The organism is Massilia sp. CFBP9012 (genome assembly GCF_034045115.1).
GTDB lineage: Bacteria > Pseudomonadota > Gammaproteobacteria > Burkholderiales > Burkholderiaceae_D > Telluria.
Genome location: NZ_JAXCWM010000001.1, coordinates 159018 through 274360, shown reverse-complemented (window position 1 = coordinate 274360; position 115343 = coordinate 159018). Strand labels below are relative to the sequence as shown.

Genomic DNA, 115343 nt, shown 5'->3' with positions numbered 1-115343 from the left:
ACAGATTGCGATTATGGGCGATGTGTTCCGGGGCAGACCGCCCCGGAAAGGATTGCTCAGCATGTTGATCGGATGGGCGTCGTCGCGGGCGGCAGAGCACTCTTATACTGCCGGGCGGGACGCGACGTTCCCGCATGCCCGACGCGTCGGGCGTCATACTGGAGAATCGATGATCGAGCATTTCTTCCACAGCGGCCGGTTCGCCTGCCTGGCGCTGGCCCTGGCCCTTGCTGGCTTGACGCAGGGGGCAACTGCCGCCGACACCACCATCCGCAACGGCATCTTCTGGAAGGACACCGCCGGCACGCCGATCTACTCGCAGGGCGGCGGCATGCTCAAGGTCGGCGCGAAGTACTACTGGTATGGCGTCAAGTATGCCGAGGCGGTGAGCTATGCCAAAGCGCCGGGGAAGCCACTCGACCAGCCGCACTTCAGCGCGGTCACCGCCTACTCGTCGACCGACCTGGTGAACTGGACCTTCGAGGGCGACGTCCTTACGCCTCAAGGCCTGGGCAAGCAGTACGATCCCAAGGCATGGCTGGGACGCATGGGCGTGGTCTATCACAAGGCAACCCGCAAGTACGTGCTGCTCACCCAGTACAGCAGCAAGGGCACGGGTGGCGGCGTGCTGTTCGCCACCAGCGCCAGTCCCAACGGCCCCTTCGTGTTCGAGCGGCTGCAGGCGAAGATCGACAACGTCGCCACGCCCACCTCGGGCGACCAGACCGTGTTCACCGATGACGACGGCCAGCCCTACCTGATCTTCAGCAGCAACGGCGACCGGCGCCAGTTGTACGTGGCGCCGCTGCGGCCGTCCGACTTCCTCCAGGTCGAAGCGGCCACGAACATCCACAGTACGCCGGCCGGCGGGCGCGAAGGCAATGCGATGTTCAAGCACAAGGGCCTGTACTATTTCTGCTCGTCCGACCTGCACGGCTGGAACGCCTCGCGCAGCTTCTACATGACGTCGCCGAACATTACCGGCCCGTACACGCCGGAGCGGATCATCGAGGGCACCGAGGCGGACTTTTCGCACGTGTCGCAGAACGGCTTCTTCATTCCGCTCCAGGGCAGCGCCGGCACCACGGTGCTGTATGCGGGCGACCGCTGGAGTAATTTTGCCGGCAACGGGCATGGCTACCACGTCTGGACGCCGCTGTCGTTCGAGGGCACCGCGCCACGCTTCAATTCGCTCAGCGAATTCACGCTGGACGCCGCGCGCGGCACCTGGGCCGTCGGCAAAGGCAATAACTACCTGCTCAACCCCGGCTTCGAGGCGGACCGGGTACGCCAGACGAGCGTTGCCGGATGGGTGAGCAGCTGGACCAGCATCAAGGGCGATGCGCCGTTCATGAACGTGCTGGAGGGACGCACCGGACGCTGGGCATTGAGCCTGCGTCATGCGGGGCAGACGATGGGCAGTGCGATCCAGAATGTCACGCTGCCGAACGGCCGATATACGCTCAAGGCATGGGTGAAGAGCAGCGGCGGCCAGCGCGTGGCGCGGCTGTACGCTTCCGGGCACGGCGGCGCCGAAATCGCCCGCTCACTGCCGGATCCGCTGGCCGGGTGGAGCGAGGTGACGCTGCCCGGCATCCAGGTTGTCACCGGCAGCGTGCAGATCGGCGTCTACTCGGAAGGGAAGGACGGCGATTGGCTCACCCTTGACGACTTCAGCCTGGTGCGCGAATGATGAACATCGTCTTGATCCCGATCCGTGCGGTCCTCCTGGCGCTGGCACTGGCCGCGCCTGTACAGGCGGCGGACCTCAATCTGAACGCATCATGGCTATTCTACCGCGACGAGGCCGGCCAACTTGCCAGCGCGGACCAGGTGCCGGATGGCGCCTGGACCGAGGTGAACCTCCCGTACGCGGCGCGCATCGAGCCGCGCGTGCCCACGGCGCCCTGGCAGGGCACAGCGTTCTACAAGAAGCGCCTGGACGTCACGCTGCGGCCGGGCGAGCGCGCGATCCTGCGTTTCGAGGGCGTGATGAACGTGGCCGACGTCTGGCTCAACGGCCGCCACCTGGGACAGCACCTGGGCGGCTACCTGCCGTTCGCGTTCGACGTCACCGATACCTTGCGGCCCGTGGGCGCGAACGAACTCGTGGTGCGCGCCAATAACGAGGACAACCCGATCACCGGCCCCAAGCCGCTCAAGCAGCTCGACTACATCCAGCATGGCGGCATCTACCGCGACGTGCGGCTTGTGATCAAGCCGCCGGTGCACGTCACGGACGAGATGCTCTCGGCCACGCCGGGCGGCGGCGGGGTATTCGTGACCTATCCGCGCGCCGACAAGGGCGAGGCGCAGGTAAAGGTCAAGGCGGAGGTCAGCAACACGTCGAAGAGCACGCAGACGGTCACCGTGCGCCACACGCTGGCGTGGGAGGGCAGGCAAGTGGCCCAGGCCGAGCAGCAGCTGCGCCTGAAGGCGGGCGAACGCCGCCACGTCACCATGCCGCTCACGGTGCGCGCGCCCAGGTTATGGTCGCCGCAAACGCCGAACCTGTACCGGCTGGAGACGAGGATCTCCGCCGCCGGCCGCGAGGATCTGGTCGCGACCCGCATCGGCGTGCGCCGCCTGGCCTTCGAGGGCGGCCGCTTGCTCCTCAATGGCGAGCCCCTGCGCCTGCGCGGCGTCAACCGTCACCAGGAATACCCATATGTCGGCTATGCGCTGTCGCCGCAGGCCGACGCGCGCGATGCGCTGCTGATCAAGCGCTACGGCTTCGACTTCGTGCGCCTTTCGCATTATCCACAGTCGCCGGCCTTCATGGCGGCGGCCGATGAACTGGGCCTGATGGTCTTGCCGGCCATCCCCGGCTGGCAGTTCCACAATCCCGACCCGGCCTTCGCGCGCCAGGCGCTGCGCACCTGCGCCGACATGATCCGGCGCGACCGCAATCACGCCAGCGTCGTGGCCTGGGAGTGCTCGCTCAACGAGACCGACATGCCGGACCCGCTGGTGCAGGCGCTGCACGCCACCGTGCACCAGGAATACCCGGGCGACCAGGCCTGGTCCGCCGGCTGGGTGCCGCATACCTATGACCTTTATCTGCAGGCGCGCCAGCACCGGATAGGGAGTAAGCATGCCTTGCCGGCCAAGCCGCTGATCGTGTCCGAGTATGGCGACTGGGAATACTATGCGATGAACGCGGGCCTGAACCAGGACGCCTGGGCCGACCTCAAGCCGGTCCACCGCTCGAGCCGCCAGGCGCTGGGCAGCGGCGAAACGAGGCTGCTGCAGCAGGCCCGCAATGTGGCCGAGGCCCATGACGACAATGCCGCCACGCCGGCCTTCGCCGACGGCTACTGGGTGATGTTCGACTATGCGCGCGGCTATGCGCCGGATCTCGAGGAATCGGGATTGCTCAGCATCGAGCGCCTGCCCAAGTTCGCGGCCGAGTTCTTCCGCTCACAACGCAGCGCCACGGAGCGTTCACCCCGCTGGGGTGGCGGCCCGATGGTCTTCATCGCCAGCTACTGGCAGGCCAACTCGAATCCGCGCGTGCGCGTGTTCAGCAATGCCCAGGAAGTCGAGCTGCGCCTGAACGGCAAGCCGGTAGGCCGCCAGAAGAGCACACCTTCCGGCACCCACCCGCGCCTGGCGCATCCGCCGCTCGAATTCGACACCGGCGGCTTCGCGCCCGGGGAACTCGTGGCGTTGGCCTATGCCGGCGGGCGGGTCGTGGCCGAGCACCGCGTGCGCACGCCGCAGCAGCCGACGACGCTGGCCCTGGAGCTCGACGACGTCAACGTGCCCGTGGTCGAGGGCGACCTGGTTTTCCTGCGCGCCCGCCTGCGCGACGCCAATGGCACCACGGTGCCTGCGACTGGCACAGAAGTCGCGTTCTCCGGCATCGAAGGCGCGCAGATCGTCGGGAGCCACGTGGTGGCAACCGAGGCGGGGATCGCGAGCGTGCTGGTGCGCGTGACCGGGCCGCGCGCCGCCGTCAAGGCGCGGGCCCAGGCGGGCGCCCTTGGCGCCTCAGAACTTGTACGCCATCCCTAGGGCGAAGGTCCGCCCCGAGTGCGCATACAGCAGCGTGTCGTTGCGCTGCGAGTCGCGCCCGTAGCGCAGCGGTTCGTCGGTCAGGTTGGAACCCTCGAGCGTGACGCGTAGTTGCGGCGTCAGGTTATACGACATCGAAAAATCGAGGTTGGTGGCGGCGTCGACGAAGGTGAAGTCGTGGCCGTTGACGTCGCCCAGCACGTTGAACAGATATTCGGAGCGGTGCGCCGCCGAGATCCGTGCGCTGAACTTCGGATCCTCGTAGTACAGGGTCAGGTTGCCCGCCTTGGGCGACATGCCGACCAGGTTCGCATCCATCGACAGTTGCGGCAAGGTGGCGGTGGCGGTGCGCGTAATGTAGGTGATGGTCGATTTCACGCGCGTGTAGTTGGCCAGCAGGCCGAAGTTGCGCCATACGCCAGGCAGGAAGTTGAACGGCGCCTGCAGGTTGAACTCGAAGCCGTTGAGCGGCCCGCCCGGCGTGTTCACCGCGCGCCGTACCGTCACCAGTGAATCCGGCAGGGTCGGACAGGCCGGCGTGCCACCCGTGAGCGAACACCCGGCCCCGGCCAGGAGGGCATCCGGCAGACCCAGCGAATTATAGGGAACCCGCTCGCCGACACTCTGGATATAAGTGTCGATCTCCTTGCGGAAGAAGCCCAACGACACCATGGCGCCCTTGTCGTAGTACCACTCGGCCTGCAGGTCGTAGGTCTTGGCGCGGATCGGGTCGAGTTCTGGATTGCCGATGCCAACCGTCTGCGCCTGCACATTGACGGCCGCCGACGGCGCCAGGTCGATGTATTCCGGCCGCGACAAGGTCTTGCCCGCCGAGAAGCGCAGGAACACGTCGCGCGGCAGCTGCGCGGTCAGGTTCAGCGCCGGCAGGTAATCGTGGTAGGTCTTGTCGAAGCTGATTTCTTCCAGGTGCCCGCCGGCATTGACCAGCGCCGCCGCCGTGGCCTTCGTTTCGGCGGCGCGCACCCCCGCGTTGCCGCGCAAGGTGACGGGGCCGACGTCGTAGTGGAAGTCCGCCGACAGGTACAGGGCATCGATCTTCTCGCGCACCCGGCGGTTCGACTGGTTCAGCAGATTGTACTCGGAGCCCGGGACCGCGGCGCAGTGGCATTCGATGTCCCACACCTTGCGGAACTTGTCGAGGTCGATGGCCACCCACTGGCTGGGATAGCCGCTGCCTTCCAGGCCGCGGCCGAAGTTGCTGATCATGCGCGTCACGCTGTCCATCCGGAAGCCGGCCGGATTGGGCAGGCCGTTCGGCGCACCCGAGCCGACCTCGAAATTGGTCCAGCTGTTCTCGCGCTTGGACCAGCCGGTACGCAAGGTGAGGTTGTCGTTGACGTCCCAGCTGGCGCCCACGGCATGGGTCTTGAGCTTGTTGCCGGTTTCGAGCTTGCGGCCGACGAACTGGCCGTGCACGGTGCCGTCCGGATCCACCGGGCCCCAGCTGAAGTTGTCCGGATTGGCGACGTCGATGCCGAAATCGATGGTCGGGACGTTGCGGTTGCCGCGGAAATCATAGGAAAAGCCGTTGACGTTGGGCGCGTCGATCTGCACCGTGGCGCGCATCGGCGAATCGAGCGTCGAGCGCGACATGCCGCTCATGAAGTCGAGCTCGATGGTGTCGGTCAGCTTGTGCGTTCCCGAGAAGACGTGCTGTCGAAATTCGGTATTGTTCACGTCGAGCAGGCCCTCCGAGCGCACGTCGACGCCGTTGAAGCGGCCGTATTCCCAGCTGCCGTTGCCGTTGAACGAGGTCTCGACGATCGAGGTCTGTGGCTTGCCGTTGGCGGCGGCGAGGCTGCGGCCGAACGAGATCGCCGAGATGTAGTTGTCGTAGCGGTCGTTCTTGAAGTCGCCACCCAGCAGGTCGAGATTGAGCTCGGTGCCTGCGGCGGGGCGCCACTGGAAGGCCGCGGTCAGGCCCGCGCGTTCGTATTCGGCCACCGAGCGGCGGTAGCGCGGGATGCGCGGATGGAAGGCGCCTGACCCCGGCGCCGGCGCGGCCACCGTGTTGCCATAGCTGTCGGTGCGGCCGAACACGTCGTTGTAAGCAGCGCCGGTGGAGGTGCGTGGCAGGTTGAAGCCGCAGTTGGCCGGTGTGATGCCCTTGACGCCCGAGTTGGCGGGGTTCTGCGGCGTGGCTCCCAGCGGCGAGCAGAAGCCGCCGTCCGAGTCGGCGGACAGCAGTTCGACCGCCTCATAGCCTTCTTCGGTCGCGTGGCGCTTGGAGTAGGCGGCCGAGACCAGGAAGCCCACCTTGCCGATGCCGGTATCCCAGCGGTTCGAGTACAGCGCCGTCGCGCGCGGAGCGGGGCGGTGGGCGAGCGTATTGTAGGCCTGCTGGCCGCCGATGCTGATGGTCTCGCCCTTGAAGTCGAACGGGCGCGCCGCGCGCAGATCGACCGTGGCGCCGAGCGAACCTTCTTCGATGTCGGCCTGCGAGGTCTTGCGTACCTCCAGGCTGTTGAACAGCTCCGAGGCGAACACCGAGAAGTCGAAGGCGCGCGAGCGGTTGGTGCTGCCGTTGATGTCCGAGGCCCCGGTCGCGGAGATCGCCTCGATGCCGTTGATGCGCACGCGGGTGAAGCCCGCGTTCAGCCCGCGCACGCTGATCTGCTTGCCCTCGCCGCCGTCGCCGCGCACCAGCGACACGCCCGGCACGCGCTGCAGCGATTCGGCCAGGTTCGCGTCCGGGAACTTGGCGACGTCTTCGGCCTTGATGACGTCGACGATGCCGTCCGCATTTTTCTTGGTGTTCAGCGCACTGTTCAAGCTGGCGCGAAAGCCGGTAACGACCACGGTTTCGAGAGGCGCAGCCTCCTGCGCTTGCGCACCGAGCGTGGCAAGCATGCCGAGCACGCCGAGGCTGGTCACGCTGCGGCGCAGTACTGCTGCGCCGGGGGAAAGCTGGTGTGTGGATCTGATGGTCCCTGTCTCCGATATCGATGTTATGTTTTGTGGGTAGGTGGCGATATGCCGTCTACCGCATCAATGACGAATTCGGACACGCTTCCCGCCGCCGCCGACCGTAAAGATCAAGTTGTTGATCGAATGGCGACAGAGAGCCCAACGGAACCAAAAGGTGTAAATACTGGGGGGGGTCTTCAAGCCATGTGAGGAACCGACGCACCATGTCGTTGAACAGCGGATGGGTCACCGCCAACGTTCTGCCGTTCGAGGCGGAACTGCGCGCCGGCATGCGGCGGCTGTGTGCGACGCCGGACGATGTCGACGACCTGGTCCAGGAGGTCTACTGCCGCCTGCTGCGCAGTGCGTCGGTCGAGCACATCGCGACTCCCAGGGCGTTCGCGCTGCAGGTCGCGAAGAACATCATGCTGGACCGCTTACGCCGCGACTGCGCGCTGCGGATCGACCTCCTGGCCAGCCTGGACGACCTCGATATGCCCGAGGCCAGGCCATCGACCGAGCGCGTCGCCATGGCGCGTTCCGAGCTGCGCTGGGTGCTGCGCCTGATCGACCGGCTGCCGCGGCGCTGCCGGCAGGTGTACCGGGCGCGCAGGATCCACGGGCTGTCCCAGCTCGAAACCGCGGCCTGCCTGGGCCTGTCGGAGAACGTGGTTGAGAAGGAGATGATGAAAGGATCGCGTTTGCTGGCGGAGATGATCTGCGAGCCGGCGGCTTGCGCGTGAATCGATCCATTGCTTGATTATTTCTGGTCGGGAAGCCTGATGCGCGGCGCACGGCCGCATAATCCATCGCACTGAAATATCAGATGGAGACGCCGCTTGCCACCATTCCTCCCATCCCGCAGACGCTTCGTGCAGATGGCGGCCGCGCTGGCCGCCGTTCCGGGCGCACCGGTCGCATCCCATGCAGCTACCGCCAACGTCGGCGGCAAAGGCAAGCCGGTCTCCGGCACCGCGTTGCGCTGGCTCGACGGCCAGGCGCCGGCGCGCTTCGAAGGCGCCACCCTGGGCGTGCCTTGGCCGCGCGGGACGCTGCGCCTGCCCGCCAACAAGAACCTGCGCTTCACGCTGGGCGCCGACGGTCCCGCGTTGCAATCGTGGCCGCTGGCCTACTGGCCGGATGGCTCGCTCAAGTGGACCGCGCATGCGGTGGCCGGCGGCGCGACTGCCTCCGGCTGGAATCTCGAGACGGGCGCCGGAACGGCGAAAGCGGGCGTATCGGTCAGGCAGTCCGGCGACGCGCTGACGGTCAGTGCCGGCGAACTGACGTGGACCGTGCCGACCAGCGGAGAATACCTGATCGAGCGCGCGACCCGCGCCGGCAGGGTGACGATGCAGCACCTGCGCCTGGTCGCGCTGCGCCAGGACGGGCCCGAGCTGGAAGACGCGGGCAGCGTGCGCCGAGAGCTGTTTACCAGCAAGGTCACGCGCGTCACGCTGGAGCAGGAGGGGCCGGTGCGGGCCGTCGTCAAGCTCGACGGCGTGCACGCCGCGCACGCGGGGGCCGGACGCGATTGGCTGCCATTCTCGGTGCGCCTATACTTCTACGCCGGTTCGGACAGCGTGCGCATCGTCCACTCATTCATCTATGACGGCGACCCGGCCCGTGATTTCATTGCGGGACTCGGCGTGACGGCGAGGGTAGCCATGCCTGACGCCACCCACGACCGCCATGTGCGCTTTGCCGGCGAAGGCGTCGGCGTGTGGGGCGAGGCGGTGCGGCCGGTGACCGGCCTGCGGCGCGATCCCGGCCAGGAGTACAAGGACGCACAGGTGGCCGGCCGGGCGCTGCCGCCGCTGGCCGGCATGGCCAAGCCGGTGCAGGATGGCCTGCGCTGGATTCCCGAGTGGGGCGACTTCACGCTTGCCCAGCCCACGCCGGACGGCTTCGCGCTGCGCAAGCGCACCCGCAGCGGCCACGCCTGGATCGATGCCAACGCCGGCACGCGGACCAAGGGCCTGGTGTATGCCGGTGGCGCGACGGGCGGCGTGGCGCTCGGCTTCAAGGACTTCTGGCAGCGCACACCGAGCCAGCTGGACGTGCGCAAGGCCGCGAGCGACATGGCCGACGTCACCGCCTGGATGTGGTCGCCGTCAAGCCCGGCGATGGACATGCGCTCCTACCGCTCGGCCGACGGCATGGACACCTTCGAAGAACAAATTGCGGGCCTGAACATCACCTACGAGGATTACGAGCCGGGTTGGGATGCCTCGCCCGGCGTGGCCCGCACCACCGAACTGCAACTGTGGGTGCTGGGCGCCACGCCTTCGCACCAGGACTTCTCGGACATGGCCGAGCAGGTGGCCAATCCGGCCCGGCTGGTGCTGGAGCCGGCCCGCATCCACGCCTGCGGCGTGTTCGGCGACTGGGACGTGAGCGACCGCGGCACGCCGGCGCGCAAGCTGATCGAGGATCATCTCGCCTTCAGGCTGGACCAGTACCTGCGCGAAGTCGAGCAGCATCGCTGGTATGGCTTCTGGTCTTACGGCGACGTGATGCATGCCTACGACAACGACCGCCACATGTGGCGCTACGATATCGGTGGCTATGCCTGGGACAATTCGGAGCTGTCGACCGACCTGTGGCTGTGGTACAGCTACCTGCGCACCGGTCGCGCCGACATCTTCAAGTTCGCCGAGGCGATGACGCGGCATACGGGCGAGGTGGACGTGTACCACGCCGGCCCGTTCAAGGGCTTCGGCACGCGCCATGGCGTGCAGCACTGGTCCGATTCGTCCAAGCAGCCGCGCGTATCGAACGCCGCCTATCGGCGCATCTACTACTTCCTCACCGCCGACGAACGCACGGGCGACCTGATGCGCGAGCTGCTCGATTCCGACGCTGACCTGCACAAGGTCGACATCGGCCGCAAGCTGCGTCCCGGCTCCACGCCTGGCGCGCTGCCGTCAGCAGGCAGGTCGGCCAATGCACCGGCGCTGGTCGACGCCTCGTTCGGCACCGTCTGGGGTTCGCTGGTCGCGGCCTGGCTGGCGGAGTGGGAGCGCACGGGCGAGCCCCGCTGGCGCGACAAGATCGTGAACGGCATGCGCACCATCGGCGCGCTGGAGCGCCGCTGGTTTGCCTCGGCGGCGCCCTACGATCCAAAGACCGGAAAATTCAGCGGGCCGGGCGACCAGGTGCGCATCTCGCAACTGAACGGCGTGTTCGGCGTCGTCGAGATGAGTTCCGAGCTCCTGACCCTGGTCGACGAGCCGGGCTACCGCAAGGCCTGGCTCGAGTACTGCCGCTACTACAACGCCCCGAAGGAAGAGCTGATCGCGCTGCTGGGCAGCGAGCCGCGCGGCCGGGCCCAGCCCGACTCGCACTCGCGCCTCTCCGCCTACGCCGCCTACCACGAGCGCGACCGGGCGCTGGCCCTGCGCGCCTGGCGCGAACTGTTCGCCTCGAACTTCATGAAATCGCACGCGGCCGCGAGAAAGGTCGGCGGCGTGGCGGTCTTGCGCGAGCTCCACGAGCTGCCGAACATCGGCACCAACGGCTCGGCACAGTGGAGCCTGGCCGCGATCCAGAATATGGCGCTGGTCGGCGATTCGCTGGACGAGGCGGCGCGTGCCGCCGGCCTGGTGGGACCATGACACGCAAGGAGACAAGACCATGACGCATCCCCACTCCCATCGCCGGCGCCTGACGCTCTCGCTCATGGCTGCGCCACTCTGCGCCGGCGCCGCGCCGGCTCTGGCGGCGGGCGCCAGGCGGGCCGACATCACTGCCCACGGCGCCGTGGCCGACGACAAGACCGTCAACACCGCCGCCATCCAGCAGACGATCGATGCGCTGGCCGCGGGCGGCGGCGGGACGGTGGTCGTGCCGCGCGGCGTTTTCGTCAGCGGGGCACTGTTCTTCAAGCCCGGCGTGCACCTGCACCTGGCCAAGGGCGCGGTGCTCAAGTGTTCGACGGACCTCAAGCATTTTCCGGTCCGGCGCACCCGGATCGAAGGCCACTTCGCCGAGAACTTCAACCCGGCGCTGGTCAATGCCGACGGCTGCGACGGTTTTCATCTCAGCGGCGAGGGCACGCTCGACGGCGCCGGACGCCCGATCTGGGACCGCTTCTGGAAGCTGCGCAATGCCTACAAGGACCCGGGCAACTTCCCGAACATCAGCGTCCCCCGCGCGCGACTGGCCCTGATCGAGCGCTCGCGCGGCGTGACGGTCGAGGGCGTGACCTTCAAGGATTCGCAGTTCTGGAACCTGCACCTGTACCGCTGCCAGGACGTGACGGTGAAAAACGCGCGCTTCGTGGTGCCGGACGATTACAAGCAGGCGCCCAGCACCGACGGCATCGACCTGGATAGCTGCCAGCGGGTGACGATCGAAGGTTGCTACTTCTCGGTAACCGACGACTGCATCGCCGCCAAGGGTTCCAAGGGGCCGTTCGCGCTGCAGGACAAGGACAGTCCGCCCGTCACCGACGTGAGGGTAAGCAACTGCGAATTCAGGCGCGGCCACAGCGTCATCACCCTGGGCAGCGAAGCGACCCTGGTGCGCGACATCCTGGTCGAGGATTGCCGGGTGACCGGACACGTGCTCAATATCGCAGTGCTCAAGCTGCGTCCTGATACGCCCCAGCATTACGAGAACGTCCACCTGCGCAACCTGGTCCTGCAATCTGAACGCGGCGCCATCGTGTCGGTGCAGCCGTGGACCCAGTACGTGGACCTCAAGGGCGCGCCGCCGCCGAAGTCGATCGTGCGCAATATCCGGCTGGAGGGCATCAAGGGCCGCTACGGCGGCTTCGGGCGCATCCGACCGAATCCCGGGCAGACCGAGATCAGCGACATCGTGTTCAAGGATATCGAGCTCGCGCTGCGCGACCCCAGGCTCGATATCGCCGGCGCCAGCGACGTACGGCTGGACAACGTGATCGTCAACGGCAAGAAAGCGTCGCTGTAGCCCTTACAGGCTGCCGGCGCCGGCCGCCGCGCGGCAGACGTGCACGGTCGCCTGCGCGCCGTTCGGCGCCCGATAGTCGCGGGCCAGCGCCTGGCGCGCTGGCTCCACCAGATCTTCCGGCACCAGCGCCACCACACAGCCGCCGAAGCCGCCGCCCGTCATGCGCACGCCGCCGGCCGCGCCGATCGCTCCCTTGACGATGTCGACCAGGCGGTCGATGGCGGGCACGGTGATCTCGAAGTCGTCGCGCATCGACGCGTGCGAGGCCGCCATCAGCTCTCCCATGCGTTCCAGGTCGCCGGCGGCCAGCGCCTCTGCCGCCGCGACGACGCGCTCGTTCTCGCTGACGACGTGGCGTGCGCGGCGCAGCACGACCGGATCGAGCCCGCCGCTTTTTTCGGCAAGCCTGGCCAGGTCGACGTCGCGCAGGGCCGGCACGCCGAAGTGGCGCGCCGCTTCCTCGCACTGGGCGCGGCGCGTGTTATAGGCGCTGTCGACCAGGCCGCGGGTGATGTGCGATTCTACGATCATGATCGCCGCGCCCGCCGGAATCGGTACAGGATTGACTTCCAGTGAACGGCAATCGATCAGCAGCGCATGGTCCTGGACGCCGCAGGCGGAGCTGATCTGGTCCATATTGCCGCATTTGCAGCCGACGAAGTCGTTTTCGGCGCGCTGGGCCACCAGGGCCGCCTCGATCGGTCCCAGGCCCGGGTAGTCGGGGAGGGCAGAGAACAGAGTGCACACCGCCACCGACAGCGAGGCCGACGACGACAGGCCGGCGCCCTGCGGCACGTCGCCGGCGATGACCATGTCCATGCCGTGCATGGCCTGGCCCCCTGGCTCGCGCTGCAGCAGCTCGTGCACCACGCCGCGTACGTAATTGGCCCACATCGGCGCGGCCAGGCGCGCGATCGGCACGTCGAGCGCATACTCGTCGATGGCGTCGTCGTAGTCGGCGGCCACCACCCGCATGCGGCGGTCGGTGCGCGGCCGCGCCACGATCACCGTGCGGTAGCCGATGGCGCAAGGCAGCACCAGGCCGCCGTTGTAGTCGGTATGTTCGCCGATCAGGTTGACCCGGCCCGGAGCCTGCACCCGGATCGTGGCCGGCTGGCCGAAGGCGGCCAGGAAGACGTCGGCCGCTCTGGCCGTCAAAGAATCGTTCATCGTACGCTCAAGGGTTGGAAGCAGGGGTGTCGGCGGCGTCGAGGTAGTGCACCTCGTCGGAGACGGCGCGCAGCATGGCCGCCGCCTGTTCCGGCGTCAGGTCGCGCTGTGCCTCGGCCAGCATCTCGAAGCCGACCATGAACTTGCGCACCGAGGCCGAACGCAGCAGAGGCGGATGGAAGTGGGCATGCAGCTGCCAGGCCTGGGTATTGTCACCCTCGCCATACGGCGCGCCGTGCCAGCCCATCGAATACGGGAACGAGGTCTGGAACAGGTTGTCGTAGCGGGTGGTCAGGCGCTTGAGGGCGAGCGCCAGGTCGGTGCGCTGCTCGTCGTTCAGGTCTTCCAGCCGCTGGACCGGGAACCGGGGCAGCAGCAGCGTCTCGAACGGCCAGGCGGCCCAGTACGGCACCACGGCCAGCCAGTGCGCGGTCTCGACTACTACCCGCTCGCGCGCCTCGGCCTCGCGCTCGGCGACGTCGAGCAGCAGCGGCCGGCCATGCTCGGCCTGATAGGCGCGCTGCAGGCGGTCTTCGCGTGCGGGCAGGTCGGGCAGGAAGCTGGTGGCCCAGATCTGGCCGTGCGGGTGCGGATTGGAGCAGCCCATCGCCGCCCCCTTGTTCTCGAACACCTGGACCCAGCGATAGCTTGCGCCCAGCTCGGCCGCTTGCTCGCACCAGGTGTCGACCACTCCGCGCAGCGCCGGCAAGGTCAGCTGCGGCAGCGATTTCGCATGGTCGGGCGAGAAGCAGATCACGCGGCTGGTGCCGCGCGCACTCATGCTCTGGAATAGCGGGTCGGCGCCCGGCGGCGCGTCCGGGGTGTCGGGTGTCAAGGCCGCGAAATCGTTCGCGAACACATACGTGCCCTGGTAGTCGGGATTGCGCTCGCCATTGACGCGCACGTTGCCGGCGCACAGGTAGCAGCCAGGGTCGTGGGCCGGCCTGGGCGCGCGGTCGGGGGCTTCCTGCTGCCCTTGCCAGGGGCGCTTGGCGCGGTGGGGAGAGACAAGTACCCAGTCGCCGCCGAGCGGATCGTAACGGCGGTGCGGGTGGTCGGTAGGGTTGAACATCGCGTTCCTCGTCATCGTCATGGTCGGATGGTTTCGAGCTTACCACCCGATGCCATAGATGGCGACCAGCAGCACGCAGATCACGGCCGAGCCCAGCGCGAAGCCGCCATCGACGCGGAACAGCGAACGGTCGATGTGCATGCGCTTGAGCGTGCCGTCCTGCGCGGCCATCTTGCTCATCACAACCATGCCGATGACGACCATGATGAACACGATCAGCATGCGGTCGAGGAAGGGGATTTCGTAGACGCCGGCGCCGTTGTCGACCGCAAAACCGATCGGGGCCAGGAACGACAGGTCCATCGCCAGCGGCAGGAACTTGAGGAACACCGAGAACACCAGGCCGCCAATGGTGGCGAACATCGCCGCCGCCGCCGTGGTCTTGCGCCAGTAGAAGCCGAGCAGGAACATCGCCAGGATGCCGGGCGAGACGAAGCCGGTGTATTCCTGGATGTACTGGAAGCCGCCTTTCTTGTCGATGCCCATCAGTGGCGCCAGCAGCACGGCGATGGCCATCGAGACCACCACCGACACCCGGCCGATCCACACCATCTTCTGTTCGCTCGCTTCGCGGTTGAAGTGCTTGTTGTAGATGTCGAGCGTGAAGATGGTGGCGATGCTGTTGGCCTTGCCGGCCAGCGAGGCCACCACCGCCGCCGTCAGCGCCGCGAAGGCCAGGCCCTTGATGCCGGCCGGGAGCAGGGCGAGCAGGGTCGGATAGGCGCGGTCCGGATTGAGCTCGCCGTTCGGACGCATGGCGTCGCCCAGGGTGCCCGAGCGGTCGAGCGCATAGGCGGCGATGCCCGGCAAGACGACGATGATCGGCATCAGCAGCTTCAGGAAAGCCGCGAACAGCAGGCCCTTGCGCGCGGTATGCAGGTCGGCGCCGAGCGCACGCTGGATGATGTACTGGTTGCAGCCCCAGTAGTTCAGGTTCACGATCAGCATGCCGCCGATGATGGTCGACATGCCGGGCAAGTCCATATAGGCCGGATTGTCGCGCGACAGCACCATGTCGAAGTGTTCGCCGGCGCGCAGATACAGTTCGCTCATGCCGCGCAGGGCGCCCTGGCCGCCGGCCAGCGCCGCCACCAGGTCGAGCGCGATCCAGGTGGTGACCAGGCCGCCGATCACGAGGCACAGCACCTGCACCACGTCGGTGTAGCCGATCACCTTCATGCCGCCCAGCGTGATCACGGTGGCGAACACCGCCAGGAACAGCATGCAGGCCATCACGTCCAGGCCGGCGATGCTGCTGATCGCCAGCGCGCCGAGGTAGAGGATGGCGGTGAGGTTCACCACCACGTAGAGGCCCAACCAGAACACCGCCATGGTGGTGGCCACCGCCTTGCCGTAGCGCTGCTCGAGGAATTGCGGCATCGTGTAGATGCGGTTCTTGAGGTAGACCGGCATGAAGAACACGGCCACGATCACCAGGGTCACGGCCGCCATCAGTTCATAGACGGCGATCGCCATGCCGATGCGGTAGCCGGAGCCGCTCATGCCGATGAACTGCTCGGCCGAGATGTTCGAGGCGATCAGCGAGGCGCCGATGGCCCACCATGTGAGGGACCCTTCGGCCAGGAAGAAGTCGTGGGTGGCTTTGCCGCTGGTGCGCTTCTTGCGCCAGTAGATCCAGATGCCGTAGGCCGAGATGGCCACGAAGTAAACCAGGAAGACGAAGGTGTCGAGCGTGGTGAATGGGGTCATGGGTCGATGTCTCTATGCCGCCGGGGTCTCATGTCCCGGTCGTGGTTGTCAGTCGGGCGGGGCCTCGTTTGCCAGGCCGTCGCCGTTGCTGTGTTGCGTCATTGCGCCAGCTCAGCGATAGTACCGCAGAACTTTCGTTTTCGGGTGACCGCTCTGCTCGAACTGATGATTAATACAATAAACGGCAATTTCGAAAGGTTTCGAAAGGCTTTATTGTCGATTTCTTTCGCTTCATGCATTGCGATTACCTTTGTAATGAGTCTGTTGTCCAACTCCCGCGCCACGTCAGTCGGCCGGCGGCAGGCCATAGTATTCCGGCGCCCCATCCATCACGACGTCGATGCGGTCCAGCACCACGCCCGGATCGAGCGCATGGATGCGCAAGGTGTGCACCCCCGGATCGAGCCGCGCCCGCGCACTGCTGCGCACCGCCATATTGCCCAGCACATTGCGCTTCCATTCGTCGCTGCGGCCGACTGTCGTGTAGTCGAAAGTCTCGAGCGGCCCATCGTCCAGTTGCACGGCGATGCGCAGGCGGTTTTCGGCCGTCAGTGCATGTACGGGCACGGCGACCATGCGCAGCATGGCGCCGCCCTCGCTGCGGGTCTGGAAGCGGTACTCGAGGGGCGCCACGCCTGCGAGCGCCTCCGGGCCGCGCGAAGGAAGGTCCAGGCGTGCGCGCATGGCCTTGCCGGACGTACCCAGGCCGGGCAGGGCTTCCCAGTCGGGCGATGCCGTGGCGCTGGCCGCCGGCAGCACGACGATGCGTTCGCGCTCGCCCGGCAGGGCAGCGTCGGCGGCTTGCGCCTGCAGGTTTACCTTCAGTGCCTGCGCGCCGCAACGCAGGGTAAGCGCGGGAGCCGCGCTCCCATCGACATGCAGGACCAGGCGCTGCTCGTGGCCATTGGACGCGTCGAGCCGGCCCGACGCAAGGTCCAGGCGCACACCGCGCGCCCCGGGAGCGACCGACCAGGCGGCGTCCTGGCCGCCATGGCTGACCAGGGTCAGCGTGCGGCTGACCTTGCGCCCGGCCGGCACCACCAGCTGGCTGGCCTCGACCGAGTGCGGCGCCGGGTAGACCAGGCCGCAGCCGCGCCGCGTGGACCTGTCATAGGCTGGATAGACCGGTTCGGCGAATACCGGCAGCCGGCGCGGCGCGACGTCCATGAAATGGGCCCATTTGCCGTTCGCCAGGGCGTTGTAGGCGGCGGCATCGGCCGCGATGGCGGCATGCGCCTGCCGCGCCTGGCGCACGTACAGGTTCGACGAGGGTCGCTGCTGGCGCGCGTATTCCGCCGCCAGGTCGAGCTTCAGGATGCGCTCATTGAGGCTGGCGCTGGAGCGCACCGGGTACAGCACCAGCTGGAAGTAAGCGTCGCGCAGCTGCGCCGGCAGCCGGGCTTGGAGCGCTTCGGCGCGCCGCACCAGTGCGTGGTAGGCCGCCAGGCGCCGCTCGGCCTCCTCGCCACCGGTGCGGATGTATTCGGTGGTGCGCACCGGGCGCGTGGGTTCGGTCTGGCTCCAGCCCATGAATTCCGGGCGCCGCTCCCATGCGAGGCGATAGTATTCGAGCTTGATCGCCGCGATCTCTTCGCCGTGGGCGGCGCCGAACTGTCGTCCAGCCCATGCGGCCAGGTGGCGCGCCGGATCCTGGCCCAGCACCCCGGCGTCAAAGGCGGCGTCGAGGAAGTACTCGGCCAGGTATTCGTTGGGCTTGATGTCGCCCACGTTCAGCATCCACAGGCGATGCGCGCCGGTGGCCCAGGCGCGCTGGAGCTGGTCGCGGATCAGCGCCGGGTGGGTGGTGCCGAGCCACAGGTAGTCGTGCGGGCGGCCCCAGTACGACACGTGGTAATAGATGCCGTTGCCGCCGCTGCGCTCGCGTTCGCGCGCCGTGCCGAGCTGGTTCAGGTAGCCGTAGTTATCCTCGGGCCAGACCAGGGTGATGTCGTCCGGCACCCGCAGGCCGCGGTTGTAGTAGTCCAGCACTTCCTTGTACATCGTGAAGGCTTGCGGGATGCGCTCGGGGCTCTGGCCGACGCTGCGCGCCAGTATCGCGCGCTGCGCCGTGATGACCTCTTCCACCGTGGCGCGGGCCTGATCCGGCCCGCTCGCGCCTTCCATGGCCGAGTCGTGCACACCGCGCAGGCCCAGGGTGTAGACGTTCTCGAAGCCCTTGACCTCGTCCACGCGCTGCTGCCAGTATCCCAGCAGCGCGTCGCGGTTGGTGAACCAGTTGAATTCACCGAAGGAGGTCTGCCATTCGCCGACGTTATTGCGCATCATCGGCTCGGCGTGCGAGGTACCGATCACGATCGCATGATCGTCGGCCGCCTGGGCGTTGCCCGGGATCGTGTAGAACGCCTTGGTGCTGTCATGCATCGCGGGCCACAGCAGGTTGGCCTTCAGGCGCCACATCAGCTCGAACACTCGGGCATAGGTGCGCGGGCCGATGTCCTTCACGGGATCGTGGGTCTTGGCGGCCCAGGGCTGCAAGCCCCAGTCTTCGTCGTTGATGAAGATCCCGCGCCAGGTCACCGAGGGCGCGGGGGACAGGCGCTGCGCACCGTCGAGCGTGAGCCCTGTCTTGCGCGCCGGCCTGACGTCGGCCCACCACTCCCAGGGCGAGATGCCCAGTTCGCGCGAGGCGTCGACCACGCCGTACACGGCGCCGCGCCGGTCGGCGCCGGCGATCAGCAGCACCTCGCGTCCGTCGGCGCGGCCCATGGAGCGGACGTAGCGCTCGCGCTGCCCGGCCAGCGGCGCCAGGTCGGCGCCGATGGCGCCGGCGACCTCGCGCACCAGCGCGGTGTCGGCGCTGCCGATCACGATGCAGCGCTGCGGGCAGTCGACAAGGCGTTCCACGCGCCGGCCGGCAATGCCGGTCAGCGCTTCCAGGTCGCGGCCCAGCAGGTCGGCGGCCAGGCGGGTGGTAGCACTTCCGTCGGTGACGAGCATGGGCAGGGCGCCGTCGCGGTCCAGCGCGAATGGACGGGCATGGGCGGCGCCGCTGGCCAGCAGTGCGCCGAGGGCGAGCAGGCCGAGAATCTTCATCGAGGCCTTATTGCGGGTACTTCGGGCCGGTGGTCACGAACGCGCCACCCTGCAGGAAGGTGCTCAGGTCGTCCTCTGGCGGATAGGCGAACGGCTGGCCGCCGTCCACTGTGAACCGCGCCGAGCTGTCCCTGGCCTGGAACGCCAGGTGGCGCGCCTCGCGGTCGTCCCACCAGCGCCCCGGGTTGTCGGACACGCCGAAGGCAATGGTATGGCCGACGCGCGGCGTCACCAGCGCGCGCCGCAGCAGTTCGACCAGGTCGTCCAGACCGAGCCAGGTGACCATCTGGCGGTGGGTGACCGGCTCGGGGAAGCAGTAGCCGATGCGGATGCAGACAGTCTCTACCCCGAAGCGGTCCCAGTAATAACGCGACAGGTTCTCGCCCCAGACTTTCGACAGGCCATAGTAGCCGTCGGCGCGCGGCAGCATGCCGGCGTCCACACGCTGGCTTGTTTCGTACATGCCCATCGTGTGGTTGCTGCTGGCGAACACCACGCGCCGGATGCCCAGCTTGTGTACCGCTTCATAGAGGTTGACCATGCCCAGGATATTGGCCTGCATGATGGGCGCGAACTCGACCTCGGTCGACACGCCGCCGAAGTGCAGCACCGCGTCGACGCCCTCGCACATGCGCATCACCTGCGCGCGGTCGGCCAGGTCGCACTGCACCACTTCCTCGTTCGGGCTGGCGGGGCCGATATCGGCCACGTCGGCCAGGCGCACGATGTCGGCGAAGTCGTGCAGGCGCTCACGCAGGCGGCGGCCCAGGTTGCCGCCTGCGCCGGTGAGGAGGATGCGTTTGAATGGTTTGCTCATGATGTCGATGCTGGTAAATGAAACACGTCAAGAGCGTCATTACCGGATGATTCGGCGCGCTCGTCAATCCAGATGATGCGATCGGTCACGATGTTGAGTGATTGGCGGCCAGGCGCCACACGAGGCGCCGGATGCTGAACAATACCGGCGCTGGCGCACTAATACATCAGCCGGATGGAGACATACATGGATCGCACCGCACTGGCCCTGGCTGCCCTGTTGGCCGCTGCATCGGCAGCCACGCCTGCCTGGGCCGCCCGGGCCCAATACGATTTCAACCCCGAATGGAAGTTGATGGTCGGCGACCCTGCCGGCGCCCACCGGCCGGGTTTCGACGACGCCGCCTGGAAGCCGGTGACCTTGCCGCGCGCGTGGAACGAAGACGAGGCCTATGCCAGGGACATCGTCGACCACTCGGCCGGGATCGCCTGGTACCGCAAGCGCTTCACCATCGAGGACCGCGCGCCCGGGCAGAAGGTATTCATCGAGTTCGAGGGCGCGCGCCAGGCGGCTGAGGTGTTCGTCAACGGCCGCCACATCGGCCTGCACGAGAATGGGGTGACGGCCTTCGGCTTCGACATCGGCGCCGCTCTGGTCGCGGGTGAGAACGTGGTGGCGGTGCGTACTGACAATCGCTGGGACTACCGCGAGCAGTCCACGGGCCAGCGCTATCAGTGGGCCGACCGCAACTTCAACGCCAACTATGGCGGCCTGCCCAAGAACGTGCGCCTGCACGTCACCGAATCGCTGTACCAGACGCTGCCCCTGTTCTCGAACCTGGGCACCACCGGCGTCTATGTTTATGCGCGCGACTTCGACATCCCGGGGCGCAGCGCGACGGTGACTGCCGAATCCGAGGTGCATAATGGGTCACACCAGGTGCGCAGCTTTACTTATGAAGTGGAAGTGCGCGACAAGGACGGCAAGGCGGTCGCCCGTTTCGCGGCCGCGCCGCAGACCGTCGCCGCCGGCGCCACCGTGACCGCGCGCGCCGGTGCGAAGGTCGATGGGCTGCATTTCTGGAGCTGGGGCTACGGCTACCTGTATGACGTGGTCACTACCCTCAAGGTCGACGGCAAGGCGCTCGACAGCGTCGTCACGCGCACCGGCTTTCGCAAGACCGGGTTCGGCGACGGCATGGTCAAGCTGAACGACCGCGTGTTACAGATGAAGGGCTATGCCCAGCGCACCTCGAACGAGTGGCCGGCGGTGGGCCTGTCGGTGCCGCCCTGGCTGAGCGACTACAGCAACGGCCTGGCGGTGGAGGGCAACGCCAACCTGATACGCTGGATGCACGTGGCGCCCTGGCGCCAGGACGTGGAATCCCTCGACCGCGTCGGCCTGATCCAGGCCATGCCGGCTGGCGACTCCGAGCGCGACGTCGACGACCGGCGCTGGGGCCAGCGCGTGGAGGCGATGCGCGATGCGATCGTCTATTTTCGCAACAACCCCAGCATCCTGTTCTACGAAGCCGGCAACAAGGGCGTGAGCGCGGCCCACATGGCCGAGATGCGGGCGCTGCGCGACCGCTACGATCCGCATGGCGGACGCGCCGCCGGCAGCCGCGAGATGCTGGGCGGCGCGCTGCAAGCGGTCGCCGAGTACGGCGGCGAGATGCTGTACATTAACAAGAGCGCGCGCAATCCGATGTGGGCCATGGAATACATGCGCGACGAGGGCGCGCGCAAGTTCTGGGACGATTTCTCGCCGCCGTTCCACAAGGACGGCGATTGCCCACTCCACAAGGGACAGAGCGCGGCCACCTACAACCGCAACGGCGACAGCTTCGCACTCGAGGCGGTGCGCCGCTGGCACGATTACTGGCGCGAGCGCCCCGGCACCGGCACGCGCGTCTCGAGCGGCGGCGTCAATATCATTTTCTCAGACAGTAATACCCACCACCGCGGCGCCGAGGACTACCGCCGCAGCGGCGAGGTGGACGCGATGCGTATCCCGAAGGACGCGTTCTTCGCGCACCAGGTGATGTGGGACGGCTGGGTCGACGTCGAGCGCCCGCGCGCCCATATCGTCGGGCACTGGAACTACGCGCCGGGGACGGTCAAGGCGGTGCACGTGATCTCCAGCGCCGAGCAGGTCAGGCTGACGGTCAATGGCCGCGATCTCGGCCCCGCGCGCCAGAGCGACCGCTTCACCTTTACCTTCGATGCGGTGGCATTCGAGGCGGGCGAACTGAAAGCGGTGGGTGTCGACGCGCACGGGCGCCAGTTATGCGAGGCGGTGCTCATGACCGCCGGGCCGGCGGTCGCCTTGCGCCTGTCGGCGATCCCGTCCCCGCACGGCTTGCGCGCCGACGGCGCCGACCTGGCCCTGGTGCAGGTGGAGGCGGTCGATGCCGCCGGACGGCGCAATCCGGTGGCGCTCGATACCGTGCACTTCGAGCTGGCAGGGCCGGCCGAGTGGCGCGGCGGGATTGCGCAGGGGCCTGGCAACCACGTGCTGGCGCGCACACTTCCGCTGGAAGGAGGCGTGAACCGCGCGCTTGTGCGCAGCACGACCCAGGCTGGCAAGATCATGCTGCGGGCCCGCGCCGATGGCCTGGCGCCGGCCGAACTCGCGCTGGCATCGACACCGGTCGCGGTCAATGGCGGGCTGGCGCCGCTGCCGCCACCGCCGCCGCTGCGTCTCGCCCGCGGCCCTACGCCGTCGACGCCATCGTTCGCACCATCGCGCATCGCGGTGCCGGTGGCAGGCAGCACGGCGGCCAGCAACGGCGAGCGCGCCGCACTGTCGGTCGACGATGACGAGACCACGAGCTGGGCCAACGAACCCGGTGCGCCGGCCGAGATCACGTATCGCCTGGCGCGGCCGGCGCTGCTGCGCGAACTGGTCCTGAAGCTGACCGGCTGGCGCGAGCGCAGCTATCCGCTGCGCGTGTTCGTCGACGGCGCCGAGGTGTACCGGGGCACGACACCGAAGAACCTCGGCTACGTCACCTTGCCGCTGGCCCCGCGCCACGGCAGCGAAGTGAGGATCGCGCTCGACGGGCAGGCCGATGACGCGGGTGCGATCCGCACGCTCGAAGTGGCCAACCAGGCCAATGCCGACACGGGCGCGCAGCAGGTCGCGCGCTCGCAGTTGTCGATCGTCGAGGCCGAGTTCTACGAGCTGCCTTGATGCGGGCAGTGCGGCTTGCGCACCACGAACATCCCCGGAATCGCTCAATCGCTTGAGCGATTCCCGCTTGGATGTGCCCCTTTCGATCAGGTGCATGATTCTTTCAATGCCATATGGAATCAGACAACTGTACGCACATAGAATGTTTTCAAGGCCAAGCAGTACATCTAAAACAGAGCCCTTGGAGACGACAACCGATGAACCATGCAACGACACGCACGCAAGTGCTTCACCCGACCCGCTGCGCGCACGCAGTAGCCGCAGCGATCGCCATCCTTGCCGCGCACGGCGCGCTGGCGCAGGAAGCCGCCCAGACCGCACCTGCCACCGCACCTTCGGCCAACGCAGCGCCGGCCACCATCAGCGATGCCGCGACCGCGCCCGCAATCGTCCACATCGCCGGCACGCGCCGCTCGGTGGCCTCGGCCATCGACCGCAAGCTGCGCGCCAGCACCGTATCCGATTCGATCGTGGCCGAGGACATCGGCCAGTTCCCCGACAAGAATGTGGGCGAAGCCTTGTCGCGCGTGACCGGCGTGCAGCTGTCGCGGGATTTCGGCGAAGGCTCGCAGATCTCGATCCGCGGCGTCGAGCCTGACCTGAACCGCATCGAGATCAACGGCATGTCGGTGCTGGGCACCGGCGGCGGCGCTGGTCGCGGCGCCGAGTTGCGCGAACTGGCGTCGGAGCTGATCGGATCGATCGACGTCTATAAAGGCATCACCGCCGACATGACCGAAGGCGGCGTCGGCGGCTCGGTGTCGATCAAGACCCGCAAGCCGCTCGACTTCCAGGAGCCGACCATCGGCACCAGCATCGCGGCCGAGCACTCGACCTCGCGCGGCGGCGTGCAACCGCGCGGCAACCTGTACATGGCCGACAAATACCTGAACGGCAAGCTGGGACTGATGGCCAACTTCGTCTACGACGAGGTACACACCCGCAACGACTACGCGCGCAACACGTCATGGCGCTTCATCCAGGACTGGGACAGGTCGCCCGAGAAGACCGTGGTCAGCACCGATCCGCGCCTGGCCGGGATCGGCGACGCTGCCAGTTGCGCGACTTCGGGCCTGACCACCGCCCAGGCGGATGCGTGCCGCCGCCAGTGGTTCGACTACTCGCCGGGCATTGCGCGCTACGGCATCTGGACCCGTGACCACAAGCGCTCGTCGGGCGAGGTCACCGCGCAGTACGAATTCAGCAAGAACTTCAACGCCTGGGTAAGCTACCAGGCCAATACCCAGCGCCAGCGCCTGAACGACCGCAACTTCGGCACCGACTTCCCGGATGCGAATCGCCTGGCGAACGCCGGCCAGGCGCCGGTCTACAACCCGGCCACCGGTGTGCCGACCACCGTCGGCACTTGCACCCCGGCGGCCACGACGCCGGACGATATGGTGATCACGAACCACCACGTGACGTCCTACACCGTCGGCAACTGCCTGTACGCGGCAGGCCGCGGCGGGCAGGGCGCCTTTGGTACCTCGGCGCGCGACTTCCAGCTCGACATCGATTCGCGCTACACCACCTCGGGCTTCCTGTACAAGCGCGACCGGCTCGAGATGGAAGGCCTGTTCGGCACCTCGCGCTCGATGTACGACAGCGACAGCAACAATATCGCGCTGACCCAGAATGCGCCGGGACTGAAGGTGACCCTGGACGACCAGGGCCTGCCGCGCTTTACCTTCCCGGCCGGCTACAGCCCGGACGACCCGAGTTCCTACGTCCAGGCCCAGCTCCAGTACCGCCCGAGCGAGACCAAGAACCAGGAAGACCAGGCCAAGATCGACCTGCGCTATCGCCTCACCACGCCGTTCTTCACCAGGGTGTCGTTTGGCGCCCAGGCCCGTAAGGCCGAATCGACGCAGTACAACGGTGGCGGCTACCTCGCCAGCAATGGCGCCAATCTGAGCTCGACGGCAGACGACATCAATGTACGCGGCGCCAACGTCAACCAGACCGCCATCTACGATCCGTTCTATACCGGCGGCGCGCAGCGTCCGAACGACGCCCAGTCCTTCATCAACTCGGGCTACTCGACCAGCTACATCAATGCGGCGCAGATGGCGGCGCTGATCAACGCCGTCAGTGGCCGCTCGCCCGGCACGTTCTTCGGCGGCCTCGGGGACGTCAAGGGGATGCCGTCGGGCTGGATGTCGCCGGTGTTTGCGAACGCGGCGCCGTACTTCGACACCTCGGCCTTCAACCACGACTACCTGTATAACTCGCCTGGCAGCGACGGCAACACCTATGCGCAGATTCCGGCGTTCGGCGTGGAAGAAAAGATCGCCGCCACCTATCTGCGCCTGGACTGGGCCACCCAGTTGTTCGGCTATGAGGTCGACGGCAATATCGGCATGCGCTACACCCGCACCGACAACAAGTCCTCGGGCCTGCAGCGCTACTCGGTGCGTACCGCAACCTCGCCCGGCTCCGCGACCTACACCGACGTCGTCATGAGCAATGGGGTCGTCACGGTCGACAACACCTACCACGACTGGCTGCCGAGCTTCAACGGCGCCTTCTGGTTCATCGACAACAAGTTCCTCGCCCGCGTCGGCTGGGCCAAGGCGATGGCGCGTCCGCGCATGGACCTGCTGGCGCCGAACGCCACCTGCGTCCTGGGCAGCGGCAATCCACAGTTCGGCGGCGAAGGCGTCGATACCTGCACCGCCGGCAATCCGGACCTGAAGCCCTACCGCTCGACCAACAGCGATTTCAGCCTCGAGTACTACCCGACCCCGGACAGCCAGCTGTCGCTGGCCGTGTTCGAGAAGGACATCTCGAGCTATGTGATCGAACGCGTGCTCACCCGCGACGTCGACATCTTCAAGAATGGCCAGCGCTTCAACGTCACCCAGGCCGTCAACGGCGAGGGCGCCACCACCAAGGGCATCGAGCTGGCCGGCCGTACCGCGCTGACCTTCCTGCCGGGCTGGCTGAGCGGCTTCGGCGTCGATGCCAACTACACCCGCATGGACTACAAGTACGCAGCGGGCAAGGAGCGCCTGAACCTGCTCGACGACACCGTGCTGCCGTATCCAGGCATGTCGAAGAGCGCCTACAACCTCTCGCTGTGGTATGACCAGGGGCCGGTCAACGCGCGCCTGGCCTATACCTACCGCGACCGCTTCTTCACCGGCGCCAACGACGTCTCCGGCAACCCGGTGTTCCAGGAAAAGACCGGCTTCCTGGACGCGAAGATCCAGTGGCGCTTCAACGACCGTGTGTCGCTCGCGCTGGAAGGCAAGAACCTGACCGACGAAGTGCAGCGCAGCGATGCGGGCGACCCGTTCCGGATCAACGAACTGGCCTGGTCGGGACGCCGCTACTTCCTGACTCTGGGCGTCAAGATCTGATTTCGCTCCCGATGTCTGCAGCCAGCCGCCTTTTATAGGGCGGCTGGCTTTTTCGCTTGAGAGGACTCCATGAAACCCATTGCACTGCCGGTACTGTGCATGCTGCTGGCGCTGGCGGGCTGCCAGGCGCCGCCCGCATTTGATGATGATGCTGTTTTCGCCAACCCGCTGGTGCGCGAGCGCGCCGATCCCCACGTCACCCTGCATCCTGACGGCTGGTACTATTTCACGGCCACTGTGCCCGAGTATGACCGTCTCGAACTGCGCCGCGCGCGCAGCCTGGACCAACTCGGCAAGGCCGAGGCCAAGGTGGTCTGGAAAAAGCACGCCAGCGGCGAGATGGGGGCCCATATCTGGGCGCCCGAGCTGCACCGCATCGACGGCAAGTGGTATCTATACTTCAGTGCCGGCCGCGCCGACAAGGTGTGGGAGATCCGGCTCTACGTGCTGGAGAACAGCGCGGAGAATCCGTTCGAGGGCGAGTGGATCGAGCGCGACCAGCTCAAGACTGGCTGGGAGAGCTTTGCCCTGGACGCCACCACCTTTGCGCACCGCGGCCAGCGCTACCTCTCATGGACGCAGGTCGCGCCCGATGGCAGCAAGGGCACCAATATCTACCTGGCGAAGATGGACGGTCCTCTGGCGATACGCCAGCCGGCCGTGCTGCTGACGCGCCCTGAACACGCCTGGGAAAAGATCGGACATTGGGTCAATGAAGCACCGGCGGTGCTTGTCAGGAACGGCCGCGTCCTGATGACGTATTCGGCCAGCGCCACCGACGCCAACTACGCGCTCGGCCTGCTGTGGGCGAAGGAGGACGCCGACCTGCTCGACCCGGCGTCGTGGACCAAGTCGCCGCAACCGGTGTTTCGCAGCAGCGAGAAGACTGGCCAGTATGGACCGGGCCACAACAGCTTTACCACCAGCCCGGACGGCAAGACCGATATTCTTGTCTACCATGCGCGCAACTACCGCGACATCGTGGGCGAGCCGCTGCGCGATCCGAACCGGCACACGCGTGCGCAGGCGATCAGCTGGCGCGCCGACGGCATGCCGGACTTCGGTGAACCGGTCGCCGATAGAGAGGTAGGGAATCAATGAAGAACGTTGATGTTCTGGACGACGATTTGCAGCAAAGGAGTGCGGTATGAAGTGGTATCAATCGATGGCGGCGGCCTGCGCCGTCCTGTGCACGGCTGGACTGGTATCGGCCCAGGAACTCGGCATTCCCCAGGGTTCGGGCATGCAGGCGGCGCGTGATGCCGCCCGGGCCGGCGCCAGTGCCGGCCAGGTCGTCCTGATGCCGGCGCTGACGGCCGGCGCGGCCAACGCCCTGAGCATCCTGGTCTCGAGCGACGGCGCCGATTTCACCTCACTGGCTTCCGAGACCTGGACGCCGCCATCCGGCGCCCTGCGCGATCCGGCGCTGGCGCAGCACGCCGATGGTCGCTATTACCTGGCGTACGCGAACGGTGCCGGCGGCATCGGCCTGGCCCGCTCGTCGGATCTGCGGCAATGGGAATTCGTGCGCGACATCCCGCTGGGCGGCGCCGGCCAGGTCGGCAAGCCAGGCTGGGTGCACGAGCGCGATGGTACGCTCAGGCTCGTGTTCGCGAGCGCCGGGGGCATGCACATGGTCGCCCCGGAGGCGCAATTGGACAACTGGTCGGAGCCACGGCCGCTGGGAGGATTGTCCCGCCACCTTGACGCGGCCGTGTTGCTTGACGGCGAAGGCTATGTGGCGGTGGCGCGCCAGCAGGGCGGTCGGCTGGTGCTGGCGCGCGCCGGCGCCCTGGCCGGTCCGTGGAAGATCGACGCCACCCTCGACAAACTCGGCGCCGGCGTGACGGCGGCGGCCCTGGTGCGTCATGGCCCGGCCTTGCGCCTGTATGGCAGCGATGCCGTCCAACGCGCATGGCATGCCGACAGCCTCGATGGGGGCCGCACGTGGAGCGAACGGCGGCGCCTGACCGGCACTGCCGCGATGGCGTCAGGATTCGGCGCGCTGGCTGTCGATGGCAAGGCGCTGGCCGGCGTGTCCGCTACCAAAGGACCGCCGCGCAAGGTGAGCTGGGACCAGTACTCGCTCAAGATCGACGACAAGCGGGTGGTGGTGTGGTCGGGCGAGATCCACCCGTTCCGCCTGCCGAATCCGGCCCTGTGGCGCGACGTGATGCAAAAGATGAAAGCGCTGGGCTTCAACGGCGTGGCATTCTATTTCGACTGGGGCTACCACTCGCCGGCGCCTGGCGTCTACGATTTCTCGGGCATCCGCAACGTCGAGCGCGCGCTGCAGATCGCCAAAGAGGAGGGCATGTACATCATCGCGCGTACCGGCCCTTACATCAATTCGGAACTGACCGGCGGCGGCTATCCCGGCTGGATGTTCCGCAACCGCGGCGAAGCGCGTACCGACGACCCGGTGTACCTGGCGGCGGTGGACGAGTGGATGACCCAGGTGAATGCGATCATCGCGCGCCATCAGGTGACCGACGGCGGCGGCAACGTGATCGCCTACCAGCTCGAGAATGAACTGGGCAAGGTGGAGCCCAAGCACGTGCGCCAGATGGAGCACCTGGCGCGCAAGGCGCGTCGCGACGGCATCACGGTGCCATTCTTCCATAATTCCGCCGGTCGCCTGCCCGACTGGACGCCAAAGGATTCTAGCGCGGCATGGGCGAATCCCGGCCCGACCGACATCTACGCCTTCGACGGCTACCCGGGCGGCAGCTGCGACGTGCACGCCAGTCCCGCGGGCGCCAACAAGGCGCCCGACTGGGGCATCTACGGCGCGCCGGGCCCGCGCGCGGGAGCGCTGTCTTCTCCCGCCACGCCGGGCTTCGCGGCGGAACTGGGCGGCGGCTGGTTCGACTACTGGGGCTCGAACGGCACTTACGCCTGCACCGCCGAGCGCCAGGGCAAGGGCTACCAGCGGGTGTTCTATGGCACCAATCTGATCAACCGGATCACGATCCACAACGTCTACATGACGTTCGGCGGCACGTCGTGGGGCTGGCTGGCCGGCCCGGTGGTCTATACTTCGTACGACTACGGCGCGGCGATCTCGGAAGACCGCGGCCTGCGTCCCAAGGCCTACGCGCTCAAGCAGCAGGGCATGTTCGTGCAGGCCGCCGAAGCGGTGCTGGCCGAGATGGACAAGGGGCCGCCGCTGGCGCCGGCGGACGGCAAGGTCAAGATCTACCACAACGTCAACAAGCGCCTGGGCACCCATGTGGTGTTCGCGGCCCACAACCCCACCGACGGCAAGGGAGAAGAGCGCTTCAGCGTCAGGCTGGCCACGCGCGACGGCGATTACACGATCGCGTCGCTGCTGCGCAGCCAGGATGCGCGCATGCTGCTGGCGTCGTACGACATGGAACGCCAGCGCCTGGTGTACTCGACTTCCGAGCTGCAGACGCACCTGCGCGACGGCGAGCGCGACATCGCGTTGCTGCACGGGCGCGATGGCCTGGAGGGCGAGACCGTGCTGCGCTATGCCGGCGCGCCAAAGGTCGAGGTGCTGGCGGGCCGGGTGCAGTCGCGCTGGGACGCCGCCAAGGGCGACCTGGTGCTGAACTACGTGCACGAGGGCCTGGCGCGGGTCCGCATCTCGGGTGGCGGGCGTGCTCCTATGCTCCTCCTGCTGGCGGACGAGCAGACCAGCATGCGCTTCTGGACCCAGGACACCGGGGCCGGGCGCGCCTTGCAACTGACGCCGGCGCTGGTGCGTTCGGCGCGGCTCGCCGGCGGTGCACTCGCCATGACGGGCGACGCCGACCAGGATGGCGCCATCGAGATCTGGGGGCCGGCGTTCGAGACGGCCAGCTTCAACGGCCAACCGCTGGTGCTCACGCGCCAGCCGGACGGCAGTGTGCGTGCAAATGGCCTGAAGGGGCCGGATGCGGTGCGCGTGCCGGAACTGGCGCGCCTGGCCTGGACCCGTCGCATGGACAGCCTGGAAGCAGCACCGCGTTTCGACGACAGCGCCTGGGTACAGGCGGACCGGCGTCCGTCGGCGGCCCAGACCTGGACCATGCCGGAACGCGGCCAGCCGACCCTGGCGATGAGCGACTACGGCTTCCACCACGGCGACGTCTGGTATCGTGGGCGCTTCACCAGCAGCGACCCGAAAGCCAACCAGCTCGAGCTGTTCTACGGGGCTGGCGGCGCCGGCATGATCCAGGTATGGATCGACGGCCGCTTCGTCGGCCAGCACGAGCTGGACACCGGCCGTTCGTTCCCGGAGACGACCGACAGCGTCAAGCTCGACCTGGGCAAGCTCACGCCGGGCGAACACGTGATCGCGGTCATGGTGCGCAACAATGGCCATAACTGGAACCTGATGGCGGACGACTTCCATCGCGAGGCGCGCGGCCTGATCTCGGCCTCGCTGACGAGCCGCGGGGGCCAGCGCTTCGGCACGCCGATCGCCTGGCGCATCCAGGGCCGCCAGGGCGGCGAGGAACTGGTCGACCGCGTGCGCGGCCCGATGAACAACGGTGGCCTGTATGGCGAGCGCGCCGGCTGGCACCTGCCATCGTCCCCGTCCCAGGGTTGGCAGTCGACGCGTCAGACCGACGCCCCGCCAGCTGCCGGCACCTACTGGCTGCGCACGCAATTCAAGCTCGACCTGCCGCGCGACCACGACGTCCAGCTGGCCCTGGCCTTCGGCGACACCGCCAAGCCGCGCTCCGAGCGCGACAACCGCGCGCTAATCTTCGTCAACGGCTGGAATATGGGCCAATTCATCGCCCACATCGGCCCCCAACGCACCTTCGTCATCCCTCCAGGCATCCTGAACCCGAACGGCGAAAACACGGTAGCGCTAGCAGTAACCACCGACGGCCGCCCCGAAAACGCCCTGGAGCCCATCAAGCTCCTCCCCCTGCGCACCACCCGCGGCGGCGTCCCCCTCGAAATCATGACAGGCCAGGACGAGCCGCCCCAAAAATAGCGATCCTTATCCAACCAATAAATAGGGTCAGTGTCGAATTGTTTGCCAACTTCAGTAAATCAATTGGCCAATAATTCGACACTGACCCTATTAATTTGGTGGGCAATTGCTCGGAAATTTGACTCTGACCCTCATTGGAGACTCGCGACGTGTCGATTAATGACGTTGGCGCATTTATGTTGTCGTCACAGAAGGTGCTGGCCGTCGACCTCGAAGTTTGCCCGATAAGAGACGTGGGGTGGCGCCCAAACAAATAGGGTCGGAGTCGAATTGTTTGACAACTTCAGTAAATCAATTGGTCAATAATTCTACTCTGACCCAAATTGTTGGGTTATTGAGCGTGGGATAGTTGCGGGGTGGGTGTGGAGAGGGCGGTGCGCCAGGCGGTGCGGTAGGCGGAGAGGCCGGTGACGGTGCGGGGGGGCTTGGGGTGGTGTTGGGTGGTTGGGGTGGCGTTGCGGTAGCGCAGGAGCCAGCCGCCGCAGGTGGTGCCGCTGGCATCGTCGGAATAGGCCAGCGCCTGGTGGGGGCGCAGGCTGGCCAGCAGGGGGCCGAACCAGGGGTTGGCGGTGAAGGCGCCTTCGACGGTGATCGGGCCGCGGGCGCCGAGCGCGTCGAGGCAGTAGTCGGTCATCAGCACGCAGTACAGTGTGGCGAGTGCGAAGCGTTCGCCGACGTCGAGCGGCGGCGGTCCGTTGATTTGGCCTTGCCGGCCTGCGAACGGGCCGCCGCCGTCGGCGAAACAGGGGAGCGCAATCGTGCCGCGCGCGATCAGCTGTTCGAGTTGTTCGAACGAGCAGGTGGCTGGCTGGTCGCCGGCCAGTGCGCCGAATTCGCGGCCGCCCATGAAGCGCATGCAGGCTACCGGCTGGCCGAGTGCGTTGGTATTGGCCAGCATGTCGGCATCCTCGCGCAGGCCGTCCAGGCTGGCGCCGAAGGCGGCCGCGATCAGCCAGGTGCCGGTCGAAAGCACGGTGCGCGGCGCGCAGGCCCCATCGCTGCCCAGGTGTCGCAGCAGCGATGCATTGCTGTCATGGATGCCGCACAGGACTTCGCAGGTGGGCGCCAGCCCGGTGGCTTGCGCCACCTCGGTACGCAGCACGCCGAGCGCGGACCAGGCCGGGGCCAGCGGCGGCAGCTGGGCTTCCCAGCCCATGCGCGTCACCAGCGACGAATAGTCCTGGCGCACCGGGTCCCACATATCGGTGTGGCAGCCGAGCGATGTGGCTTCGCCAGCGGCGACGCCGCACAGGCGCCAGGCCCAGTACTGCGGGTACGTCAGGATGTGGCGCGCCCGCGCGAAGGATTCGGGGTGCTGTTGCTGCAGCCAGGCCAGCTGACGCCCCAGGTTCAGGCCCACCGGTAGCAGTGGAGAGTAGGTCTGCGCATAGGCCGGCCGCAGCGCGGCGTAGTCGAGCCCCGGCAGCGCCGCCTCGTAGTCGAGCACCGGCAGCACCAGGCCGTCGTCGTCGACCAGGGCGGCGGTGGCGCCGTGGGTGACGGGCACGATCGCCGTCACCCGCGCCTGGCCGGCGAAGGCGCGGCAGGTCGCCAGCATCCAGTCCCAGATGCCTTCCGTATCGTGGTGCGGATAAGGGCCGTCGTGCAGGATCGCATTGGGCCGGCGCCGTTCGGCCAGCAGCCGTCCGGCGGCATCGACCAGGGCCAGCTTGACGTTGGTCTTGCCGATGTCGAGTACGATCAGGGCGTCGTCCGGGGTCGCTTGCATGGGATCGCGCTCCATCAGTGGCGGGTCGGCTTGCCGCGCAGCAGGCGCGACAGCGCGATGGTCGCCAGCAGCAGCACGCCCACCACGATCGTCATATAGATGCCGGGCACGTTGGCCAGCGCCAGTCCATAGGTGACCGCGCCCATCGTCAGCACCGCCAGCAGCACGCCGCCGATGGTGCCGGCGCCACCGGCGATGCTCACGCCGCCCAGGATCACCATGGTGATGATCTCGAGTTCCCAGCCCGTGGCGATGTTCGGCCGCGTGCTGCCGATGCGGCCGGTCAGCAAAAAGGCCGCCAGTCCGGCCATCGCACCGGTCAGCATGAATAGTCCCAGGCGATAGCGGTCGACCGCGATGCCCGAGAAGCGCGCGGCGTCTGGATTGTTGCCGATGGCGTAGATGCGGCGGCCGGCCGTGGTGGCATGCAAGACCACGGCGAACAGCAGCGCGAAACCGAGCAGGATCACGAAGGCCCGAGGCACCACGCCGAAGAACGTTCCCTGTCCCCAGTCGGCCATCAGCTGCGGATAGTTGGTGAAGGCCTGGTCGCCCAGCGCCACGCTGGCCAGGCCCCGGTACAGGGCGATGGTGCCGATGGTGACAACGATCGAGGGCAGCATGAAGCGCGTCACCAGGAAGCCATTGAGCCAGCCGCAGGCCAGGCCGGTGCCGACCGCCACGAACAGCAGGGCCCCGGCCGGCATCCCGGCCGCGTGCGCCATGCCCATGGACACCGACGACAGCGCCAGTGTGCCGGCCACCGAGATGTCGATCTCGCGGCAGATGATCAACAAAGCCATCGGCAGCGCGATCAGGGCCTTCTCGCTGAAGTTGACCGTGCCGTCGAGCAGGTTGTAGGGATCGAGGAAGTGCTCCTGCGTGACGCCGCCGGCGACAAATACCGCCAGCAGCAGCAGGGCGAGCAGGGTCTCCCAGCGCGCCAGCACGTGGCGCAGGGCGGGCCGCTGGCGGTCGAGGATCGTATAACGCGAGGTATGGCTGGATTCGTTCACGGTCTTGGTGTCAGGTGGGGTTTCGACCTCGGCGATGCTGGTCGCATTCATGCTGCGCTCCTTGCGGCATTGGGTTCGGTCTGGTGCAGCGGCAGGATCTGGCGGCTGCGCTTGCGGTTGCCGCCGGCATTGAGCAGCACGGCGACCAGGATCACGGCGCCGGTCAGCGCGCTTTGCCAGAACGGCGAGACCTGCAGCACCGGCAAGGCATTGCCGATCACCGACAGGAACAACGCGCCAAGCACGGTGCCGAGCACCGAGCCGACGCCGCCCGCGATGCTGGCGCCGCCGATCACGCAGGCGGCGATCACGGTGAATTCGAAACCATAGGCGATCTCGGTATAGGCGACCGCATAGCGCGCCACCCACAGGTAGCCGCACAGGCCCGCCACCATCCCCGACAGGCCATAAGTCCACAGCAGCCGGCGCGCGGTCGGGATGCCGATGTAGGCGGCGCATTGCGGCGCGTTGCCGATCGCGTACAGGTCGCGGCCGAAGCGCGTGTGACGGGCCAGGAAGGCCATCGCGAGCACCGCGCCGAGCGCAATCCACACCAGATGCGGCAGGCCGAACAGGCGCTGCAGCGGAAAGCCGATGAAGTTGTCCGGCATCTGATGCGCCGACACCCAGGCGCCGCCCGAGATCACGAACACCAGCCCGCGGTACACGCTCATGGTGCCCAGCGTGACCACGATCGGCGGCAATGCCAGGTAGCCGATCAAGCCTCCGTTGACGAGGCCCAGCGCCAGGCCGGTGCCGGCTGCGGCCAGCATCACCAACAGGAGCGGCAGTTCCGGGTTGTTCGACGCCAGCATGGCCGCGACCATGCCCGACAGGGCCAGGTTCGAGGCCACCGACAGGTCGATACCGCGGGTGACGATCACCAGCATCTGGGTCAGGGCCAGCATCACGAGCAAGGTGCTGTCGGTGAGCAGGTTGGCCAGCGAGGCGGTGCTGAGGAAGACCGGGGCGCGCAGGCCAACCAGCAGCACCAGCGCGACCACCATCATGGCCAGCAAGGCTTCGCGCTGCCTGAATATCCCAGTCAGGGAGACACGCTTGTTCATGGCGCCGCCTCCAGTCCCAGGTCGACCCCGGACGCGGCCGCGACCACGGTCTCGGGCGAGGCCTGCCCGCGCGCAAATTCACGCACCACGCGGCCCTGGCGCATCACGACCACGCGGTCGGCCAGGCCCAGCACCTCGGGCAGTTCGGACGAGACCAGGATCACCGACAGGCCGCGTTCGACCAGCTGGCTCACGAAGCGGTGCACGGCGGCCTTGGAGCCGATATCGATGCCCTTGGTGGGTTCGTCGAGGATGATGACCTTGGGATCGGTGGCCAGCCATTTGCCGAGCACCACCTTCTGCTGGTTGCCGCCCGAGAGCTCGTCGACGTTCTGGCTGAGGTAGGCGGCCTTCAGTTCCAGCTGTTCGGCGAAGCGGCGCGCCAGCGCGGCCTCTGCTCGGGCGCGGGGAAAGAAGCCGAATGTCGACAGGATCGGCAGGGTGATGTTGTGCATGATCGGCATGGTCAGGTGCGCGCCATGGTGCTGGCGGTCCTCGGGCACATAAGCCAGGCCGCGCGCGATCGCTTCGCCCGGATTGCAGAATACCGCCGGCTGGCCCTCCAGCCGTACGCTCCCTGTCACTCGTGGCGTCAAGCCGAACAGCGCCTGCATTACTTCCGAGCGGCCGGCGCCAACCAGCCCATAAAAACCGAGGATCTCACCCTTGCGCAGGGTGAAGCCGACATCCTGGAACTCGGTCGGGTGACTCAGGCCCTCGACCTCCAGCAGCGGCGCGCCGATCTCCACCTCGGCCTTGGGATAGGCCTGGTGCACGGCGCGCCCCACCATCAGCGCCACCAGTTCCGGCTCCTTGACGTCGGCCAGACGGCCTTCGGCCACGAACTGGCCGTCGCGCAGCACTGTATAGCAGTCGGCTACCTCGTAGATTTCGTCGAACTTGTGCGAGATGAAGATGACGGCGGTGCCGCGCGCGCGCAGTTGGTCGATGATGCGATACAGCTCGCGGATCTCGCGCTGCGACAGCGCGGCGGTCGGCTCGTCCATGATCACCACCCGCGCATCCTGCGACAGGGCGCGCGCGATCTCGACGAAGTGGCGCTGGGCTACCGACAGGTCGCGCACACGGGCGCGTACCGGCAGCGACACCTCCAGGCGCGCAAACAGCTCCTCGGCCTCGGCCTCGATTCCGGCCCAGTCGATGCGCCGCGCCGGGCCGCGCGTCGGATGGCGCCCCACATAGATGTTCTCGGCCACCGACAATTCGTCGAACATCACGGTTTCCTGGTGCACGGCGGTGATTCCGGCGGCCATCGCTTCCTGCGGGCTGCCGAAAGAGACAGGCTTGCCGTCGAGGAGAATCGCGCCTTCGTCGGGACGGTGGATGCCGGTCAGGGTCTTGACCAGGGTCGACTTGCCGGCCCCGTTCTCGCCGATCAGGGCCATGACTTCGCCCGGACGGATCGACAGGCGCACACCATTCAGGGCGCATACGCCGTTGAAGCGCTTGGTAATGCCGGTCAGCTGCAGTACCGGCGCGGCGGGCGCGCCGTCATTCGGGCGCAGGGGAGGGCTTGTCAGTTGGGTCACTGGCATATTGGTGTTGCTAACGGATGAAAGGCGCCGCGCGCAGCGACGAGGCGGTCATGCGCGCGGCGAACGGGCCGGGTCAGAACAGCTTCGCGAACTGGTCGACGTTGCCGGCGTTGTAGGTGAACGGCGGGCCGAGGGCGGTTTCGCCATTGGCATCCAGGGTCACGGCGCCCAGGCGGCCGACCGAGACGATCGCACCGTCGCCCGATTGCGCCTTGCCGGCCACGAACTGGTGGGCCGCGAAGGTGGCGGCGTAACCCAGGTCGATCGGATTCCAGATCGCGAACTCGCGCACCGCGCCGCTCTTGACGTGGCCGGCCATCTCGGACGGCAGGCCCAGGCCGGTGACGAACACCTTGCCCACCAGGCCCTCGTCGGCCACCGCCTTGCTGGCGGCGACGATGCCGACCGTGGTCGGGGCGATGATCGCCTTCAGGTTGGGGTGGCTGCGCAACAGGCCGATGGCTTCGCGGTAGCTCTTGTCGGACTGGTCATCGCCATACACAGTGGCCACCAGCCTGAGGCCCGCGTACTGGGGCTGTTCGAGCGTCTTTTTCATGACGCCGATCCAGATGTTCTGGTTGGTCGCCTGGGCCGATGCCGACAGGATCGCCAGGTCGCCCTTGCCGTTCAATTCGGCCGCCGCCATCTCGATCTGCTTCTGGCCGATCAGTTCCGCGTTGGAGGGATTGAGCTGCATCTGGCGCCCGCCGGGGGCCAGGGCGCTGTCGAACGAGATCACCTTGATCCCGCGCTGCATCGCCTTCTTGGCGATCGGCACCAGGGCGTTGGGGTCGTTGGCCGAGACCACGATCGCATCGACCTTCTGGCTGATCAGCGAATTGATGATCTCGATCTGGCCTTCGGCGCTGGGCGTGGTCGGGCCGGTGTAGATGATCTCGACCCCGCCGATTTCGGCAGCGGCATCCTTCGCGCCCTGGTGGGCGGCGTCGAAGAAGCCGTTGCCCAGGCTTTTCACGACCATCGCGATGCGGATCTTTTCAGACGCGGCTTCGGTCTTCTTGTCGGCGCAGCCGGCCAGGCCGGCAATCATGGCGACGGCCGCCGCAGCGAGCAGGAGCTGTTTGATCTTCAATGCGAAATCTCCATCAGGGCTGCGGACTGCAAGTCATATTGGGGGCTGTAGCGCGTGGTGCGCAGCGCCGGCAGGTCGCCGTCGGGTTCGACGGTGACGACCTTCACGCCATACTGCTCGAGCAGCTGCACCGCCTTGTCGGAGGCATCGGTGTCGGTGATCACGGTGGACACGCGGTCCAGGCCACACAGGATCAGGCCGGCCTTGCGCGCGAACTTCGAGCTGTCGGCCAGCACCACCAGTTCCTCGGCCTGGCTGATCAGGCGCTTCTCGGCCTGGATCAGCAGCGGATCGGCTTCCATCAATCCCAGCAGCGACAGGCCGTAGACGCTCATGAACATCTTGGTGGCGTAGTGGTGCTGGGTGATGTCGTTGTCGAACGGCGAGAGGATGACGTTCTGCTCGCGGTACACGCGGCCGCCCGGCACGATGATCTCGTTCTCGCTCGAGACCAGCAGGCGCTCGGCCATCAGGAAAGAGTTGGTCAGGATCTTGAGCTGCTTCTCGGTGAGGAATTCGGCCATCATGAAGGTAGTGGTGCCACCGTTGATGATGATCGTCTCGCCGTCGTTGCACATGCCGGCTGCATGGCGGGCGATGGCGCGTTTGCGCGAGGCGAAGCACTGGATATTGTTCTGGAACGTTTCGCTGGTCAGCGGGAACTGGCGCGTCTTGGGCAGCAGGTTCTCTGCGCCGCCCCGGGTGCGGGTGAGCAGATTGCGTCCCGCCAGCCAGCTGATGTCGCGCCGAACCGTTGCCGGGGACGCGTTGAGCCATTCGACAAGCTGCTGGACCGTCGCCGTCTGGTGCTCGGCAAGCAGTTTCAGCAAACGCTTGCGGCGTTTGTGATTCACCATATTGTGTCTCCTCCGTAAGCCGTCCGGATGTGTGCGGCATGGGGCCCGTCGTTCCAGGCCTCTTTTGGGCAGGAATCGCGGGGTGTTCGAAAAGAGTAGTTTCTAGATGCAATATCGTCAATCACCAAATGATCAATTGACTGATTATTTCCCCGCGTTGCAGCGCACAAACGCTCAAATCGATCAAGTCGGTGATTGATTCTGACTTGGTCAGCAAGTTGATTGTTTCCGCGTTGACACCCCGTGGGCCGCTGCTTTCTACTGTCTGCCGATGCCGTAGCGCTGCTCGGGCAGCGTGCGGAAGCAGGACATGGAAGAGACGCATCGATTCGATGACAAAACAATCAACTAGGAGATATTGATGGGCGCTTTGAGCGAAACGAAGCAGCGCGAGCCGATCACCTCGCGCTGGGATGAAGCGGTCGCGGCCACGCTGAGTGAGCCGGAACTGCTGCTGTACCGGTCCAACCTGCTGGGTTCCGACCTGCGGATCACCAATTTCGGTGGCGGCAATACCTCGGCCAAGATCGACATGCTCGACCCTTTGTCGGGCGAGCAGGTCGAGGTGCTGTGGGTGAAGGGCTCGGGCGGTGACCTGGGCAGCATCAAGCTGGACGGCTTCTCGACCCTCTACATGAGCAAGCTGCATGCGCTCAAGGGACGATACCGCGGCCTCGAACACGAAGACGAAATGGTCGGCTACCTGCCGCACTGCACCTTCAACCTGAACCCGCGCGCGGCCAGCATCGACACGCCGCTGCACGCCTATATCGCACGGCGCCATGTCGACCACATGCACCCGGATGCCTGCATCGCGATCGCCGCCTGCAAGAACAGCAAGGAGCTCACCGCGAAGATCTTCGAGGGTGAGCTGGGTTGGCTGCCGTGGCAGCGACCTGGCTACGACCTGGGCCTGAAGCTCGAAGCGGTGTCGCAGGCGAACCCGCAACTGAAAGGCATCATCCTCGAAGGCCACGGCCTGTTCACCTGGGGCGATACCTCGCAGTCGTGCTACGAAACCACGCTTGCCATCATCAAGCGCGCCGAGGATTGGCTGGCGCAGAACGTCCAGCAACCGGTATTCGGCGGCCAGGCCAGCCCGATCCTGCCGGCGTCCGAGCGCGCGGCGCTGGCGGCGCGCCTGATGCCGCTCCTGCGCGGCAAGATCAGCAAGGACGAGTACAAGCTCGGCCACTTCGACGACAGCGACGCCGTGCTCGAATTCGTGAGCAGCGCCCACCTGGCGCCGCTGGCGGCGCTGGGCACCTCGTGCCCGGACCACTTCCTGCGCACCAAGATCCGCCCGCTGGTGCTGGACTTCGACCCAAGCGCGCCCGATTTCGAGCGCCTGGCGGCGAGTCTCGACCAGGCCCTGGTCGACTACCGCGCCGACTACACCGCGTATTACGAGCGCTGCAAGCGCGCTACCAGCCCCAAGATCCGCGACGCCAACCCGATCATCTACCTGATCCCGGGCGTGGGCATGCTGTCCTTCGCCAAGGACAAGGCCACTGCGCGCATCGCCGGCGAGTTCTACGTCAACGCCATCAATGTGATGCGCGGCGCGAACGGCGTCGACACCTATGTCGGCCTGCCGGAACAGGAAGCCTTCGACATCGAGTACTGGCTGCTCGAGGAAGCCAAGCTGCAGCGTATGCCCAAGCCAAAAAGCCTGGCCGGACGCATCGCGCTGGTGACCGGCGGCGCCGGCGGCATCGGCCAGGCGGTCGCGCGCCAGTTGCTGCAGGAGGGCGCCTGCGTGATGCTGACCGATATCGACGCCGAAGCGCTCGAGCAGGCCGGCAAGGACCTGGTCAAGGTGGCCGGCAAGGACAGCATCGGCACTGTGCGCGCCAACATCACCAGCGAGGAAGAAGTCGCTGGCATCCTGGAGGCGGCCGCGCTGCGCTTCGGCGGTGTCGACCTCCTGATCTCGAACGCCGGCATCGCCTCGGCGGCGCCGCTGGACGAGACCACGCTGGACATCTGGAAGCGCAACCAGGACATCCTCGTCACCGGTTACTTCCTGGCTGCCCGCGCGGCTTTCCGCATCATGAAGCAGCAGGGCCTGGGCGGCAGCATGGTCTTCGTGGGCAGCAAGAACGGCCTGGTGGCGTCAGCCGGCGCCTCGGCCTACTGCACCGCCAAGGCGGCCGAGCTGCACCTGGCGCGCTGCGTGGCGCTGGAAGGCGCAGAACACGGCATCCGCGTCAACGTGGTCAATCCGGACGCCGTGATCCGCGGCTCGCGCATCTGGGACGGCAAGTGGAAGGAAGAACGCGCCGCCTCCAACAAGATCGAAGCCGACGACGTCGAGGAGTTCTACCGCAAGCGCAGCATGCTCAAGCTGTCGGTGCTGCCGGAAGACATCGCCGAAGCCGTGTACTTCTTCGCCAGCGACAAGTCGGGCAAGAGCACCGGCAACATCCTGAACGTGGATGCCGGCAACGCCGCTGCCTTCACCCGCTGACCGCGATCGATACGCTAAGATAGCAAGACATCACAACAAGCCGGGACGCCGACCCATCAGGGCGCGCGTCACCGGGCATCGGCGGCTTATGCCGCCAGCATCAAGGAGACGAGAATGACAAGCGTTATCGACGCTGGACTGGTCGCGGACCAGAACGCCAAACTGGACGCGCAGCTGCAGGCCGACTACGAGGGATTGGGCGGCATGCTAGCGCGCCGCGGCCTGGACATCGACCAGCTGACCGCGCTGGCGCAGACCTTCGCCGTGGCGGTGCCCAGCTGGGGCGCCGGCACCGGCGGCACGCGTTTCGCGCGCTTCCCGGGCCGCGGCGAGCCGCGCAATGTGTTCGAGAAGCTGGAAGACTGCGCCGTCATCCACCAGCTGACCCGCGCCACCCCGAGCGTGTCGCCGCACTTCCCGTGGGACAAACCGACCGACGCATCGGAGTTGCGCGAAACGGCCAAGGCGCTGGGCCTGGCTTTCGACGCGGTCAATTCGAATACCTTCCAGGACCAGCAGGGCCAGGACCAGAGCTATAAATACGGCAGCCTCACCTCGACCAGCGCCGCCGTGCGCGCGCAGGCGGTGGCCCATAATATCGAATGTATCGAGATTGGCCGCGCGATCGGTTCGCAGGCGCTGACCGTGTGGGTTGGCGACGGCGCCAACTTCCCCGGCCAGCACAATCTGCGCGGCGCGCTCGAACGCTACCTGGACAGCATGCGCGAAATCTACGCCGCGCTGCCGAGCGACTGGAACGTCTTCATCGAGCACAAGCTGTTCGAGCCGGCGTTCTACGCCACCACCATCGCCGACTGGGGCACCAGCTTCGCCTGCGCCACCGAGCTGGGACCGAAAGCCAAGTGCCTGGTCGACCTGGGCCACCATGCGCCGAACACGAATATCGAGATGATCGTGGCGCGCCTGGCGCAGTTCGGTAAACTCGGCGGCTTCCACTTCAACGACAGCAAGTATGGCGACGACGACCTGGATTCCGGCTCGATCAACCCGTTCCAGCTGTTCCTGGTGTTTAACGAGCTGGCCGATGCCGGCCGCCGCGAGGGCGATGCTTTCAAGCCGGCCTATATGCTGGACCAGTCGCACAATGTAACCGACCCGATCGAAAGCCTGATGAGCAGCGCGGGCGAGGTGCAGCGCGCCTTCGTGCAGTCGGCCCTGGTCGACCGCGCTGTTCTCGCCGGCCTGCAGGAGCAGAACGACGTGCTGGAAGCGGCGCAGACCCTAAAGCGCGCCTTCCGCACCGACGTCAGCCCGATCCTGGCGATGGCGCGGGTGCGTGCTGGCGGCGCCGCCGACCCGGTGGCCTGCTACCGCGCCAGCGGCTACCGCGACCGCGTGGCCGGCCTGCGCCCGGCAAAGGCCGGCGCCAGCGGCAGCGGGATCGTCTGAGCATGGGCGTTCACGCCACGCGGGCCTTCCGCATGAAGCTCAAGGCCGGCAACGAGGCGGAGTACCGCCGCCGGCACGACGCCATCTGGCCCGAGTTGGCCGCGCTGCTCGGCGACGCCGGCATCCACGACTACGCGATCTTCCTCGACGAAGCGACGCTCGACCTGTTCGCGGTGATGAAGTTGCACCCGGGGCATGACCTCGGGCCGCTGCCCGATCATCCGGTGATGCGCAAATGGTGGGATTACATGGCCGACCTGATGGAAGTCGAGCCGGGAAACCGGCCGAAGGAGTGGCCGCTGACCCAGGTGTTTCACCTGGCTTGATTCAGATGGATCCGACGGCCTGGCATTGCCAGGCCGTTTTTCTTTCCCGGTCAGCGCGCCGGGAAGCTGCGCTCGAGCCAGGCCTTCGGCACCGGCACCACCACGATATTCATCGAGCGGCCGTCTTCTGACAGCATGGCCGACTGGATCTGGATGCGGGTGCCGTCGGCATTGAAGGTCGGGTGCGGATGGTCGGCGGCGGTGGTCTTGTGGCCGGTGGTGAGCATCATCATTTCGCGGTTGCGGCGGTCGATCAGGTAGACGCTGCGTTGAAAATCGTCGCCGACGGCGAAGCGGCCATCGCTCGAGCCATGCACGTGCCACAGGCCGCTGCCCGATTCGGTCTGGCCGACGATCTGCATCTGGCGCGTGCGCAGGTTGACGATCGCCAGGCCGGTCGGCTTTTCGCGGGTGCCGGTGGCGCCCCAGCCGTCGTCCTGGCCCGGATTGGCGCCGCCGACGTCGGTGGCGGGGCCTGCCACCGATGCAGCCGCTCCCGGGATCGCACGGTGCCCCATGATCGCCATCGCCACTTCGTCCTTCGAGATCACGGCCTCGTGCGTGACCCATTCATAAGGCGCTTCCGGATACAGCGGACGCAGGCCGCTGCCATCGGCGCGGACGGTCCAGGTGCGCTGCGGCGACTTGCCGCCGGTCTCCCAGCAGAACACGATCTCGCCCGGATTCCAAAGATTGGCCTGGATGTGGCCGACCTGGAACGGCACCGACACCACATGCTTGATCTCGCCGGTGCGCACGTTCAGGCGCGCGATGCCTTGCGGGCCGGCGCCCATCTTGCGCGGGCCGAAGGCTGGCTCGATCTTCGTGCCAGGCGCCAGGTGTTTGGCGGCCTGGCCCGGGCCGACCTTGAAGTAAACCCATTCTTCATCGGCGTCGAGCGCCAGGTCGCCGCCGGCTTCCAGTTCGGCCGGCAGGTTCGAGACCACGCGCTGGTACGTTGCCGCGGGCTGCATACGCTTGGCGGCGCTGTCGGCCAGTACGCGCGCCAGGTCGGTTTCGACGATCTGCAAACCAGTGTCGCCTTTTCGCATGTAGTACAGCTTCATCGACTTCTGCGCCAGGTTCAGCATGCCGGTATAGCCGCCTTCGGTCACCTGGACCAGGTCGCCGGTCTCTTCGTTCACCGCCAGCGCCTCGCTGCCGGCCAGGCGAGAGCGGAACACCAGCCACTTGCCGTCGGCCGTCCATTGCGGGTGGGTCGGATAGATCTTCGAATCGCCGTGCGGTTTGCTGGTCAGGAAGGTCAGTTCGGTGCCGGTGACCGGATCCTTGACGAGCTTGCGCTCCGAAGGAAAGCGCTTGCCGATCTGGGCCGACGCGTCGGCGCACAGCAGCAGCGCGACGGCCAGGCCGATCGCGGTATGAATAAGGGGTCGCATGAGGGTGTCTCCGTCTTGTGGATGTTGTCCGCTCATTGTTACAGTACGAGTTGCTCATTTCCAATCATATTACTGATTCTTTCTGCGTATTGACCGCCGTGGCTGATCGCGCCGCATAGAATCTGCCTATAACAACGACCGACGGAGACCGTGGCAATGACTGTTTCGCGCGCCCTGCAGCGGGTATTGGTATGGCTGGCGCTGGCCTGCGCCATGGCGTCGGGCCACGCGCAAAACCAGGCTGCCGCCGTGAGTACCGACCCCGCGCGTGCCCAGGTCGTGCTGCCGGAACCAGCCAACGCGGCCCTGCCTTCGATCATCCTGATCGGCGACTCCACCGTGCGCAACGGCCACGACGACGGCCAGGGCAAGGGCGCGCAGGGGCAGTGGGGCTGGGGGAATCCGCTGGCGGCCCACGTCGATGCGGCGCGCGTCAATCTGGTGAATCGCGCCGTGGGCGGTCTGTCCAGCCGTACTTACATGAGCAGCGGGCACTGGGAGCGCACGCTGGCCCTGGTCAAGCCGGGTGACGTCGTCATCATGCAGTTCGGGCATAACGACGCTTCGCCGGTCAACGACGACAAGCGTGCGCGCGGCACGATCCGCGGCGTTGGTATTGAATCCACCGAGATCGACAACCTCCTGACCGGCAAGCGCGAGACGGTGCACAGCTACGGCTGGTACCTGCGCAAGTTCATCGCCGACATCCGCGCCAAGGGGGCAACCCCGGTGGTGGCCTCGCTGGTCCCGCGCAAGGCATGGCACGACGATGGCCCGGATCAAGGCAAGGTGCGCCGCAACCGCGCCGATTACGCCGGCTGGGCGGCCGAGGTGGCGCGCACCGAAAAAGTGGGCTTCATCGACCTGAACGAGATCGTGGCGGGCCGCTACGATGCGATGGGGCGTGACGGCGTCATGGCGCTGTTCCCGGCCACCGTGCCCGAGGAGCGCGTCCATACCAACTGGGCCGGCGCGGTCCTCAATGCCCAGGTCGTGGCGACCGGGCTGGCAAAGCTGGGCGACCCGCGCATGAAGACCTTCCTGAAACCGGTGGACGACGTGCGGCCGGTGGTCGATGCGCGCACCGTGCGTGACGAGGCGGCGCGCGATCCGTCCTTGCCGACCCTGTTCCTGGTGGGGGATTCCACCGTCAAGAGCGGTGGCCAGAACGGGGCGATCGGCTGGGGCGAGCGCATCGCGCCGTATTTCGATACCGGCAAGATCAATGTGGTCAATGCCGCGATCGGCGGTCGCAGCAGCCGTACCTTCTTTACCGAGGGGCGCTGGGAACGTGTCAGGGCGCAGCTCAAGCGCGGCGACGTGGTGCTGATCCAGTTCGGCCATAACGACGGCGGCCGCATCGGCGACCCGGCCTCGAAGAATCGTGCCTCGGTTCCTGGCATCGGTCCCGAGACGGTCGAGGACACCCGGCCCGACGGCAGCAAGGAGCAGGTGCACAGCTTCGGCTGGTATATGGCGCGCTACGTCGCCGACGCCAGCGAAAAGGGCGCCACCGTGGTGATCGCCGCACCCATCCCGCACCGCGACAAGTGGCAGGGCGAGCGCGATTTCGCCAACTTCGCTGACTGGGGCCAGCAGGTGGCCCAGGCTGGCGGCGCCCACTTCATGGACTTGACGATGCTGATCTCGAACGCCTATCGCGAGGTTGGCGCGGCGACCGTCGACACCTTCTTCTCGGACGCCCGCACCCATACCAATGCCGCCGGCGCCGAATTCAATGCGCGCCAGGTCGTCGCCGGGCTGGCCGCGCTGCCGGGCAAGCCGCTGGACGCCTATTTTTCGCCACAGGCTTGCGTGCGCTGGGGCGAGCGCGGCGCCTTGCTGCACCGGGACGACTTCGACGGCGCCTTGCGCGGCTATGTGAGCGAATTCGCTCGCAAGCCCGGCAACGTCGTCACTAACCGCGATGGCCGCCTGCTGATCGACGTCGATTCCGGCGCCACCGTGTGGCTCGACAAGCCCCTGTCGGGCAACCTCCTGATCGCCTACACGCGCCGGGTGGTGATGGACGGCGGGCCGAACGACCGCCTGTCGGACCTGAACCAGTTCTGGATGGCGCGCGATCCGGCGCGCGATTCGCTCTTCACCCGCTCCGGCAAATTCGAGGACTATGACGACCTGGAGCTGTATTACGCCGGCATGGGCGGTAACGGCAACACGACCACGCGCATGCGGCGCTACGGCGACGGCAATCGCGCACTGGTCGCCGAACGCGTCGGCCGCGACGACCTGCTGGAGGCGAACCGCGATTACCGGATCGAGATCGCCGTGCGCGACGGCTGCACGCGCATGCGCGTGGACGGCCGCGACGTCTTTACCTATTACGACCCGCAACCGCTCACGCGCGGGTATCTCGGTTTCCGCACCACGTGGTCGCGCCAGACCATCGCCGGACTGACCATCCACCAAATCCAATAAAAGGAGACACAAGCAATGCAATCATCCAAGCCGCGCCACACCCTGATGGCCATACTCGTGGCGGGCCTGTTCCCGTTTTCCCTGAATGCGATCGCGCAGGACGCGCCGCCGCCGCAAGAAAAAGGGCCGGCCCCGGCCGACGCCATGCTGCATGCGCTCGACGTGAAGTACCCGACACCTTACCGCGCGATGGAAGCGGCCGAAATCAAGGCCGTGCTCGATCGCGTGTTCGCTTACCTGGACCGCACTACGCCGGCGGAGCTGATCGACAAGACCACGGGCGCAGCCATCACCGATGTCTCGACGGCCAATCCGAACGCCGTGCTCAAACCCGGTGACTTCCGCCTGAACAGCTATGAATGGGGCGTGACCTATATCGGCATGCTGGCAGCGGCCCAGGCCACCGGTGACACCCGCTACCAGGATTACATGACCAAGCGTCACACCCTGCTGTCGCAGCTGACCAAGGCTTATCTGCCGGCGGTGAAGGCGGATGCGCAGAACGCGCATGCGCCGATCAAGGGCTTCCTGAACCCGCATGCGCTGGACGACGCCGGCGCGTTGTGCCACAGCTTCCTGAAGGCCAAGGTGGCCGGCTCGAAGGTCGACTACGGCCAGATGATCGGCGTGTGCGGCGACTTCGTCACCAACAAGGAGTACCGCCTGAAGGACGGCACGCTGGCGCGCGGCGGCCCGGACGGAAGAGGCGGCCGCAAGATGCGCCCGCTGCCTGATACGCTGTGGCTGGACGATATGTTCATGGGCGTGCCGACCATGGCCTACCTGGGCAAGACCACGGGCGAGGCCAAGTACTACGATGACGCGGTGCGCCAGGTGCAGCAGTTTTCCAAGCGCATGTTCAATCCCAAGCTCGGCATCTACATGCACGGCTATGTCGAGGGCAAGCGCGATCATCCCGAGCTGCGCTGGGCCCGCGCCAACGGCTGGGCGGTGATGTCGATGGTCGAGGTGCTGGAGGTGCTGCCGAAGACCCACAAGGGCTATAACGCCGTGCTCGAGCAACTGCGCGCGCACATTCGTGGCCTGGCCGGCTACCAGACCCGCGACGGCTTCTGGCACCAGCTGATCGACCGCAACGACACCTACCAGGAGACCTCGGCCACCGCGATCTACGCCTACGCGATCGCACGCGCGGTCAACCGCGGCTACGTCGAACCCGAAATGTATGGTCCGATGGCCAACCTGGCCTGGAACGCCGTGGCCAGCAAGGTCACGCAGAATGGCCAGATCGAAGGGATCTGCGTGGGCACCGGGATGGCGTTCGATCCGGCGTTCTATGCTTATCGTCCGACCAGCGTCAAGGCGGCACATGGTTATGGGCCGACCCTGCTCGCCGGCGCCGAGATCATCGAGATGAACAAGAAGTTCAAGTTCGGGTTGAATGACAGTGGTTTGATGCTCCAGGGCGGGCAGCAGTAGTCTCGATAAGAGCCTTCCATTTGTTGGCCCAAGAACGTCGTCCCCGCGCAGGCGGGGACCCAAGTTTTCACGCGTAGCCACAGAGCTTGATCATAGTGGCAGCATTGCGGACTTGGGTCCCCGCCTGCGCGGGGAGTCGGCGTCGCCAATGGCGGCGACGACGTGCATGCGTTAACGGGAAAGCAGAAACACATGCGCCTATGGCGCCAGCGCCCTGAGCCGCTCCACCAGGCTGGCCGGGGCCGCGAAAGCGGTCCCGTGTCGCATCTTGTGCGGAAAGCGCATGCGCGTGCTGACGTCTTCCCAGTGCAGCATGTCGCGCGAGCGTAGCGCGCCGTAGTGGCCGGCGGTGTAGGCGTCGAAGTACAGCAGCACCTCGTCGCCGACCTGCAGCGCACTCGGTCCCTCGGCCCACAGGCCCACCGGCGTGACCGGTGCGCTCAATGGCCCGAATGGACCTTCCAGGCTGGCTGCTGAGGCGACCTGCAGGTATTTGCGCGGCGGGTGACGGGTTTCGTCCTTCACTACCAGCCAGTCGCGCCCCAGCGCCCGCACGAAGGTGGCGTCGATCACCGAGAAGCCCGGATCGTAGAACAACCGCGTCGGTGTGAAGCTGGCGAAATCCTTCGTGGTGGTGGCGTAGATGCGGTGGTCGTATTTCTTGTCGCCGGCAGCGTCGCCGCCGGCCTCGGTACGCGGGAATCGGCCCGGGATCGTCGACGACCACAGGATCAGAAAGTGCCCGCGCCCGGCGTCGTAGAAGACCTCGGGAGCCCAGGCATTGAGCGCGCCCGGCTCGTGCGCCATCACCGGCAGGCTGCGCTGGTCCGACCATCGCACGAGATCCGGCGAGGAAGCGTAGCCGATGCCGGGGTCGTTCCAGCCGCTGGTCCAGACCATGTGGAACAGACCATCCGGCCCGCGCGCGATGCACGGGTCGCGCATCAATTTGGCCGGGCCCACGGTGGGCGCCAGGAAGCTGGCGCCGCCGCGCAGCGCCTCCCACTGGTAGCCGTCGCGGCTGGCGGCGAAATGCAGTCCATCGGCGCCGTTGCCCAGGAAGTAAGAGAACAAGTAGGCCTGGTCCTCGCCGGTCCGGCTGGCCGGCAACGGGCCGGCGCATCCGCCGGTCCGGCTGGCCGGCAACGGGCCGGCGCATCCGCCGAGCAGGCCACCAGCCAGCAGGGCCAGGGTGGTACGGCGCTTCATCGGGCACTCCCTGGGGATGCGCCAGTGGTCACTTCGCGCTGCCCGTCGTCGCCGAGCGGCCGCGCTTGCGTGCGGCCGGGGCTGGGTGGCACCTTGAAGCCGGCCACCGGATCGGGATGGGCCGGGTCGAAGCGGAAGTCGGGGACGAGGTGGGCGGACAGCGCAAGCTTCGTCTCGCGCATGCCGAGCGCCACCGCCTTGGCCAGCAGGTAGCTGCCGTACGGGTTGTGATGGGTATTGTCCAGCTTTCCCGGCGCCGGCGAGGCGAATGCCGCCTTGGAGCCTTCCACGCCGAGGGCAGCGTATATGGTCTTGCTCATCGCATTCAGGTCGATGAAGGGGACGCCAAGCTCGCGCGCCGACTCGCGTGCGGCTTCGGCATAGTCGGTGAGCGAGGGCTTTACCCGACCCGCCTCGTCGAAGGCGCGGCGCTCGACCGGCGAGACGATTACCGGCAGGCCGCCGCGCGCACGCGCCAGGTCCACGTGGGTCTTGATCTCGGCTTTATAGGTCGTGAACGGACCGCTGCGGCCATCCTTGATCTGCTTCTGGTCGTTGTGGCCGAACTGCATCAGCAGCAGGTCGCCCGGCTGCATCATGCTCAGGATCTTGTCGATGCGGCGGCGCGCCAGCGAGTCGCGGTAGGTCTCGCCCGATTGCGCGTGGTTCGACACCGCAACGGTGGGGCCGAAGAAGCGCGGCAGCATCTGGCCCCAGCTGTTATACGGTTCGCCCGGCTGGTCGCTGACGGTCGAGTCGCCTAGCAGGAAGATGGTCGGCACGCTGGCCGGCGCGATCTCGATGCGCTGGACGGCGGCCGGGTCGCCATTGAATTCCAGGGTCAGGCGCTCGTCCCAGTTCCAGGCCTCGGATTCGGTCTCTCTCGGGGCCTTGAGGGCGACCGCGCCGGCGGCGACACCGGGCACGGGGGCGATGCGCGCGGTGCGCACATTGGCGACGAAGGTGCGCAGCACGCGCTGTCCGGCCGCTGCCGGCACGTTCTCGAGCATCAGCCGCCGCAGCTCGGATTTCACGGTGGTCGCCGTCGGCTGCATGGCATCGCCCAGCACGACGGTGACTGCGTAGTTGCCCTCGGGGAGACGGACCGAAAAATAACTGCCGCCGTCCTCGAAGCCGTAGCCACGCCCCGCGTCGTAGGGCGTGCCGGGCGCCACGCGGGTATGGCCGGCGGGCGTCTCGGCGTCGCCGAATACGAATTGTGTCGGCGCGGCGGCGTGAGCCTGTCCGGCCAGCAGCGCGCCGGCCGCCAGGCAGATTGCGTGAAGTTGGGTCATGGAGAATCGCATCGCTGGGTCAGAGAGCATCACCGATCAGCGCCAGGTTCTGGATCGCGGCCAGACCCCATTGCGCTGTATCGTTGGTGGTGGCCCATGGCACCTCCGTGACTGGATTGAGCGTGGCAGCTCCAGTGACCTTGGTAGCCACGAAGGGCGGATAGGGGCGCACGCCCGCGAATTCGTGCCAGGCGCGGCGCGCCAGCGCCGGGTCCTTGCGCCGCCAGGCCGCATAGGCCGTCAGGCGCGAGTGGCCGATCACCAGCACGTCGGAGCCGCCATGCGGCTTGCCGAGGCGGCGCTGCTGCTCGTCCTTCGGCGCGTTGTACAGTGCGCAGTAGTCGAGCCAGGCGTTCTCAAACGCCTTATCTCCGGTGAGGGCGATCAGCTCGTCGAACACTTCCACCGCCCCGAACACGGCGTTCAGGTGTGAGGCCTTGATGCTGTCGCCAGCCATATTGTGCAGGCGCCCGGTGCGGGGCTCGTAGCCCATGCGTTCGCCGCTGAAGAAGCCATGCTGCATGGCGGCGATGTCGCGCATGCCAGTCAGGATCTTGTCGCGGTAGCGGGTGTCGCCGCTGCGCTCCCACTCGGTCAGCCAGTTGGCGGCCAGCGATGCCCAGTCGGTGCCGAAGCTGGCGCGCACCGGATACGGGCCCTTGGGCGGCTGGTTCGGCAGCTTGCGCACCGGGTCGACCGCATCCAGGCGCAGGTCGGCGTCGAGCAGTTCGCGCATCACGTCGCCGGTACGCTCATCGGCCGTGAGGTAATAGTACATGCGCCGGTAGACCGCGGTGCTGATGCGCACCTGTTTGGCGCTGCAGCCCCAGTGCTGGACGTTGTGGCGTGTGCCCAGGCCGGCGAAGCGGCCCAGGTGGTAGGTATCCACGTCCGTGGTGTGGCGCACCATGGCTTCGCCCATGCGGAAGATGTCGGCGCGGCCGCTGCGCAGGAAGGCATACCACAGCCACAGGTCGGGCGAGAGTTCCGAATTGGCCCAGGCATAGCCGCCGACGTCGTAGCGCCATTCGTGGCGATCGGTGTCATAGGTATGGCGCACGTCGCCATGGTCCCAGAAGCCGTACCAGCGGCGCTGCTCGACCTCGTCGCGGTAGAAGGCGAAATGGGCGTCGAGCCGGTCTTCGATGTGCGCTTTGGCCGGCGTCGAGCGGTCGGGCAGGCCATACAGGTTGCCAAAGGCCTGCGTGGCCAGGATATGGGCTGGCGCCGCGCACAGTTGCGGCGGGGATTGGACCTGGGCCACCATGCGCACCAGCTGCTCGCGCGCCGGCGTAGTGTCCAGGGCCCACAGCGTGAACTCGCTGCTGCGCGCCACGCCGACCGGCGTGCCGAAGCCTTTCTCGTAATCCTCGTAGGTGACGTCCAACGCCTGCAGCTCGTCGGCATGCGTTTCCATGCCCATGCCGTCGTGGTAGAAGCGCAGGTCCATTGCCGGCGCATCGGGCGACCAGATCCATAGCGTGACCTGGGCGGCCTCCGTATGCGCGTTGCGGATATCGAGCTGGGTCGGATGGCGCTGCCAGAAGTCGCGCATGCCGAAGGCCAGGCCGCCGCTCGCTCCGCCGATATAGCCCAGGCCCGGCGCACGCCGGCCCCAGGCGGCGTCGATCCAGCCGTAGCCGGCCTTGGTGCGCTTGCGGATGCGGAAGCTGTCGGGCGAGAGCTGGGCCAGGCTGTAGTCGCCCCAGGCCGGGATCAGGTGCAGCGATTTGTTCACGCGCTCGGCGATCGGCGGCACCGCCTCGCCGGCCAGTTGCGCCTTGCGCACCGCCTCGCCCGGGTCGCGCCGCAAGCCGGTCAGATTGCGCACCCCCTCGGCCCACAGGCCGCCGTCCTCGCCGCCGAAGCGCACGTGGCGGTCGTGCGGTGCGTCGCCCAGGGGAACGTCGAAGCGCAGGCCGAGGCCGCGCACGAAATCCTTCTGCTCGTCGCCGTCGAACACGAAGGTGTGCATGACGCGCACCGATTCGGCGCCGGCGTACAGGTACAGGCGCAGCGTGAACGGCAGCCAGGAACGTGCACCGTCCTGCGCGCGGTGCATGCCTTGGAGCTTGACCACGCTGCGCTGCGGGCCGCGCTGCTCGAGCATGACATGCTGCAGCCGGCTCTCGTAGGCCGTCTGGCGGGTGCTGCCATCCGGGCTGTCGTCGCAGAGGGCGACCAGCTTGCCGGCGCGCGCGATGTCGCGTCCTCCACGACGCAGGCTGCGTACGAGCTCCGCGCCTTGGCGCGGGATCGTGCATTCGATGACGCCGGTGTCGATCACGATCGCGCCCGGGCTCTCCTTGACCGTCAGTTGCTTGCCGCCCTTGGCGCTCGTGCTTCCCGGCCGCAGCCGCAGTCGTTCCGGCGCCGCATCCATGGCTGGCAGCGCGTGCGCAGTCCATTTCAGCGAGCCATCCGGCCAGTAGGCGGTTGGCCAGCTCTGGCAGGGCAGGTCTCCCTTATCGCCCGACAGGACGAAGGCCTGCTCCTTGCGCAGCGCGCCACGCGGCCAGGGCACGCCGAAGGTGGTGCCGGTCATCAAACCAGGCCTGCCTTCGAGCCAGGATAGTTCCACGCTGCCCGGTGCGGCCGGCGCGGCGTCGACACGTGCTGCGTTCACCCCCAGCGGCAATGCGGCGGCCAGCGCGCCGGTCTTGAAGAAGGTGCGTCGGGACAGCGGCGCCATGCTGTCAGCGTCCCGCCGCCAGGCTCACGCTCACCGGCGAACGCAGGCGCGCCGCCTCGTCGGCGACGTGCTTCTGCCACAGCGCCTGGGTCGCGAACGGGCTGCCGCGGGTCCAGGCGGCGCCGACGTGGTAGCGCAGCGGCTTGCCGGACGTGACCGGCGCCGTCACCAGGCCGTTGCGCACGTCGGAGGCGAAGGCGGAGGCCGAGGGCACGATCACGGCCACGCCGAAGTCCCCGAAACTGCGCTGCGTGACCCATTGCACCAGGCTGCCGTCCGCCTTGTTCTCGGCAAAGTCGACCTTGACTTCCTGGCCCTTGTCGCTCGGCGTCTTGTGCAGGCCGACGGCGGCATTGAGCGTGGCCGGACCGCTGAAGGTGAAGGTGCTGTCGATGCGGTCGAAATAGCGGCCGGCGTCGACCGTGAAGCGCTTCACTTCGGCCACCTTGGCGCCATTGGCATCCCAGGCGTCGTAGTGCAGTTCGAATACGGTGCGGATCGGACCATTGGCCAGGATCCGCCACTGGCGGTAATTGGCGCCGACGTGCAGGGTCTTGCCGTCCCAGATGCCGGTGCCGCCGGCGCCGCGGGTCGGGCCGACGTTGTACATGTCGATGCCTTCGCCCTGGTCTTCATGGTAGTGGTCGTGGCCGATGTTGTACCAACGGTCGACCACCGGATACGGCACCCGCTTGAACCAGATATCGAGGCCGCTGGTAACCAGCACTTCCTTGTCGCTGCCCGGCGCCGCCGGCGCCTTGAGCGCGGGGCCGTAGGCGCGGTGCGCCAGCTTGTCGTTTTCCCAGGCGAAGTCGTCGAGCCGCTCCTGGACGAAACGCGCATACGTTTTGGGCGGGAATGGCGGCACGGTGGCGCCGGCTTTCTCGATCGTGAAGGTGGCCGACTTCTCGCCGGCCTTGAAGTCGTACTGGAACAGCAGCTCGCCATAGGCGGCGCCGATCATCTTCGGGTCCTTGGCGGTGGCGTCGACATTGGTTACCTGGTAAACGAGGGTACGGCCGGCGGCGTCCTTGATCACGAGCTGCTGCGCGCGGGCCTGGGGCAGGGCGTCGTTGACGCGGGCCCACGGGACCGAGATCGTCTCGGCCGGACGGGCGATGTCGAGCGCATGGTTGGCGGTCACGCTCAGGCGATCAAAGGCGCTGGCGTCGAAGGAGAACAGCGCGGCGACGGCGGCGAGGGGAAAGGTCAGGCGTAAGGGAAGGCTAAGATTCATATCGGAAGCTCTATCTGGATTGATCGGAAGTCTGCAGCGGCAGCGTCATGCCTTCGCCGAGGAAGAAGCTGGGGTGGGGCGGCTGGTTGTAGGCGGCATTCTGCGCCGCTACCTGCACCCGGTACTGGGTGTCGTGCATCAGGGTCGGGATGCGGTGCCGGGTCGGCGCCGTGGTGGAGAACACCAGGAGGGACTCGTCATTGGCGCTGCGCCAGACCACTTCTTCGCGCCAGTCGCCGAACAGGTCGGCCGACAGCACGGGATTGGCCTTGGTGCCGTTGATCGAGGCTGCGCCGTGTTTCGCGCCGTCGAGCAGCGGTTCGAGGCGCTGGGCCTGCGGGTTCCATTTTTCGATCCGGGTGCCGTCGAGCGATTCGCGCAGCAGGTCGCCATCCCACCACAGGCCGAAGTTGTAGGCGCGCGGGCGGATTGACGATATCTGGACGCCGGCGGCGTTCACCAGGCCGCCGGCCGGGTCGTTGATGCCGCCGATAGCGGCCCAGCACTCGTTGCCGGGGTGCGCGGGATCGATGTCCATGCAGATGCCGCGCCCAACGTCGATGGTGCTGGCGATGCCCCACAAGACCTTGCCGGTGGCGGCGTCGTGCATCTCGGCGCCGTTGCCGCGGTAGCACGATGGCGACTCGTGCACCATGAACACCTGCAGGCCGGGCCGGCTGGGGTCGTGCTTGCCGACGTGCAGGGCGTCGCCGTGACACAGGCCGGTGCTGTACATCAGGGTGCCGTCGCTCCTGATGGTGGCGGCGCCGTAGACGATGTCGTCGTGGCCGTCGCCATCGGCGTCGGCCACGGCCATCCAGTGCGCGCCCTGGCCGGCGGCGGCGGCGTTGGCGGGCGCATCGCTGTCGAATACCCAGCGCCGGGTGAGCCGGTTGTCGCGCCAGTCCCATACCGCGAGCACGGCGCGCGTGTAGTAGCCGCGCGCGAACACGGCGCTCGGCCGCTTGCCGTCGAGGTAGGCCACGCCTCCCAGGAAGCGGTCGACCCGGTTGCCGTAGGCATCCCCCCAGGCCGCGACGTCGCCGCGCCGAGGCGTGTAATCGGTGCTGGCCAGCGCGGCGCCGGTGCGGCCGTCGAATACGGTCAGGAACTCGGGGCCGGCCAGGATGTAGCCGGCCTTGTTGCGATGGTCCGCCGCCGGGTCGCCGATGGCCTTGCCGGTCCCATCGACCGTGCCGTCGGCGGTCTTGGCCATCAGTTCGGCGCGGCCGTCGCCGTCGAAGTCGAAGGCGAGATAGGTCGTGTAGTGGGCGCCGGCGCGGATGTTTTTGCCCAGGTCGATGCGCCACATGAACGTGCCGTCCAGGCGGTAAGCGTCGATCAGGGTCGATCCGGTATAGCCGCGATGTGCATTGTCGTGGGCATTGGTCGGCTGCCACTTGACCAGCAATTCGTAGACGCCGTCGCCATCGAGGTCGGCGGCCGAACCATCGTTGACGCCGTAGGTATAGGCCTCGCCGTCCGGGGTTACGCCACCAGCGGGTTTGCGCAAGGGGATGGTCTTGAACGGCTGCGGCCAGGTGGCGCCGGCGCGCGCATCGACCTGACTCTCGCTGCCCTTGCTCACAGCGCGTACGCTATAGGCCGCGCTGGCGGCGGCACCGACGTCGACGAAGTTGGTGGCGGTTAGCGGCTCGCCGTTGACGCGCACGCCGTCGCGGTACAGGTTGAAGGTGGTGGCCGGGTCCTCCGGCCCGAGTGCGCGCCAGCTGATGAAATTGCCGTCGCCGGTGTGGATCGCGACCACGCCGCGATCGAGGGGTTCCAGCTGGCGGCCCGGGGTGGCGCAGGCGGTGCAGGCCAGTGCCAGCAGCGCGAGGGCCGCGCCGCGTTTCAGTGCTTGGTAGTGGAAGGGGGACGCCATGGTTATCCTGTCGCTGATCAAGGCTTGCCCGGCCGAGTATTCATTTTCCGCTCGGGAAGTGTCAACGGGCGGGTGGTCCGGAGGTCCATTTAATCAGGCGCTTGAGCGTTTGCAGCGCATGTCAATACCGTGCGCGCGATCAGGCCACTGATTATCCTGGCCCTGTCGATGGACGCGAAGGTGGGCGACGGCGTAGACTGCGGATTCGATCCGCTCATCTGCTCATCCTGACCCCGTACATGATCATTTCGTCCGCCACCGACTTCCGCCAGGCCGCGCGCCGCCGGCTGCCTCCCTTCCTGTTCCACTACCTCGACGGCGGCGCCGGCGCTGAGCAGACCCTGCGCAGCAATGTCGACGACCTACAGGCGATCAAGCTGCGCCAGCGTGTGCTGCGCGGCTCCGAGCAGCTCGATTTGAACGTGCAGTGGTTCGGCGAAGACTATTCGCTGCCGATCGCGCTGGCGCCGGTGGGCCTGACCGGCATGTATGCCCGGCGCGGCGAGGTGCAGGCGGTGCGCGCCGCCTGTCACCGCAACATCCCGTTCATCCAGTCGACCGTCTCGGTGTGCCCGTTGGCCGAGGTGGCGGCACAGGCCGCGCATCCGATCTGGTTCCAGCTGTACGTGCTGAAGGACCGCGGCTTCATGCGCGACGTGATGCGCCGTGCATGGGAACTCGGCTCGCGCACCCTGGTGTTCACGGTGGACATGCCGGTGCCCGGCGCGCGCTACCGCGACGCCCACAGCGGCATGAGCGGACCGAACGCGCCGCTGCGGCGCATGCTGCAGGCCGCGCTGCATCCGCGCTGGGCCTGGGACGTGGGCCTGTTCGGGCGTCCGCACGACCTGGGCAACATCACGGCCTATCGCGGCAGCGCGACCGGCCTGGCCGACTACATCGGCTGGCTCGGCGCCAATTTCGATCCCGGCATCGCCTGGCCCGACCTGCAGTGGATCCGCGACGAGTGGCAGGGCAAGCTGGTGATCAAGGGGATTCTCGATCCGGAGGATGCGCGCGATGCGCTGGCCTTCGGCGCCGACGGCATCGTGGTGTCCAACCACGGCGGTCGTCAGCTCGATGGCGCGCCGTCGAGCGCCGCGGTGCTGCCGGCCATCGCGGCCGCGGTCCAGGGGCAGATGACGATCTTCGCCGACGGCGGCGTGCGCACCGGGACCGACGTGTTCCGCATGCTGGCGCTGGGGGCGGACGGCGTCCTGCTGGGGCGCGCCTTCGTGTATGCGCTGGCCACGCAGGGCCAGGCCGGGGTCGAGCGCCTGCTGCAGATCATGGAGAAGGACTTGCGCACCAATATGGTCCTGACCGGCGTGCGCTCGGTCAGCGAGATCGGGCCGCACCTGCTGGCGGCCTGACAGTCCTTTGGGCGCCGCTTACTCTTCCGGGTCCGGCTTCACGCGCGTGAGCTTGTAGTCGGCGGCGGAACGCTCGAGCGCCAGGCCAAGTACGTCCTTCAGCTCGTCGGGGCTCGCGCCCTGATCGAGCTGGCGCTTGGCGAAGGTGTTGCGCAAGGTGCGCCCGCCGGAGCGCGACAAGTCCATGCCGGCCCGCTCAAAGGTAGCGCGCATCTGCATATAGACGGTTTTCCTGGTCATCCTGGCGCCGGTGAGGTTGGCCGGGAAGACGAACTCGCCCGGGATCGCCATCGTTTCCCGCTCCTCCAGCCAGGCCTGCAATTCGTCGGCGCCTTCACGGGGGAGGGTGACCTCGTGTTCATGGCTGGTGTCGAGTTTTTCGGTCGGCGTGATCGTCAGCACGAGCGCGCCGTCGATCGATGCCTGGCGACCGACTTCTGTGATCAACAGGCCGACCGCCTCTGTTACTTTCAGCCCCGCCAGCGCGATGACCACCTGCATGGCCCGGTCGCGGCGGCGCTTCCAGCCATCGAATGGGGTGTTGCGGCGTTTGCGCGGCGCCTCGGCCGGCAGCGCGGCGAAGAAGCGCTGCAGCTGGTCTTCCGACAGGGTGCGTCCGGCCTCGTCCTTCGCGATGTGGGCGCGGTCGATGCCGAGGATCGCCTCTTGCGCTGGATTGGGCACGACCCCGAGATGCTCGTAGCAGCGTTCGAGCAGGCGCAGGTAGCGGTAGGCGATCTTGCTGTTCAGGACGCGCTTGCCCCTGACCGTGCGGCCGATGAAGCGCAGCAGGTCGGCCTGCGTGACCCGGGAGAAGGTGATGCGTTGTTCCTGCAGCCAGCCCGCCAGGTTGTTGAACATGAACAGGTAGATCTTCGCCGACTCGGCGGACAGCACCCGCAGCGTGCCGTCGGCGCGCTGGCGTCGACCGGTTTCGGCGAAGGCCGTGGTGGATATGAAGGCCTTGAAGGATTTGAATGGGTCGGCGTCCCATGAAGTAGAGGTGGGCATGGCGAGGCGCGATGGATTGGGGTTGGTGTAACCTTATCATAAAATGTAACTAACCAACAAGGAGCGCAAAGCGCACCAAATCATCATGCGCCACGGACTACGGAAAGAATAACGATCTTTTTGCAGGCAGCCAGAGGGGAGGTCGAGGTGCACCATGGCGCCGGCCAGAGTCTGGCCGCCCTCGAAGTACATCACTCCCAAGCTGGTCGACGCGCGAACCGGAGGTAGGGAATCCGTTTATTCCGTCTTGTCCAGCAAGCCGCGCTCGCGTAACCACTCCTCGGCGCGCCGCGGCCATGCCGAAGCGGTTCCCAGATTGGGCCGCATGCCCATGCCATGCGTCCCATGCTCGAACAGATACATCTCGGCTGGCACCTTCGCGCGCGTGAGAGCCTGATAGAACAGGATGCTGTTCTCGACCGGTACCGAGGCATCGGCCTGGGTATGGATCAGCAAGGTCGGCGGCGTGCGCGCCGTCACCTGGCGCGCCACCGACATCAGCTCCACATCTGCCGCGCTGGGCGATGCGCCGAGCAGGGCGTTGCGCGATCCCATGTGGGCCGCCGGCCCATCGAGCGCGATCACCGGATACATCAGCACCAGGAAGTCGGGACGGGCGCTGACAGCGTCGAGCGGGGCGCCGGTGCGCCCCAGCGGATGGTCGAACAGGGTGCCGGCGCTGGCGGCGAGGTGGCCGCCGGCCGAACTGCCCATCACGCCGATGCGCTCCGGCCGCAGCTTGTAATTGTCCGCCTGCGAGCGCACCAGGCGCACCGCGCGCAGCACGTCCTGCAGCGGCGCCGGATGACGGAATTCGCGCATCCGGTACTTGAGCACGAAGGCGGTCACGCCCAGGCTCGACAGCCAGCGCGCATACTGTTCGCCTTCGCGCTCGATGGCCAGGCGCTCGTAGCCGCCGCCGGGACAGATGATGACGGCGCTCCCGTTGGCGCGGTCGACCGCCGGAGGATAGACGGTGAGGGTGGGCTCGGAGACCTGGCTGATCCTGCCATCGACGTAGCGTTCGGCTTCCAGTCCGGCGCGGGCGCCGGGCACGCCTTCGGGCCAGAGCGGGATCGTTGCGGGCAAGGGTGGCCAGCTTGCTGCCGATTCAGGCGTGGCTGAAAGCGCGGCCCCCGATGTGGATGCGGCCAGCATGGCGGCCCCGACTTGTTTCAAGATGCGTCTCCGTGTCGTGTGCATGGGTTATCCTTCGTTATTATTATCCTTATGGTAACCCAGTGGGGGCTGAGCAAGTACTGCAATGAACCATCCGGCCGGGCGGCGATGGGGCACCTGCGTGTTAAAATACGCGCGCTATCTTGGCAGTAGCGGATCGAGCGAAGCGCGACTCTCCACGAGAAATTCCGTACTGTACAGTGACCCATGAGCCCTGTCCCGACAGGGCTTTGTATTTTCACCCACCGTATCTGGATTTTTCCATGGAAATTAAAGTCAACTTCCTCGACAAGCTTCGCCTGGAAGCCAAGTTCGACGATTTCACCGTCATCGCCGACCAGCCCATCCGCTATAAGGGCGACGGCTCGGCGCCAGGCCCATTCGATTACTTCCTGGCTTCGTCCGCCCTGTGCGCGGCGTATTTCGTGAAGTTGTACTGCAATACCCGGGATATCCCGACCGAGAATATCCGCCTGTCGCAAAACAATATCGTCGACCCGGAAAACCGCTACCAGCAGATCTTCAAGATCCAGGTCGAGCTGCCGGCCGACATCTCCGACAAGGACCGCCAGGGCATCCTGCGCTCGATCGAGCGTTGCACGGTCAAGAAAGTCGTGCAGGCCGGTCCCGAATTCGTGATCGAGGAAGTGGCCAACCTGGACGCCGACGCCCAGGCCTTGCTCACCCTGCAGCCAGACTCGGCATCGCGTACCTATATCCCCGGCAAGGACCTGCCGCTGGAGCAGACCATCGCCAATATGTCTGGCCTGCTGGCCAGCTGGGGCATCAAGATCGAGATTGCGTCGTGGCGCAATATCGTGCCCAATGTCTGGTCGCTGCATATCCGCGATGCGCATTCGCCGATGTGCTTCACCAACGGCAAGGGCGCGACCAAGGAAAGCGCGCTGGCCTCGGCCCTGGGCGAATACATCGAACGCCTGAACAACAACCACTTCTACGCCGGCGTATTCTGGGGCGAAGACATCGCCAACGCCGACTTCGTGCATTATCCGAACGAGCGCTGGTTCAAGCCTGGTCCGGACGATGCGCTCCCGGATGGCATCCTCGATGAATACAGCCTGTCGTTCTACGACCCCGATGGCGAATTGCGTGGCTCGCACCTGATCGATACCAATTCGGGCAATGTGGAGCGCGGCATCGTAGCGCTGCCCTTCGTGCGCCAGTCGGACGGCGAGGTCGTGTACTTCCCGTCGAACCTGATCGAAAACCTGTATGCCAGTAACGGCATGAGCGCCGGTAACACGCTGGCCGAAGCGCAGGTGCAGTGCCTGTCCGAGATCTTCGAGCGCGCCGTCAAGCGCGAGATCCTGGAAAGCGAGATGGCCTTGCCCGACGTGCCGCAAGAAGTGCTGGCCAAGTATCCCGGCATCGTGGCCGGCATCAAGGCCCTGGAAGAGCAGGGTTTCCCGGTGCTGGTCAAGGACGCCTCGCTGGGCGGCCAATACCCGGTGATGTGCGTGACCCTGATGAACCCGCGCACCGGCGGCGTCTTCGCTTCCTTCGGCGCCCACCCGAGCTTCGAAGTGGCGCTGGAGCGCAGCCTGACCGAACTGCTGCAGGGCCGCAGCTTCGAAGGCCTCAACGACCTGCCGCGGCCGACCTTCGCCAGCGAAGCCGTGACCGAGCCCTATAACTTCGTCGAGCACTTCATCGATTCGAGCGGCGTCGTCTCGTGGCGCTTCTTCAGCGCCAAATCCGAAGTCGATTTCGTCGAGTGGGACTTCACCGCACAGGGCGACAATGCCAACGCCGAGGAAGCCGCGACCCTGCTCGCCATCCTCGAAGAGATGGGCAAGGAAGTCTACACCGCCGTGTACGACCAGCTGGGCGCGGTGGCCTGCCGCATCCTGGTGCCCGACTATTCCGAGGTGTATCCGGTTGAAGACCTGATCTGGGATAACACGAATAAATCGCTGCTGTTCCGTTCCGATATCCTCAACCTGCACCGCCTGGACGACGACAGCCTGGAGGCGCTGCTCGAGCGCCTGGAAAACAATGAGCTGGACGAGTACTCCGATATCGCCAGCCTGATCGGCATCGAGTTCGACGAGAACACCGACTGGGGCCAGCTGACGGTGCTCGAGCTGCGCCTCCTGGTCAACCTCGCGCTGCAGCGCTTCGAGGACGCGCACGAACTGGTGGGCGCCTTCCTGCAGTACAACGACAACACCGTCGAGCGCGGCCTGTTCTACCAGGCCATGAATGTGGTGCTCGAGGTGGTGCTGGACGACGAGCTGGAACTGGACGACTACGTCGTCAACTTCCGCCGCATGTTCGGCGACACGCGGATGGATGCGGTGCTGGGTTCGGTCGACGGCAGCGTGCGCTTCCACGGTCTGACCCCAACCAGCATGCAGCTCGAAGGTCTGGACCGCCACCATCGCCTGATCGACAGCTACCGCAAGCTGCACGCGGCGCGCGCGAAGGCGGCCGCCGCGAAGTAAGGCGAGCATGACCGAGACGTCGTCCCCACGCAGGTGGGGACCCAAGTTCTGCAAACGTCGTCGAAACGCTTGCGAGATTGGGTCCCCACCTTCGTGGGGACGACGTTTTTATGCTAACTCAAGAAGACTTTGGGCTTAGCTAACGGCATTACCTGTCCGCAGCGGCTCTTTTTTTGCCATCGGCACATTCCCTCGGTAGAATCGTCGCGTTCGCTTGAACGCTTCGGGGAGACGCCAGATGCGCGACGCAATCATCATCGGCGCCGGCCATAACGGCCTGGTCTGCGCCTGGTACCTGGCCCGCGCCGGCCTGAAGGTGACGCTGCTCGAGCGGCGCGACGTCGTCGGCGGCGCCGCGGTCACCGAGGAATTCCATCCCGGCTTTCGCAACTCCGTGGCCGCCTACACCGTCTCGCTGCTCAACCCCAAGGTGATCGACGACATGGCGCTGGCCCGGCACGGCCTGCGCATCGTCGAACGCCCGCTCTCCAACTTTCTCCCGCTCGACGATGGCCGCTACCTGAAGGTCGGCGCCGGCCGGACTGCTGCCGAGGTGGCGAAGTTCTCGCCACGCGACGCCGCGCGCCTGGACGACTACCACCGGCAGCTGGACGACGCGGCCGACCTGCTGCGCGAACTGGTGCTGCAGACGCCGCCCAACCGCATCCAGGGCGGCTGGCTGGCCGCGCTGCCCGAGCTGCTCAAGGCCGGCCGCCTCGGCAACCGCATGCGCAAGCTGTCGCTGGCCGGCCAGCGCGAACTACTGGACCTGTTCACCAAATCGGCGGGCGACTATCTGGACGGCTGGTTCGAGAGCGATCCGATCAAGGCGGCCTATGGTTTCGACAGCGTGGTGGGAAACTACGCCAGTCCGTACACGCCCGGATCGGCCTATGTGCTGCTGCACCACGTGTTCGGCGAGGTCAATGGCAAGAAGGGCGCCTGGGGCCACGCGATCGGCGGCATGGGGGCCATCACCCAGGCGATGGCGAAGGCGGTGCAGGCGCTGGGCGTCGAGATCCGCACCGGCTGCGCGGTAGATGAAGTCCTGCTGCACAAGGGCCGCGCCACCGGCGTCGTCACGAGCGGCGCCGAGCGGCTCGATGCGCGCGCGGTCGTATCGAACCTCAATCCGCGCCTGCTGTACACCCGGCTGGTCGACCCTGGCGCGCTGCCGGCTGACTTCTTGCGCCGCATGGAGGCATGGCGCTGCGGGTCGGGCACCTTCCGCATGAACGTCGCGCTGTCCGAACTGCCGGATTTTCGCTGCCTGCCGGGCAAGGCGATGGCCGAACACCATGGCAGCGGCATCATCATCGCACCCAGCCTGGAGTACATGGAGCGCGCCTACCACGACGCGCGTGCGTCGGGCTGGTCGCAAGCGCCGATCGTCGAACTCCTGATCCCGTCGACGCTCGACCCGACCCTGGCCCCGCCGGGGCAGCACGTGGCCAGCCTGTTCTGCCAGCACGTCGCGCCGCAACTTCCCGATGGCGCGAGCTGGGACGAGCACCGCGAGCGGGTGGCCGACCTCATGATCGACACCGTCGATCGCCATGCGCCGAATTTCAGGCGTGCGGTGCTGGGCCGCCAGATCATGAGCCCACTCGACCTGGAACGCACGTTCGGCCTGGTCGGTGGCGACATCTTCCACGGCGCGCTGGGGCTCGACCAGCTTTTTTCGGCGCGCCCGATGCTGGGTCATGCCGACTACCGCGGGCCGGTGGCGGGTCTTTACACCTGCGGCGCGGGCAACCATCCCGGTGGCGGCGTCACCGGCGCGCCAGGCCACAATGCCGCGCGCGAGATCCTGCGCGACTTCCGGGTTCGATCACCCGCGTGATCGAAACGCCTTTCAAACCGCCGCTTCGCTCAACTTGGTGACTAAACCCGCCAGGCTGTTGTGCATGGTGGGTTGGAATCCTAATATATCACCGCAGTCGGCCGATTGGATGCTCTGAGGCAACCCGAGTCAGCTGCTGTCTCTTTGCTGGCTCGCCCCTGTGCGAGTCAGCCATTTTTTAGAGATTCCCCGTGCCTGGTGCGCCAGGCGTGGACCCGCCGCAGTCAAATAGTAAAGGCAGCGCGGCGGCGATGGACAGCGAGGTGAGCGCTGAAATACTAGTCGATCACACCGCTTGTAGAACGCATTTCACAATTATTATCAGGAGACACAATGAGTTTTCCATCCTCGCGCCGTCGCTCGGCCCTCACCGCCATCGCCCACGCCGCGGCCCTCCTGGCCGCCGGCGCCATGACCGCCCACGCTCAAGAAACGAATACGCAGTCGTCGGAAGGCCTGCAAGTGGTGACGGTGACCGCGCAAAAACGCCCGCAGGCGATGCAGGACGTGCCGGTCGCGGTCAGCACCGTGGACGAACGCGCGATCGAGAACCAGCAGATCGTCGGCTTCTCGGACCTGACCCGCGTGGCGCCAGCCCTGACCATCAACGAGAACCCGAACAATAACAATATCGCGCTGCGCGGTATCGGCACCTTCGCCTTCAGCATCGGCATCGAATCGGCCGTCTCGGTGATCATCGACGACGTGCCCGTGATCCAGCAATTACAGGCGTTTTCGAACCTGAGCGACATCGCGCGCGTCGAGGTGCTGCGCGGCCCGCAAGGTACGCTGTTCGGCAAGAACTCGTCGGCCGGCGTGATCAACATCGTCACCAAGGAATCGAGCGAGGAGCAAGAGGGCCATGCCCAGGTCACCGTCACCAGCGACGGCGAGAAGCGCCTGGAAACCGGCATCTCGGGCCCGATCAGCGACAAGCTGGGTTATCGCCTGAACGCCTACAGCGGCAACCGCGAGGGCGACGTCACCAATCTCGAATCGGGCGCCAAGCTGAACGGCGAACGCAGCAAAGGAGCGCGGCTGCGCCTGGACTTCAAGCCCACCACGAGCCTGGACGGCCGCCTGATCGCCGACTACAACAAGCGCCGTATCGAAGGCCCGGTCACGACCTTCCTGTCGGTGCCGCCGGGCGCCAGCCTGCGCGGCGTGGCGCCGATCGGCCCGGCCCTGGTCGGCATCACCCCTGGCCCGGACAACCGCGACGTGCGGATGGACGATCCGGGCTTCGCCGAACACGAGTCGCGCAGCATTGCCGGCACCCTGAACTGGAAGCTGGACAACCACACGATCACTTCGGTCACCACCTGGCAGGACTGGGAATTCGACTTCCTGGCCGACTTCGACGGCACCAACCTCGACCAGCTCGGCCCGCAGTCGAATGGACGCTTCCATGGCGGCGTCACCGCCGGCGGCCCATACCGCTCGCGCATGTCGACCCAGGAACTGCGCCTGTCGTCCAACGGCGACGGCGCGCTCACTTATCTCGGCGGCCTGTATTACGCCGACTCGCGCACCGAACGCAGCTACCTTCGTGGTCCGGTCTCGAACCTGGCCAATTGGGAAGCGCGCTCCGGCAACCAGACCGCCGCCGCCTTTGCCCAGGCCGAGTACCGGATCACGCCGGCCACCCGCGTCAGTACCGGCGTGCGCTTCAACCGCGAGACGATCGAGGTCGATTTCGCCAACCGCCTGCCGGCGGTGCCGGCCATCTTCGACGGTCGCAGCCGCGACGACGCCACCACCGGCAAGGTCGCGCTGCAGCACGACCTGGTCAAGGACGTGATGGTCTACGGTTCCTTCGCCACCGGCTACAAGGGCGCCGGCTACGACGTCTCCACCGGCTTCAACGAGGCGCGCGTGCGCCTGCCGGTGGCGCCCGAGACGTCCGAATCGTGGGAGCTGGGCATGAAGAGCCGCTTCTTCCGCAACCGCCTGCAGCTCAACGCCACCGTATTCCACACCGACTACGAGGACTTCCAGGCCCAGTCGCGCCGCCTCGATCCGCTCACCCAGGCCTACGAGAACGTCGTCACCAACGTCGGCGAACTGCGCACCCGCGGCCTGGAGCTCGAAGTGCAGGCCAAGCCGATCAACACGCTGCTGCTCGAAGCCTCGGTGGCCTGGGTCGACGCGACGATCAAGAAATTCCCGAACACGAACTGCTATCCGGGCCAGACTGCCGCCGAGGGCTGCGTCCTGATCGGCGGCGTGCCGCTGCAAGATTTGTCCGGAAAACGCCTGTCGAACGCGCCGCGCACCAAGCTCAATCTGGGCGCGACCTACAACTTCCCGATCGGGGAGAGCGGCTACAGCGGGATCGCCAACATCAACGGCCAGTACCAGTCGAGCGTCAACTACGACCTGGCTGCCAATCCGCTGGCCGACCAGAAGGGCTATGGCACCGTCAACGGCAGCATCGCCTTCTTCAATCCATCGCAGAACGTGAAGCTGACCTTCTACGTCAACAACCTGTTCGACAAGAGCTACGCCAGCTTCGTTGGCGACAACTACAATGTGTTCGGCAACGTGCACGTGCTGACCCAGACCCTGCCGCGCAACTCGGACCGCTACTTCGGCGTGCGCATGAAATACGATTTCTGAGATCCCAGGACATGAAAAAACTCATCACCGCATTCTGGATCCTTGTTGGCGCGCTGGCCTGCCAGTCGGCGCTGGCGCAGGCGCAGGCGGCGCAGGCCGATTCTCTGCGACCCGCCTTCCTGCTCACCGGCGCGCTGCACCGCGACAGCCAGGACCTGTCCGGCCAGTGGACCTACTCGAAAGACCTGTACCGCACCGGCCTTACCGACATCAACGGCTGGGTGGCCAAGTCGCGCATGCAGCGTGCGCGCGACGTCGACGTCGCCGCCGTCGAAGCCAAGGGCGGCGTCGATTTCTACGAGTTCGACATGGACCGCGGCCCGCTCATCAACGTGCCCGGCGCCTGGAACGCGGCGGCGGCCGAGCTGCGCTACTACGATGGCCTGATCTGGTTCCAGCGCAAGTTCGATGCGCGGCCTGAAGCCGGCAAGCGCGCCTTCCTGCGCTTCGAGGCGGTCAACTACCGCGCCTACGTCTACCTCAACGGCAAGGAAGTGGGCCGCCACGAAGGCGGCTTCACGCCTTTCGTGCTGGAAGTCACCGACGCGCTGCGCGCGGGCGACAACCGGCTGGTGGTCGGCGTCGATTCGAGCCACGATGCCCAGTCGATCCCGACCCAGATCACCGACTGGGACCTGTACGGCGGCATCACCCGCAAGGTCAGTCTGATCACCACGCCCGCGACCTTCATCGACGATGCGACGCTGACCTTGCGTGCCGACGGCCGCATCGCCGGCGAAGTGCAGCTGCAGGGACCGCAGGCCGCGAACCAGGCGGTGACGGTGGCGATCGGTACGCTCGGTACGGCGCGCGCCACCACCGATGCCAACGGCCGCGCGCTGCTCGAGCTGCCGGCGCCCAAGGGCCTGGAGCGCTGGACGCCCGAGAAGCCGACCCTGTACGACGTGCGCTTTTCTGCCAACGGCGACCAGGTACGCGACCGCATGGGCTTCCGCACCATCGCCGTCAAGGGCAACCAGATCCTCCTGAACGGCAAGCCGCTGTTCTTGCGCGGCATATCGCTGCACGAGGAAGAGTTCGGCCCGAACCCGGGGCGCAATATGACCGAGCAAGCGTCGCGCGCTCTGCTGCACGAGATCAAGCATGGCCTGAACGGCAATTACGTGCGCCTGTCGCATTATCCGCACTCCGAGACCACGGTGCGCCTGGCCGACGAGATGGGCCTCCTGGTGTGGAGCGAGATTCCCGTGTACTGGACTGTCGACTGGGACAACCCTGCCGTGCTGCGCAAGGCGCTCGTGATGCAGGCCGAAACCATCTACCGCGACCGCAACCGCGCCTCGGTGATCCTGTGGAGCGTCGGTAACGAGACGCCTGTTTCGCCGTCGCGCACGCGCTTCCACGGCGCCATGGCCGACAATGTGCGCGTGCTCGATCCGACCCGCCTGGTGAGCGCCGCGCTTCTGGTCGAGCGCAAGGGCGACGTGCTGGAGATCCAGGATCCGCTGATCGACAAGCTCGACGTGCTGGCGGTGAACGTGTATGCCGGCTGGTACGGTCCCGACACGCTGGACGGCATTGCGAAGCTGCGCTGGAATGTCCCGGGCGAGCGGCCGCTGATCCTGTCCGAGTTCGGCGCCGATGCGCTGGCCGGCCACCGCGGCCAGGGGCTCAAGAAGTTTACCGAGGAATACCAGGCCGAGTACTACCGCAAGACGCTGGCCATGGCCGAGGGCATCCCGACCCTGCGCGGCCTGTCGCCCTGGATCCTGAAGGACTTCCGCTCGCCGCGACGCGAGCACCCGGTGTTCCAGAACGGCTGGAACCGCAAGGGCATCCTGTCCGAGACCGGTGTGCGCAAGCAGGCCTTCGACGTCCTGTCCGACTATTACCGCCGCAAATGAGCGCCCAGACGATGACTCCTCCAGTACCATCCATGCCTTTGCACGCAGGCGGCGCGCCGGTCGTCACCGCGATGCGCATCGTTCCGGTCGCCGGCCGGGACAGCATGCTCATGAACCTGAGCGGGGCCCACGGGCCCTGGTTCACCCGCAACATCGTGATCCTGACGGACAGCGCCGGCAATACCGGCCTGGGCGAAGTGCCGGGCGGCGAATCGATCCGCCGCACGCTCGAGGATGCGCGTGCGCTCGTCATCGGCCGGCCGCTGGGCGACTATCTCGCGGTGCTCAACGACATGCGCGGCGCGTTCGCCGGCCGCGATGCCGGCGGGCGCGGCCTGCAGACCTTCGACCTGCGCACCACCATTCACGCCGTGACCGCCGTCGAATCGTGCTTGCTCGACCTGCTGGGCCAGTTCATGGGAGTGCCGGTCGCGGACCTGCTGGGGGAGGGCAGGCAGCGCGATGCGGTGCCGATGCTCGGCTACCTGTTCTATATCGGCGACCGTGGCCGCACCACTATCGACTACCGCGCCGAGCCTGACGCCGGCGACGCCTGGCTGCGCCTGCGCAACGAAGAAGCGATGGATGCCCAGGGCGTGGTGCGCCTGGCCGAGGCGGCGCAGGCTCGCTACGGTTTCCAGGACTTCAAGCTCAAGGGCGGCGTGCTGGACGGCGCCGCCGAGATGGAGGCGGCGGTGGCGCTCAAGGAACGCTTCCCGGCGGCGCGCATCACGCTCGACCCGAACGGCGCCTGGTCGCTCGATGAAGCGGTGCGCCTGTGCCGCGACCAGCACGCCGTACTTGCCTATGCCGAAGACCCGTGCGGCGCCGAGAACGGCTATTCGGGGCGCGAAGTGATGGCCGAATTCCGGCGCGCCACCGGTTTGCCGACCGCGACCAATATGGTCGCCACCGACTGGCGCCAGCTGGCCCATTCGCTGCAACTGCAGTCGGTCGACATCCCGCTCGCCGATCCGCATTTCTGGACCATGCAGGGCTCGGTGCGGGTGGCGCAGCTGTGCGAGATGTTCGGCCTGACCTGGGGCTCGCATTCGAACAACCACTTCGACATCTCGCTGGCCATGTTCACCCACGTGGGCGCGGCGGCGCCGGGCCGGGTAACGGCGATCGACACCCATTGGATCTGGCAGGACGGGCAGGCCCTGACGAAGGCGCCGCTGCGCATCGAGGATGGCCAGGTGCGGGTGCCGGCCAGGCCCGGCCTGGGCATCGAGCTCGATCCCGATGCCCTCGAAGCGGCGCACCAGGCCTACCGCAATATGGGCCTGGGCGCGCGCGACGACGCGGTGGCGATGCAGTTCCTGGTGCCGGGCTGGCGCTTCGACCACAAGCGGCCCTGCCTGGTGCGCTGATGCACAACGCATGAAGGGCAGGGCGCGGATCGCTCATGATCGTGATTGATTCGCGCGAGGGGCGGACAGCGGGGCGCCGATCGGGAACAATGGCAGGCACTGGAACATTGAAATACCAGTGCCGCCGTTGACCCGCAAGCCACGAGAAAGCCACGAAAGATACGACCATGAATTTCGCCGCCGACAACTTCCACCTCGACCGTTCGCGCAACGCGACCATCCAGGTGTTCGAACACCTGCGCGAACTGATCGTCAGCCTGGCCATCAAGCCGGGCACGGTGCTGGCGCGGCCCCAGTTGTGCGACTTCTACAAGCTGTCGGCCAGCCCGGTGCGCGAGGCGCTGCTGCGCCTGGAAGAAGAGCACCTGGTCGACATCTATCCGCAGCACCAGACCCGGGTGCGCCGGATCGACCTGGCCCAGGCCAGGCAGGCGCATTTTTTGCGCCTGTCGGTGGAGCTGGAGATGGTGCAGGTGCTGGCCCAGGACGCCGATCCGGTCCTGGCGCGCACCTTGACCGCGCTGGTCGAGCGCCAGCGCGCCAGCCTGGACTCGGGCGACCTTGGCACCTTCACCCAGGTCGACATGGAATTCCACCGCTGCCTGTACCACGCGGCGGCGGTGCCCGACCTGTGGTCCATGATGCGCAGCCGCAGCGGCAACCTGGACCGCCTGCGCCGCCTGCATCTGCCGCTCAATGGCAAGGCGCAGTCGATCCTGGACGAACACGCCGCGATCGCCGGGGCCATCGCGCGGGGCGATGCGGCCGCGGCTCAGCAGATGGTGCGCAGGCACCTGTCGGGAACGCTCAGCGCGATCGACGCGCTGCGCACGCGCTATCCCGATCTGCTGCTGCCGCTCGACTACGGCGCGCCGGCGATGGCCGCCTGAGGGCGGCCCAGGTTAGCGTACGTCGAGCAGTTCGACGTCGAAGATCAGGCTCGCGTTCGGCGGGATCGGACCGGCGCCGCCGGCGCCATAGCCCATCTCGGGCGGCAGGATCAGGGTGCGCTTGCCGCCGACCTTCATGCCTTGCACGCCTTCGTCCCAACCTCGGATGACCTGGCCGGCGCCCAGCTGGAAGCTGAACGGCGCGCGTCCGACCGAGGAATCGAATTGCGTGCCGCGCAGCGTTTCCTTGCCCGGCTCGTACAGCCAGCCGGTGTAGTTGACGACGGCGGTCGCGCCGGCCGCGGCTTCCTTGCCGGTTCCGGGGATGGTGTCGATCTTCTGGAAGGCGACCGCGGACGCGGCCGACTGCGGCGCCGGGGCGCGGTCGCAGCCGGCCAGCGCCAGCGCCAGGCCCAGGCCGAGGACGCAGGAGGACAGCAGGTGTTTCATAGGCTTCTTTCTTTCGTGGTGGTTGCCGGAATGGGATGCCCGGGAGCATACATGGCGCCGCGCGCGCTGCCAACACCGGCGCATGCGTGGCGCGCGCAGCTCTGTTGCTTTGGTGCGTTTCAGTCAACACCGTGAGCACAGCGGCAGGCCTACCGGTCGGCGCCCACGCTGCATACGATGACATCTCACTGCCAGTCGTCCGACTGGCCCGGCCCACATGCAAGGGCCGCCAACCCAGGAGATGTCAATATGAATGCCCGAGATAACACGATCAAGCCCGGTGATCCCGGTTCAGACGAGCTGGTCCCGTCGCGCTACGCCCTGCGCGTCGGCGAGATCGACGTGCTGGTGGTCAGTGACGGCGTGCTGCCGCTGCCCGCCGCGACCATGGCCACCAATGCCGACCCGGCGGCCCTGGCCGTCTGGCTGGACCATATGTTCCTGCCGCCGGACGCCTTTGACTGGCCGTTGAACGTGCTGGTGGCGAAAAGCGGCGAGCAGGTGATCCTGGTCGACACCGGCCTGGGCTCGCAATTCCCCGGCTTTCCGCGTGCCGGACAGACTCCGCACCGCCTGGAAGCCGCCGGCATCGACCTGTCCAGCGTCACCGACGTGGTGATCACCCATATGCACATGGACCATATCGGCGGCCTGCTGGTCGACGGCATCAAGGAACGCCTGCGTCCGGACCTGCGCATCCACGTGGCCGCCGCCGAAGTCGCGTTCTGGGATACGCCCGATTTCAGCCATACGGCCATGCCGGAGCCGGTGCCGGACGTGCTGCGTTCGACCGCGCGCCAGTTCATGGAGCAGTACAGCGGCCATCTGCACGTGTTCCAGGAGCGGCATGAGGTGGCGCCCGGCGTGGTCGCGCGCCGTACCGGCGGCCATACGCCCGGCCACTGCGTGGTCGATATCGACTCCAACGGCCAGCGTCTGACCTTCGCCGGCGACGCCATGTTCCCGGTCGGCTTCGACCATCCCAACTGGCAGAACGGCTTCGAACACGATCCAGAGGAATCGGCCCGCGTGCGCATCGCGCTGTTCGGCGAACTGGCGGACAACGGCGGCCTGCTGGTCGCGACCCACCTGCCATTCCCCTCGGTGGGTCGGGTGGCGCGTGACGGCGATACTTTCCGCTGGGCGCCCGTGTTCTGGGATCACTGAGCGGCAAGCGCCGGACAGGAAGCGCTAAAGAAACGCCAAGAAACGTCGGATTCGACAACTTGCATCAACAAGCCCGCTTCGGCGGGCTTTTTTTCGTATGTGCGCGCATCCGGAATTGCCCGTGAAAAGATATATGAAATATCTTGTGTATTTATGTCAACGGAATGACATAGCAGAGCGTTAAGACTGGTATCGAAGGGCGCGACCCGACATGTCCGGAGCACGTGCACGCAAGCCCGAATCACAGAATTGGAGAGTGAATGTCCCGATTGAAAGTCAAGCCGATCTGCGCCGCCATCATGCTGATGTCGGCCTATGGCGCGCCGGTCCTGGCGCAAACCGCCGCCGAGGCCGCGGCCGTCGCCACCGAACAGGCCGCCCCGGCCGCAGAATCCTCTCCAGCAGCACCTGCTAATCCTGCCGCTCCTGCCGTGCCACCAGCGCCGCCGCCCCAGGCCGTGCCGGCCGCCGCCGTGATCCAGGTCACCGGCCTGCGCCAGAGCCTGCGCTCGGCCGAAGACATCAAGCGCGACGCCCCGCAAGTGGTGGACGCCATCAATGCCGACGATATCGGCAAGTTCCCCGACCGCCAGGCCGGCGATGCGCTGCAGCGCGTGGCCGGCGTGCAGGTGGGGCGAGACCGCGGCGAAACCAGCACCGTGATCATCCGTGGCCTGCCGGACGTCGCCACCACGCTCGACGGCAACGAGATCTTCACCGCGGCCGGTCGCCGCCTGTCCTACCAGGACTTGCCGGTCCAGTCGATCGCCGGCATGGAAGTGTATAAATCGGCCACCGCCAACCAGTTCGAAGGCGGCATCGCCGGCGCGGTCAACATCCGCCTGCGCGCGCCGTTCGACAACAAGGGCTTCATCGCGACCGGCTACGTCGAGGACCGCGTGAACCAGACCAATGGCAGCGGCAATACCTCGGACAAGCACAGCCCGGGCGGCGGCTTCCTGGTCAGCAACCGCTGGGACACCGACTTCGGCGAAATGGGCGCGTTGTTCGACGTCGCCGTCAACCGCGACAACTGGGCCTTCCCGGTGCAATACGTCGACCGTCCCGACAATGTGTTCTCGGTGAGCCCGGACGGCAGCGCGACCCGCCTCGGCAATGTCGGCCCGTATGCGCCGGCCGCGCCGGGCGACGTGCTGGGCCAGCTGCCGAACATCGGCGGCATCTACAACGCCGGCCAGCGCGAGCGCCAGAGCGTGCACGGGGCCTTCCAGTGGAAGGTCAATCCGCGCCTGACGGCCAGCGCCCAGTACCTGGGCATGGGCTACCAGGGCCGCACCGGCGTCAACTACGTGATGAGCAACACCACCTGGGCGCCGCGCCTGACCGACGTGGTGCTGGCCCCGCAAGGCGGCGCCTGCGCGACGCCGCAGGGCGCGATCTGCCCGATCCTGGCCGCCAGCGCGCCGGCCGCGCAATTCGGCAACGCCTACGACTGGGATCCGTACACGGCCTCGAGCACCTGGGGCCAGAACGAGCGCACCACCACCCACTACCTAAACCTCGGCCTGAAGTACAACGACGGCCCGCTCAGCGTCGACTCGCAGTTCGGCTATACCCGCTCCAAGTTCGTCAACGACACCGTGATCGTCGACCAGCAGGTGCCGGGCGCCAGCGCCAGCGTGTATTCGTACGGCGCCGACGGCCACGGCGGCTTCAACGCCATCACGCTGCCGGGCGGCAGCGGCAATGCGCTGCAGGATTCGCGCAACTACGTGCTGCGCGGGATGGTGCAGAACTGGAACGAGCAGACCGGCAGCCAGCTCCAATGGCGCACCGACGCTACCTATCGCCTGGGCGGCGACGGCTTCTTCACGGCCGTGCTGGCCGGCCTGCGCCTGTCCTCGCGCAAGGCCGGCTACCACGGTGCCGAAGGCCACGCCGACTTCACGGGCGAGCGCCCGAGCGCCGCTACCGCGCTCGGCCCATCGTTCCAGGCGAGGGTAGCAGGCCTCGACCGCATGGGCGGCGCCTGGTACGGCCCGTCGTCCGACTACCTGATCGACAATGCCGACGCGGTGCGCAATCTGTACGGCGCGGCCAGCGGCCGCGTGCCGGACGACCCGGGCCGCCTGTTCGACCAGCGCGAGCGCAACGCGACCGTGTACCTGGCCACGCGCTGGGCCGCCAACCCGGGCGGTATCGACGTCAAGGGTGAAATCGGCGCGCGCGTGGTGCGCCTGAATCGTGAGCTGAGCGGCATGACCCGGATCGGCGACCAGGTGTCGAACGTCGACCTGTCGACCTACGAAACCAATTACCTGCCGAGCGCTTCGGCGGTGGTCGGCTGGACCGAAGACCTGCAGTCGCACTTCTCGGTCGGCAAGACCATCACCCGGCCGAACTTCGGCACGCTCAATCCGGCCCTGACCCTGGTGCCGTCGACCGTCAACGTGCCGGGCAGCGGCGGCGCCGGCAACCCCTACCTGGAGCCGACCCGCTCGACCAATATCGACGCCACGCTCGAATACTACTTCCAGAAGAACGGCTTCGCCCAGGTCGCGCTGTTCCACCGCGACATCGACGGCTACGAGCAGAGTTTTACGCGCGACGAGGCCATCGACGGCCAGGTCTATCGCGTGACGCGTCCGCAGAACTCGGGCAAGGGCCGCCTGCGCGGGGCGGAATTCGGGGTCCAGAAGTTCTTCGACTTCCTGCCTGGCCCATGGGCCAATTTCGGCGCCCAGGCCAACTACACCTGGATCGACGGCGAGAATCAGAGCCGCACCGCGTTCGACAGCGACACCTACACCACCACGCCGCTCACCGGCGTGGCCAGGAAGAGCTACAACTTCGCGCTGCTGTACGAGGGCAACGGCATCACCGGCCGCCTGGCCGCCACCCGCCGCGGCGACTACGTCGAGCAGATCGCCGAACTGCCGTTCAACCAGGACCGCGTGGTCAAGGCCGCGACCTTCGTCGACCTGAGCATCGGCTACGAGATCAACGACAACGTCTCGCTGCAGTTCGATGCGATCAATTTGACCCGCGCCAAGTTTGAGAGCTCGCTGGGCGAATTCATGCCGCGCGACGTGCGCTACAACCCGACGACCTATGGCGTGAGCCTGCGGTTCCGGATGTAAGCGCTCCCGGTCTTCCCGTGGCGCAGGCCACAGGAAGACCTGCAGGAACTGCGGTCACGACACCTTGCGCGGCGGCGCGGCGTCGGCCGCCATCTCCATCACCGAATTACGCTTTTCCAGCAAGTGCAGCGACAGGATCGCCGCCAGGCGCTTGCCGTCGCGGGCCTCGAGCGCCTCCATCATCTGGCAGTGTTCGTCGATGGCCTGGTCCCATTTTTCGGGGACGATATTGGACTTGAGCCGCAAGGACTGCAGCCGCCGGTTCATGTTCAGGTAAGTATGGTGGAGGACGGAGTTGCGGGCGGCCTCGGAAATCTTGTTGTGGATCGCCTGGTTGCGGCTGTAGTAGCCGGGCAGGTCGCCCTGTTCGCGGCAGGTCAGCATCGCGTCGTGCAGCGCCCGGATTTCGGCGACTTCTTCGGGCGTGATCCGTTCGCACGCGTGTTCGCCCGCGAGGGCTTCGAGACCGCTGACGAACTCGAAGGTTTCCCATACTTCTTGCTGCGACATCTTGTAGACCGAGGCGCCGCGATTCGGCGAGATCTCGATCAGGCCTTCAGCGGCGAGCGCTTTCAAGGCTTCGCGCAGGGGCGTGCGCGAAATGCCCATGGTTTCGCACAGTTCGCGCTCGTTGAGTTTCATTCCGGGCGGGAACACTGACTCGACGATCATCCGGCGCAGGTGGGAAACCACCGTGTCGTGCAGGTGCTGCCGGGCCAGCTTTGGAAGAGCGGGCGCCGCAGCGCCACGCTCCAAAGCTGGATCAACTTTCGAGTCTTGCATCAATGTCCCCACTTCCATAATTTTGGAGGAATTCTATCATTCGGCCGTATTTGCATTGCTGAAAGCAGACTTAACTTATCGAAAATAATGACCTGTCATGCATAAGTCGGAGCTGCAGCATGTTCCATTTCTGCAACAAATATGGGGACGTGAGCAGGCCCGGCATCTGCTGCCCTTCGATTTGACCAAGTATTAAATGCGGCGTCCGTGGTGCGCGCCCGTCATATCGGGTCTCTCGCATGGTGACTCACTTTTCTAACGTCCCAGCGCGCGAAGGCCCTACATTTTCCAGCAACAACAAACGGGAGGACGATGCAATGGACCCAGCCAAATCAAGGTGTCCCGTCCCGCCCGTCTGATAGATCAGAACATTCTAAAGGTTCTGAAATTTCGAAATCACAATTCTAGCAGCAGGTAACGATCCGTGTGCTTTAACTATTGGTAATAATAAAATAGTTGCTGCGGGTGGCCTGGCGGGCCAGGAACGCCGTCAGGATCGTGGGGAGTCTAAAAATTTCTCTACAGAAATTACCCGTCTCGGGTAGCGGGGATTGGCATACCACCCTGGTTGTTGATACTATGTATCTTGCATTTTGCATACAAAATACATCCTTTAATTGAGAGAGAGACTTCATGTCCGACGATCAGCAATCCCCATCGCGGCGGCGCCTCATCAAGAGCCTGGTGTTCGTGCCCATGGGCGCGGGCGCGGCGGCAGCCATCCACCAGGGTCTGCCCAACGCCAATGCCACCGCCACCGCACCTGCGGAAGGCAAGCCGAATCCCTACACGCCCAAGTTCTTCAACGCGAAGGAATGGAAATTCGTGATCGCCGCGGTCGATCGCCTGATTCCGCATGACGAGCACGGCCCTGGCGCCGTCGAGTCGGGCGTGCCGGAGTTCATCGATCGCCACATGCAGTCGCCGTACGCGTCCGGCAGCATCTGGTATATGCAGGGCCCGTTCCTGGAAGCGACTTCCGACTTCGGTTACCAGGGCAAGCTGGCGCTGAAGGACATCATCCGCGTCGGCATCGCCAACGTCGACGCCCATTGCGTCAAGACCTATTCGGGCAAGGCGTTCGCCGACCTCGACGTGCGCATGCAGGAAGCGGTCCTCAAGGACCTCGAAGGCGGCAAGATCAAGCTCGCCGATATTTCATCGAAGACCTTCTTCGCCGACTTCCTGTCCGAAACGCGCGCCGGCTACTTCTCCGATCCTAGCCACGGCGGCAACAAGGACATGGGCGCCTGGAAGATGATCGGTTACCCCGGCATGCGGGGCGACTACCTGGAGTGGGTGAAGATTCGCGACAAACCGTATCCGCTGGGACCGGTGGACCTGGCTGGACGGAGGGGATAAGAGAAAATGGCAATCGTAAAAGAGAAAAAAGACGTCGTCATCGTCGGCGCCGGCTGGGTCGGCGCCATCATGGCCAAGGAATTGACCGACGCCGGCATGAATGTGTTGATCCTGGAACGCGGCCCTGACCGCGACACGCAGACCGACTTCGCGTATCCGCGCGTGATCGACGAACTCGAAGGCTCGGTGCACCGCAAATACCTGCAGTCGCTGGCGCAAGAGACCGTGACCATCCGCCACAACCTGTCCACCGTGGCCGTGCCGAAGCGCCGCATGGGTTCGTTCAAGCCGGGCACCGGCGTGGGTGGTGCTGGTTCGCACTGGTCGGGCGTGCACTTCCGCGCACTGCCGGAAGACTTCAACCTGCGCAGCACGATGGAGCAGCGCTACGGCAAGAAGATCATGCCGGCTGGCATGTCGATCCAGGATTTCCCGGTCACCTTCGAAGAGCTGGAGCCACATTTCGATCACTTCGAATACGTGTGCGGCACCTCGGGCAAGGCCGGCGTCATCAACGGCAAGGTCGTCCCCGGCGGCAATCCGTTCGAAGGTTCGCGTTCGCGCGAATACCCGCTGGGACCAAACCCGGATTACCTGGGCGGCGAAATGTTCTACACCGCGGCGCGTGAAATGGGTTACCACCCGTTCCCGATCCCGGCCTCGAACACCTCGGCCAGCTATGTCAACCCGTATGGTTGCCAGATGGGTCCGTGCAACTTCTGCGGATTCTGCTCGGACTACGGTTGCCTGAACTACTCGAAGGCCAGCCCGAACATCAACATCTTCCCTGTGCTGCGCGGCCGCAAGAACTTCGAAATGCGCACGCTGGCCCAGGTACTGAAGGTCAACCTGACGGCGGACGGCAAGATGGCCACCGGCGTGAACTACCTGGATGCAGGCGGCCAGGAATGCGAGCAGCCGGCGGACATCGTCATCCTGGGCGCGTTCTCGCTGTACAACGTGCACCTGATGCTGGTGTCGAAGATCGGCCCGGCCTACGATCCGGTGACCAAGACCGGCACTGTCGGCAAGAACTACTCGTACCAGAACCTGAATCGCGTCTCGCTGTTCTTCGACAAGAACGTGCACGCCAACCAGTTCATGGGTGTTGGCGGCGGCGGCACCACCTTCGACGACCTGAACGGCAACCGCAACGATCCGACCAAGTCGGGCTTCGTCGGCGGCGGCGTCATCTGGGCGCGCCAGCCGGGCGGCGGTCCGGTGCGCGGCATCGCGACCGCGCCGGGCGTGCCGAACTGGGGCAGCGACTGGAAGAAGGGCGCCAAGGACGCGATGCGTCACTCGTTCTACTACGAAGTGCAGGGTTCCTGCATGTCGTACGACGACGCCTACCTGGATCTGGATCCGAACTACAAGGATGCCTTCGGCCGTCCGCTCTTGCGCATGACGTTCGACTGGCATGACAACGAGATCGCGGCGTCGGCCTACCTGGTCGACAAGGCCCAGGAGATGTGCAAGGTGCTGAATCCGCTGGCGACCAAGGGCGACGCCAAGAAGCCGGGCACGCACTACAACATCAACCAGTACCAGAGTACGCACACGGTCGGCGGCGCCATCATGGGCGCCAATCCGAAGACCTCGGCCCTGAACAAGTATCTGCAGTCGTGGGACGTGCCGAACGTGTTCGCGCCGGGCGCCAACGCCTTCCCGCAGAACAACGGCTACAACCCGACCGGCATGGTCGGCGCGCTGGCCTACTGGTGCGCGAAAGCGATCCGGGAGCAGTACATCAAGAACCCGGGCCCGCTGGTGCAGGCATAAGAGGACGAACACATGACCAAACAAAAACCTGTCAAGAAAATCGTCCTGGGTCTCGCCATCGCCGGCGCGGTGGTCTTTGCCGGCGCCTACGGCTATGCCGTGGCGCCGACCGAGACGCGCAAGATCGAACCGGGTCCGCAACTGGCAAACCTGGCGCCCGGCGTCAAGCCGGATGCCGGCCTGATCGAGAAGGGCCGCTATGTCGCCACCGCGTCCGACTGTATCGCCTGCCACACGGCGCCCGGCGGCAAGGAGTTCGCCGGCGGCCGCGTGATTCAGTCGCCGATCGGTAATATGTACGCGACCAACGTCACGCCGGACAAGGAAACCGGCATCGGCAACTACTCGCTGGACGATTTCGATCGTGCGGTCCGCCACGGCATCGTGCCGAGCGGCGGCACGCTGTATCCGGCGATGCCGTTCCCGTCGTACGCCCGCATGAGCGACGACGACATGCGCGCGCTGTACGCCTACTTCATGCACGGCGTCGAGCCGGTCAAGCTGGCCAATCGCGACAACGAGATCAGCTGGCCGCTGTCGACCCGCTGGCCGCTGGGCATCTGGCGCAAGACCTTCGTGCCGGTGCAGGGCCCGATGGACCTGTCGAAGTATTCCGACCAGACCATCGGCCGCGGCGCCTACCTGGTGCAGAGCCTGGGCCACTGCGGCAGCTGCCACACCCCGCGTGCGGCGACGCTCAACGAGCTGGCGCTGGACGAATCCGGTCCGGAATACCTGGCCGGCGGTCCGCTGATCGATGGCTGGCTGGCGGTGAACCTGCGCGGCGACAAGGTCGACGGCATGGGCAACTGGACTGCGCAAGACATCGTCGACACGCTCAAGACCGCCCGTAACAAGCACTCGGGCGTGCTGGGCGAGCCGATGCAGGACGTCGTCAAGCACAGCACCCAGAACATGACCGACGACGACCTGATGGCGATGGCGCTCTACATCAAGAGCCTGCCGGAGACCGGCAACAAGAAGGCCACCTTCGCCGCCAGCGACGCCACCGTGCAGAAGATCATGCAGGGTAACGACAGCGAACGCGGCGTCCAGCTCTACCTGGACAACTGCGCGGCCTGCCACCGCGTGGACGGCAAGGCGGCCGGCGACGTGTTCCCTGCGCTGCCGGGCAATCCGACCGTGCTGCAGGAAGACGCAACTTCCCTGATCCGTGTGATCCTGGCCGGCGCCCGCCTGCCATCGACCCACACCGCGCCGTCCGACCTGGGCATGCCGGGCTTCGCCTGGCGGTTGTCGGATGAAGAGACCGCGCAGCTGGTTACTTTTGTCCGCAACAGCTGGGGCAACCAGGCTTCGCCAGTCGGCGCGGCCGAAGTCGCCAAGGTGCGCAAGCTGGTCAAGGAGCATGAGCTGCATACGGCGGACAAGGGCGATACCAAGCACTGATCCGGTAGTCGTTTAGTCAGCTTCAAGCAACGTCGTCCCCGCGCAGGCGGGGACCCAAGTGTTTCAGCGTTTCGACAGCGCTGGCAGTACTTGGGTCCCCGCCTTCGCGGGGACGACGCATTCAGGCCAACGGATTCAATGAACGTAGACGGCGCCTTGGACGGGTGGATAGATTGCATTGGCTGGCGAGGCCCGGCCGGTGAATTGCAGCGCCTCCGCCAGCGGCGCCGGATCGATCCAGTCATCGATATCGAAATCGCGCCGTATAAACCCCCACTCGAGCAGGAATTCCTTCTGCGACGCCAGCCCCGCCAGCCGCACCGGATCGAGTCCCGGCGTCAGGCTGCGGTGCAGGGCGGGCCCCAGCGCACCGGTGACATCAAGGGCGGTATATCCGGGATTCTCGAGCGCCGCCAGTTGGCCCACCTCGTCCGGATGGTCGCGCGCCCAGGCGCCCGCGCGCAGCAGCACGCCCAGGTAGCGGCGCACGATGCCGGGATGGCGCGCCAGGAAATCGCGGTCGACCGTGATCGGTCGTGGCGTGCCGTTGTTCACCCGCTGCAGCGGATCTTCCAGCCGGTTCAGGTCGGCGATCGCGCGCAGGGACGGGTCGCGCGCCGCGGCGTGGCCCTGGGCGCCGCGCAGGAAAACCGCGTCCACATAGCCCGACTTCAGCGCATCGAGCTCGATGTCGCGCCCTGGATCGCGCTGCGGGAATTCGAAATCGGGCGACTCGATATGGGTCCAGCGCGCGCGGCGCGGATCGAGTCCGGCCGCGTTCAATGCGGTAGCAAAGCCCCGTTGGGCGCTGGCGCGGTGGATGTCGATCAGGGCGCGCCGACGCAGCGGCAGTCCGAGGCGCTTCGTATTCAGGTCGGCCAGGGTCTGGATGCCGCTGTCGCGGCGCACCAGGATGCCCTGGTATTCGTCGACCCAGGTGATGCCCACCACCACCGCGCCCTGGCCCTCGGAGCGGGCCCACAGCGCCGGCACATTGCCGCCTTCGCGGAACAGGCCTGTCTGGCCATGGTGGTAGTAGGACAGGCGGATGTCGCGGCTGGCCGCGTCTTCCAGCGAGCGCAGCGAGGTGGCGCCGCCGTCGAATTCGGCGTGCAGCCAGCCCTTGCCGACGGCCAGGCCGGTGGCGGTGGCGCCGCCGCGGTGGCTGTACCAGAGCTGGATCGGGGAATGCAGTGGTGATGTCATGTGTTGTTTCCAGGTTGTCGTATCCACAGTCAGAGCAAGCGCCGGGCCAGCGCAAATCGCCTGTCGATTGCTGATTTCTGCGCAGCTTTTGCTGGCTGGCGCGCAGTTTCGGCGCAGTTTCGGATATGCGGGCGTGGATATGCGTAATCCGGATAAGCTTGCGTCGGACAATTCGTTCGCAGCGCGGCGGCGCGCGACTATAGTCAGGACATGAACCTGACCGCCCCCTACCTACCACCCGAATTCGCGCGCAACGCCCAGCTCGCGCGCGGCGGCCCGGACGCCGAACCGCTGGTGGCGTTCACCGACGCGCCCAAGACCAGCCTCCTGGTGCGGGCCACCGCCTTCGTGTTCGCCGACCCGCGCTCGCGCGCGCTGCAAGAGATGATCGAGCGGGTGGCACCCAGCGAGGCCACCATCCTCGTCACCGGCGAGACCGGCACCGGCAAGGAGCTGATCGCGCGCCACGTGCATGCGCTGAGCCGCCGCAGCGGCGGAAAATTCGTGGCGATCAACTGCGGCGCATTCTCCGAAACCCTGATCGAGAGCGAGTTGTTCGGCTACGAGAAGGGGGCGTACACCGGCGCCGTGCAGGGCAAGGCCGGCTGGTTCGAGACCGCCAACGGCGGCACGCTGTTCCTCGACGAGATCGGGGACTTGCCGATGCCGATGCAGGTCAAGCTGCTGCGCGTGCTGCAGGAGCGCGAAGTGGTGCGCCTGGGCTCGCGCCAGACGGTCCCGATCGATGTGCGCCTGATCGCCGCCACCAATGTCGACCTGGCCGAGGCGGTGCGCGCCGGGCGCTTCCGCGAAGACCTGTATTACCGTTTGCAGGTGATCGCGCTGCCGCTGCTGCCGCTGCGCGAGCGGCCGGGCGACGTGATGCCGCTCACGCGGCATTTCGTCCAGGTCTATGCCGAGCGCCTGCACCTGGGCGAGGTGAGCCTGTCGCCGGAAGCCGAACTGGCCCTGCGCCAGTATCCGTGGCCGGGTAACATCCGCGAACTGGAAAACGTGGTCCACCGCGCGCTGCTGGTGTGCCGCAATGGCCGCGTCGCCCCGGCTGACCTGAGCCTGTCGCCGCTGATGCAGGCGCCGGCGCCGATGGTTGCGCCAGCTCAGCCGGTGTACTTCGCCGCGCCTTCCGCGCCACTCCAGCCGTCGATGCCCGAACCCGAGCCGCCCGCCGCCATCGCCTGCGAATCCGAGCGCTTCCAGGCCGCCTGGCAGGCGCTGCTCGATTCGGGCGAGCAGATCACCTTCGAGGCCCTGCAGCTGCAGCTGGTGGTGGCCGCCTGGGAGAGCAGCGACCGTAACCAGCTGCGCACGGCCCGCTACCTGAACATCAGCCGCAACGTGCTGCGCACCTATCTCAAGAAGGCCGGCGTCCTGGCCTGACGCCGGCCGGTTTTTTCAAGCCGCCAACTGCTCCCGGCTGTCCAGCAGCGCGCGCGCCGCCGCCAGCGGCCGCGCGTCGGCCCAGGCGCGCACGTCGACGTCGCGGTCGAGGAAGCCGTGGACCAGCTGGAAGTTCTTCTGCTGTTCGAACAGGGCCAGGCGCTCTTCGGACAGGTCGGGCGCCAGCGCCGTATGGAAGCCGTCGCGGTAGGCGGCGGCCACGGCGTCGCCGCCGGCCTGGGTCTCCTGCTGCAGGATCGCCCGCACCTCGTCGCGGTGCCGGGCCGCCCAGTCGGCGGCGCGCAGCGTCTGGGCCAGGAAGCGGGTCAGCAGGTCGAAATGGCGCTCCAGGAATTCGCGGTGCACGGTGATCGGCCGCGGCGTGCCGTTGTTGACGCGGTGACGGCGCTGGGGCAGGGCGTCGAGGTCGATGCCGACTTCGACGCCAGCCGCCCGCGCCGCCTCCACCGCCGCCGCGCCTTTTACATAGACCGCATCGACGTCGCCGCGCACCAGGGCCGCGATGCCCTGCCACAGGCTGGCGCCGGGGGCGGCGCCCGGCGGCGCTGCTTCGGGGCTGCCCACTTCTTCCAGGATCACGTCGGCCAGGCCCAGGCCGACGCTGGCCAGCGCTCCGTGGTAGCCGGCCAGGCTCATGCCGCGTGCGATGCTTCGTCCGCGCCGGTTCCATTCGAGGTCGTCGCGGCGAAACACGGGCAGCGCCAGGCGCTTGCCCTTCAGGTCGCGCGGGCCGCGGATGCCCGAACCTGGCCGCACCAGGATGGTTTGCCACTCGTCGATCCAGGTCAGGCCGACCAGACGGGTGTCGGCGCCTTGCGCGCGCGCCGGCAGGGCCAGCAGGTTGCCGCCTTCGCGGACCAGTGTCGTCAGGCCGTGGTCGTAATGGTGGCGCGCCAGCTCGCCGCCGCTTTCCTGCAAGGTCTTGATGGCGATGCCGTCGGCGGCGAATTCCTCGGCCAGCCATCCCAGCTTGTAGGCCAGGCCGGTGGCGGTGGGGACGGGACATCGGGTAAACCAGATCGTGTCAATGCTCATGCGCTCAGCTCCTTCGGTGGGCAGGCCGAACGGCCCGGTGCCTGTCAGGGATGCAGGAAGCGTGCCGGTGCTGGCCACGGAGGATCTGCTGGATTTGCGGCAGCGTGTGCGGACCGCTGCTGCGGCGTCAGCAATCGCTGCTCCGGAGCCAGTAGCTGCCCGCCGCGCGAGGATGGCACGTGTCTTGCGGTTGAGATACCGACGTCGTCCAAGTCCATCACCGAGGAGAATCCATGAGTACCGAACCATCACGCCCGCTCGACACCCTGTGGTACACCCGCTGCCCGGTGCCGACCGCGCTCGGCATCGCCGTTCAGCAGGGCTGGCTCGAAGAGACGCTGGCCGCACGCGGCACCGCTGTCAAATCGCTGCGCGAGTCGGACCAGCGCGCCGTGCGCGAATCGCATTTCGACCATACATTGCAGAACTCCGTGCGCCACGGCGGCAACATCCCGGCGCTGTGGGCGCGCGCGGCGGGCAGCGCTACACGGCTGATCGGCCTGTCGTGGGCCGACGAGACCCAGCGCATCCTGACCCTGCCGACCAGCGGCATCCGCACCCCGCGCGACCTCAAAGGCCGGCGCTTCGGCCTGCCCAGGTGGACCAACGCCCAGATCGATTTCGCCCGTGCGCAAGCGATTCGCGGCCTGGAGAACGCGCTGCGCCTGGATGGACTCGAGGTCAGCGACGTGGAACTGGTCGATTTCGTGATCGAGCAGGGCCAGAGCGACGCGCCGGCCGAGCGGGTGGCCGGCACCAATGTCTTCGGTGGCCAGCGCCGCAGCGGCGGCCAGGCGGCCGAGCTGGTGGGCCTGCTGCGCGGCGAGGTCGATGCGATCTTCCTGAAGGGCGCCATCGCGGCCCAGCTGGCGCAGCTGTTTGGCCTGCACACGGTGATCGATACCGGCGTGCATCCGGAGCCGCTGGTGCGCTCGAACAACGGCACCCCGCGCGCGCTGACGGTCGACAGCCACCTGGTCGAGCAGCACTTCGACGTGGCGGTGGACATCGTCGACCAGGTGCTGCGCGCCCAGGAGTGGGCACGCGCCCATCCGGACGATACGCGCCGCTTCCTGGCGCGCGAATCGAATACCAGCGAATACTGGGTGACGGCGGCCTACGGGCAGGATGCGCATCAGCGGCTGGACACCTCGCTGTCGGAAGCGAACATCGCCGGCCTGCAGGACTTCGCCGACTTCTTGCTGCGCTGGGAATTCCTGTCGGCCGCGGTCGACGTGCGCGGCTGGATCGATGCGCGGCCATTCGACGCGGCGCTCGCGCGCCGCCTGCGGGCGGCCTAGCGCGCTCTCAGAGAACGGTGACGGCCTGCGCGAACTCGAGGCGCGGGCCGCGCGCGCGTAGCGATTCCCGGTCACCGTAGCCGAGGTTGACGAGAAAATTGGCGCGGTACCGTCCGTCCGCAAAGAACTCGCGATTGACGGCGTCGGCGTCGAAGCCCGACATCGGACCGGTGTCCAGGCCCAGCGCCCGCGCGGCCAGGATCAGGTAGGCGCCCTGCAGCGCGGCATTGCGCTGCGCCGTCGACTCGAGCAGGGCCGGGTTGGCGTCGAACAGCGCCTTGGCATCGTAGACCGGGAATTGCTCGGGCAAGTGCTCGTGAAAGCGCAGGTCCTGGGCCACGATCACGACCGCCGGCGCCGCCAGGGTCTTGTCGCGGTTGCCGGACGAGAGGGCTGGCGCCAGACGTTCCTTCGCCTCCGGCGACTGCACGATGACGTAGCGCGCCGGCTGGGCGTTGAAGGCGGTCGGGCCCCATTTGAGCAAGTCGTACAGGGCCGCGATGGTCTCGCGCTCGACCGCGCGCGGCAGGAAGCGGCTGTAGGTGCGGGCGCTGCGAAACAGCTGGTCGAGGGCGGCGTCGTTCAGTGGTGAGGACAAGGTCGGTACTCCCGGGGTTGGATGAAGGGAATGTCACCCGCACGCAAGAAGCGCTCCAGCCGCGGCCCGCGCTTGCCGCTGCGCGGGATGCAGCAGGCTGTCGTTTTGTGGCCAGTGCGTGCGCGCCGGGTGCTGCGTGCGCAGCAGCCCGGCCATCGGCCGCATGGCACGCATTCTGCTCGTCTGGAGCTTACCACTTCACGAGGATCCCGTATGACCACCGAATTCATCTGGCAACTGCCCACCAGCGGCGACGGCCGCTACTCGCAGGCGCAGCGCAGCCGCCGCGGAGAGCGCGCCGCGCCGGGCCACATTCCGTTCTCCGAAGGCGTGAGCGATCCGCGCGGCGACCGCTTCAATTACTTCGACTACCTGCACCAGGTCGCGCGTGCCGCCGATATCACCGGCTTCGATGGCGTGCTGGTGCCGCATGACCTGGAAGGCGACGAATCCTGGATCGTGGCCGGCTACCTGGCGCGCGGCACCCGGCATGTGCGGTTGATCGCCGGCTTCGATGCGGGTTGGGGTTCGGCGGTCTACGCCGCCAAGAATGCGGTCAGCTTCCAGCGCGCGACCGATGGCCGCTTTGGCTGGCAGATCGTCGCGGGTGCGGACGAGGCGACGCGCCGGCGCCATGCCGACAATGTCCCGCAACACGATGTACTGGCGCGGATCGATGAATTCGTGACCGTCGCACGCGGCGTGCAGACCAGTGCGCCCTATGACTTCAAGGGCCGTTTCTTCGAGGTGCAGGGCGGGGGCTTCCGTGGGCCGCTGGGCGGCAACCCCTTGCCGCCGGTGTACCTGGGAGGCACATCGGAAGAGTCGCTTGCGCTGTCGGCGCGCCAGGCCGACGTCCACGTGTTCGACGCCGCCCCGGTCGGGGAGCTGCGTGCGCCCATCGCGCGCCTGCGTGAACTGGCCCAGGGTCGGTCGCTCGCGATCGGACTGCGCATCGACGTGCTGGCGCGCGAAGACGCCGCGGAAGCGGAGCGCGAGGCCGCGCTCTACCTGGCGCAGAGCGGGCAAGAGCGTGCCGGCTTCGAGCGCCGCACCCTGGTTGGCAGCTATGACGAGGTCGAACAGCGCCTGGCCGAGTATGCCGAGGCCGGCGTCACCAGCTTCGTGCTGGGCGCGACGCCGCATCTCGAAGAAGCATGGCGCTTCGGCGAGCACGTGCTGCCGCGCCTGCGCAGCCGCTTGAACCAGAGCCGCCAAGCCGCCTGACCCTTTCCGTATTCAAGGACATCCATCATGACCATCGATATCTTCTGGCGTATTCCAACCCATGGCGAGCCGAGCTCGCACCGCAGCCGCGCGCCGCACCGAGGCGACTGGTTCCCCGGCAACGACAACTTGCGCAACCCCAGCGTCGGCGGCGGCAGCGGCGGTTTCAGCTACATCGACTACATTGCCGAGATCGCCCATGCGGCCGAGATCTCCGGCTTCCAGGGTGGGCTGATACCGTCGTTCCCGATGACCGACGAGCCGTGGGTGATCTCGAGCCTGCTGGCGCGCGAGACCTCGACCTTCCGCTTCATGATCCCGTTCCAGCCGGGCTTCCTGAACCCGGTGGTGGCGGCGCGCATGACGGCCAGCCTGCAGCGCGCCACCGGCGGGCGGGCGCTGTACAACGTCATCACCGGCGGTGGCGGACCAGCCCAGTTGTGGTGGGGCGACTCGGCCGGCCATGACGACCGCTATACCCGCACCACCGAATTCCTCGACATCGTGCGCGGCGTCTGGCGCGGCGGCTCGTTCTCTTACCAGGGCAAGTTCTACCAGGTGGAAGATGCGGGCCTGGCGCATCCGCTGTCCAGCCAGGAATTCCCCGAGATTTACTTCTCAGGCTCGTCCGACGCGGCGCTGGCCTCGGCTTCGAAGCATGCCGACTACTACCTGACCTGGCTCGAGCCCTTCGAGCAGCTGCGCGAGAAATTCGCCAAGGTCAAGGAAAAGACCGACAAGCTGGGACGCAAGATCAAGTGCGCGGTGCGGGTCGACATCGTGGCGCGCGCCACGGAGGAAGAAGCGTGGGCCGAGGTGGCGAAGGGCTTTGCCAATGCCGACAAGGCCACGCTGGATGCCTTCCTCGGCGTGGACGGCAGCGATTCGGTGGGCGCGGCGCGCCAGCGCGGCAACCGGCCGACCACGGTCAACAGCTACAAGGACCTGATCGTCGAGCCGAATATCTGGTCTGGCTTCAATCTGCTGCGCGGCGGCCAGACCCAGGGCATCGTCGGCAGCTACGAGCAGGTGGCGCAGCGGCTGGACGACCTGGTGCAGCTGGGCGCCGACGCCTTCATCCTGGCCAGCACGCCGCATCTGGAGGAAGCCTACCGGGTGGGCGAGGAAGTGCTGCCGCTGGTGCGCGGGCGCGCCGGGCAGCAACTGCTGCGCGCGGTCGGATAGAGCGCGTTCCCTTGACGGGCAAGAAGGCCGGGGCGACCCGGCCTTTTCTTTTGCTCCTTGCGCGGCACCGGTTCGCGCTGCACTGCACCAATCCCAACACTCGCGCGCGAACTGCTAGCTAATCAACATAAAAATGCCGCGAATCGGCGATTTTCAGCGGGCACGGTGCTTGCGAATAGAACAGCGTCCAACGACTTTTTCTAATAAAGGATGCATATGCGCAGTTCGACTTTTCCTGTCACCCCGGGGCACACCACCAATCTCAATCCAACCCTGCTGGTGCGCGCCATGCGCGCCGCCTTCGCCGTGACGCTCGGCGGCTGCGCGTTCGCCGGCATGGCGCATGCCGCGCCAGAAGACGCCCTCGACGCCGCCGACGCGCCGGTGGAAGCCGCCCCTGAACCTGCGCTGGCGCCGGTGACCTTGCAGACCGTGACCGTGACGGCGCAAAAACGCGAGGGCCGGGCCCAGGATGTGCCGAGCGCGATCACGGTATTGGGCGGGAACGAACTGCTGTCCGAAGGCGTGGGTCGTTCGGCCAGCGAGATCCTGAACTATGTGCCCAATGCCTCAGCCGGCACCCAGCAGCACAGCCGCCCGCGCTGGTGGATCCGCGGCGTCGGCGCCGGCCAGCAGCAGCTCGATTTCCCGAACCCGGTCGGCTTCTACCGCGACGACGTCTATATCAGCAATTCGAGCGCGACCGGCTTCCCCTTGTTCGACCTCGAGCGCGTGGAAGTGCTGCGCGGCCCGCAAGGCACCCTGTGGGGCAAGAACACCACGGGCGGCGCCATCAACGTGGTGTCGCGCAAGCCGAGCGCCCAGACCGATGGCTACTTCAAGGCCGACTACAGCAGCCATGACACGGTGCTGCTGCAGGGCGCGATCGGCGGCAGCATCAAGGACGACGTGCTTACCGGCCGCATCTCCTTCCATTCGGAGGAGCAGCACGAGGGCAACTTCAACAACGTGTTCAAGGGCACGAAGGATGGAGAGCTGAAGGACAACGCCTTGCGCGCCCAGCTGCGCGCCAAGATCAACCGCGATTTCACCGCCAATCTGTCGCTGCATTACCGCGACTACCAGGTCGACGGCGCGACCACCACGGTGGCCAGCTACGCCGCCAACGGCGTGTACCGCAACGGCTACGTCCCGTCGCGCGATCCCGAGGACGTCAGCAGCAATGCGCCATCGGTCCAGAACATCGAGCAGAAAGGCGCCAACCTGACGCTCGAACACGCGTTCGGCGACTATGCACTGACCTCGATCACAGGGTATGAGGACTTCGAATCGGACAGCCTGACCGATTCGGACAACTCTCCGCTCGAGATCAGCCGGGGCCGTACCGAGGCGCGCAGCCGCCAGTTCTCGCAAGAGCTGCGCCTGGCCTCGCCCAAGGGCGACCGCATCAACTGGGTCGGCGGCCTGCATTATTTCAGGGAGACGATCGATTCGGATTCCTCGGTGGCGCGCCTGCCGGAACCGATCGCGGCAGCGTTCCTGCCCAGCACCCAGCCGGCGGGATACAACAACACCCTCTACGAGCACAAGACGCGCAGCTTCGCCGCTTTCGGCAGCGCCACCGTCGACCTCACCGAGCGCCTGCTGGCCACCATCGGCCTGCGCTGGACCACTGAGACCAAGGATCTCGACCTGCGCCGCATCCAGGCCGCCTCGAACACGATCAACTTCGGCAGCGCCGACAACTGGTGGAACACCCTCGTCGGCGGTAATTTCGGCGCGCCGGCGGTGGCCCGCAATAACTTCACGTCGAACCCGTCGACCACCTGGCGCGCCTGGACCTACGACTTCACCCCGCAGTACAAGATCGACGAGAACAAGCGCGTCTATTTCAAGTACGCGCACGGCATCAAGTCGGGCGGCTACAATACCAGCGCCGCCGACGTGCGCGCGCTGAACACGGTGGAGCCGGAAGAACTCGATTCGTACGAGGTCGGCTTGAAATCGGAATGGCTGGGCCGGCGCCTGAACCTGAACGCCAACCTGTTCTACTACGATTACCAGAAGGTGCAGGTCAATATCACCGGCATCTACAACGGCGACCCGACCCAGACCGTCAACTACCTGCAGAACGTCGACCGCGCCCACGTGTATGGCGCCGAGTTCGAGCTCGAGGCCCGTCCGACGGAAGCGCTGCACCTGCAGGCCAGCGTCGGCCTGCTGCGCACCCAGTTCGACCGCTTCGAGATCCAGAACGGCGGCGGCAGCCGCAACGGCAACGAGTTCGTGCGCTCGCCGCATGTGACGGCGCTGCTGGCGGCCGACTACAAGGTCCCGCTGGCCAACGGCGGGCGGATCGTGTTCGGCGTCGACAGCCATTACACCGGCAAGCAGTTCTACTTCGTCGATCCGCAGCTCGATTCGCGCTACCTGCTGAACCAGAGCGGCTACACGCTCACCAATGCGCGCGCCATCTATACCGCACCGGGCGGCCAGCACGAGTTCCGCATCTACGCCGACAACATCACAGACAAGGTCTATAAAAACCACTCGCTGACGGCCTTCGTGCCGGGCACCACCAACGGCGACGTCGTGTACTGGGCGCCGGGCCGGCGGGTTGGCGGATCGTACACCTACCACTTCTGATCGAGACACCGTTGCTGGCGCAGCAGCAGTGCCGCAGGCCGCTGCTGCTGCGCAGCCAACAGTTGCCACTCCCAAAAGCTGGCATACGTCTTGCAACTCTTTGAATATCGAACCACAGACACCGGAGAACGACCATGAGCGACATCCTCGAAGCAGTCAAACCCGACACCACCACCCGCCTGAGCGACAAAGTCCTGGCTTTCGTCGAACAAACCCGCAAGGACGCCCAGCTGGCATTTTCAGCACTGCGTGAGACCGGCAGCCTGACGGCTTTCGGCACCGTCGGCTTCGTCGAACGGGTGCCGGGCGAAGACCTGGTGGTCATCGTCAATGACCCGGGCCCGTTCCGCAAGGGCGAGCCGCTGGTGGCCACCGTCGCCGGGCTGGATGGCACGATCCACGTCGGTGACAACAAGGGCGGCGGCGGGGCGGGGCGTTACCTGAAGCTGTTCAATAGCCACCCGGACGTGACCACCATCTCTCACGTGCACTCGCCGGCGCTCGGCGCCTGGGCCCAGACCCATCGCACCCTGCCGATCCGCTACGTGCCGGTGCAGCGATTCCAGCTGATCCGCGAGATCCCGATCTATATCGACCGCCGCCAGCCGGAGGTCGACTTCATCCTAGATGAAATCGCGAAGAACCCGTATGCGACCGCGATCCTGGAAGCCAATGGCGGCTCCACCGTATGGGGTAAGGGGGGCTTGCTCAAGACGGCCGAGTTCATCCTGCTGCTGGAAGAAGGCGCCAAGATCCAGATCGCGGCCGAGGCGGTGGGCGGCTCGCGCGACTTCGGTCCCGGTGTCCTGCTGCAGCAGTGGAAGATGAGCAAACTGATCGACCAGGCGCGTTCGCTGTCGCTGCTGCCCGCGACCGACCTGTAAGGAGCCGACCATGCCTGTTCCACCATTCTCGCAGCGGCGTCGCCTGGTCGGACTGTCGGCCGCGCTGATGCCGGTGCTGTTGTCCGCCACCCAGGCTCGCGCCGCCGAACCTTTGCCCCCGGCCTTGCGGATCGCCGCCGTTTCGCGCACTGGGACATCCGGCAAGACCCTGTTCGCCGGCTCCTCGGCGCTGGTGCAGGAGCAGGGCTGGCTGGCGGCCGAACTGGGCAAGCTGGGCGTCAAGCTGCAGTGGGTGCCGGTCACCACCAATTCAGTGGCGGTCCAGGTCAATGAAGCCTTCGCCAACAAGTCGATCGACTTCGCCCAGTACGGCGACCTGCCTTCGATCATCGCCAACGCCTCGGGCCTGCGCACCCAGTTGGTGGTCCCGGGCGGCAGCATGAACAACACCTACCTGGTGGTGCCGGCCGACTCCAACGCGCGCTCGATCAAGGATTTAAAAGGCAAGAAGATTGCGCTGCACCGCGGCCGGCCATGGGAATTCCCGTTCTCGCGCCTGCTGGCCGCCAACGGCATGACGCAGAAGGACGTGCGCATCCTGAACCTGAATCCGCAGGCCGGCGCCTCGGCGGTGGCGAGCGGCAGCGCCGACGCCTTCTTCACCCTGAGCGACGCCTTCCTGCTGGAAGATAAAAAGGTCGGCAAGATCATCTGGTCGAGCAAGCAGGCGCCCCAGGACTGGAAGATGCGCGCCGAGCTGTGGGGTGACAGCGGCTTCCTGCACAAGCATCCACGGCTGGCGCAGCTGGTGGCCACCGCCTATGTCAAGGCCCACCACAGCGCGATCGGCCCGAACGGCCGCGAGAACTACATCCGCCACGAGGTCGCGGCCGGCCATGCGCGCAGCCTGGTCGAACGCGAGTGGGAGGGCGACAACACGGACTGGAACACGCGCTGGGCGCCGCTGTTTACGCCCGAACTGCGCGCGCACTACGCCGCCGGCGCCGCCTATGCCCAGCAGGCGCGCCTGATCGGACGGCCGCTGGACACCAGCAATCTGTATGCCCCGCAGTTCGTCGAGCAGGCGCTGGCCGAGCTCAAGCTGCAGAACCTGTGGGCGAGCCGATGAATCCAGGTGTGCTGTCGGCCGGTGCGCGCGGCCTGGGCCTGGCCGAACATGCGCGAAAGGTGGCGCAACCCGGGCGCCCGGAGTCCCCGACGCCGGCCAGGGCCGTGCGGCCACGTTCCGCGCGCTCCCTGGTCGAACGCTGGCTCGACTGGCGCTGGTCGGCCTGGACCTCGCCGCTGCTGGTGCTGGCGCTATGGGTGGCGGCCACCGAGCTGGCGTTGGCGCCCGAGCAGATCCTGGTGCCGCCCTGGCAGGTACTGGTGAGCTGCTGGGAGCTGGCCGAGAGCGGAGAACTGGGCGAGCATGTCTGGATCAGCCTCTCCCGGCTGCTGTCGGGCTTCGGCTTTGGCAGTGTGCTGGGCGTCACCTTCGGCCTGGCCGTCGGCTTGTCGTCGCGCCTGGATGCGTACACGGCGCCGACCTTCCAGGTGCTGCGCCAGATTCCGTCGGTGGCCCTGATCCCGCTGTTCATCCTGGTGTTCGGCATCGGCGAGACCTTCAAGGTCGTCATCGTGGCCAAGGCCAGCTTCTTCATCGTGGCGCTGGCGGTGCACGACGCCGTCAAGAGCCTGCCGGTACGCTACCTCGAGGTGGCGGCGATGCTGCGCTTTTCGCGGCTGCAGGTGATCCGCCGGGTGGTGCTGCCGGCCATCGTGCCGGCCACCCTGACCGGAGTGCGCATTGCGCTCGGCCGCTCGTGGATGGTGCTGGTCGGCGCCGAGCTGCTGGCAGCCGAGAATGGCCTGGGGCAGATGATGGAGATGGCGCGCCAGATGTTCCGGCTCGATGTGGTGATGGTCGGTGTCGTGCTGACCGGCCTGGTCGGGCTGGTGCTGGACCGGGGCTTCCGCCTGCTCGAGGCCTGGTTGATGCGCTGGCAGCGCCGTTGAAGGGAAATTGACGATGAAACCGATATGGCAAGCCGCCGGCGCCGCGCTGCGGCCCCTCGTGCTGCCGGCGATCCTGCTGCTGGCCTGGCAGTGGGCGTCCGGCCGCGGCGCCAGCGCCGCCTATGTGTTCGTGCCGCTCGAACAGCTGTGGACCGGATTGCAGGAGCTGCTGGCCGACGGCACGCTGGCGCTGCACGTGGGGGCCAGCCTGGAGCGCGCCCTGACGGGGCTGGTGTGCGGCGCGCTGCTCGGCATCGCGACCGGCACCCTGATGGCGCAGTCGCGCGTCGCCGAGCGCCTGGTCGGGCCGCTGTACCACACCATCCGCCAGGTGCCGCTGCTGGGCCTCGTGCCGCTGATCGCCCTGTGGGCCGGCAGCGGCGAATTCGCCAAGCTGCTGATCATCGGGATCGCGGCCTTCTATCCGACGGTGCTCAATACCTTCGAGGGCATGCGCCAGGTGGACCTGCGCTACCGCGAGGTCGGCGCCATGCTGACGCTCACCCGCGCCCAGACCTTCCGGCGCGTGCTGCTGCCGGCCGCGCTGCCGGCCATCATCACCGGCGTGACCCACGCCCAGGTGTTCGCCTGGCTGGCCTGCCTGGGCGGCGAGCTGCTGTTCGCCGCGGCGCCGGGCATCGGTTCGCTGCTGCTCGCCAGCGAGCAGACCGGCCGCATGGACGTGGTGCTGCTGTCGGTGCTGGTGATCTCGCTGCTGGCACTGGTGCTGAACCTGCTGTTCACCCGCGCGGCGCGCCTGCTGGTGCGCGGAAGGTCGGCCTGATGAGCGACCTGACGAGCGGCGCCGGTCCGGTCAGCGCGTCGCTGTTCGCGCCGCAGGAGTTGCGTCGCTTCCTGGTCGGCTTCATCGGCCTGACCATGCTGTCCGGGATGACGATCGGGATGAACAAGGTGCTGGCCACGATGTTCGGCCTGCACCTGGGTGTCACCAACTTCCAGCTGGCCCTGATCAGCAGCGCCGAGACGGCCGCCATGGCGATCGGCACCTTGCCGGCCGGGCGCATCCTCGCGCGCGGCAACCCCAAATTCCTGTACGCCGCCATCAGCCTGACCTTGTCCGGCCTGTTCTGCATCCTGCCCTGGCTGCCCGGCTGGCAGTGGGTGGCCGTGCTGATGTTCCTGGTCGGCCTGTGCATCGCGCTGCGCATCGTGGCGATGAGCACCGTGTTCCTGGTGCGCCTGCCGGAGCTGGGGCAGGGCAAGGCCGGCTGGTACAAGGGCACCCTCATGCTCGGCATCCAGTTCGCCGGTCCGCTGACGGGTAACTACGTCATCGCGCACCTTGGGCTGACGGGAGGCTTCTATGTGTCTGCGGCGATGTTCGCCATCCTGGCGCTGCTGGGCTGGCAGGTGCTTCCGGACCATACCGGCCATCGCGCCCAGGGCAAGGGCGCCGATGCGTCGGGCTGGCGCGAGCTCCTGCGCCTGCCGGTCGTGCGCACCACCTATCTGTTCGAGGTGCTGGCCAGCTTTACCGCTTCCAGCGTGGGCGTGTTCTCGATCCTGCTCGCGATCCAGGTGCTGCACTGGCCGCAGGATCACGCGGTCTGGCTGATGGCGGTGCAGGGCGTCAGCTTCGTCGCGGTGCTGCTTGGCATGGGCAATGCTGTGCTGGGCAGCCGCCACCGCGACCGCATCTATGGCGCCGCGCACCTGGCCATCATTGCGGCCTTGCTCTTGCTTGGACTGTATCCGACGACCCCGGCTTATCTGGTCGCATCGGTCCTGCTGGGCCTTGGGCTGGGCGTAAACGCCCTGGTCAATACCAGCCGCATCGCCCATGCGCCGGTCGACAAGGCGCGGGTATCGGCCCACCTGACCCTGTTCGGCATGGCCGCCGGCACGCTCGGTGCGCTGGCCGCCGGCCGGCTGGGCGACCTGGTCGGCCTGCGCAATGTATTCCTGCTTTGGACCCTGCCGTGGCTTGCGGCCTGGCTGTTCTATCAATTGAAACAAGGAGAAAGACCATGATGCTCGCCACCTTGCCTGATACTCGCAGTCCGCTGGCGCAAGCGCCGCGGCGCGGCGCCGGCCTGCGCATCGAACATGTCAGCAAGTCGTTTCCGCTGAAAGGCGAATCGCTGCTGGTGCTGGACGATATCTCGTTGACGGTCGAACCGGGCGAGTTCGTCGCCATCGTTGGCGGCTCCGGCTGCGGCAAGTCGACCCTGCTGCGCCTGCTGGCCGGGCTCGATCCCGACTACCAGGGCGCGCTGCTGCACGACGATGTCCCGATCGAGGGGCCGACGCTGGAACGGGGGCTGATCTTCCAGGATCACCGCCTGTTCCCGTGGCTGACGGTGGAGCAGAACGTGGCGATGGCCTTCACCAATACCGATGTTCCCGCCGCCGAGCGCCGCAGCCGGGTGGCGGCCGAGATCGCGCGCGTGGGCCTGGACGGTTTTGCCGGCGCCTATCCGCACCAGCTCTCGGGCGGCATGTCGCAGCGCGCCGCGATCGCCCGCGCCCTGGTTGGACGGCCCGACGTGCTGCTGCTCGACGAACCCCTCGGCGCGCTCGACGCCCTCACGCGCCTTCACATGCAAAAGGAATTGCGCCGCCTGTGGCAGGAAGAGGGCATCACGATGCTGATGGTGACCCACGATATCGAAGAGGCGGTGTATCTCGCCGACCGCGTCGTGGTGCTCGAGGCGCGCCCGGGCCGGGTGCGCCGTATCCAGGACGTGCCGCTTGCGCATCCGCGCCAGCGCCGTGACGCCGCCTTCGTCGCGCTGCGCGATGGTTTGCTGGCCGATTTCGGCGAGCGCGAAGAGGGATAGGGCCAGCGCAGCCCTCTGTAAAGAAGTGTAAGCCCGTCAGCGTCGTCCTGGTTCGCGAGTCGTTTGAAATCAATGACTTGCGAAATCCAGGCGGCATTACCGAAGCCATTGCAGCTTGGTGTTTCCGCGTGTTACGGTCGAAACCGTCACGTCACCCGGAAACCCCGAGATGCCACCTTCTAACCCTTCCCGCAATCTTTCGATCGACGTCCTGCGCGGCCTGACCCTCGCCCTGATGATCGTCGTGAACACGCCCGGCAGCTGGGGTGCGCAGTATGCGCCGCTGGTGCACGCGCCATGGCACGGCTACACGCTGACCGATCTCGTGTTCCCGTCCTTCCTGTTCGTGGTGGGCTGTGCGCTCGCCCTGAGCATGAAGAAGCTGGCGGCCATGGACGATGCATCCTTCCTGCGCACGGTATTCCGGCGCGGGGCCCTGATCTTCCTGTGCGGCTTCCTGCTGTACTGGTTCCCGTTCTTCACGTCCGACGGCGTCTTCATCCCCTTCGATGACGTGCGCGTCATGGGCGTCCTGCAGCGCATCGGCCTGTGCTACCTGGTCGCGGCCCTGATCGTGCGCTACGGCGGCGTGCGCGGCGCGCTGGCTGTCGGCGCGGTCCTGCTGCTCGGCTACTGGTGGGTGCTGTGGCAGTTCGGTGACTACACCCTGGCCGGCAACGCCGTGCGCACGCTCGACCTGGCCGTGCTGGGCGCCTCGCACATGTACACGGGCGATGGCATGCCCTTCGACCCGGAAGGCATCCTGAGCACCTTGCCGGCCGTCGTCAACGTCCTTGGCGGCTACCTTGCCGTCGCCTGGATCGGGCGCAATGGCCGCGGCCTGCGCACGGTGGCGACGCTGCTCGCTGCGGGCGCCGCCTGCATCCTGGTCGCCCACGGATGGGATGCCGTCCTCCCGATCAACAAGAAGCTGTGGACCAGCTCCTACGTCGTGGTCAGCGTTGGCTGGAGCCTGTCGCTGCTGGCCGTGCTGGTGTGGGCGATCGACATGCGAGGGCTGCGCGCCGGGACGTACTTCTTCGACGTCTTCGGCAAGAACACGCTGTTCATCTACATGCTGTCGACGCTGGGCGTGGTGGCGCTGGTGCGCCTGCGGGTGGGTGGCATGTCGCTGTATCAGTGGCTGTACCAGGAGGCGATCCTGCCCTGGAGCGAGCCGGTCCTGGCGTCCTTGCTGTTCGCGCTGGGTTATATGCTGGCCTGCTGGATCGTGGCGTATGCGATGGACCGGCGCGGCATCTACGTCAAGCTCTGAGCGCCTTGTTGCAATTGCGGCACAGCGCTCTGTAATGAATTGTAAGGTTTTGAATACTTGTCTCGCTTGAAATCCCATGCCTCAGGGATTTCCCGGCGAAAAATCCCGCGCAACGTAAAGAAGTGTAAGCGCTGGATGATCGTCCAAGGGGAAAACCCATATAAATCAGATGCTTATGAGTATTCCGGCGCATCCGGTGGCCTCGTTTGGCCTGCCTTGGCAACGGTGCTACTGTCAAAACATGCAACGAAGAAAGTGGAAACGACAGCAGCACACAGCCAGGTGGGATCACTCGAGATGACGGCATGACCGTCACGCTACCAAAAGGAAAACAGCATGCTTGAATCGAACCGCAGGAAGACCTTGATCAGTTCCGCTGTCGCAGGCGCCCTGGCGCTGCTGACCGCGCCCACTTCGGCGCAGGAGGCGGCGGCGCAAGTCCCGCCGCCAGCCCCCGACTCCATCCAGGAAGTGATGGTCACCGCCACCCGCTACAGCACTTCGCTTCTGAAGACCCCGGTCGCGGTGTCCGCCGTGACCCAGGAAGAGTTGACCCGCAAGGGTGTGGTCAATATCAAGGCGCTGACCGGCGACATCCCGAACCTGCAGCTGGGCGGCGCGGTCGACGGCAGCTCGGGCGTGCAGATCGCGATCCGCGGCGTTTCCAATTCGGACTTCACCGAGATCGGCAATCCGGCTGTCGGCCTGCACGTCGCCGGCATCTATTCGCCGCGGCCGCAAGGCGCACTGGCGCTGCTGTTCGACCTGGATCGCCTGGAAGTGCTGCGCGGCCCGCAAGGCACGCTGTTCGGCCGCAATTCCACTGGCGGCAGCATCAACATCATCCCCAACAAGCCGGTCATCGGCAGCAAGGAGGGCAGTGTGATGCTGGACGTCGGCAACTACAACCAGCGCCAGCTCTCGGTGGTCCAGAACCTGCCGGTCAACGACCGCTTCGCGCTGCGCCTCACCGCCAGCGGCGTCAAGCGCGATGGCTGGATCGACCAGCGGCGCGACGACTACGATGTGAACATGCCCTCGAAGGGCTTCTACGCCGACGGCATTCCCGATACCGACCAGCGCCTGAACCGCGACGTGGGCAAAGGCGACTACTACACCAACCGCGACCAGTGGGCGGCGCGCATCTCGGGCCTGTGGAAGGTGACGAACAACTTGCAATGGCTGGTGGCGTTCGAGAACTACCAGAACAACGATGCGGGCGACATCGCCATGAAGGATTGCGACCAGGCCGCCGGCACGGCGTATGCCTGCACGGGCGGCAAATACAGCGTGGCGATCAACATCCCGGGCATCACCGATATGTCGATCCGCACCGCGCGCTCGAACCTGGTGTGGAACGTCAATGCGCAGACCGACGTGGAGTACAGCTATGCGCACGCGATCCAGCGCCGCTTCCAGCAGCAGGACAGCGACGGCGGCTACCATCCGATCGAGGCCGACGTGGACGCCACCGCCACCAGCATCGGCGACCGCTGGCCGGTGTATGACAACGGAACGTACACGCTGAACTCGAAGTTCGCGTCCGACGTGCACGAGCTGCAGCTGCGCCAGAACTTCGGCAAGCTGCGCTACGTGGCCGGCCTGTTCTACATGAAGGAGAAGAACACGCTCGACTACGGCCAGGACTTCCGTGGCGGCGGCCCCAATGGCTACCCGACCGCGAACTTCTACCACCAGCCGCACCGCATCTCGGAATCGAAGGCCGTCTTCGCCCAGGCCGACTGGGAATTCATCCCAAAATGGACCTTTACCGCCGGTGTGCGCACCAGCCGCGACGAGCGCGAGGACGCCAACGGACAGTTCTGGGAAGCCTATGGCGCCGACTACTTCAATGGCCTGTACACGCCCGGCGCCCCTGGCACGCCGGGCTGGCAGGGCATCGATTCGAGCATGCTGTTACCGGGCATGGGCGCCTATTACGGCAGCGGCGCCTTCCCGGCCGCGGCCTCGATCAGCAACCACAAGGACGCCTGGCGCAAGACCACCGGCCGCCTGGGCCTGACCTGGCAGGTCGATGCGCGCAATATGTTCTACACCTCGCTGTCGACCGGCTACAAGGCGGGCGGCTTCAACGACCGCTTCAACCTGTGCGGCAATATGCTGGACCCGAACGGTGTGCCGTATGACTGCGCCACCGGCCCGAGCGGCCCGCAGTACTCCTTCCTGCCGTACAGCCCAGAGACCGTCACCAACCTGGAGTTCGGCTACAAGGGCAAGATGCTGGACGACCGCCTGACCCTGTCGGCCACCCTGTTCTACAGCCGTTACAAGGACATGCAGATGACGGGCCAGCACACGGTCGGCCAGAACAAGCGTCCCTGCGCCGCAGACGATCCGGGCTGCAATGCGGTGATCAGCTGGTGGTCGACCCGCAATATCGGTCGCGCCAACATCAAGGGGCTCGAACTCGAAGGCCAGTACCGCCCATGGCGAGATGCGCGGCTCACCTATTCGGCCTCGCTCCTTTCGGCCAAGGTGGCCGACTACCACACCTTCAGCGACGACCTGGGTTGCGGCTCGCGCCTGGCCCAGGGCATCACGCCATGCCCGGATTATTACTCCGGTCCGGATACCTCCCTGTCCCAGCTGCGTCCATACAATGTGGTGGGCAACCGCCTGCCGTACTCGCCGCCGCGCACGATGAACCTCTCCTTCTCGCAGGACTTCCACTTCAGTAATGGCTGGATGCTGACGCCGTGGGTCCAGGCGCGCTGGCAGGACAAGATGTTCTTCAACCTGCGCAACCTCGACGAAGCCCACCTGTCGAGCGTGCAGGGCGCCTATGCCCAGGTGGACGGTTCGCTGCGCCTGAACGGTCCGGACGGCGACCGCTACCCCTGGTATGCGGAGCTGTACGTGCGCAACGCCTTCGACAAGCGCGCCAAGACCTGGGCCGGCATCGGCGGCCCGGACGAGCGCTTCACACTGGCGTCCTACAACGATCCGCGCATGTTTGGACTGCGGGTAGGCACGTCCTGGTAATGGAAAGCCGTCGTGTGAAGTAGATGTATAGTTATCAAGCAGCCGCGCGCCGTAGACCGCGCGGCTGCGGTCCTGGAACACGAAGCATAGATCAAGGCGAAGGCAAGGAATGGCCAACGAAAACAAGCAACGCATGCACCTGTTCTTCCTGACGGCGATCTGCGGCCTTGGCGGGCTGCTGTACGGGATCGACATCGGGATCATCGATCCAGCCTTGCCCTACCTGCACCGGGCCACCAGCCTGACCGAGGGCCAGCTGTCGCTGGTGGTGGCGGCCGTGATGGCCGGCTCGATCCTCGGCTCGGTGGTGGCCGGCATGCTGGCAGACTGGCTCGGCCGCAAGCCGATGCTGGTGGTGAGCGCGCTGCTGTTTGTCGGCAGCGTCACGGTGATCTACCTGTCGCAATCCTTCGTGCCGCTGCTGCTCGGGCGCCTGCTGCAGGGCCTCTCCGGCGGCGTGATCGCGGTCGTGGTGCCGCTGTACCTGGCCGAATGCCTGCCGGCCGACCGGCGCGGCCGCGGACTTGCACTATTCCAGTTTGCCCTCACGGCCGGCATCGTGCTGGCCGCCTTCATCGGCAACCATTACCTGGGCAATGCCGAACTGGCGATCCAGGCCGCCGGCAGCGACGCCGTCGCCGCGACCGCGGCCGCCGACCACGCCTGGCGCAGCATGTTCATGGCGGTGGTGTATCCGGGCGCGCTGTTCCTGCTCGGCTGCCTGTTCGTGTCCGAATCGCCGCGCTGGCTAATGCGCAAGGGCCGCACCGAGCAGGCGCGCGCCGTGCTGGGGCGCTTGCGTCCGGCCAGCGCCTGCGCGTTCGAGGTCGACGAGATCCAGGCCTCGCTGGCCGAAGAACGCGCGCGCCCCAAGCTCTCGCGCGGCGCCGCCCTGGCCGAGATGTTGACCGAGCGGCGCTATGTGCTGCCGTTCGTGCTGGCCTGCGTGATCCTGGGCTGCAACCAGGCGACCGGCATCAACTCGCTGCTGCAGTTCATGTCGACCATCCTGCAGCATGCCGGCCTCGATCCGGTGAGCGCGGCCAGCCATGGCACGGCGATCAAGATCCTGAACATGGTGATGACGGTCGGCGCCATCGTGCTGGTCGAGCGCAAGGGGCGCGTCTTCCTGCTCAAGATCGGCACCGCCGGCATCATGGTCTCGCTATGCCTGCTGGCGCTGCTGTTCCATCGCTTCGAGTCGGAGCGGGTCGACGTGCACGCCGAGGTGGCGGCGCTGGTACGTGATAATGCGCTCGACCTCAACCTGGTCGACGCCAAGCTGGGCAATGCCGCCGGCCCGGTGCAGCTGACGATCCTGTATCAGTATGGCGAGGCGCAGCAGGTGGCCGAAGCCTATACGCCGACCGCCGAAGCCCAGGCGGTGCTGGCGCGCGAGGTGGCGCTGGCGGCGACCTTGCCGCCAGCCCAGCGCGCCTTGCTCGACGGCGCCCGCGCCGCCTGGAGCGGCCGCGGCGACCCGGCGGCGCTGGACGCGGCCCAGCAGATGATCGCCGGCCTGCCGGCCGAAGCGCGCGCCACGCTCGACGCCGCGCGCCGGGTGTACATGGCCCAGCGGGTATCGGTGCAGCCGCCGAAGGGGCTGCCTGCCGGCGTGCCCCTGGAGATCGTGCGCGCCACCGTCGGCCCCACGCCGGACGAACGCAGCGGCCAGCTGGCGGCCCTGTTCATCGCCTTCTTCATCGCCTCGTTCTCGATCGGCCCCGGCGTGTGCGTGTGGCTGGCCCTGTCCGAGCTGATGCCGACCCGGATCCGTTCGGTGGGCATGGGTGTGGCGCTGCTGATCAACCAGGGCACGGGCACGCTGATCGCCGGCGCCTTCCTGCCCATCGTCGGCCACTTCGGCTACCACATGATGTTCCTGTTCTGGGGTGCCTGCACCGCCATCTACTTCATCACCGCCACCTTCTTCCTGCCCGAGACCCGCGGCAAGTCGCTGGAAGAGATCGAGCGCTTGTTCGCGGAGCCCAAGGCCAAGCGCGGCGCGGCAGGGCAGCACGGGTGAGGCGACTCCTGAACGGCATGCTCGGCGCGCTGCTGGCGGCGGCTGCATTGCCGGCCACTGCCGGCACCCTCGTGATCGAGAGCTGGCGCGTGGACGACAAGGCCTTGTGGGAAAACGTCTTGCTGCCGGCCTTCGCGCGCCACCATCCCGACGTCACGGTGAAGTTCGCGCCAAGCGCGCCGACCGGCTACGACGCCGCGCTGGGCGCGCGCCTGACCAGGGGCACGGCGGGGGACCTGATCGCATGCCGGCCGTTCGACGTGTCGCTGGCGCTGTACCAGGGCGGCCACCTCGAGCGCCTGGACGGCAAGCCGGGCCTGCAGAATTTCGACCGATCGAGCCTGGTGGCCTGGCAGACCGACGATGGCAAGGACACCTTCTGCATGCCGGTGGCCTCCGTCATCCACGGCTTCTTCTACAACAAGGACATCTTCCGGCGCCACGACCTGCAGCCGCCGCGCACGGTGGACGACTTCTTCCGCGTGCTCGACGTCCTGAAAAAGGCGGGGGTGACGCCGCTGGCGCTGGGCACGGCCGAACAGTGGGAATCGAGCCAGATCGTCTACACGAATATCGGCCCGAATTTCTGGCGCGGCGAAGAGGGGCGCAAGGCCCTGATCGCCGGGCGCGCGAAGCTCACCGACCAGCCCTTCATCGACGCGCTCGATTTCACGGCGCGCCTGGGGCGCTACCTGCCGGCGGGCGCGGCAAAACAGACCTATGCGGCCAGCCAGGCCAGGTTCGCATCGGGCGGCGCGGCAATCTATCCGGCCGGTTCGTGGGACATCGCGCACTTTGGCCGCACACCGGGCCTGGCGCTGGGCGTGTTCCCGCCGCCGCTGCCCAGCGATCGCGCCGCCTGCCACATCTCGGACCATATGGACCTGGGGCTGGGCGTGAACCGCAATTCGAAGAACAAGGAAGACGCCTACAGATTCATGGCCTGGGTGGGGTCGCAGGAATTCGCCGACCTGTACACCAATCGCCTCACCGGCTTCTTCACCCTGTCGCACCACCTGATCGCGGTACGCGACCCGGTGGCCAAGCAGATGGCCGAATGGCGCAAGCGCTGTGCCTCGACGATTCGGGTCAACGCCCAGGTGCTCAATCGCGGCCAGCCGAGCATGGAAGGCGAACTGTGGAGCGTGACCTCGCAGGTATTGAACGGCAGCCTGGCGCCGAGCGATGGCGCCGTAAGGCTGCAGAACAGGGTCGAGCAAGGCCGACCAGGGCAAAAATGATATGGACGAGCGCGCATCTGCGCAATAAGGAGACACTCTTGGGCAAGACAAAGATGGTTGGCGGCGCCGTGGCGTCGACCCTGATGGCGGCCATGATGGCCTTCGCGTTGCCGGCGACAGCGCAAGAGGCGCAGACTGCGGCGACATCCGCCGGCGCCGTGGCGAGCGGCGCGAAACTGCACCTGCAGTGGGAGCTGCGGCGCCCCGTGGCGGGCGCCCGGCTGCCGAAGGGGACGTCGCCGGCGCGCTTCACGCTGACCAACCGCGACACCCAGGCCCTGCCGGCCAAGGGCTGGTCGCTGTACTTCAATGCGATCGACCGCATGCCGAAAGGCGTGCAATCGGGCGGGATCCTGCTCGAGCAGATCGCCGGCGGCCTGTTCCGCCTGTATCCCGGCCCCGGCTTCAAGGGCCTGGCGCCGGGACAGACGATCGCCTTCGACTACCAGCATTCGGATTCGGTCTACACCTCGTCGAAAGCGCCGTCGGGCCCCTACCTGGTGTATGACGCCGCGCCCGATACCGGCGTCGCGCTGGCCTACAGCGTCGTGCCGTTGGCGCAGCCACCGCAAGCCGGCGTGAAGGACAGCCCGCACTCGCTGGTGACGCCGCAGGATACGTACGAGCGTAATGCGCGCGCCGCGTTACTGCCCGCGTCTGCGGTGCCGAAAGTCTTGCCGACGCCATTGCAGCTGGACGCCGGGAAGGGCGCGCTTGCGCTCAAGGGCAAGCCGAAGGTGGAGGCGTCATCGAACCTGGCCATTGAGGCGGCGCTGGCGCGCTCCTTGTTCCCGGCCGACTTGCCGGCAAATGGCGGCCCCGCGCTGCGCCTTTCCGTAGGCAGCGTGCCCGGCCAGACCTCGCCCGAAGCCTACCGCCTGACGATCGCGGCCAATGGCGGCATCGCCATCGTCGGCAACAGCGCGGCCGGCGTCGCCCACGGCCTGCAGTCGCTGCGCGACCTGATGCCGCTGCCGGGAACGAAGTCGCCGGCGCTGCCCGAATTGACCATCGTCGACGCCCCGCGTTTTGGCTACCGTGGCTTCATGCTGGACGTGTCGCGTAACTTCCATGGCAAGGACACCGTGTTCAAGTGGCTCGACCTGATGGCGCGCTTCAAGCTGAACAAATTCCACTTCCACCTGACCGACGACGAAGGCTGGCGCCTCGAGATCGCCGGTCTGCCCGAGCTGACCGACATCGGCGCCGTGCGCGGCCATGCCGCCAAGCCCGGCGTGCGCCTGCAGCCGGCCTATGGCTCCGGACCCGACCCGAAGGACCCCAGCGGCAGCGGTTACTTCACCCGCGACGAGTACAAGGAAATCCTGCGCTATGCACAGGCGCGTCACATCGAGGTGATCCCCGAGATCGAGATGCCGGGCCACGCGCGCGCCGCCGTGCAGGCGATGGAATCGCGCTACCACCGCCTGAAGGCGGCAGGCGACCCGGACTACGCGAAGTATCTGCTCAACGACCTCGAAGACCGCTCGGTATACAAATCGCCGCAGCTGTTTGGCGACAACGTGATCAACCCGGGCCATGAGTCGAGCTACACCTTCATCGAACACGTGGTGGACGAGGTGGTCAAGCTGCACCGCGAGGCCGGCGTGCCGCTGTCGACCATCCACATGGGCGGCGACGAGCTGGCCCACGGCGCCTGGGAAAAATCGCCAGTCAGCGCCGCCATGATGAAGAAGCACAATCTGGAAACCGTGGTCGACCTGTGGGATTATTTCTACGACCGTGTCGATGGCATCCTGCGCAAGCATGGCGTGTTCATGTCGGGCTGGGAAGAGCTGGCCGCGCGCCAGACGATGCTCGACGGCAGGCCCAAGCTGATCCCGAACCCGCGCTTCCCGGAACGGGGCTTCTCGGCCTATGTGTGGAACAACACGGTCGGCAACGAAGACCTGGCCTACCGCCTGGCCAATGCCGGCTACGACATCGTGCTGACGCCGGTAACGCGCATGTATATGGACATGGCCCACAACGCCAATCCGGATGAACATGGCGTGAACTGGGGCGCGTACGTTGAACTGGACACCGTCCACGACTTCATCCCGCTCGACATCAACAAGAACGCGCCCGAGGCAGCGCGCATCGGCAAGGACCGCCTGACCGACTACGGCAAGCGCCGCGTGCGCGGCCTGCAGGCCAATCTGTTCGTCGAGACCGTGCTCGACCCGGCGCGCATCGACTACCTGGTGATGCCGCGCCTGGTGGCGGTGGCCGAGCGCGGCTGGGCGGCGGATCCGGCCTGGGCCCGCGAGAACGATCCGGCCAAGGCAGACGTCTTGCACCGCGCCGCCTGGACCGGATTCGTCAACGCCCTCGGCCAGCGCGTGCTGCCGCGTCTCGACCTGGACGGCTCGAAGGTGGCCTACCGCATCGCGCCGCCGGGGATGATCGAGGAGGGCGGGCAGGTGAAGGTGAACCATGTCCTGCCCGGGATGGTGCTGCGTTACACGGTCGATGGCAGCATCCCCAATGCGGGCAGCCCGGTCGTGAACGGCCCGATCGCGGCGCGTGGCACGATCCGCGCCGCCGCCTTCGATCGCAACGGCAGGATGGGCCACGTCGCCAGTATCGAACGGCACTGATGCCCTTGTTATAATCGGTGCTTTCAGCGGGATCGTGGGTGATGGCGTCGATGAAGAATGTGGCCTGGCCTGGTGTCATGAGATGGGCGTTGGCCCTGGCCTGCACCTGCGCCGCCGCGCCTTCTGTCGCCACCCCCGGCCCTGGCCTGCAAGTGCTGCACTGGTGGACCTCGACCAGCGAACGCAAGGCCGCCGACCTGCTGGCGACCCGGCTCGCCGACGAAGGCATCGCCTGGCAGGACGCCGCCATCCCCGGTGGCGCCGGCCTTGGCGCCGGCAAGGTCCTCAAGGGCAGGGTGCTGGCCGGCGACGCGCCTGAAGTGACCCAGCTGATCGGCCCGTCGATCGCCGAATGGGCCGACCTGGGCCTGTTGCTCGAACTCGACAAGGTCGCCGATTCTGGCGATTGGGCCGGCTTCCTGTTCCCGACCATCCAGCAGCTCGTCGTCCACCGCCGCCACGTGGTGGCGGCGCCGCTCGGCATCCATCGTGTCAATACGCTGTACTACAACCGCCCGCTGTTCGCCCGCCTCGGCCTGACCCCGCCTGTGACGTGGAGCCAGTTCGAGGACGTGGCGCGGCGCCTGCGCGCGGCCGGCGTGGCGCCGCTGGCCCAGAGCAGCGAGGCCTGGCAGGTGGCGGCCCTGTTCGAGAACCTGGTGCTGGCCGAGAGCGGGCCGGCCTTCTACCGCGAACTGTTCGTGCAGCGCAGCCCGGCCGCGGCGGCGGACCGCCGCACCCACGAGGCCTTGCTGCGCCTGCGCACCATCAAGGGCTGGCTGCAGGACGAGATCGACGAGCGTCCCTGGCCCGAGGTGGTGCGCCGCTTCGCGCGCGGCCAGGCCGGCATGATGATCATGGGCGACTGGGCCAAGGCCGAGCTGGCCGAGTTCAAGGCGCTGCCCGACCGCGACTTCGGCTGCGCTGCGGCGCCTGACACCGCCGGTTATCACCTGTACAGCGTCGACACGCTGGCCATGTTCGCGGGCGACTACCGCCAGATGGCGGCCCAGGAAAAGATGGCGCGGCTGATGGTGGCCCCAAGCGTGCAGGCCGGCTTCAATGCGCTCAAGGGCGGTGTGCCGGTGCGGCGCGATGCCGATCCCGCCGCCATGGACAGCTGCGCGCGCCAGTCGTGGACCGTGTTCGCGCGCGGCGCCGCTGTCCAGGCGCCCAGCCTGGTGCACCGCATGGCGCTCGACGAAGCCAGCCGCGACGCCATCATCGCCGAGGTGCACCGCTTCTTCCTGGACGACCGCGTGCCGCCGTCCCAGGCCCAGCGCCGCCTCGGCGCGCTGTTCCGGCTATTCAATCTCAAACCTCTTGGAGTGGCAGGTGCGCAAGATACTGATCGTGGACGATGACCAGAAGACCCGGGAACTGCTCAAGACCTACCTGGAAAAGAACCAGTACGAGGTGATCCTGTCGCATGACGGCGAGAGCTTCCTGGCCGCGCTGGCCGCCCAGGCCGACGGCCTGTGCCTGGTGATCCTGGACGTGATGCTGCCCGATACCGACGGCTTCATGCTGTGCCGCCAGGTGCGCCAGCGCTCCAATGTGCCGATCATCATGCTCACCGCCAGCTCGGACGAGACCGACCGCATCGTCGGCCTGGAGCTGGGCGCAGACGACTACATCGCCAAGCCCTACAGCCCGCGCGAGCTGCTGGCCCGCATCAAGGCGATCCTGCGCCGCTCGGCGCAAGATACGCCGGCCGCGCGCTTCTACCGCTTCGTGGGCTTCACGCTCGACCTCACCGAGCGCAAGGTGCTCGATCCCGACGGCGCCCAGGTGGCGCTGACCGGGCTCGATTTCCAGCTGCTGAAGTATTTCGTCGAGCACCCCGGCATCGTCCTGGATCGCGGCCTGCTCTGCGAAGAGACGCGCGGGCGCGACGTCGGGCCGACCGACCGCTCGCTCGACGTCCAGGTCAGCCGCCTGCGGCTGCGCCTGAACGACGACGGCAAGCAGCCGGCGCTGATCAAGACCGTGCGCGGCGCCGGCTACGTGTTCTCGGCCGACGTCAGCGTGTCCAGTGTCTGACGGGCTTCTGCGGCGCCTGGTGCCGGCCTCGCTGCTGGGACGCCTGATGCTGGTGATGGCGGCGGGCCTGCTCGTCACGCAGATCGCGGCCAGCGCGATCTGGGCCAGCCAGCTGCGCTACAAGTCGCAGGTGGAGACGCAGTCGGCCTCCAAGTATGTGGCGCACAGCGCGGCCGGCGCGATCCGCTTCTTTCGCAGCCTGCCGCCGGCCTATCGTGCGCTCATCATCCAGCAGCTGCGCGAGATGGGCGGCACGCGCTTCTTCGTCAACCTGAACCACGCCTACGTGCCGGTCGAGCGGATCGCGCCGCATCCACTGGCCGACAAGGCGCTCGACGTGGTTGCCGCCACGCTCAAGGCCGACCTGCCGAATTCGCCGGGCTTCCGGCTTGCCTTCGCCTGGCCCGACCGGCTGGTGGTGGCCGAGCACGACGTGCGCCTGGAAGACCTGCCCAACGCCTGGGTCCAGCACGTGCTGCTGCTGCAGCCCGATCCGGCGCCGATCCTGGTGATCCAGACCGAGATCGAACCGGGCAACTGGCTGTACATGGCGGCGCTGATGCCCAACCCCTACTTCCTGAGCGGCAGCGACCCGTTCAGCTGGGACCGGTTGATGCCGCAGGCGCTGTCGCTGGCCGTGGTGCTGCTGCTTTGCCTGCTGGTGGTGCGCTCGATCACACGGCCGCTGGCGGCGCTATCCGACGCCGCCGCCGCTGTCGGCCAGGGCCACGACGACGCCACACCGCCTTTGCCCGAAACCGGCAGCCGCGAGTTCGTCAACACGGCGCGCGCCTTCGGCGCCATGCGCGAGCGCATTGCCCGCTACATCGAGGACCGCGAGCGCCTGTTCATCTCGATCTCGCACGACCTGCGCACGCCGATCACGCGCCTCAAGTTGCGCGCCGAACTGCTCGACGACGACGCCTTGCGCAACGATTTCGAGGAAGACCTGGATGAACTGGACATGATGGTCAAGGGCGCGCTGCAGTGCGTGAAGGACAGCGACATCCACGAGAATCCGGCCGATATTCGGCTCGACGCGCTGCTGGGGCGGATGGTCAAGAGCGCGCAGCTGGCCGGCCACGAGGTGGGCTACCAGCCGTCCGGCATCACGGTGCGCGGCAAGCCGCTGGCGCTCAAGCGCGCGCTGGGCAACCTGCTCGACAATGCCCTGTACTACGGCGCCCGCGCGGGGATCGCGGTGCGCCAGGAAGCGGACAGTGTGGTGGTCGAGGTGCGCGACCACGGCCCTGGGGTGCCCGAAGATGCGCTGGCCAGCCTGTTCGATCCCTATGTGCGGCTGGCCCATGGGCGCGACAGCAACGATGGCGGCATGGGCCTGGGCCTGGGCATCGCACGCGGCATCGTCGAGGCGCACGGAGGCCGGCTGGAATTGCGCAACCATCCCGAAGGCGGCCTGGTGGCGCAGGTAAGGCTGCCGGCGCGCAGGCCGGTCGCCATTTCCGCCGAATGACAGTGCCGGCTACCGCACATCGGCGCCGTCAGCCCGGCAGCACGGCGTAGTCGAGGCCCGGGTCGGCGCCCAGGCGGTAGTGGAAGCGCAGCTTCTGGCCGGCGGCGAACAGCGGCTTGCCCGGCAGGTAGCGCGGTGTGTTCAGGCTGCAGTCGCCCTCGGTCAGGCCAATGCCGTCGAAGACCGTGATGTCCGTGAGCAGGCGCAGCGTAGTGTGCGGCGCGATGTCGGCCGGAATGGTGAACGTGGCCGCGGGCAGCGCGCCGTCCACTTCGGCGTCCCAGGCCGTCGCCGCGGCCGCGTCCAGCGCGAACACCTGCCCCAGGCGGACGGTATCGCGCCAGGCGGTGGTCGCGTCCGGGCGTTCGCTCAGCGCGCAGTCGACCCGCACCGAGGCCGGCACCATCAATGCGCCCGGGGCCTGGGCAAGCAGGTTGCGGGCGATCGCCACCTGCGGTTCGCGCTTCAAGGCCGCGCTCATGGTCTCGCTGACGATCACGTCCGGCAGGGCGGCCGGGTCGAGCAGGATCGTCGCGGCGTCGGCCTGGATCCAGGACGTCACGCCCGCATCCAGGCCAAGGGCCGCCACCAGCCTGCGCGCCGGCGCCAGCGCGTCGGCATGGATGTCGAGCATGGTGAACGTCGCCCGCTCCGTCGGCCACAGCGCCAGCAGGGGAAGCAGCAGGAAAGCGAACGGTCCGCAGCCGGCGTACAGCACCCGCACCGGACGGCCCTCGCAGCGCCTTGCCGCCTGTTCCATGGCCCGCGACGCGCCCTGGATGAAGGCGGCGCTGCGCAACACTTCGTGCGCGCACTGGGCGGCCGAGAGCGGCGACACCGCCAGTCCGGACGGCAGCCAGCTCTCGCCGTCGCAGATATTGGGTTGCTCCGATCTCTCCATGGTGGACAGGCGTTCGGCGAGCCGGCGCAGGTCCTGGACCGGCCCGATGGCCGCGTGCAGGTCGGTACCGGTGGCCAGGATGGCGCGGGCAATCGCGCGCAGGCGCGCAAGCTCGTTCATGCCGGCGTCGGCTCGCTCCTTGTTCGTCGTGTCGTTCATGGTCAGATCCACTGTGCTTGATGGTCGATGGTGTCGGGCAGGTAGGTCAGGTATTGCACCATGCGCGGCAGCCGGCCGCGATTGGGCGTGGCGCAATGGGGCAGGGCCTGGTGCCACAGGATGAAGTCGCCAGCCTGGCCCGGCACCGGGATCGGCTCCAGGTCGCGCAGCGCCCAGTCGCGCGGATGAACCCCCGTCGGCACCTGCGCCAGCCAGCCCGGCAGGCGCTCGTGGAAACCGGGAACGCAGTGGAAGGCGCCATCGAGCGGTCCGCAATCGCCGAGGTACAGCAATCCCTGCAGCCGGAACGGCATCGGCAGGGACAGGCTTGCATCCCAGTGCAAGGGGCTGCCCTGGAAGCGCGAGCCGCCGTCCTCGGGCGGATTGAAGCTGACCTTGTCGATGGACGGATAGATCGCGCTGCTGCCATACAGCTGTTCGCAGACCCGCCGCACCAGCGGCGCGGCGCGGTTGGCGGCCAGCGCCGGGTGGTCGTAGAAGTCGAGCATCATGCCGCGCTTGCCGGGATGCTCGCGATACCAGGAGCAGGGATCGTCGGCACTGGCGCCGAGGAAGTCCCAGATTGCCTGGCACGCCGCCCCGCACTGCGCGCGCGGGACGACGCCCGGCAGTACGAGATAGCCATGGCGTTCCCAGAACTCCCACTGCACCGCCGAAAGCGCGGCGTTATCCACGCAAGCCGTCGGATCCGGGGCAGCCGGCTGCGAGCGGCCGTGTTCCAGCAGCCAGGCCTGGAACGCCTCGCGGCCCGGGCGCCCGTGATACAGGAACTGCAGCGCGGTCTCGATCGAGATGCCGCGCCGGTACAAGGCCCGCACCTGACGTTGCCAGTCTGGTCCACTGGCCGGGCCGCGCATGCCGACGCTGTGCTGCCGCAACGCTTCGAGCACGGCATCGTCGTCATCCAGCCGCGTAGGGAGAGGTATCTCAGAGTCTTCTTGCAAGGTCATCGGTCAAGTCCAGGAGGCCGGCGTGATGGGATCGCCACGCGGCAAGCCGAACTGAAGCTTAGCAAAAAGAACAGTTCCTGGACAGAAATTCGTCGCTCTGCTTCTCTGACCGACCCAAGGCCGGCTACGCGCCGGCCTTGGGCTAGAACACCTCGGGCACGATGATCTCGGGCGGCACCGGCCGCCGCACATAATCGTCGTGGTATTCACGTTCCGGCAGCGCGATCACCGGCCGCTCGACCTCGACATAGGGCATCTGCTGCAGCAGGTGATGGATGCAGTTCAGGCGCGCACGCTTCTTGTCCACCCCTTGCACCACCCACCAGCGCGCCTCGGGAATATGGGTCCGCTCGAGCATGATTTCCTTGGCCCGGGTGTATTCTTCCCAGCGCCGGCGCGATTCCAGGTCCATCGGGCTCAGTTTCCACTGCTTGAGCGGATCGTGGATGCGGCTCAGGAAGCGCGCGTTCTGCTCCTCGTCCGAGATCGAGAACCAGTACTTGATCAGCTGGATGCCCGAGCGCACCAGCATCCGCTCGAACTCCGGCACTGTCTGGAAGAATTCCTCGTACTGGTCGTCGGTGCAGAAGCCCATCACGCGCTCGACGCCGGCGCGGTTGTACCAGCTGCGGTCGAACAGCACGATCTCGCCCGCTGCCGGCAGGTGCGAGACGTAGCGCTGGAAGTACCACTGGGTGCGCTCGCGGTTGTTCGGCGCCGGCAGCGCCGCCACCCTGCACACGCGTGGATTGAGGCGCTGGGCGATGCGCTTGATGACGCCGCCCTTGCCGGCGGCGTCGCGGCCTTCGAACAGGATCACGACCTTGTGGCCGGTGTGCACGACCCAGTCCTGCAGCTTGACCAGCTCGGCCTGCAGGCGGAACAGCTCATGGAAATACTGGCGACGGGCTTCCTTCTCCTGCTCGCTGCGGGTAGGCGAGGGCAGCAGCGTTTCGGGATCGAGGTCGCGGTCGTCGAGCTCCATTTCGAGTTCTTCGTCGTAGCTGTCGGTGAGGTCGCGCTGCACGCGGTGGGAAAGGTCGGTAGCCTGCACGGTGGACATAGTGTCATCCTTTGAAAAAAGAAATCCGCCGAGTGCAGCGTCGACGGATGAACGACCGTTTCGTGTACAACCGCACCGGGAAACCGTCCCAGTCTAGCGCCGGGACGTGTCACCCGTATGACAAGGCGCAGCGTTCAAGGTGCCATGGGTGCCGTTGCCAGCCGCACCATGTGTTAAATGGACCTTGAAGCTGAGCGGCTCCAGGTCGAAGATCGCCTGGGTGCTGTTCTCGATGATCGACAGCGAGTAGCCGTTCTCGAGCAGCTGCTGGCTGGCGATCTGGCCGTAACGGCCGAAGCCGATCAGCAGCACGTTGGCCGACAGGTCCGACGGCTGCGTCACCGACGCGGTCGATGGCGTCCACTTCGGCATGAAGGCGTCGTACAGCCTGGGCGAAGCCCAGGCCGAAGATCTCGCCGCGCATCGTCCACAGCCGCGATGGCTGCATCTCCAGGCCGATCACGAACAGGAACATCACCACGCCCAGCTCGGCGACGTGCAGAATGGCCTGGGGATCGGCGATGACCTGCAGGCCGAATGGCCCGACGATCATGACGGCAGCCGGGTAACCGGTCACCGAACCCAGTCGCAGGCGCTTGAACAGCGGGACCGCCAGCACGGCCGCACCGAGCAGCACCAGGATCGGCAGCAGCTCGACCGGCGCCGCCTGGGTGTGGCCGGCGTCAGGGGCGCTCATGGCGGCGGGTTGGCGGGCTTGACCCGCGTCCAGAGCTCATTGAACTCGATGGCGTCGAAGAAGGCCCACACCCGCAGCGCCCGCCCGGCGCGCATCTCCATGATCCAGGTGTAGGTGTTGACATAGGGCTTGCCGTCGAGCGCGGTGCCCTGGGCGTCGAAGAACACGATCACCGTGTCGCCGTCCGCGTACAACTGGCGCACGGTGGGGCACAGCGGCTTGGCCATTCGCGCATTGAAGGGGTGGATCACCTCGTGCATGAAGGCGGCCTTGTCGGGATAGGTGCGCGAGGCCAGCGAGCGCCCCACGATGGTCCACTGCGCGTCGTCGGCCAGCAGGGCGAACGGTACGCCTGTGCCCTCGGCCCAGGCCTGGAAGGCGGCGCGCACGCTTTCCCTGTTGGCCGATTCAGTCTCTGTCTTCATGGCGGGGCTGGCATCGCTGGCATCGGTGGCCCGCAGCGGGCAGGGCGTGCCGGCAGCCATCAGCAGGGCCGCCAGGCACAGCTTGTGGAATGTGGACATGGCCTAGATCGTGTTGTCCCAGGCGGCCAGCTGGTGCTGCTTGAGCATGTCCTCGATTACCTTGGGCATCACGTTGCGGAACTTGCCGCTGTCGGCCGGGACGATCTCGATCATCCGGTCGATCATCTCTTTCGGGTCCATCTTGCCTTCCGGCGTGGCGAAGAAGTCGTCGAA

Annotated in this window: 76 protein-coding genes and 1 pseudogene (1 of these 77 only partly in view); 45 read left to right on the top strand and 32 right to left on the bottom strand. The window is 66.8% G+C overall.

Annotation, left to right across the window (positions count from 1 at the left end):
- The first annotated feature begins 169 nt into the window (after positions 1-169).
- Both SOM61_RS01025 and SOM61_RS01020 read left to right on the top strand, forming a co-directional pair.
- Positions 170-1693, top strand: coding sequence for a family 43 glycosylhydrolase (locus SOM61_RS01025; RefSeq protein ID WP_320472350.1), 1524 nt, complete (start codon positions 170-172; stop codon positions 1691-1693).
- Positions 1690-4017: a glycoside hydrolase family 2 TIM barrel-domain containing protein gene (locus SOM61_RS01020; protein WP_320472349.1), complete on the top strand. Its 2328-nt coding sequence runs from the start codon at positions 1690-1692 to the stop codon at positions 4015-4017. Before SOM61_RS01025 ends, SOM61_RS01020 begins: the two co-directional genes overlap by 4 nt.
- Here SOM61_RS01020 and SOM61_RS01015 read toward each other — a convergent pair.
- Positions 3994-6912 carry a TonB-dependent receptor gene (locus tag SOM61_RS01015; protein WP_320472348.1) on the bottom strand — a complete coding sequence of 973 codons (2919 nt, stop codon included), beginning with the start codon at positions 6910-6912 and terminating at the stop codon, positions 3994-3996. The genes SOM61_RS01020 and SOM61_RS01015 overlap by 24 nt on opposite strands.
- 257 nt (positions 6913-7169) lie before the next feature.
- Between SOM61_RS01015 and SOM61_RS01010 the strand changes: the two genes are divergently transcribed.
- The 3 genes from SOM61_RS01010 (at position 7170) to SOM61_RS01000 (ending at position 11880) form a co-directional block, all read left to right on the top strand.
- Positions 7170-7688 carry an RNA polymerase sigma factor gene (locus SOM61_RS01010; RefSeq protein ID WP_320472347.1) on the top strand — a complete coding sequence of 173 codons (519 nt, stop codon included), beginning with the start codon at positions 7170-7172 and terminating at the stop codon, positions 7686-7688.
- Between the two features lie 96 nt (positions 7689-7784).
- On the top strand, positions 7785-10562 hold the full coding sequence (locus SOM61_RS01005; RefSeq protein ID WP_320472346.1) for an exo-rhamnogalacturonan lyase family protein: 2778 nt from the start codon (positions 7785-7787) through the stop codon (positions 10560-10562).
- A 19-nt stretch (positions 10563-10581) separates the two neighbouring features.
- The gene (locus SOM61_RS01000) at positions 10582-11880 is read left to right on the top strand and encodes a glycoside hydrolase family 28 protein (protein WP_320472345.1); all 1299 of its coding nucleotides are present in this window, start codon (positions 10582-10584) and stop codon (positions 11878-11880) included.
- 3 nt (positions 11881-11883) lie between these two features.
- Here SOM61_RS01000 and galK read toward each other — a convergent pair whose 3' ends face one another.
- The 5 genes from galK to SOM61_RS00975 all read right to left on the bottom strand — a co-directional run bounded on the left by galK (position 11884) and on the right by SOM61_RS00975 (position 19703).
- Complete coding sequence (galK, locus tag SOM61_RS00995; RefSeq protein WP_320472344.1) at positions 11884-13050, bottom strand: galactokinase; 1167 nt, start codon at positions 13048-13050, stop codon at positions 11884-11886.
- Between the two features lie 7 nt (positions 13051-13057).
- A complete protein-coding gene (locus SOM61_RS00990; RefSeq protein WP_320472343.1) occupies positions 13058-14122 on the bottom strand; it encodes a UDP-glucose--hexose-1-phosphate uridylyltransferase in 1065 nt (354 codons plus the stop codon).
- Between the two features lie 39 nt (positions 14123-14161).
- Positions 14162-15832: a sodium:solute symporter family transporter gene (locus SOM61_RS00985; RefSeq protein WP_320472342.1), complete on the bottom strand. Its 1671-nt coding sequence runs from the start codon at positions 15830-15832 to the stop codon at positions 14162-14164.
- A gap of 285 nt (positions 15833-16117) precedes the next feature.
- Positions 16118-18886: a glycosyl hydrolase 115 family protein gene (locus tag SOM61_RS00980; RefSeq protein ID WP_320472341.1), complete on the bottom strand. Its 2769-nt coding sequence runs from the start codon at positions 18884-18886 to the stop codon at positions 16118-16120.
- A gap of 7 nt (positions 18887-18893) precedes the next feature.
- Positions 18894-19703, bottom strand: coding sequence for an NAD-dependent epimerase/dehydratase family protein (locus SOM61_RS00975; RefSeq protein ID WP_320472340.1), 810 nt, complete (start codon positions 19701-19703; stop codon positions 18894-18896).
- Between the two features lie 186 nt (positions 19704-19889).
- On the opposite strand from SOM61_RS00975, the gene SOM61_RS00970 reads away from it, so the two are divergent.
- The 4 genes from SOM61_RS00970 to SOM61_RS00955 all read left to right on the top strand — a co-directional run bounded on the left by SOM61_RS00970 (position 19890) and on the right by SOM61_RS00955 (position 31154).
- The gene (locus SOM61_RS00970; RefSeq protein ID WP_320472339.1) at positions 19890-22838 is read left to right on the top strand and encodes a glycoside hydrolase family 2 protein; all 2949 of its coding nucleotides are present in this window, start codon (positions 19890-19892) and stop codon (positions 22836-22838) included.
- A gap of 197 nt (positions 22839-23035) precedes the next feature.
- On the top strand, positions 23036-26200 hold the full coding sequence (locus tag SOM61_RS00965; RefSeq protein WP_320472338.1) for a TonB-dependent receptor: 3165 nt from the start codon (positions 23036-23038) through the stop codon (positions 26198-26200).
- A gap of 69 nt (positions 26201-26269) precedes the next feature.
- Positions 26270-27301 (top strand): glycoside hydrolase family 43 protein, encoded by a 1032-nt coding sequence (locus SOM61_RS00960; RefSeq protein WP_320472337.1) that lies wholly within the window; start codon positions 26270-26272, stop codon positions 27299-27301.
- A gap of 46 nt (positions 27302-27347) precedes the next feature.
- A complete protein-coding gene (locus tag SOM61_RS00955) occupies positions 27348-31154 on the top strand; it encodes a beta-galactosidase (protein ID WP_320472336.1) in 3807 nt (1268 codons plus the stop codon).
- 331 nt (positions 31155-31485) lie between these two features.
- On the opposite strand, the gene SOM61_RS00950 is transcribed toward SOM61_RS00955, so the two are convergent.
- The 6 genes from SOM61_RS00950 to SOM61_RS00925 all read right to left on the bottom strand — a co-directional run bounded on the left by SOM61_RS00950 (position 31486) and on the right by SOM61_RS00925 (position 38472).
- On the bottom strand, positions 31486-32883 hold the full coding sequence (locus SOM61_RS00950; protein WP_320472335.1) for an FGGY-family carbohydrate kinase: 1398 nt from the start codon (positions 32881-32883) through the stop codon (positions 31486-31488).
- A gap of 14 nt (positions 32884-32897) precedes the next feature.
- Entirely contained in the window at positions 32898-33950 is a 1053-nt protein-coding gene (locus SOM61_RS00945; RefSeq protein WP_320472334.1) for an ABC transporter permease, read from the bottom strand.
- Positions 33947-34966 carry an ABC transporter permease gene (locus SOM61_RS00940; protein ID WP_320472333.1) on the bottom strand — a complete coding sequence of 340 codons (1020 nt, stop codon included), beginning with the start codon at positions 34964-34966 and terminating at the stop codon, positions 33947-33949. The genes SOM61_RS00945 and SOM61_RS00940 overlap by 4 nt, the downstream gene beginning before the upstream one ends.
- Complete coding sequence (locus SOM61_RS00935; RefSeq protein WP_320472332.1) at positions 34963-36522, bottom strand: sugar ABC transporter ATP-binding protein; 1560 nt, start codon at positions 36520-36522, stop codon at positions 34963-34965. The genes SOM61_RS00940 and SOM61_RS00935 overlap by 4 nt, the downstream gene beginning before the upstream one ends.
- A gap of 73 nt (positions 36523-36595) precedes the next feature.
- On the bottom strand, positions 36596-37615 hold the full coding sequence (gene rhaS, locus SOM61_RS00930) for a rhamnose ABC transporter substrate-binding protein (RefSeq protein ID WP_320472331.1): 1020 nt from the start codon (positions 37613-37615) through the stop codon (positions 36596-36598).
- Positions 37612-38472: a DeoR/GlpR family DNA-binding transcription regulator gene (locus SOM61_RS00925; RefSeq protein ID WP_123068358.1), complete on the bottom strand. Its 861-nt coding sequence runs from the start codon at positions 38470-38472 to the stop codon at positions 37612-37614. The genes rhaS and SOM61_RS00925 overlap by 4 nt, the downstream gene beginning before the upstream one ends.
- A gap of 361 nt (positions 38473-38833) precedes the next feature.
- Between SOM61_RS00925 and SOM61_RS00920 the strand changes: the two genes are divergently transcribed.
- The 3 genes from SOM61_RS00920 to SOM61_RS00910 all read left to right on the top strand — a co-directional run bounded on the left by SOM61_RS00920 (position 38834) and on the right by SOM61_RS00910 (position 42678).
- Entirely contained in the window at positions 38834-40942 is a 2109-nt protein-coding gene (locus SOM61_RS00920; protein WP_320472330.1) for a bifunctional rhamnulose-1-phosphate aldolase/short-chain dehydrogenase, read from the top strand.
- Positions 40943-41056: 114 nt separating this feature from the next.
- Positions 41057-42352, top strand: coding sequence for an L-rhamnose catabolism isomerase (gene rhaI / locus SOM61_RS00915; RefSeq protein ID WP_320472329.1), 1296 nt, complete (start codon positions 41057-41059; stop codon positions 42350-42352).
- A gap of 2 nt (positions 42353-42354) precedes the next feature.
- Positions 42355-42678, top strand: coding sequence for an L-rhamnose mutarotase (locus SOM61_RS00910; protein WP_320472328.1), 324 nt, complete (start codon positions 42355-42357; stop codon positions 42676-42678).
- A 50-nt stretch (positions 42679-42728) separates the two neighbouring features.
- Here the strand turns inward: SOM61_RS00910 and SOM61_RS00905 are convergent, their stop codons facing one another.
- On the bottom strand, positions 42729-44078 hold the full coding sequence (locus tag SOM61_RS00905) for a TolB family protein (protein WP_320472327.1): 1350 nt from the start codon (positions 44076-44078) through the stop codon (positions 42729-42731).
- Between the two features lie 156 nt (positions 44079-44234).
- On the opposite strand from SOM61_RS00905, the gene SOM61_RS00900 reads away from it, so the two are divergent.
- Together SOM61_RS00900 and SOM61_RS00895 are read left to right on the top strand one after the other, a co-directional pair.
- Complete coding sequence (locus tag SOM61_RS00900) at positions 44235-46517, top strand: DUF6250 domain-containing protein (protein WP_320472326.1); 2283 nt, start codon at positions 44235-44237, stop codon at positions 46515-46517.
- Between the two features lie 15 nt (positions 46518-46532).
- Entirely contained in the window at positions 46533-47957 is a 1425-nt protein-coding gene (locus SOM61_RS00895) for a glycoside hydrolase family 88/105 protein (protein WP_320472325.1), read from the top strand.
- Between the two features lie 198 nt (positions 47958-48155).
- Here the strand turns inward: SOM61_RS00895 and SOM61_RS00890 are convergent, their stop codons facing one another.
- Genes SOM61_RS00890 through SOM61_RS00870 form a run of 5 tightly spaced genes read right to left on the bottom strand, consistent with a single transcriptional unit; the run spans position 48156 to position 56275 of the window.
- Positions 48156-49166: a glycoside hydrolase family 43 protein gene (locus SOM61_RS00890; RefSeq protein ID WP_320472324.1), complete on the bottom strand. Its 1011-nt coding sequence runs from the start codon at positions 49164-49166 to the stop codon at positions 48156-48158.
- Positions 49163-50461, bottom strand: coding sequence for a rhamnogalacturonan acetylesterase (locus SOM61_RS00885; RefSeq protein ID WP_320472323.1), 1299 nt, complete (start codon positions 50459-50461; stop codon positions 49163-49165). The genes SOM61_RS00890 and SOM61_RS00885 overlap by 4 nt, the downstream gene beginning before the upstream one ends.
- A gap of 19 nt (positions 50462-50480) precedes the next feature.
- Complete coding sequence (locus tag SOM61_RS00880; RefSeq protein WP_320472322.1) at positions 50481-53153, bottom strand: exo-rhamnogalacturonan lyase family protein; 2673 nt, start codon at positions 53151-53153, stop codon at positions 50481-50483.
- A gap of 4 nt (positions 53154-53157) precedes the next feature.
- Positions 53158-54390, bottom strand: coding sequence for a DUF4861 family protein (locus tag SOM61_RS00875; protein ID WP_320472321.1), 1233 nt, complete (start codon positions 54388-54390; stop codon positions 53158-53160).
- 10 nt (positions 54391-54400) lie between these two features.
- Positions 54401-56275 (bottom strand): rhamnogalacturonan lyase, encoded by a 1875-nt coding sequence (locus tag SOM61_RS00870; protein ID WP_320472320.1) that lies wholly within the window; start codon positions 56273-56275, stop codon positions 54401-54403.
- Positions 56276-56514: 239 nt separating this feature from the next.
- Between SOM61_RS00870 and lldD the strand changes: the two genes are divergently transcribed.
- Positions 56515-57648, top strand: a complete 1134-nt coding sequence (gene lldD, locus SOM61_RS00865) for an FMN-dependent L-lactate dehydrogenase LldD (RefSeq protein ID WP_320472319.1) — start codon at positions 56515-56517, stop codon at positions 57646-57648.
- Between the two features lie 18 nt (positions 57649-57666).
- Here the strand turns inward: lldD and SOM61_RS00860 are convergent, their stop codons facing one another.
- Together SOM61_RS00860 and SOM61_RS00855 are read right to left on the bottom strand one after the other, a co-directional pair.
- Entirely contained in the window at positions 57667-58659 is a 993-nt protein-coding gene (locus SOM61_RS00860; protein ID WP_320472318.1) for a site-specific integrase, read from the bottom strand.
- A gap of 237 nt (positions 58660-58896) precedes the next feature.
- A complete protein-coding gene (locus SOM61_RS00855; protein WP_320472317.1) occupies positions 58897-59838 on the bottom strand; it encodes an alpha/beta hydrolase in 942 nt (313 codons plus the stop codon).
- Positions 59839-60101: 263 nt separating this feature from the next.
- Here SOM61_RS00855 and SOM61_RS00850 point away from each other — a divergent pair, with 263 nt between their 5' ends.
- The 6 genes from SOM61_RS00850 to SOM61_RS00825 all read left to right on the top strand — a co-directional run bounded on the left by SOM61_RS00850 (position 60102) and on the right by SOM61_RS00825 (position 70893).
- On the top strand, positions 60102-62303 hold the full coding sequence (locus SOM61_RS00850; RefSeq protein ID WP_320472316.1) for an OsmC domain/YcaO domain-containing protein: 2202 nt from the start codon (positions 60102-60104) through the stop codon (positions 62301-62303).
- Positions 62304-62541: 238 nt separating this feature from the next.
- Positions 62542-64146 carry a phytoene desaturase family protein gene (locus SOM61_RS00845; protein ID WP_320472315.1) on the top strand — a complete coding sequence of 535 codons (1605 nt, stop codon included), beginning with the start codon at positions 62542-62544 and terminating at the stop codon, positions 64144-64146.
- Positions 64147-64479: 333 nt separating this feature from the next.
- Entirely contained in the window at positions 64480-66765 is a 2286-nt protein-coding gene (locus tag SOM61_RS00840; protein ID WP_320472314.1) for a TonB-dependent receptor, read from the top strand.
- An 11-nt stretch (positions 66766-66776) separates the two neighbouring features.
- Positions 66777-68630, top strand: a complete 1854-nt coding sequence (locus tag SOM61_RS00835) for a glycoside hydrolase family 2 protein (RefSeq protein WP_320472313.1) — start codon at positions 66777-66779, stop codon at positions 68628-68630.
- Between the two features lie 32 nt (positions 68631-68662).
- A complete protein-coding gene (gene gudD, locus SOM61_RS00830) occupies positions 68663-70003 on the top strand; it encodes a glucarate dehydratase (protein WP_320472312.1) in 1341 nt (446 codons plus the stop codon).
- A gap of 167 nt (positions 70004-70170) precedes the next feature.
- A complete protein-coding gene (locus SOM61_RS00825; protein WP_320472311.1) occupies positions 70171-70893 on the top strand; it encodes a GntR family transcriptional regulator in 723 nt (240 codons plus the stop codon).
- 12 nt (positions 70894-70905) lie between these two features.
- Here the strand turns inward: SOM61_RS00825 and SOM61_RS00820 are convergent, their stop codons facing one another.
- Positions 70906-71343 (bottom strand): FKBP-type peptidyl-prolyl cis-trans isomerase, encoded by a 438-nt coding sequence (locus SOM61_RS00820; RefSeq protein WP_320472310.1) that lies wholly within the window; start codon positions 71341-71343, stop codon positions 70906-70908.
- A 249-nt stretch (positions 71344-71592) separates the two neighbouring features.
- Here SOM61_RS00820 and SOM61_RS00815 point away from each other — a divergent pair, with 249 nt between their 5' ends.
- Together SOM61_RS00815 and SOM61_RS00810 are read left to right on the top strand one after the other, a co-directional pair.
- Complete coding sequence (locus tag SOM61_RS00815; RefSeq protein WP_320472309.1) at positions 71593-72510, top strand: MBL fold metallo-hydrolase; 918 nt, start codon at positions 71593-71595, stop codon at positions 72508-72510.
- 260 nt (positions 72511-72770) lie between these two features.
- Positions 72771-75611, top strand: a complete 2841-nt coding sequence (locus SOM61_RS00810) for a TonB-dependent receptor (protein WP_320472308.1) — start codon at positions 72771-72773, stop codon at positions 75609-75611.
- Positions 75612-75665: 54 nt separating this feature from the next.
- Here SOM61_RS00810 and SOM61_RS00805 read toward each other — a convergent pair whose 3' ends face one another.
- Positions 75666-76394: a GntR family transcriptional regulator gene (locus SOM61_RS00805; RefSeq protein ID WP_320472307.1), complete on the bottom strand. Its 729-nt coding sequence runs from the start codon at positions 76392-76394 to the stop codon at positions 75666-75668.
- A gap of 633 nt (positions 76395-77027) precedes the next feature.
- Between SOM61_RS00805 and SOM61_RS00800 the strand changes: the two genes are divergently transcribed.
- The 3 genes from SOM61_RS00800 to SOM61_RS00790 are packed head-to-tail and all read left to right on the top strand — an operon-like array spanning position 77028 to position 80948.
- On the top strand, positions 77028-77756 hold the full coding sequence (locus SOM61_RS00800) for a gluconate 2-dehydrogenase subunit 3 family protein (RefSeq protein ID WP_320467133.1): 729 nt from the start codon (positions 77028-77030) through the stop codon (positions 77754-77756).
- Positions 77757-77762: 6 nt separating this feature from the next.
- The gene (locus tag SOM61_RS00795; RefSeq protein ID WP_123068072.1) at positions 77763-79538 is read left to right on the top strand and encodes a GMC family oxidoreductase; all 1776 of its coding nucleotides are present in this window, start codon (positions 77763-77765) and stop codon (positions 79536-79538) included.
- A gap of 12 nt (positions 79539-79550) precedes the next feature.
- Positions 79551-80948 (top strand): cytochrome c, encoded by a 1398-nt coding sequence (locus tag SOM61_RS00790; RefSeq protein ID WP_320472306.1) that lies wholly within the window; start codon positions 79551-79553, stop codon positions 80946-80948.
- A gap of 135 nt (positions 80949-81083) precedes the next feature.
- Here SOM61_RS00790 and SOM61_RS00785 read toward each other — a convergent pair whose 3' ends face one another.
- The gene (locus SOM61_RS00785) at positions 81084-82154 is read right to left on the bottom strand and encodes an ABC transporter substrate-binding protein (RefSeq protein ID WP_320472305.1); all 1071 of its coding nucleotides are present in this window, start codon (positions 82152-82154) and stop codon (positions 81084-81086) included.
- 210 nt (positions 82155-82364) lie between these two features.
- On the opposite strand from SOM61_RS00785, the gene SOM61_RS00780 reads away from it, so the two are divergent.
- On the top strand, positions 82365-83552 hold the full coding sequence (locus SOM61_RS00780) for a sigma-54 interaction domain-containing protein (RefSeq protein WP_320472304.1): 1188 nt from the start codon (positions 82365-82367) through the stop codon (positions 83550-83552).
- A 15-nt stretch (positions 83553-83567) separates the two neighbouring features.
- Here the strand turns inward: SOM61_RS00780 and SOM61_RS00775 are convergent, their stop codons facing one another.
- The gene (locus tag SOM61_RS00775) at positions 83568-84608 is read right to left on the bottom strand and encodes an ABC transporter substrate-binding protein (protein ID WP_320472303.1); all 1041 of its coding nucleotides are present in this window, start codon (positions 84606-84608) and stop codon (positions 83568-83570) included.
- Between the two features lie 233 nt (positions 84609-84841).
- On the opposite strand from SOM61_RS00775, the gene SOM61_RS00770 reads away from it, so the two are divergent.
- Entirely contained in the window at positions 84842-85909 is a 1068-nt protein-coding gene (locus SOM61_RS00770) for an ABC transporter substrate-binding protein (protein ID WP_320472302.1), read from the top strand.
- Positions 85910-85916: 7 nt separating this feature from the next.
- Here the strand turns inward: SOM61_RS00770 and SOM61_RS00765 are convergent, their stop codons facing one another.
- A complete protein-coding gene (locus tag SOM61_RS00765; protein ID WP_320472301.1) occupies positions 85917-86507 on the bottom strand; it encodes a malonic semialdehyde reductase in 591 nt (196 codons plus the stop codon).
- Positions 86508-86720: 213 nt separating this feature from the next.
- Here SOM61_RS00765 and SOM61_RS00760 point away from each other — a divergent pair, with 213 nt between their 5' ends.
- From SOM61_RS00760 to SOM61_RS00680, 17 genes are all read left to right on the top strand, one after another.
- Positions 86721-87734: an LLM class flavin-dependent oxidoreductase gene (locus tag SOM61_RS00760; RefSeq protein WP_320472300.1), complete on the top strand. Its 1014-nt coding sequence runs from the start codon at positions 86721-86723 to the stop codon at positions 87732-87734.
- Positions 87735-87761: 27 nt separating this feature from the next.
- A complete protein-coding gene (locus SOM61_RS00755) occupies positions 87762-88919 on the top strand; it encodes an LLM class flavin-dependent oxidoreductase (RefSeq protein WP_320472299.1) in 1158 nt (385 codons plus the stop codon).
- Between the two features lie 216 nt (positions 88920-89135).
- Positions 89136-91526: a TonB-dependent receptor gene (locus SOM61_RS00750; protein WP_320472298.1), complete on the top strand. Its 2391-nt coding sequence runs from the start codon at positions 89136-89138 to the stop codon at positions 91524-91526.
- Positions 91527-91660: 134 nt separating this feature from the next.
- Positions 91661-92410 (top strand): class II aldolase/adducin family protein, encoded by a 750-nt coding sequence (locus SOM61_RS00745; RefSeq protein ID WP_320472297.1) that lies wholly within the window; start codon positions 91661-91663, stop codon positions 92408-92410.
- Between the two features lie 10 nt (positions 92411-92420).
- Positions 92421-93500: an ABC transporter substrate-binding protein gene (locus tag SOM61_RS00740; protein WP_320472296.1), complete on the top strand. Its 1080-nt coding sequence runs from the start codon at positions 92421-92423 to the stop codon at positions 93498-93500.
- Entirely contained in the window at positions 93497-94390 is an 894-nt protein-coding gene (locus SOM61_RS00735) for an ABC transporter permease (protein WP_320472295.1), read from the top strand. The genes SOM61_RS00740 and SOM61_RS00735 overlap by 4 nt, the downstream gene beginning before the upstream one ends.
- Positions 94391-94403: 13 nt before the next feature.
- Positions 94404-95174 (top strand): ABC transporter permease, encoded by a 771-nt coding sequence (locus SOM61_RS00730; protein ID WP_320472294.1) that lies wholly within the window; start codon positions 94404-94406, stop codon positions 95172-95174.
- Positions 95174-96382 carry an MFS transporter gene (locus tag SOM61_RS00725; protein ID WP_320472293.1) on the top strand — a complete coding sequence of 403 codons (1209 nt, stop codon included), beginning with the start codon at positions 95174-95176 and terminating at the stop codon, positions 96380-96382. Before SOM61_RS00730 ends, SOM61_RS00725 begins: the two co-directional genes overlap by 1 nt.
- The gene (locus tag SOM61_RS00720) at positions 96382-97191 is read left to right on the top strand and encodes an ABC transporter ATP-binding protein (protein ID WP_414674923.1); all 810 of its coding nucleotides are present in this window, start codon (positions 96382-96384) and stop codon (positions 97189-97191) included. Before SOM61_RS00725 ends, SOM61_RS00720 begins: the two co-directional genes overlap by 1 nt.
- Before the next feature lie 169 nt (positions 97192-97360).
- On the top strand, positions 97361-98467 hold the full coding sequence (locus SOM61_RS00715; RefSeq protein ID WP_320472291.1) for an acyltransferase family protein: 1107 nt from the start codon (positions 97361-97363) through the stop codon (positions 98465-98467).
- 336 nt (positions 98468-98803) lie between these two features.
- Positions 98804-101470: a TonB-dependent receptor gene (locus SOM61_RS00710; RefSeq protein ID WP_320472290.1), complete on the top strand. Its 2667-nt coding sequence runs from the start codon at positions 98804-98806 to the stop codon at positions 101468-101470.
- 109 nt (positions 101471-101579) lie between these two features.
- Positions 101580-103496, top strand: a complete 1917-nt coding sequence (locus tag SOM61_RS00705; protein ID WP_320472289.1) for an MFS transporter — start codon at positions 101580-101582, stop codon at positions 103494-103496.
- Positions 103497-103513: 17 nt separating this feature from the next.
- Entirely contained in the window at positions 103514-104737 is a 1224-nt protein-coding gene (locus SOM61_RS00700) for an ABC transporter substrate-binding protein (protein WP_320472656.1), read from the top strand.
- Positions 104738-104775: 38 nt separating this feature from the next.
- The gene (locus SOM61_RS00695) at positions 104776-107337 is read left to right on the top strand and encodes a family 20 glycosylhydrolase (RefSeq protein ID WP_320472288.1); all 2562 of its coding nucleotides are present in this window, start codon (positions 104776-104778) and stop codon (positions 107335-107337) included.
- A 77-nt stretch (positions 107338-107414) separates the two neighbouring features.
- Positions 107415-108701 (top strand): ABC transporter substrate-binding protein, encoded by a 1287-nt coding sequence (locus SOM61_RS00690; RefSeq protein ID WP_320472287.1) that lies wholly within the window; start codon positions 107415-107417, stop codon positions 108699-108701.
- Entirely contained in the window at positions 108673-109380 is a 708-nt protein-coding gene (locus tag SOM61_RS00685) for a response regulator transcription factor (protein ID WP_320472286.1), read from the top strand. Before SOM61_RS00690 ends, SOM61_RS00685 begins: the two co-directional genes overlap by 29 nt.
- A 46-nt stretch (positions 109381-109426) precedes the next feature.
- Positions 109427-110854, top strand: a complete 1428-nt coding sequence (locus SOM61_RS00680; RefSeq protein WP_320472655.1) for an ATP-binding protein — start codon at positions 109427-109429, stop codon at positions 110852-110854.
- A 28-nt stretch (positions 110855-110882) separates the two neighbouring features.
- On the opposite strand, the gene SOM61_RS00675 is transcribed toward SOM61_RS00680, so the two are convergent.
- The 7 genes and pseudogenes from SOM61_RS00675 to SOM61_RS00645 all read right to left on the bottom strand — a co-directional run.
- Positions 110883-111914, bottom strand: coding sequence for an SAM-dependent methyltransferase (locus tag SOM61_RS00675; RefSeq protein ID WP_320472285.1), 1032 nt, complete (start codon positions 111912-111914; stop codon positions 110883-110885).
- 2 nt (positions 111915-111916) lie between these two features.
- Entirely contained in the window at positions 111917-112885 is a 969-nt protein-coding gene (locus SOM61_RS00670; RefSeq protein WP_320472284.1) for a phytanoyl-CoA dioxygenase family protein, read from the bottom strand.
- A 142-nt stretch (positions 112886-113027) separates the two neighbouring features.
- Complete coding sequence (gene ppk2, locus SOM61_RS00665; protein WP_320472283.1) at positions 113028-113948, bottom strand: polyphosphate kinase 2; 921 nt, start codon at positions 113946-113948, stop codon at positions 113028-113030.
- A gap of 93 nt (positions 113949-114041) precedes the next feature.
- Positions 114042-114320, bottom strand: coding sequence for a hypothetical protein (locus tag SOM61_RS00660; protein WP_320472659.1), 279 nt, complete (start codon positions 114318-114320; stop codon positions 114042-114044).
- Positions 114321-114330: 10 nt separating this feature from the next.
- Positions 114331-114645 (bottom strand): annotated as a pseudogene (locus SOM61_RS00655) (cation:proton antiporter domain-containing protein); the annotation flags it as partial.
- Positions 114642-115169: a nuclear transport factor 2 family protein gene (locus SOM61_RS00650; RefSeq protein WP_320472282.1), complete on the bottom strand. Its 528-nt coding sequence runs from the start codon at positions 115167-115169 to the stop codon at positions 114642-114644. The pseudogene SOM61_RS00655 and the gene SOM61_RS00650, both read right to left, overlap by 4 nt.
- A 3-nt stretch (positions 115170-115172) precedes the next feature.
- A protein-coding gene (locus SOM61_RS00645; protein ID WP_320472281.1) for an SDR family oxidoreductase crosses the window boundary here: on the bottom strand, positions 115173-115343 show its final stretch. Its footprint extends 642 nt past the window's final position; the window shows 171 of its 813 coding nt (coding positions 643-813); the start codon falls outside the window, past its right edge — the gene reads right to left on this strand; the stop codon is at positions 115173-115175.

Excerpts from the sequence above, each read along its gene's own strand:
- SOM61_RS00790 (WP_320472306.1), top strand. The coding sequence starts at position 79,551 with ATGACCAAACAAAAACCTGTCAAGAAAATCGTCCTGGGTCTCGCCATC.
- SOM61_RS00890 (WP_320472324.1), bottom strand. The coding sequence starts at position 49,166 with ATGAAGCGCCGTACCACCCTGGCCCTGCTGGCTGGTGGCCTGCTCGGC.
- SOM61_RS00705 (WP_320472289.1), top strand. The coding sequence starts at position 101,580 with ATGGCCAACGAAAACAAGCAACGCATGCACCTGTTCTTCCTGACGGCG.
- SOM61_RS00985 (WP_320472342.1), bottom strand. The coding sequence starts at position 15,832 with ATGACCCCATTCACCACGCTCGACACCTTCGTCTTCCTGGTTTACTTC.
- SOM61_RS00795 (WP_123068072.1), top strand. The coding sequence starts at position 77,763 with ATGGCAATCGTAAAAGAGAAAAAAGACGTCGTCATCGTCGGCGCCGGC.
- SOM61_RS00920 (WP_320472330.1), top strand. The coding sequence starts at position 38,834 with ATGGGCGCTTTGAGCGAAACGAAGCAGCGCGAGCCGATCACCTCGCGC.
- SOM61_RS00715 (WP_320472291.1), top strand. The coding sequence starts at position 97,361 with ATGCCACCTTCTAACCCTTCCCGCAATCTTTCGATCGACGTCCTGCGC.
- SOM61_RS00755 (WP_320472299.1), top strand. The coding sequence starts at position 87,762 with ATGACCATCGATATCTTCTGGCGTATTCCAACCCATGGCGAGCCGAGC.
- SOM61_RS00840 (WP_320472314.1), top strand. The coding sequence starts at position 64,480 with ATGAGTTTTCCATCCTCGCGCCGTCGCTCGGCCCTCACCGCCATCGCC.
- SOM61_RS00880 (WP_320472322.1), bottom strand. The coding sequence starts at position 53,153 with ATGGCGCCGCTGTCCCGACGCACCTTCTTCAAGACCGGCGCGCTGGCC.
- SOM61_RS00805 (WP_320472307.1), bottom strand. The coding sequence starts at position 76,394 with ATGCAAGACTCGAAAGTTGATCCAGCTTTGGAGCGTGGCGCTGCGGCG.
- SOM61_RS00650 (WP_320472282.1), bottom strand. The coding sequence starts at position 115,169 with ATGTCCACATTCCACAAGCTGTGCCTGGCGGCCCTGCTGATGGCTGCC.
- SOM61_RS00960 (WP_320472337.1), top strand. The coding sequence starts at position 26,270 with ATGAAACCCATTGCACTGCCGGTACTGTGCATGCTGCTGGCGCTGGCG.
- SOM61_RS00970 (WP_320472339.1), top strand. The coding sequence starts at position 19,890 with ATGGATCGCACCGCACTGGCCCTGGCTGCCCTGTTGGCCGCTGCATCG.
- SOM61_RS00730 (WP_320472294.1), top strand. The coding sequence starts at position 94,404 with ATGAAACCGATATGGCAAGCCGCCGGCGCCGCGCTGCGGCCCCTCGTG.
- SOM61_RS00700 (WP_320472656.1), top strand. The coding sequence starts at position 103,514 with ATGCTCGGCGCGCTGCTGGCGGCGGCTGCATTGCCGGCCACTGCCGGC.
- SOM61_RS00810 (WP_320472308.1), top strand. The coding sequence starts at position 72,771 with ATGTCCCGATTGAAAGTCAAGCCGATCTGCGCCGCCATCATGCTGATG.
- SOM61_RS00980 (WP_320472341.1), bottom strand. The coding sequence starts at position 18,886 with ATGAAGATTCTCGGCCTGCTCGCCCTCGGCGCACTGCTGGCCAGCGGC.
- SOM61_RS00885 (WP_320472323.1), bottom strand. The coding sequence starts at position 50,461 with ATGACCCAACTTCACGCAATCTGCCTGGCGGCCGGCGCGCTGCTGGCC.
- gudD (WP_320472312.1), top strand. The coding sequence starts at position 68,663 with ATGCCTTTGCACGCAGGCGGCGCGCCGGTCGTCACCGCGATGCGCATC.
- SOM61_RS00760 (WP_320472300.1), top strand. The coding sequence starts at position 86,721 with ATGACCACCGAATTCATCTGGCAACTGCCCACCAGCGGCGACGGCCGC.
- SOM61_RS01000 (WP_320472345.1), top strand. The coding sequence starts at position 10,582 with ATGACGCATCCCCACTCCCATCGCCGGCGCCTGACGCTCTCGCTCATG.
- lldD (WP_320472319.1), top strand. The coding sequence starts at position 56,515 with ATGATCATTTCGTCCGCCACCGACTTCCGCCAGGCCGCGCGCCGCCGG.
- SOM61_RS00745 (WP_320472297.1), top strand. The coding sequence starts at position 91,661 with ATGAGCGACATCCTCGAAGCAGTCAAACCCGACACCACCACCCGCCTG.
- SOM61_RS01020 (WP_320472349.1), top strand. The coding sequence starts at position 1,690 with ATGATGAACATCGTCTTGATCCCGATCCGTGCGGTCCTCCTGGCGCTG.
- SOM61_RS00955 (WP_320472336.1), top strand. The coding sequence starts at position 27,348 with ATGAAGTGGTATCAATCGATGGCGGCGGCCTGCGCCGTCCTGTGCACG.
- SOM61_RS00725 (WP_320472293.1), top strand. The coding sequence starts at position 95,174 with ATGAGCGACCTGACGAGCGGCGCCGGTCCGGTCAGCGCGTCGCTGTTC.
- SOM61_RS00785 (WP_320472305.1), bottom strand. The coding sequence starts at position 82,154 with ATGACATCACCACTGCATTCCCCGATCCAGCTCTGGTACAGCCACCGC.
- SOM61_RS00990 (WP_320472343.1), bottom strand. The coding sequence starts at position 14,122 with ATGTTCAACCCTACCGACCACCCGCACCGCCGTTACGATCCGCTCGGC.
- SOM61_RS00900 (WP_320472326.1), top strand. The coding sequence starts at position 44,235 with ATGACTGTTTCGCGCGCCCTGCAGCGGGTATTGGTATGGCTGGCGCTG.
- SOM61_RS00940 (WP_320472333.1), bottom strand. The coding sequence starts at position 34,966 with ATGAACAAGCGTGTCTCCCTGACTGGGATATTCAGGCAGCGCGAAGCC.
- SOM61_RS00750 (WP_320472298.1), top strand. The coding sequence starts at position 89,136 with ATGCGCAGTTCGACTTTTCCTGTCACCCCGGGGCACACCACCAATCTC.
- SOM61_RS00910 (WP_320472328.1), top strand. The coding sequence starts at position 42,355 with ATGGGCGTTCACGCCACGCGGGCCTTCCGCATGAAGCTCAAGGCCGGC.
- SOM61_RS00825 (WP_320472311.1), top strand. The coding sequence starts at position 70,171 with ATGAATTTCGCCGCCGACAACTTCCACCTCGACCGTTCGCGCAACGCG.
- SOM61_RS00720 (WP_414674923.1), top strand. The coding sequence starts at position 96,382 with ATGCTCGCCACCTTGCCTGATACTCGCAGTCCGCTGGCGCAAGCGCCG.
- ppk2 (WP_320472283.1), bottom strand. The coding sequence starts at position 113,948 with ATGTCCACCGTGCAGGCTACCGACCTTTCCCACCGCGTGCAGCGCGAC.
- SOM61_RS00875 (WP_320472321.1), bottom strand. The coding sequence starts at position 54,390 with ATGAATCTTAGCCTTCCCTTACGCCTGACCTTTCCCCTCGCCGCCGTC.
- SOM61_RS00680 (WP_320472655.1), top strand. The coding sequence starts at position 109,427 with ATGCTGGTGATGGCGGCGGGCCTGCTCGTCACGCAGATCGCGGCCAGC.
- SOM61_RS00775 (WP_320472303.1), bottom strand. The coding sequence starts at position 84,608 with ATGAGCATTGACACGATCTGGTTTACCCGATGTCCCGTCCCCACCGCC.
- SOM61_RS00690 (WP_320472287.1), top strand. The coding sequence starts at position 107,415 with ATGAGATGGGCGTTGGCCCTGGCCTGCACCTGCGCCGCCGCGCCTTCT.
- SOM61_RS00870 (WP_320472320.1), bottom strand. The coding sequence starts at position 56,275 with ATGGCGTCCCCCTTCCACTACCAAGCACTGAAACGCGGCGCGGCCCTC.
- SOM61_RS00735 (WP_320472295.1), top strand. The coding sequence starts at position 93,497 with ATGAATCCAGGTGTGCTGTCGGCCGGTGCGCGCGGCCTGGGCCTGGCC.
- SOM61_RS00975 (WP_320472340.1), bottom strand. The coding sequence starts at position 19,703 with ATGAGCAAACCATTCAAACGCATCCTCCTCACCGGCGCAGGCGGCAAC.
- SOM61_RS00950 (WP_320472335.1), bottom strand. The coding sequence starts at position 32,883 with ATGCAAGCGACCCCGGACGACGCCCTGATCGTACTCGACATCGGCAAG.
- SOM61_RS00850 (WP_320472316.1), top strand. The coding sequence starts at position 60,102 with ATGGAAATTAAAGTCAACTTCCTCGACAAGCTTCGCCTGGAAGCCAAG.
- SOM61_RS00780 (WP_320472304.1), top strand. The coding sequence starts at position 82,365 with ATGAACCTGACCGCCCCCTACCTACCACCCGAATTCGCGCGCAACGCC.
- SOM61_RS01010 (WP_320472347.1), top strand. The coding sequence starts at position 7,170 with ATGTCGTTGAACAGCGGATGGGTCACCGCCAACGTTCTGCCGTTCGAG.
- SOM61_RS00800 (WP_320467133.1), top strand. The coding sequence starts at position 77,028 with ATGTCCGACGATCAGCAATCCCCATCGCGGCGGCGCCTCATCAAGAGC.
- SOM61_RS00660 (WP_320472659.1), bottom strand. The coding sequence starts at position 114,320 with ATGCCGAAGTGGACGCCATCGACCGCGTCGGTGACGCAGCCGTCGGAC.
- SOM61_RS00845 (WP_320472315.1), top strand. The coding sequence starts at position 62,542 with ATGCGCGACGCAATCATCATCGGCGCCGGCCATAACGGCCTGGTCTGC.
- SOM61_RS01025 (WP_320472350.1), top strand. The coding sequence starts at position 170 with ATGATCGAGCATTTCTTCCACAGCGGCCGGTTCGCCTGCCTGGCGCTG.
- SOM61_RS00965 (WP_320472338.1), top strand. The coding sequence starts at position 23,036 with ATGAACCATGCAACGACACGCACGCAAGTGCTTCACCCGACCCGCTGC.
- SOM61_RS00935 (WP_320472332.1), bottom strand. The coding sequence starts at position 36,522 with ATGCCAGTGACCCAACTGACAAGCCCTCCCCTGCGCCCGAATGACGGC.
- SOM61_RS00895 (WP_320472325.1), top strand. The coding sequence starts at position 46,533 with ATGCAATCATCCAAGCCGCGCCACACCCTGATGGCCATACTCGTGGCG.
- galK (WP_320472344.1), bottom strand. The coding sequence starts at position 13,050 with ATGAACGATTCTTTGACGGCCAGAGCGGCCGACGTCTTCCTGGCCGCC.
- SOM61_RS00670 (WP_320472284.1), bottom strand. The coding sequence starts at position 112,885 with ATGACCTTGCAAGAAGACTCTGAGATACCTCTCCCTACGCGGCTGGAT.
- SOM61_RS00820 (WP_320472310.1), bottom strand. The coding sequence starts at position 71,343 with ATGAAACACCTGCTGTCCTCCTGCGTCCTCGGCCTGGGCCTGGCGCTG.
- SOM61_RS00925 (WP_123068358.1), bottom strand. The coding sequence starts at position 38,472 with ATGGTGAATCACAAACGCCGCAAGCGTTTGCTGAAACTGCTTGCCGAG.
- SOM61_RS00945 (WP_320472334.1), bottom strand. The coding sequence starts at position 33,950 with ATGAATGCGACCAGCATCGCCGAGGTCGAAACCCCACCTGACACCAAG.
- rhaI (WP_320472329.1), top strand. The coding sequence starts at position 41,057 with ATGACAAGCGTTATCGACGCTGGACTGGTCGCGGACCAGAACGCCAAA.
- SOM61_RS00675 (WP_320472285.1), bottom strand. The coding sequence starts at position 111,914 with ATGAACGACACGACGAACAAGGAGCGAGCCGACGCCGGCATGAACGAG.
- SOM61_RS00815 (WP_320472309.1), top strand. The coding sequence starts at position 71,593 with ATGAATGCCCGAGATAACACGATCAAGCCCGGTGATCCCGGTTCAGAC.
- SOM61_RS00860 (WP_320472318.1), bottom strand. The coding sequence starts at position 58,659 with ATGCCCACCTCTACTTCATGGGACGCCGACCCATTCAAATCCTTCAAG.
- SOM61_RS00710 (WP_320472290.1), top strand. The coding sequence starts at position 98,804 with ATGCTTGAATCGAACCGCAGGAAGACCTTGATCAGTTCCGCTGTCGCA.
- SOM61_RS00770 (WP_320472302.1), top strand. The coding sequence starts at position 84,842 with ATGAGTACCGAACCATCACGCCCGCTCGACACCCTGTGGTACACCCGC.
- SOM61_RS00740 (WP_320472296.1), top strand. The coding sequence starts at position 92,421 with ATGCCTGTTCCACCATTCTCGCAGCGGCGTCGCCTGGTCGGACTGTCG.
- SOM61_RS00905 (WP_320472327.1), bottom strand. The coding sequence starts at position 44,078 with ATGCGACCCCTTATTCATACCGCGATCGGCCTGGCCGTCGCGCTGCTG.
- SOM61_RS00835 (WP_320472313.1), top strand. The coding sequence starts at position 66,777 with ATGAAAAAACTCATCACCGCATTCTGGATCCTTGTTGGCGCGCTGGCC.